Origin of the sequence: Mycobacterium paraffinicum, assembly GCF_025822865.1 — a bacterium.
GTDB lineage: Bacteria > Actinomycetota > Actinomycetes > Mycobacteriales > Mycobacteriaceae > Mycobacterium > Mycobacterium paraffinicum.
In genome coordinates this window covers 115344-230686 of the sequence record NZ_JACKUR010000021.1, presented here as the reverse complement: position 1 = coordinate 230686, position 115343 = coordinate 115344, and the positions used below count along the sequence as shown (strand labels likewise).

The window sequence follows — 115343 nt, the reverse complement described above, 5'->3', positions numbered from 1 at the left end:
CGCGACGCTTCTTCGACCGGTTCGAGCCGGTGCACGCGGTGACGTATTTCGCACCGGAGGCGCGGGCGGCGTTGGACGGGCTGGGCTACCGGGGTTTCTGGATGGGTTACTTCGCCGCCCGGTCGGCGCCGCTGGGGATCGTCCCCCGCGAGGTCATCACCGCGATCTTCTACAACTTCGCGCCCGAGCGGGTCGCCAGGGCGTTGCCGGCGGCATGGCAGATCGCGGGGCCCGACGTGGCATTACGCGCCCGGCAGGAATCCGCGGTCGCGGCGCTGCGCCGCTACGGCCTCGACGAGAACGAGAATGTCGCCGCCGCAGCGGAATTAGCGGGTAAGGCGGCCCGGCACGCACCGCTCGACGGGCGGCCACTGTTCGCAGCCAACCTGGGACTGCCGTGGCCGGACGATCCGCTGGCCGCCCTGTGGCACGCGACCACGTTGCTGCGCGAGCAGCGGGGCGACGGGCACGTGGCGGTGCTGGCCGCCGCCGGGATCTCGGGGCGCGAATCCAATGTCTTACACGCCGCGGCGGGTGGGGTGCCTCGCGAATACATCGCGCGCACCCGCGATTACGACGAAGCGGCGTGGCGGCACCACGAGCAGCGCCTGGCCGAGCGCGGGCTACTGGACGACGACGGGTCGCTGACGACGGCAGGCCGGGAACTCAAGGATCACATCGAGCGGTCCACCGACACGCTCGCCCTCTCAGCGCTCGACGCGCTCACCGACGACGAGGTGGAGACGTTGTTCCGCGCGCTCACGCCCCTCACCCGCGCCGTGGTCGCCGGCGGAGACGTCCCCGGCCTGACGCCGATGAGCCTGCGCCGCGACGAATTGCATGACGACAGCGCACATTTGACCGTGAACGACGGGTTAGCCTAACCCTATGGGCAATCAGCGAGTTCCCGGCGGGGTGGTGCACAAGCTTCCGGCGGACCTGCGCGAGTCGTTGATCGGCAACACCGCGGCCCTCGCCGCGTGGCAGGACATCACGCCCTTGGCCCGCAACGAGTTCATCTGCTGGGTCGAGGACGCCAAGCAGGAAACCACCCGGCAGCGCCGCATTCGCCGGACGCAGGAGGAGTTGGAAGAAGGCAAGCGCCGGCCGTGCTGCTGGCCCGGGTGCAAGCACCGCGAGCGCACCGGCAAGTAGTTGTCAGCGGGCGAGCGGTTTGTAGAACACCAGGCCGTTGCCCTTGTTGTCGTAGACCACGGCGCGGCGTTCGTGTGCGTCGTCGTACGGGGCCTTGACGATTCCGCCGCCGCTGGCCTCCACCGCCTTCGCCGCGGCGTCGACGTCGGCGGTCTTGATGCCGACAACGACCTGACCCGGGATGGGATGGTCCACGGGGGTCGCGAGCGCGAGAGTGACCGGTCCGCCGTCGAGGGCCGAGAAGTGCGCTCCGTCGCGGAATTTCAGCGGCATGCCCAGGGTCTCGCCGTAGAACCGGATCGACTCGTCGAGGTCGTCGGTCGACAGGATGATCATCTTCACTTCGTGGTCGCTCATGGGCCCTCCTCTGGCTGGATGGCATAGAGACTAAGCCGAGAGGGCCGCTCGGGGAAGGCGCCGAACGGCAGATTCTTTGCGCCGACGAGGATTTAGGTGCGGCCGGCCGGAACTATCTGCCCGTCAAGATAATCCATCGGCGGCCCGCCGCCGCGTCCAACGTCGCGGTCGGCCACCGCGGTGGCCAGGACAGCGCCATCCTGAATGGTCCCGACGATCTCGACCCGGTCGTTGACCGTGAAATGCGTAGCGGCAGCCGCGGATTGGCCGCCGTGACCGATGAGCGTCGTATTGGGGGTGACGAGGTAGGTCTGGGTGTACCCGTTGGCGCTGCGCGCGGTGACCGAGCCCGCCGACACCGCAATCACCGTGCCCTCCTGCCGCACCGGCTGCGCTGCCGCAGGCGGCTCCTGGCTCGCCTCGATCGTTCGCTTTTCGCTGTGCGGGACGTTGAGCACCAGGGCCCCACACGCCGCAGCGCACAGCATTGCCGCCGAAACGACTTCGCATGCCGTTGCGACACCCGACCGGCGCCGCGCGGCCGCCAGCGGTCTTTGCTCCGGGGTCGCGCTCATTCGATGCTTGGCACCCACGATCAGTCCTTCCCTGCGGTTTTGCGCCGACGAAGGTCGACGCGGACCGAATCAGGTTGTTGCTCGTGGTTTTACCCCGGGCGGGGTGCCGATAAACCGGCCCGGCGGGCCAGCTGTGGGACGCCGGATCGGTGCCCGGGTCGTCAGCCCTTGGTCAGGGTGAATTGCGCGACGTCGGTGTAGCCCTCGCGAAACAGGTCGGCGCAACCGGTCAAGTACTTCATGTACCGGTCGTAGACCTCTTGGGACTGAATCGCGATGGCCTCGTCGCGGCGCGACTCGAGCGCGGCCGCCCAGGTGTCGAGGGTGCGCGCGTAGTGCAGGCGCAGCGGCTGGACGAGCTTGACACCGAACCCGGCGCGCCCGGCGTGCTCCACTACGGTCTTGGCGGCGGGCAGGTCACCGCCCGGGAAGATCTCGTCCATGATGAATTTCATGAACCGCAGCTTCGTCATGGTGATGGGCAGCCCGCGCTCGGCGAACTCTTCCTGGCTGGGCTGGATGATGGTGTGCAGCATCATCACGCCGTCGGCAGGCAGCGCCTCGTAGGCCATCTTGAAGAAGTCGGGGTAGCGGTCGCGCCCGAAATGCTCGAAGGCGCCGATGGAGACGATGCGATCCACCTTTTCGTCGAACTGCTCCCAGCCCTGCAGCAGCACGCGCTTGCTGCGCGGGCTGGGGTGCTGGTCCAGACGCTGCTGCACGTGCGCCTGCTGGTTGCGGCTCAGGGTCAGGCCGACGACGTTGACGTCGTAGCGCTCGAGCGCCCGGACGATGGTGGTGCCCCAACCGCAGCCGATGTCGAGCAGCGTCTGGCCCGCTTGCAGCCCGAGCTTGCCGAGCGACAGGTCGACCTTCGCAAGCTGCGCCTCTTCCAGGGTCATGTCGTCGCGCTCGAAGTACGCGCAGCTGTAGGTGCGCGTCGGGTCCAAAAACAGCGCGAAGAACTCGTCGGATAGGTCGTAGTGCGCCTGGACGTCGTCGAAATGCGGCTCTAGGCTCACGGGCTCGCTGCGGTTCTCAGGCACAAACAACCTCTGCTGTGGTGGATTTTTGCGGCGTTCGATCAAGGGCGATCGACACGCTGGTGCCCTAGTGTATCCGGACGGTGTATGCCGCCCTTCTGGAGTGTTCCCGGCCGGTTGACGGGCCCGCCACTATGGGACACCATGGCCGCGAACCGTAGCGGTGAGGGAGGTGGGGCGGCGCGATGGCTGACATCACCATGTTGATCCTCGCCGACCACGAGTGGTTCCGCGAACAGTTCGCCCAGCTGGACTACCTGCAGGCGCAGACGCCGACCGACGAGACCGCGCTGGCGCGGGTGTGGCGTCCCCTCGCCGACAAGCTCGACGTGCACGCCTATATCGAAGAGAAGATCTTCTACCCGCAGTTGCTGAAGCGGGGCACCGCCGACGCCGAAGGCGAGACACTCGACGCCATCGGGGATCACAACGACATTCGCGACGGGGTGCGCGACGCCGACGCGGCCGGGGTCGGCACCGAGCAGTGGTGGGCGGCGGTCGGCCGCACCCGGGAGGCCAACGACGAGCACATGGGCGAAGAGGAGCGGGAAGGGTTGTCCGACTTCCGCCGCGCAGCCCCCATCGGCCTTCGCGAAGCGCTCGGGCGGCAATACAGCGACTTCATGGCCGAGCATCCCACCACCGAGGGGTTACCGATCGTCGACCGCGACCCCGAGCGCTACGTCGAGGATATTGAGGCCACCACGCAGTCGACGCCGCCGGAGCAGTCAACGCCCAAGGATTTCTCGCTCCGCATCGGCAGCCTGAAAGGTCAGTGAGTTCCCGCCGACCTTAGCGCGGCCACTACGATCGGCCACCGGTCGATGGAGACGATAGAGCCGGTTGGGAGTGCGATTTTGTTCGGCCCACGAGACTTCTGGGTACGCAATCCGTCGATGAATGCACGGGGCCGCCGGAGGAAATGGGCACGCAAAGACATCAGGGTCGCCGACCCGGCCATGCGCCAAACCATCATGGGGACCGCGATCGGCAACTTCATGGAGTGGTACGACTTCGGCGTTTACGGCTACATCGCCACCACCATCGCCCAGGTTTTCTATCCCGGTAAGAGCGTCAGCGGCGTCCACTTGATCGCCACGTTCGGCACGCTGGCCGCAGCGTTCGTGGTGCGCCCGCTCGGCGGGTTCATCTTCGGCCCTCTCGGCGACCGCATCGGACGGCACCGGGTCCTTGTGGTCACCATCCTGATGATGACGGTGAGCACCACCGTGACCGGTTTGCTGCCCGGTTACAGCACCATCGGCATCTGGGCGCCGATCCTGCTGGTCATCGCCCGCATATTCCAGGGGTTGTCGACCGGCGGTGAGTATGTCGGCGCGATGACCTATCTCGTCGAGCAGGCCCCCGACCACAAACGCGGCATGATGGTCGGGTTTCTGCCGATGGGCAATCTGGTCGGCTTCGTGCTCGCCGGGATGATGGTGACCGGGCTGCAGACCTGGCTCCCCGACGACGCCATGCTGGCCTACGGGTGGCGGATCCCCCTGCTGCTGGGCGCACCCTTCGGCCTGTTCGCGCTGTTCCTGCGGCTACGGCTCAAGGAGTCATCCGCCTACCGGAACGCGACGGAGGGGGCGCAGCACTCGGGCGGGCGTAAACAACAATTTCGGCGCACCGTCGTGGATCAGTGGCGGGGCCTGCTGATCTGCGCGGCACTGGTGCTGACCTCTCAGGTCGCCGACTTCATGCTGACGGGCTACCTGCCGACGTACCTCAAGCTGTTCGTCCGCGTCGGCCATACCGCCGGACTGGTGATGATCGTGGTGACGCTGGCGATCCCGATGGTCACCGTGGTGCTCGTCGCCGCGCTGTCCGACCGCATCGGCGTCAAACCGATCATGTGGACGGGCTGCGCACTGCTGGTCGTGGGTTCCATCCCGGCGTTTCTGCTCATCCGCTTCGGCGCCATCTATCCGGTGATCTTCCTCGGGGTGCTGCTGATCGGGCTGATGGAGCTGTGCTTCGACAGCACAGCGCCCGCGATGCTGCCGGCCCTGTTCCCCACCAACGTGCGGTACGGGTCGCTGGCCATCTCGTACAACATCTCGATATCGGCGGTGGGCGGCACCACGCCGCTGATCGCCCAGGCGCTGGTGTCGGGCACCGGCAACGTCATGGCGCCCGCCTACATGCTGATCTTCGGTGGGCTGGTGGGCGCCGTCACGCTGCTGTTCACGCCCGAGGTCGCCAGGAAGCCGCTGCCCGGGTCCGGGCCCGCGGTGGAAAGCGAGCGGGAGGCGCGCGAGCTGGCCGACGACGTCAGGTGATCGAAAGGCACTGGGAAAGAAGCGCTTTCAACGGGTCCACGCCACGACGTTTATTTCGCGTATTCCGGCCTACTCCTAACACATGAGAACCGCTTTTCACCATCGGTTGGGAACGCTCACCGAACAACTCGGGGCGATGTGCGCGATGGCCGGGGAGGCGATCGGACAGGCCACGGTTGCGCTGCTCAACGCCGACCTGGCCCTGGCGGAACGGGTCATCGCAGGCCAGGAGGACGTCGTCGCCGTCAACGCTCGCGTCGAGGAGAACGCGTTCACCCTGCTGGCATTGCAGGCGCCGGTGGCCACCGATTTGCGGGCGGTGGTCAGTGGCATTCGGATCGCCACGGATGCCCAGCGGATGCGGGCGCTGGCGGTCCACGTGCCCGAGATCGCCCGCATGCGCCATCCCCGCAATGCCGTGCCGGATGACGTGCGCCGACACGTCGCCGAGATGGGTGAGGTGGCCGAGCAGCTGGCCGGTGTCGCCCGAGAAGTGTTGCTGGACCAGGATCCTCGCCGAGCGGCACAGATTCGCCGCGACGACGACGCGATGGACGAACTGCATCACCAATTGTTGGCGGCGCTGGTGGATCCCGGATGGCCGCACGGTGTCGCCGCCGCGGTGGACGTCACCCTGTTGGGGCGCTTCTACGAGAGATTCGCCGACCACGCCGTTCAGATCGCTCGGCGGGTCATCTTCCAAGCCACCGGGCACTAGGCCGAAAGCGGCTGCCACCAAACGGGTTTCGGCGGCCTGTGTGAGAAGTCCCGGCTTGGGTATATAAGCGATGTGCTTCCTCGTCATCGTCGTCACGTCGCCCCCGTCGGCTCCGGGCCGGCGCGCTGATGGCGAATCCCAGGCCGGTTCCCGATGACCTGCGTCGGTTGGCCGCGGCACACGGGGTGGCCACCTCCTACCGCAACGAGCGGCGCGAGCCCGTCGATGTCGACGCAGACGTCGTAATCCGCGTACTCGGCCTGCTCGACGTCGCCGCCGCCAGCGAAGCCGACCGTCGCCGCGAGTTGGCCAAGCTGGCCGAGCGCGACCGGGCGGGCGCCCTGCCACCCACCGTTTCCGTACGCCTGGATGGGCGGCCCCGCCCGCTGCCCGGCGCGGCCGTCCTGGTGAGCGAGGACGGCGATCGCACCGAGGTGCGCGACGAGCTGCCCGGCTACCTGACCCCGGGCTGGTATCGGCTGCAACTGCGTGACGGGCAGGAGGCAACCCTGGTAGCGGCGCCACCCCAGGTGCCCGCGGCCCCCGCCACCTGGGGCTGGATGCTGCAGCTCTACGCCCTGCGCTCGGCCCGCTCCTGGGGCATCGGCGACCTGGGCGATCTGCGGGAGTTCATGAACTGGACCGTCGCCGAGCACGGCGCCGGCGCGGTGCTGCTGAACCCGCTCAGCGCCCCCGGGCCGACCCATCCGGTGCAGCCGTCGCCCTACACCCCCTCCAGCCGACGGTTCGCCAACCCGCTGGCGCTGCGCGTCGAGGACCTCGACGCCTACCGCAGCGCCGACCCGGACACCCGCGCCGAGGTGGATGCGCTGCGGGTCTCGGCAACCACCGAACGCATCGACCACGACCTCGTGTGGGCGGCCAAGCGGTCGGCGCTGGAGCTGCTCTGGCGCGCCGAGGGCCGGCCCAGTCCGCTGGACGAATCGGCCGCCGGCACGGGCCTGCGCGACTGGGCCACATATTGCGCGCTGGCCGAGCGGCACGGCGGCCGGTGGAGCCGCTGGCCGCAGCCACTGCGTGACGTCGCCGGACCGGCCGTCGCGGCGGCGCGGCGAGAGCTGGCGCCCCGGGTGGCGTTCCACGCCTGGGTGCAGCAGCGCTGCGCCGAGCAGCTGGTCGCCGTGCGCGACACCGCCAGAAGCGCAGGGATGGCCCTGGGGGTGTTGCACGACCTCCCGGTCGGGGTCGACGCCGAGGGCGCGGACGCGTGGGCGCTGGCCGACGTGCTCGCCACCGGGGTGAGTGTGGGGGCGCCGCCGGACAACTTCACTCCCCGCGGGCAGGACTGGGGGCTGCCGCCGTGGCGGCCGGACCGCCTCGCCGCCACCGGCTATGCCGCCCTGCGCGACATGCTGCGCGCCGTCGTGACCTACGCCGACGGTCTGCGGATCGACCATGTCGCCGGCCTGTGGCGGTTGTGGTGGATTCCCCCGGGCGACGGCCCGGATCGCGGCACCTACGTGCACTATGACGCCGACGTCATGCTCGCCGTCCTCGCCCTGGAGGCGCACCGGGCCGGAGCCACCGTGGTCGGCGAGGACCTGGGCACCGTCGAACCGGAGGTGACTGAGGCGCTGGCCGGCAACGGGATGCTGGGGTGCGCGGTGTCGTGGTTCACCCGCGACGAGTCCGCCCCCGGGGAGCCGCTGCTGGCGCCGGCGCAATGGCCGGCGCGGGCGGCCGCCAGCCTGTCCACCCACGACCTACCCACGGCCGCGGGCTTCTTGCGCGCCGAGCACGTGCGGGCCCGCGCCGACCTCGGGCTGCTCGACGACGCGGCGGGTGAGCGGTCGGTGGCCGACAAGGAGCGGGCCGAGTGGTTGGAGATGCTGCGGTCCGAGGGCCTGCTCAGCGACCCGGATCCGGACGAGGGGGCGATCATCACCGCGATGCACCTGTTGCTGGCGGCGACGCCGAGCCGCCTGAAGCTGATTTCGCCTTACGACGTGTTGGCCGAACCCCGGCAGCCCAATCTGCCGGGCACGATCGACGAGTACCCGAACTGGCGGCTCCCGCTCCCGAAGACGCTGGAAGAGCTACACACCGACCCCAGGGTCGCCGAGATCACTGCCGCCTTCCGCGAGTCGGCCTAACCGAGTCACGCGTGCCGCAACACCAGCAGCTCGCTGGTCAGTGTCCCCTCGTCGAGCAGCCGGCCGATCTGTGCACTCTGGCGTTCGGCCAACTGCCAGGCCTCCGTGTGCCCGTGCCGATTGCTCAGTGCGTCCGTCACGGCGTCGATCCGCTCGTTCCACGCGTCGGAGATCGGCGGAAGGTCCGCGGTGCCGAGCCGCTGCTCGACGTCCAGCAAAGCGCGCCGGACCAGGTCTAGCAGCCCGCCGGGCGTCGGGAAATGGTTGCCGTCCAACGTCTCGTTCGCTTTCTCGCCGTGGGCGAGAAAGACGAGCAGGCCGATCCGGCCGCCCGGCCGGACGACGCGGCGCAGCTCCTCGAGGACCGCCAGGTGATCCGGTGTCGTGCTCAACACGCCAAGTGCCCACGCGGCGTCGAAGCTCGAGTCCGCCACCGGTAGGGCCGACCCGACCGCACATGCCACCGGGAAGCCGAACAACTTCTTCGCCGCGCGGCACGCACCCGTCTCCGGCTCGATGAGCACCGGCCGCACCGAGCGCTGTCGCGCCGCGTAGGCCGCGGGGCCCCCGACGCCCGCCCCCGAGTCCAGCAACGTGGCACCGGGAGCCAGGCCCATCTCCGCTACCAGCCAATCGAGGGCGGCCGGACTGCCACTGCCCCTGCACCCGGCGGGCACGTGATAATCCGGCCCGAGGTCGGCGGCCACCTGCGCCGTCCACTCGGCGACGGTGTCGAACTCTGCCTCCATCGCTTCCGTCATCGGCGCCCCTTCTCCTCATCGCTCCGCTCTGCATCGTCGGCGGCGCGCGTCATCGGCGCCCCTTCTCCTCATCGCTCCGCTCTCATCGGCGCCCCTTCTCCTCATCGCTCCGCTCTGCATCGTCGGCGGCGCGCGTCATCGGCGCCCCTTCTCCTCATCGCTCCGCTCTGCATCGTCGGCGGCGCGCGTCATCGGCGCCCCTTCTCCCCGTATTCGGCGACCGACCTCCGCCTTGATTTCGGCCCCGATGCGCCCGCCCGACGCGGACGCCAAACCCGACACGTTGACTCCCTCGACACCCTCGATCGAGAGCAGCGCGCAGGCCTCGGCCACCGCCGCCTCGATACCGGCAGACACCGGATCCGGCGCCCCCAATACCCGCTCCGTCATGGCCTGATCGAGTTCCAGGCCGGGCAGGCCTTGCAGCACCGCCGCGGAGACGCTGTCGGTGAACACCGCGACCGCCGCGATCACCGGGATCGCCAGCCCCGCCGCCCGCGCCGCCGTCACGAAGTCGGCCACCATCTCGGGACGGGGCACGTGGTTGAGGACAGCCAGGCTCGCTCCGGCCCGTTGCTTCTCGACCAACCGGGCGGGCCGGGCCGCTACGGGCGGGGCGGTGGGCGTTTCGGGCACCGCGGCGACCACTCCTGTCGAAGCGGCCAGCGAGACCAGGCGGGGCCCGTCGAGGTCGAAGGTCTGCGTGACGTCCGGCCGCACGTCGTAGCCGCGCCCGTCGCCCGTCACGCACAACACCGTCTCCACGTTGATGCTGCGCAACCCCCGCAGTTCCTGCTCGAGCACCACGCGGTTGCGGTCGCGGCACGACAACGTGATCCACGGTGTCACGCCGGCGTCGAGCAGCAATGACCCCATGAGCGTCGGCGGAAAATCGGGTTTGTTCTGGTGCTCCCCGACCAGGACGGCGTCGCACCCGGGCGCCAGCACGGCCGCGGTCGCCGCGACGTCCTGGCGATCGAACGGGGTGCAACTGAAATCGGTGAGCACCAGCGGCGCGCGAGCGGGACGTGCCGCGTGCTGATGGCCCGACCACGCCACCACGCCATCGAACGCGCACGCACCCGGGCGCATCTCGCATTGGCCGTCGGGTCGCACCCCGCCGCACGGTCCGAACTCCATTCGTTTCGGACACTCCAAACCCGCCGACATTTCACTCCCCGTGCGCCAGTGTTCGCATCGATGTACCCAAACGACCGCGCCCGCAAGCCCTTGGGCCCGGGCCGGATTCGGGGTGGCCTTTCGGGATTAGCAAACGCTCAAGGCGGCTACTAGGAGATGGGCGTGTACCGCGCGGACGGTGCAGCGAAACGAACGGGGTTGACCATGGAACCGATATCGCCGACGGATGCGCTGTTCCTCATCGGCGAGTCCCGCGAGCACCCGATGCACGTGGGATCGCTTCAGCTCTTCGAGCCGCCCGAGGACGCCGGGCCGCATTTCGTCCGCGAGGCATATCAGGCCATGCTCGAATGCACGGATGTGCAGCCGTTGTTCCGCAAGCACCCGGCCTTCTTCGGCGGCCTGACCAACCTCGCGTGGTCGTTTGACAACGACGTCGAGCTCGACTACCACCTGCGCCGCTCGGCCCTCCCCGAGCCCGGGCGGGTCCGCGATCTGCTGGAGCTGGCGTCTCGGCTGCACGGCAGCCTGCTCGACCGCCACCGCCCGATGTGGGAAGCCCACCTCGTCGAGGGGCTGCAGGACGGCCGGTACGCCGTGTACACGAAGTACCACCACTCCCTAATGGACGGCGTATCCGCGATGCGGCTGGTGCAGCGCGCGTTCACCCCCGACCCGGACGACGACGAGGTGCGCGTCCCGTGGACCCTGGGGCCGCGCAAACGCAGCAAGGAGCACAAAAGCCGGTCGCTGCTCGAGCGCGCCGGCCGCACCGCGGGGTCGGCGCTCGCCCTGGCGCCATCCAGCCTGAAGTTGGCCCGGGCGGCGCTGATCGAACAGCAACTCACCCTGCCGTTCCGCGCGCCGCGCAGCATGTTCAACGTCCGGATCGGCGGTGCCCGGCGGGTGGCCGCGCAGTCGTGGTCGCTGGACCGCATCAAGGCGGTCAAATCGGCGGCCGGGGTGACGGTCAACGACGTCGTGCTCGCCATGTGCTCCGGGGCCCTGCGGGCCTACCTCCTGGAGCAGGATGCCCTGCCCGACGCCCCGCTGACCGCGATGGTGCCGGTCAATCTGCGCAAGACCGACGACGACCGTGGCGGCAACCTGGTCGGAACGTTCCTGTGCAACCTGGCGACCGACCTCGATGACGCGGGGCGGCGCCTGGAGATCGTCAGCACGTCGATCCGCGACACCAAGGAGATCTTCCAACAGTTGCCGTCGGTTCAGCAGCTGGCCCTGTCCGCGTTCAATATCGGCGGCCTGTTCTTCGGGCTGATCCCCGGGTACCTGTCGGCGGCCTCACCGCCCTTCAACATCGTCATCTCCAACGTGTCCACCGGTCCCTCCGAGCCGCTGTACTGGCGTGGCGCCCGGTTGGACGGCAACTATCCGCTGTCCATCCCACTCGACGGGCAGGCGGTCAACATCACGGTCACCAACAACGCCGACAACCTCGACTTCGGTCTGGTGGGCTGCCGCCGCAGCGTCCCGCACCTGCAGCGGCTGCTGGGCCACCTGGAGACCTCGTTGAAGGACCTCGAGCGCGCGGTCGGTGTGTGAGCGGGTGACGGCTAGGGCCTGGTGGTGTAGTCCAGGCACACCGTCGTGCCGTTGGGCCGCGCGTTGATGGTGCAGTGGTCGGCGAGCGCGTGCATCAGCAGGAGGCCGCGGGAGCGCCGGGGGTCGTGGACCCGCTGCGGCGAGGGGTGGTGCCAGGATCCACGATCGCTGACGCACACGCTGATCGATTGGGCGGCGGGATCGTAGCTGGCCTGCAGTTTCATGGTGCCGACCGTGGTCTGGGCGCGGTACGCGTGCTCGACGCAGTTGGCCAGCGCCTCGTTCACGCCCAGAATGATGTCGTCGCGCACCTCAGCCGGGGCGTCGGTCACGTCTTGGAGCCACCGGCGCAGGGCGCGGCGCAGTTCCGCCGCCGTCACGGCGTCGGCGGCACCGGCGCAGGTCAATCGCGCGGGCGTCACGACCCTGGGTGGAAGTAGTGAGGTCATGCTAAGGACATACCCCGGTGCGGGTGGGGTGCTAAACCCGTTCGCGTCTCGCTTTGGCCACAGGCGGGTACACGTTCGGAATCGGGTTGCCGTACAACGACATACAGAGGGATCCTATGGAATTCCGTGCCTTCATCGAACCGCAACAGGGCGCCGGTTATGCCGATCAGGTCGCCGTCGCCCAAACCGCCGAGCAGCTGGGCTTTGCAGCGTTTTTCCGGTCCGACCACTACCTGGCGATGAGCGGCGACGGCCTGCCGGGTCCCACCGACTCGTGGGTGACCCTGGGCGCGATCGCACGGGAGACGTCGAGCATCCGGCTGGGCACCCTGGTGACCTCCGCAACGTTTCGCTATCCGGGTCCGCTGGCCATCGCGGTGGCGCAAGTGGACGACATGAGCGCGGGGCGTGTCGAATTCGGCCTGGGCAGCGGCTGGTTCGAGAAGGAGCACCGGGCGTACGGGATTCCCTTTCCCCCGCTGCGGGAGAGGTTCGACCGGCTCAGCGAGCAGCTGGCCATCGTCACAGGGCTGTGGACGACGAAGCCGGGTGAGACCTTCGACTACGCCGGCAAGTACTACACCATCAGCGGCTCGCCGGCGCTGCCCAAACCGTTGCAGAGCCCGCATCCGCCGATCGTCATCGGCGGTCTCGGCGCCAACCGCACCCCGCAGCTGGCGGCGAAGTACGCGGCCGAGTTCAACATTCCGTTCGCGCCGATCGACGTGGCCGAGAAGCAATTTCGGCGGGTGGCGGACGCGGTCACCGAGGCGGGCAGGCCGGCCGACTCGATGGTCTACTCGAGCGCATTCGTGCTCTGCGCCGGCCGCCGCGACCGAGAGGTGGCCCGCCGCGCCGCCGCGATCGGCCGCGACCTCGACGAGTTGCGTTCGAACAGCCCGCTGGTCGGCACTCCCGCGGAGATCGTCGACAAATTGGGCACCTGGAAACAGATTGGCGTGCAGCGCGTCTACACCCAGCTGCTGGACCTGACCGATCTGGCGCACCTGGAATTGTTGGCCAGCGAGGTTATGCCACAACTGCTCTGAGGCTCATACCGACTCGGCGTCGGCACGTTCCTCCTCGAGCCGATCCTTGCTGCGCAGCAGCCGAAGCAGCGTCACGAACAGCAGCCCGCCGATCATGTTGCCCACCACGGTGTAGCCGAACCAGCCCAGCCACGTCAGGTAACCGAACGGCGCATTCCCGGTAACCAGCGCGCCGAAGATCAGCAACGAATCCAGAATCGAATGGAACAACCGCAGCCCGGCGAGCAGGAACGCGGCGGCGACGGCGGCGGCGATCTTGGCCGGCACGGAATCGGTGCCGTGCTGCATCCGGGTCATCAGCGTGATGACCATGCCGCCCAGGATCGCCAAGACCATGCTCTGCGCCGACACCGGCGCGGTGGCGAAATGGGTGCCGGACTCGATGGTCTGGGCGTGCAGCTCGGGGAAGCCCGTCATGATCAGCCACATGATCACCCAGCCGCCGACGAGGTTGGCGAACATGGTGCCGCCCCACAGTTTGGCCAGCTGGCGGAGGCTGGCGCGTTTGGCGGCCACCGTCACGACGGGAATGATGAAGCCCTCGGTGAACAGCTCGCTGCGGCCCAGGAGTAGGGCCAGGAAGCCGATCGAGAACGCCAACCCGGCCAACAGCGGCCGGTGGGTGGCGTCCAACACCGACAGGTAGGCGAGCACTCCGATCCCCACCTCGGTCCCGCCGAAAAAGCCGGTGACCAACACGCCGCGCCAGGTGCGGTGCAGACGCTGGGTGCCCTCGCTCAGCATCCTGCTGAAGGCATCCTCGAGCTCGTCCTCGATGGGACTGTTGGTGTCTCCGAGCTCGCGTTGGGTGGTGTCACTCATGGTGGATGGCCTAGTACCCGTTAATCGGGGGCTGGACCATCCGGTGTGAGGCATCTGACAGGAGCGCGTCCCCGCTGTCACCTGCGCGGTCGCAGCACCGGTGTCACCAGCTCACCGGTGTCGAGATAACTCTCCAGGTTGCGGATCGCCAGCAGCGCCATCGCCCTGCGCGTCCGGGCAGTGGCGCTGCCGATGTGCGGGAACAGCACCACGTTGTCCATGTCCAGCAGCTCGGCCGGCACATGGGGTTCGTCGACGAAGACGTCCAGGCCCGCGCCGGCCAAGGCGCCGCCGGCCAGCAATTCCACCAGCGCGTCCTGGTCGACGACGCTGCCGCGCGCGATATTGATGAGGTAGCCCTCGGGGCCCAACGCCTCGAGGACGCTCCGGTCGACCAGCCGGCGCGTCTTGGGGTCGCCCGTGGTGGCCACGACGAGGACGTCGACCGATTCGGCCAGTTCCACCGGCGAGTCGGCGTAGCGGTGCGGCGATCCGTCGATGCGGTGGCGGTTGTGATACGCGATGGCACAGTCGAATCCGACCAGCCTGGTCGCTATGGCCGAACCGATGCGGCCCAGGCCCAAGATCCCGACCTGCAAGCCGCTGACGTCGCGGGCGTAGGGGAATGGCCCGTCGCGCACCCAGCCGCCCGCCCGCACGTAGCGGTCGGCGGCTCCGAAACGGCGCAGGGTCATCAGGATCAGGCCCACGGCGGTGTCGGCCACGGTGTCCGAAAGCACGTCGGGCGTGTTGCTGACGCCGATGCCGAGACGCCGCGCCGCGGGCAGATCGATCAGGTCCACCCCGGCGCCGTTGTTGACGATCACCTCCAGGCGGGGCAGCGCCGCCATCGTGTCGGCGTCGACGCCGGGCGACCCCGACGTGAGCACCACACGGATGTCGGCCGCACGCTCCGCCAGGAAATCGGCTCGTTCGGGTCCCTCTGGGAGCTTCGAAATCTCGTAGCACGCAGTCAGCTCGGCTTCGAATGTCGGCTCGAAGTCTCCGACCCGCAGCACGTTCCTGATCTTTTTCGTGGTCACCCGTCCATCATCGAGCGTCGGCGAAATATCCGGACAACGGCCTTCGTTGTGGTTCTCGACGGTGTCGGACATTCCCCCGGGTACCACCCCAAAACCGTCGCTTCGAGCGACCACTTGCCGAGAGGCGCGAAGACGGCACCGTCCCAAACTTTTTCATTGCGCGCGGGAAGCAATCCCCCGGCGGCTTGGTTGCACCGCCAATGCGCATTGGAGTTGTGTTCCCGCAAACCGAGCTCGGTGGAGACCCCGCGGTCGTGCGTGCGTACGGCGAGGGCGTCGAAGGACTCGGATTCACCCACATCCTCGCCTACGACCACGTGCTGGGCGCCGACCCGAACGTGCACCAGGGCTGGGATGGCCCCTACGACATCGATTCGACGTTCCATGAGCCCTTCGTCATGTTCGGCTACCTCGCCGCGATCACTTCCCTGGAACTCGTCACCGGTGTCATCATCCTGCCGCAGCGACAGACGGCGCTGGTGGCCAAGCAGGCCGCTGAAGTCGATCTGCTCACCGGCGGGCGATTCCGGCTTGGTGTCGGATTGGGCTGGAACGCAGTCGAATACGAGGCGCTGGGCGAGAAGTTCAGCAATCGCGGCAAGCGTTCCGAGGAGCAGCTCGAGCTGCTGCGCCGGCTGTGGACCGAACGATCGATCACCTTCGACGGGAAGTACCACACGGTGACCGCGGCGGGGCTGGCCCCGTTGCCCGCCCAGCGTCCGATCCCCGTGTGGATCGGCGCGGCGTCGGACCGCGGGCTGCAACGCGCGGGACGTCTCGCGGACGGCTGGTTCCCGATGACGGCTCCCGGCCCCGGTCTCGACCATGCGCGGGAACAGGTGCGGCGCGCGGCCGCAGCGGCCGGCCGCGACGCGGAAAGTCTCGGGATGGAAGGCCGGGTCAGCTGGGCCGGCGACCGCGCGAAGGCCGCGGCCGACATCGCGGCCTGGCGGGCCGCGGGCGCCACCCATGTGTCGGTCAACACGATGAATGCCGGCCTCGCGACAGTCGATGATCACCTCGCCGTGCTGACGCGGATCGCCGCCGACCTCATCTAGCGGCGCTGTGGCTAGCCGGGGTTCGCTTCGACCAGGCTGAGGTGGACCGCGCGACTGCTGCCCTTCGACGACTTGCTCACGCGTCCATAGGGTTCCATCGGTCCGTTATGGACCTTGACCGCTCCCCCCATGGCGCAGTGCCGCCGCTGCCAGTCGCTGATCGCCTGATGGGCAGCGTGATCGAGGTAGTTGGCGACCAGGTGGACGGTGACCGTGGTGCGCTCGGGGATCGTCGCGAGCACACCCGTCAGCCGGGGCAGGGCCAGGAAGGTGCACGCCCCTTCGATGAACACGTGCCATTCGTCGCCCACGGGCTTCGCCTCCACCCTGGCCCGAACCACCCGCCAACCGGTCACGACGACCGCCACGGCCAGCCCAATCATTACGCCGTGCAACAGGTTCAGGAAGACGACGCCGACAATGGTCACCAGGTAGACGACGAGATCGCCATTGCGCGATGCGGTCTCGATGTGTGCGGGCTTCAGCAGCTCGATCCCGATGACGATGAGTAAGCCGGCGAGCGCCGCGGTGGGGATCTGTTCGACCAATCCCGCGAAGGGGACGGCGAACAACAGAATCCAGACGCCGTGCATGATCGTCGACGCGCGGGTTTTTGCACCCGCGTTGACATTAGCCGCGCTGCGCACGATCACGCCGGCAATGGGAAGCCCGCCTATTGCGCCCCGAGACCATGTTCGCCGCGCCCTGCCCGATCAGCTCCCGGTTGAAATCGGTGCGCGGCCCGGTGTGCATACGGTCGATCGAGACCGCGGTCAGCAGGCTTTGGACGCTGGTGATCAGCGTGACCGTGATCACCGCGATCACGACGGCCCCCCAATTCCCGTCCGGAAGCTGCGGCAGCTGCAGTGCCTCCAGCACCGAGCCCTCCAACCTGATGCGGGATACGTTGAACGGCAACACTACCGACATGACCGTAACGACGACGATGGCGACCAGTGGGCCCGGCACCTTGGCCAACCGGGCGGGTGCCCAGCGCCACGCAACCAGAATGGCGATGACGAGGAGGCCCAGCACGAGGCCCGGCCGATGCGCGCCGGCGATCTGCGCGGGCAGCCCGACGACATTCGTCCAGGCCGAGCTCTGCGATTCACCGCCCAGCAGTACGTGCACCTGTTGCAGGGCGATGGTGATTCCGATGCCGGCCAGCATGGCATGCACGACAACCGGTGAGATCGCCAAGGCGGCGCGCGCAATCCGGCTGATCCCCAACATGACTTGCAGTGCTCCCGCAATGATGGTGATCAAACATGTTACCGCCCAGCCGAACTGGGAAACCAGGTCAGCGACAACGACCGTGAGTCCGGCGGCCGGACCACTGACCTGCAACGGTGATCCGCCGATACAACCAGCAACGACCCCGCCGACGATCGCCGCTATCAAGCCGGACAGCACTGGAGCGTTCGAGGCGATCGCGATCCCGAGTGACAACGGAAGCGCCACCAGGAAAACCACCAAAGAGGCCGGCAAGTCGTATTGCATGGCCGCGCGCCACCGGTCAACTCGATTCGGTTGACCCTCCTGGAAGTCTTGTTGACCTAGCCGCCCGGCTTGTTGCATCGGCCCTCCCTGGAAACGTGCATGAGGAAGCGCGCCGGATATCAGCCCGTGATGCGCCCGGATAGTGCGATGTAAAGCCCTGTGGCACTAGCGATTACCGATCGCGGGAACGTCGTTGTTCTGCTAGCTTGCCTGGCCTATGCATATCGAAGGTATGGGGCAGCCAAGCGGGTCGCAACCTGACGGGCCGCGCGCATATCGAATGCAAATCTTTTGCCGCGGAATGACCGACGGCGCCAATTGCCGAAATAGGTTGGCGCGCGGCTTGTTACTCCAGCACGAAAACCGGTATCTGCCTCGTCGTCTTGGTCTGGTATTCGGCATAGGGCGGATAGGCTTCGACGGCTCGCTGCCACCATTGCTCACGCTCCGGCCCGTCGAGCTCGCGTGCCCTCAGTCCGACGATCCTCTCGCCATCCTGCAGCGTGACCTCCGGATTGGCTTTCAGATTGAAATACCACGACGGGTGCGCCGGGGCACCGCCTTTCGACGCGACCATCGCGTAACGACCGTCGCTTTCGACGCGCATCATCGGCACGTAACGCTTTTTGCCCGATTTCGCCCCGGTGACCGTCACCAGAACGACGGGCCGGTCGAGAATCTCGACCCCGTGGGTCGTGCCCTGTTTCAGGATTTGCTCGGTCTGCTCGCGTACCCAGTCCCTCGGGCTCATTTCGATGTCGTCAGCCATACCTGATCTCAGCACGCCGTCGCGTCTTCGTCATCCCCGGGCGCGTCGCCGAACGGTCGGTCCGGGCCTGGAAGAGTGGGCGGTCAACGCTTAAACGGGCTAACCAATGGCGGAGAGGAGTCGGGTAGTGGCCTGACGGCGATTCTCGAGAAAGCGGGGAACTCGTGCATCAGCCCCATTGACATATATCAGCCTGGTTGATATACAGGTGGTATGTCTCAGCCGACTCAAGATATGTTCGAATCCGCCTACCGGGGCGAGGCCCCCGAGATGGGTGAAGGCAATCGGCCGCCGTGGAGCATCGGCGAGCCGCAGCCGGAGATCGCGGCTCTCATCGAGGCCGGAAAGTTCCATGGCGAGGTGCTCGACGCGGGGTGCGGGGAGGCGGCGGTGTCGTTGTTCCTCGCCGAGCGCGGCTTCACCACGGTGGGCCTGGACCAGTCGCCCACCGCCATCAAACTGGCGCGCGAGAAGGCCGCCAGGCGCGGCCTGACCAACGCGAAGTTCGACGTCGCCGACATCAGTGCCTTCGGCGGCTACGACGGCCGCTTCGGCACGATCGTCGACAGCACGCTTTTTCACTCGATGCCCGTCGAGCTGCGCGAGGGCTATCAGCAGTCCATCGTGCGTGCCGCCGCGCCGGGTGCCTCCTACTTTGTGCTGGTCTTCGACCGCGAGGGCATGCCTGCCGACGGCCCGGTCAATGCGGTCACCGAGGAGGAACTTCGGGACGTGGTCTCCAAGTACTGGGTGGTTGACGACATCCGGCCGGCGCGGATCCACGCCAACGTGCCCGACAGCTTCCTGGAAGGATTCGGGGCCTTCGCCGGCGCAAACATCCGCGACGAGGGCAACGGCCGCAAGTCGATGGGTGCCTGGCTGCTATCCGCTCATCTCGGCTAGCTGACGCGGACGGTCGGGCAGGTTTCGAGCCGTGGGATTCGGGAGATCCTGACTGGAGCAGCGCAGACGGTCAGAGGAGATCCCACGTGGACCAGCAAGTCAATTTCGACCCGCCCCCCTCGCCCGAGGACGCCCGGCAGGCGACCGAGGAACAGCGCAGGTTGCAGGAGCAACTGGAGCATCAGAACGATGACCCGGACGCCCCGGGATTGCACCAGTCTCGGCGCGACCTTCCCGACGAGAGCACGCGCTAGGCGGGTTGCCGGCGGGCGGGGCGACCGTCGTATCGAAATGAGTTATGCGCCAGCGCATGGCGTCCGGTTCCGGTCAGGAATCTCGCGGACAACACTCAGCTCGGGGAGCTCCGGCGATCCTGCGCGAGAACTGCGGCCGCCAACCCCACCAGCGTGAGGGCGCCGAGTGCGGCCGCGGGAATCGCCCATACGCGCCGGATCAGCAGGGCGTTGTCGCATTGGCCTACGTAGTTCGTGCTCGAAATGCCAACTCCGCCGCCGTGGCCCTTCTTCGTATCGTCGGCGCTCGACGCTTGCGTCAAATCAGTTGTGAAACCGCTGCCACATTTGACCTGCCAACCGAATTGATCATAGGCGTCGATGAACACCGGGAAGCGCAGGGCGAATAACCCGACGGCTAAGGCGATTACGGCCGCTGACAAAACAACGGGCCCGCGTTTCACTATCTCCTCCCCCCTAGGTCATGCAGACATTCGCGAAGATCAGCACCGGCCATGACACGATCGAACCGAGAAATGACACCACCAAGTCGAGCCCGTGCATGTCGCGTAGGTGCCCCGTGTGGGTGGACGACCAGATCACCCCAACGATCAGATACGGCGTCCCCAGCAGCACGGCGATACCCAGCAGCTCGGCAATAGTCAACTGGTAGTCCAGTACCTGCCGGATCCTGTTGAGCATGGGGCGTGCCTTTCGCGCGGGACCTACCGCGGGCCCGTCGGCTCAAGAACCAGGTCGGTGCGGCCGCGGCGCCAGTCCGGATGGCGATTATGTTAATCATTATTCGGCCGATTGGGTAGCGCTCGCTGCAAAGAAGCAGAGTACCGGCCATGCCTGCGGCCCGGAAGTTTCCTGTGCGGCATGGCGTTAGGGACAGCCGGCCGGGCCCTAGTTCATCAACGGCGTCGGCACAAGTGCAGGCCCATTCCGGCGTGAAGTCGGGTTCCTCGGGGACTCAGCGGCGAGCGGCCTCGGTGGAAGCCGCGGCAGATTTGCCGATCAAAGTGATCTCCATCAAACGGCGGACCGTCATGCGAGCGGGCTCGCTCGGGCCGGGCATGACGAGCCGCCCGATGTCGACGGCGAGAGCGAGCGCCGCGTGTACGGCGTATCGAGCCCGGCCGAGCGTTAGGTCGGGTCGTGCCGCCACGGCCAGCCGGGCCCAGGATTCGACGGTGGAGCGGTGAATGTTGTAGAGGAGCACCGCGTCCGTGTCGGGCAGGTTGTGACGCTCGGTGTAGTACACCCGGGCCAGTTCTGGGTTGGCGAACGACCGTGTGACGAAGGCGTCGATCAGCTGCGTCAGCGACCGCTCCGGGTCGCTGCCGGTGGCCAAAATTGTGGACAGGTCACCGGAGACCTGGTCAGCGCCGCGGCGGTACGCCACTGCCAGTATCGCGGCCTTGCTCGGAAAACACTGGTAGATGCTCGCCACCGGTATGCCGACAGCGGTGGCGATGTCCTCCATACCGGTTTCGCGGTATCCCCGTTCGTTGAACAACCGTATCGATTCGTGCAACAGCAATTCGTAGCTGCCGACGGCGTTCGTAATCGCCACTGTCCGTGGAGATTCCGAGTCACTCACCGGTGGCGCCGGCACGTCTGCCCTCGACACGGCGGCCGCGATGTCGGCCAACGTCGCCCGAATCTCGCCGTCGCCGAGCCGGGAACGATGGTCGGTGATGCTGCCGATGACACTCAACGTCGCAGCCGAGAGGACCCAACGTTGCCGTGATTGCAGTTCGGGCCGCAGGCTGATCAACGGCCTCTGCAGACGCCGGTTGACCAGCTTGACCTGCTCGGCCAAGACCCCCTGGTCTTCACCGTGCAGGTAGCGACCTTCCCACCGATAAAGTCCCCCCGCGGTTCGGTTCACAATCGCGGTGTCGATCAGCGATCCGGTCAGTGCACGTAGCGTCTCCCCAGGATCGGCATCGGTTGGCAGGTGATCGGCGAACTCCGTGGCGTCCACAAGCCGCTGCCCGAGTGCCAGGACCGCGGAGCGGAACAGGTCGTATTTGCCGTGCGAATGCCGGTAGAGCGCCGCCGCCGAGACCCCGACCCGAGCGGCGATGTTTTCCATGCTGACCGCGTGGTAACCCAGCTCGCTGAAAGCATCTGAGGCGGCCCGGGCGATCTGCGCCTTGCGATCTTTGGGGCGGCGCTTTACCGGCTTTGCGGATGAACGGCTGGCCGGCGTCATAAAGATCACCGTAGCCGCAGTGTGCGGGGCCGGGCGGATGCACGGCTGTCCAATTCTCGGAGGCGGCCGCCCGTCACAGCGAATCCGGCTCGTCCCCGATCGTGCAAATCCGAAGTCCGACCGAGCGCTACCCCGGCGAAGTAGATGACGCCCCACACGGCGCGTGAATCCGCTGGCCAACCGCGGACACCTCTGCGGCCCGGATGGGTTCCACGCTCTCCTTCGCCGCGCGACGCGGCCGGGATGCCCTGCTGTTGAGCCAGCAGGCGAAGCCGCCCAGGACCAGGCCGACCGCGACACCGGCATCCGGGCGCTGACCGAGCATCAGCCACGACAGCACCCCGGCGACCGCGGGAATGACGGCGAACAGCATTGCCACCGCCGCGGCACCATGGGTATTGATGGCACGGACGTAGAGACTCACCGCCAGTGTCGCGTTCAACAGCACCATGCCGGCGACCGCGATCACCGCCTGCCGGCCGTCGTGCACGGTGAAGGGCGTGAGCATCGCGAGTCCCGCGGCGGGAATCAGCCCGACCGCATTCTGCAGTGCGCTCATCGCGCGAAAGTCGACACCGGCGCAGAACCGCTGCTGATAGACGCCGCCGGCCGAAAGCCCAAGCAACCCAACCCCAAGCAGCACGATGACCGGATCGACTCCGTGGGTAGCCGCCAGCCTTCGCGCGCATGCGGCCAACACCGCGACGACCCCGAAGCCGAGCGCGGCCACCCGGTGCGGCCCCAGCGGCTCGCGCAGGAACACGGCGGCCAGGATGGCCGTGGCGACCGGGTTCATCGCGATCACCACCGCACATAGCACGGCCGGCGATCCGAGCTGTACGGCCTCGTAGAGGCAGCAGAACTGCACGGCTTGAATGAGCAGGCCGACCACGGCGACGTGACCGAGCTGCGCTCCTCGCGGCCAGGGCGCCTTGGCCAGCACGGCCCATATCCCCAGAATCGTTGCGGCCAAACCGAATCGCAGCACCAACGCGGGCATGGGCGCCATGGCGGTCACCGCCAGCACCCCGATGGGGTAGCCGAGCGCGTAGAAGAACGTTACCGCCGACGCGGTGGTCAGCGGCATCCGTGGCAGGTCCATGCGACCCATGCTGGCCCAGACCTACGCTCACAGTCCAACGATTATTCCTGATCGCGATTGATCGTGATGCCTTATCGATCTACTGGTGCTGTTACCGAATCCTGTATGAGGAGCATATCGATTGATCGAGATTCCTAATCGGACTATGGTGCAGCTATGGCCCAGGTGCTGGACATCGCGCCGCTGCGCAGCCTCGTCGCCGTCGCCGACTGCGGCGGGTTTCACCGCGCCGCCGCGGCGCTGCACCTGAGTCAGTCCGCGGTCAGCCAGCACCTGCGCAGAGTTGAGACCGTTGTCGGCCAGCCGCTGATCCAGCGCTCCGGCCGCGGCATCGTGTTCACCGAGACGGGCCTGAGAGCGCTGCGGCACGCGCGCGCGATATTGGCCGCGCATGACACGGCGCTCGACGACCTGGGCGCGACCGAACCCAAGCTTCTGACGATCGGGGCCACCGAGCACGGCGCGGACGTGATGCTGTCCGGACTGACTGGCGTGCTGCGGGATCGGCTCCCCGACCGGCGGGTCCGCTTCCGGCTGGACCGCAACGTGTCCCTGGCCGACTCGATCGAACGCGGGCTGGTCGACTTGGCGATCATGCTCGACGGGGCGGGCCTGGACCGCGCTAACGCCTCCGGGCTCGTTCGGCTGCAATGGATTTCGGCGCGAACGTTGGCCGTGCCCGCGCGAGAGCCACTCCCCCTGGTGATCTTCTCCGAGCCGTGCACCCTGCGTGAGCCGGCCTTCGCCATCCTCGAAAACCACGGTATCGCCTATGAAATCGCCGCCGAGTGCGGCGATCTGTCCGGACTGTACGCGGCGGTACGGTCGGGGCTCGGAGTGGCGCTGCTGCCGACGATCGGCAAGCTGCCCGACGGCCTGTGCCCGGCCGAAGGACTGCCGCCGGCCAATAACGCATCGGTCTTGGTTCGCGGCCGAGCAGGCATAGACCCGGAGCTGCTGAGCACGGTCGACGAAGCGGTGCGTGACGTGCTGGCCGCCGCGGACTAATCGCAGCCGTGCTGCACTGCCGCCCAGTACCGTATTTCCCGCCCGTCAGGTGATTCGAGTCGATGGCACCGAACGCGCGGCCTCGCGCCCGAACCGCTCCGGTGCTTCGGGCAGCGGGTCGGGCCTTCCAGCCGAAATCAACTCGGTGCCAATGGACCGAACAACAGCGCGCGGCGCAGCTGCCGCCAGTTATCCAGGCGCCGCTTGTCATCCGGTAACTGTCGCACGGCCTTGCCGGGGTAAGTGGCGGTTCACAACGCGGCGGTAAGTCTCCACAATGCCGCGCGGTCAACAGCCGCTGAGCGATCGATCGGGCTGATCACCACGTCGGTGGCGCCCGCGTCGCGATAGCGGCGTAGCTGTCGCACGACACGTTCCTCGGGTCCGATGGCGGCGAGCTCGGTCGCGCTGGCGAGTCCTTCCCTGGCGATCACGTTGCGATACGACGGGATGCTCTCGTAAGGGCTCAGGTGCAGCGCGGCGATGGCCCGGGCTTCCTCGACATCTTCGGACAACAGCACCGGAACGGCGGCGATGATGCGCGGCGCGGGACGACCCGCATCGGCGGCCGCCTTGGTGATCTCTGGCACGATGAATTCGCCGATGGTCCGTGGGCCGGCCAGATAGGGCAGTGTTCCGTCCGCCAGTTCGCCGGTGACCCGCAACGCCTTTGGGCCCATCGCAGCCACATACACCGGGATCGGCGTTCCGCCGGCGACCTGCACCGGCCAGGTCGGGCTCGCGCTGAGCTCGCTGCCGTGGAAGTGGACGCCGGCGGTGTCGAACACCGACCCGAGGATCGTCAGATGCTCCCGTAATCGGGTAATGGTGTTCGACCAGTCGGTGCCGAATGCCTCGCGTTCGATCTGGCGTGCACCCAACCCGAGCCCCAGGCTGAAGTTGCCGTGCGCGGCGGCTTGTGCCGTCTGCGCCAATGAGGCGACGATCAGGGGGTGCCGCGGGTTGATTGGGACCACCGACGTTCCCACGCCCAGTCCTGGGACCGCAGCCCCGACGAGCGCCGCTAGCGTGATCGCGTCGTAGTTCTGCTGCTGGGGCAGCCACACCTGGGTAACGCCGTGCCCGTAGGCTTCTCGGGCCTGGTCGATCACATCGTCAACAAGGTTGGCAGCGTCGGGACGGGCCATGAGGATGATTCCGCTGGGCATACCGACAACCAACGGCGGCGCCGGTAACGTCATTCCTCTCGCGTCGTCATGATCGGAAATTCGCACCCGTGATGTCGCTCGCCCGACGGAGCGTTGACCCGCTTGAAGACATATCGCTAGTGTGCGCGAATGCCGCTGGAGGCTGTTAGGGACGACAAGCCCGTTCGGGGCGGCCAGTCCCAGCCAGCGGCGCTCACAAAGGAGTTGTCGGCATGACCGATCCCGTCGCGCCGCTCGCCGGCAGAGTCGCCTACGTGACCGGGGCCGCCCGCGGCCAGGGCCGCTCCCACTGCGTCCGACTCGCCCGGGCGGGCGCCGACATCGTCGCGATCGACGCGTGCGCGCCGGTCGCCGAACACAACGGCTATCCCCCCGCTCTCCCGGAAGACCTGGCCGAGACCGTCAGCTTGGTGGAGGGCGAGGGCCGCAAGATGCTCGCCGCGGAGGTGGACGTCCGCGACCTGGCCGGCCAGCAGCGGGTAGTGGCGAATGCGATGGAACAGTTCGGCCGGCTCGACATCGTCGTCGCCAACGCCGGCGTACTGAATTGGGGCCGAGTATGGGAGATTTCGCCCCAGCAATGGCAGGAGACGATCGACACCAACCTCACCGGGCTGTGGAACACCATGAAATCCGTAGTGCCGCCGATGATCGCGGCCGGTAACGGCGGATCGATCATCAACATCAGTTCCGCGGCGGGCGTCAAAGCCGTCCCGGGCTGCGGACATTACTGCGCAAGCAAATTCGGCGTCGTCGGACTCACCAACTCCCTCGCCGTCGAGCTCGGCGAGTTCGGAATCCGCGTGAACTCGGTGCACCCGTACGGCACCGACACCCCGATGGGCAACGACCTGTCGATGTACCAGGTCTTTCAGGACCATCCGCATTACATCCACAGCTTCTCGCCGGGCGCGCTCCCGACGGACTCACTGGCGGCGCCCGACCTGATCTCCGACATCGTGGTCTGGCTGGCCAGCGACGCGTCGTCGTTGGTCACCGCGGCCCAAATTCCGGCCGACAAAGGCTATTTGAAGATCTGACGACCCGGGGCGGGCAGAGGGTCAGGGCTGAGGCGGCGGCGGTGGCGGCGGCCCCGGCGGAGGTGCTGGCGGGTTGTCCCAACTCCCGGGCGTGCCTGCGGGCACTTGCACCCCGAGCCAGTTGCACGGCATCATCGACCGCCACGCGATGAAGGCGCACTGCTGCTCGGGCGTCAACGGACTAGGACCCGCGCACGGCGGCGTTCCGGGCACGCCGCAGACCGGATCAGCGGACGCAGTGGGTAGTCCGACGAAGTTGCCGGTGGCGATCAGTACCGCGCCGGCTGCGACAAACCCACCGATGAGACGCTCAAGATGGCTCATGTCTAACTCGAATCTCCTGGCCGATTCACCGAGCGTAACGCCAGCAATTGACGCTCGCCGGCCATTTGAACCTGTCACCGGAAATGCCGCAGCCGACGCCGCCCCGACAGTTGCGGCCTGCGCGTGCAGCGCCGTCTACTAGCCGCCTTTGCGGGCCAGATCGACGGCGTACTGACTCACGAAGGTGCCCGCCGCCGGATCGCCTTTGCCACATGACCCGTCGGATTCACCGGGACGTTTGATCCACAGGTAGGCGTCGGCATGGGCACCCGCGGTGGCCGCGGTGGGCGGAGTGCCCAGCGCCCGGCCGCTGGGGTTGCACCAGTTGAGCTCGGAGTCCGGAGCTGGACCGGCGCCGTTGCGCGACGTGTCGATCACGTAGTGCGATCCATTCGTGAGCCCGGAAATCGCCTCACCGTAACCGATTTCGTCCTCGGTGGTAAAGAAGTTCGCCGTGTTGAGGCTAAAGCCGCGCGCGTGGTCCACGCCGGCCTGCTTCAGCCTGCCCGCCATGTCCTCGGCGCTATGCCAGCGCAGATGACCGGCATCGACGTAGACGGCCGCGTTCGGATCGCGGGTCAGCGTGTCCACGGCGTAGCGGACCAAGTCGTAGCGTTCTTGACGCTGGTCAGCCGACAGGCAATCGGCCATCGCGAGCGCGTCGGGCTCGACGACAATCGCGACCCGCGAGGCGCCCACTCCGGCGGCGATGCCGTCGATCCACCCTCGGTAGTCGGCGCCCGACCCCATGCCGCCCGCAGCGAAGCTGCCGCAGTCACGGTGTGGGATTCCATAGATCGCCAGGACCGGGATGGCGCCGGCAGCGTTCGCATCGCCAACGTACTTTCCGACCGTGCCTGCCGATGAGCCCGGAACGATCCAGTAGGCCTGCGGGGTGTTGGCGATGGCGGTCAACTCGGGGCTGGGCGGGTCGGCGCTCTGGGCGGCGCGCATGGCCGCCGAATTGGGATTGACGTAGAACGGCGCACCGGCCAGCGGATCTCCGTCGCTGGTCAAGCGCATCGTTGGGGCGGGGGCAACGTGCAGCAGGCCGATGCCGGCGACAGCCGCAACAGTCAGGACGGAAGCGATCCACCGCGCGAGAGCGCTAGCAGCTGACGACATCACGTTAGGGAAACTAGTGCCTCCGCGCGTTGGGCGCGAAACCGGTCCGCAATTCGATGACATAGGGATGATGACGACATAGCCGCCGTCATGTCAGGGCTATCGTGCACGTTAGGGTGCGTTCGCCGGCCTCCGTGAACAGGCCAGTAGAAAAGTTGGGCAATTCATGACCGCAGCAACCGAAACGTCAGCGCTCGAATCACGGGTCGGCCATTACTACCAGGTCGACGACACATACCAGGTCGGCCGCGAGAAGATCCGCGAGTTCGCTCGTGCCGTGCAGGACTATCACCCCGCGCACTGGGATGTCGCCGCGGCCGCTGAGCTGGGATATTCGGGCCTGGTGGCGCCGCTGACATTCACGTCGGCCCCGGCGATGGCAGCCAATCGGCACCTGTTCGAATCGGTGGTCATCGGTTACGAGATGTACCTGCAGACCGAAGAGGTCTTTGAGCAGCACCGACCGATCGTCGCCGGCGACGAACTAGACATCGACGTGGAGCTGTCATCGGTGCGCAGGATCGCAGGCAGAGACCTGATCACCGTGACCAACACTTTCACCGACGCAGCCGGAGAGCGCGTGCACACGCTTCACACCACCGTCGTCGGCGTCACTGCCGAGGATGTCGATCCGGCGATCAGGACGACCGCGCAGCAAGTGATGATGCACGACGTCAACCTCGCCGGAATCGACTACTCCGATGCGGCCTATCAAAAGACGGTGCGACCCGAGGGTGAGATTCGCATCGCCCAAGGAGATCCAACCCGTATCCCTGGGACGCCGTCCTTCGATGACGTAAATGTCGGCGACGAGTTACCGGTGCACCACACGCGACTGTCCCGAGGCGACCTGGTGAACTACGCCGGCGTGGCTTGCGACGCCAACCCGCTGCACTGGGACGAGAACCTTGCCAAGATGGCGGGGCAGCCTGATGTGATCGCTCACGGCATGCTCACCATGGGTTTGGGCGCCGGATTCGCCTCCGCATGGTCGGGCGATCCCGGTGCGGTGACCCGCTACGCGGTGCGGCTGTCCCAGCCCGTGATCGTGTCGGCCGCCGGGGGTGCGGACATCGAATACAGCGGCCGGATCAAATCGCTGGACCCGGCAAGCCGCACCGGTGTCGTCATTGTCGGCGCGAAGTCCGGTGGCCGGAAGATCTTTGGCCTGGCGACGTTGAATGTCCGCTTCCGCTGACCGGTGAACCACGGCTGCTGGGCCACCTCAGAATGACCAGGACGTTATCGCGATGGCGAGCGTCCGAGCCAAACCCAAGCTCCAACCGTGCTAACTGATGCTGGGTAGCTCTGCGGCGCTCGCATCAGCGGCTTGGTGGCCAATGAATTCCATTCCGGCCCGAATTGCGGGGCGGTGGCGCAAGATTCGGTAATGCGCTAATCGGCCGAGCCCTCGCGTGGTGAGCAGGCGGGCGCCTGGCCATGCCGTGGCCACGCGCTCACTGGCGGCATAGGGGCTGTCCGGGTCGTCGGGGTCATGGATGAGAAGCAGCGGCGGATGGTTGGCTAGTCGACCGTTCCACGTCAGGTTCGTCTCATGCAGCTGCATACCGATCCGGGCCTCAAGGCGACGGTGCAGGCCCGAACGGATCCGGCGCCCGAAGCCGTGGCGCGCGGCGAACCAATCGAGATAGAGGGGAAATTCGCCCATTGGTGCCAAGAAAACCAAGCGCCCTACCTGTGCGCCCTGAGCCGCAGCCAGTGCCGTCGAGTTCGCGCCGAGCGAGTGGGCAACCACCGCGTGTGCCGGCCCATGGGTCTCGATCATCGCCGCAATCGCGTCGGCACACTCGATGGCGGTGGTGCGCCCGGGAGCGAGCGCACCCGGATCCGATTCGTTGTGGCTCGGCAGGTCGAACGCGATGACCCGATACCCCTCCTCCACCAGCGGTTTGACGAACACCGCCAAATGCGCGCGCTGGCCGCCCCATCCGTGCACCAGATATACCGGCGGCCCCTCGCCCCATTCCTCCCCAGCGACCCGGTGCCCATCCCAGAACGCTTCGATCGATCTACCCGGTGGCACGCCCGGCGGCATTTTCAGACTCGACTCAAGAACCGGCGGGGTGCACCACAACTCGACTGCCCACCGCGATCCCAGAGAGGGCGCCAACCGCTCAAGCGCCCAGAAAAGTCGGCGCACCCGGGCAGCGACGGGCGGCAGGACGCCGGAGCCAGCAATATCGAGCGGTGCTATCTCGCTGGCCTGTGCTTGTGCATACGCAGGTCCAGATGTCCCCTCGGTCATGAACCGCGATCGTAGTGGTCCAGCACGCGTTCACCATATCCGTGCTGCTTCACGCGTCAGTCAGCAACCGCGCTGGCGGGACCAGACCACATGACATGCGCCGACTGGGCCGAAGCCCAGCGAAAATCGGAACCCTGCACAACCTCTGCCCTACCGCGCCATGTTGGAGAAACGCGACAAGTGCAGCTGATGCGCGACGGTGACCGTCTTGGTCGGGCCGTTACGGTGTTTGGCGAGAATGAAGTCCGCCTCTCCCCCACGCGGGTCGTCCCGCTCGAACGCGTCGGGCCGGTTGAGCAGGATCACCATGTCGGCGTCCTGCTCCAGCGATCCCGACTCACGAAGGTCAGACAACATCGGCTTCTTGTCGGTGCGCTGCTCGGGGCCGCGGTTGAGCTGGCTGATCGCGACCACGGGAACCTCGAGCTCCTTGGCCAACAGTTTGAGTTGGCGCGAGAACTCGGACACCTCGAGCTGGCGCGACTCGACCTTCTTGCCCGACGACATCAGCTGCAGATAGTCGACCACGACCAGACGGAGGTCGGCCTTCTGCTTCAGCCGGCGCGCTTTGGCGCGGATCTCCATCATGGTCAGGTTCGGCGAGTCGTCGATATACAGTGGCGCCTCGCTGATTTCGCTCATCCGCCGCGCCAACCGCGTCCAGTCGTCGTCGTTCATGCGACCGGAACGCATGTCGGCGAGTTTGATTTTCGCCTCCGCCGACAGCAAGCGCATGACGATCTCGGACTTGCTCATCTCCAGCGAGAAGATGACGCTGGCCAGCCGGTGCTTGATCGAGCAGGACCGCAAAAAATCGAGTCCAAGCGTCGATTTCCCGACTCCAGGCCTGGCCGCCACGATAATCATCTGCCCGGCATGCAGACCGTTGGTCACCTCGTCGAGTTCGGTGAAGCCGGTCGGTACGCCGCGCGAGATACCGCCGTTGGAGGCGATGGCGTCGATCTCGTCCATCGTCGGCTGCAGCAGGTCCTCCAGCGGAACGAAGTCCTCCGACGTCCGCCGCTCGGCCACTTCATAGATCTCCGCCTGTGCCCGGTCGACGATCTCGGCCACGTCGGCGCCCTCGGCGCCCGCGTAGCCGTACTGCACGACGCGCGTGCCGGCCTCCACCAGCCGGCGCAGCAGCGCCTTCTCGGCCACGATGGTCGCGTAGTAGCCCGCGTTGGCGGCCGTGGGCACGGTCGAGATCAGCGTGTGCAGGTATGGCGCCCCGCCGATGCGACGAAGCATCCCGCGGCGGTCCAATTCCGCGGCCACCGTCACCGCGTCGGCCGGCTCGCCACGGCCGTAGAGGTCCAAGATGGCGTCGTAGACGTTCTGATGCGCGGGGCGGTAGAAGTCGCCGGGTCGCAACCGTTCCAGCACATCGGCGATGGCGTCCTTGCTCAGCAGCATGCCGCCCAGCACCGCCTGCTCCGCCGCGAGATCCTGCGGTGGCTGACGGCCGAAGTCCTCACTGGGCGCCGAAGAATCCATGCCCGACGCCAAGTCATCGACGACCGCCATGGACCCCTCCTCCCCTGCCACGCATCCGAACGTACATTCGAAAACCGCTCTCGTCAGCGTAAGTCAAGGAGCCGACACTTTCGTCCCACAGCACTCGCACGCCTCGCGCCGGGACGACGTTAGACGTTGCTGGCTAGTAGGTGAAAGGGCCGCTGTTCATGAACCTGTGCATCGTGTGTGCATATCCTTCGACACCTGTGTTGAGTGGGGTGTGGAGAACCTGTGTATGAATTCAAGGGGCTCTGACATCGGTGCTGTTAAGGGCCATGTAACGCCAGGAAATCCGTGTGGACAAGAATCTCTACGGCGTGTCGCCGCAGGTTACTGCGCCGGGCGTGTTGGCTTTCGGCCATATTTTCGCAGCGTTACGGCAGGGTAAATAGGGTCCGCCGGACACCCCGTAGCGATCGTTCGCTAGGACGCGGGTCCGCGATGAGGCCGGGCCGCATGACGGCAGCACAACTAAGCCCGGCGGCGGCCGATGAGGGCCGCCGCCGGGAAAGAGCAAACGTGGGAGGCTTAGCTCTCCGCGACGACCTCGAGGGCGATCTCGACGTCGACCTCGGGATGCAGGTGCACCGATACCGGGTGGGTGCCGACAGCCTTGATGTGCGACTTGGGCAGCCGCACGATTCGCTTGTCCAGGTTGGGTCCGCCGGCCTGCTTGATTGCCGCGACGACGTCACCGGACGTCACCGAGCCGAACAGCTTCCCGGAGTCGGCCGCGGTCCGCACCGGCAGCCGGACGGGGCCCAGCGCCTCGATCGCGGTCTTGAGTTCGTTGGCGTGCCCGAGGTCGCGCACCGCCTTGCCTTCGCGGGAACGGCGGATCTCGTCGGCCTGCTTCTGCGCGCCGCGCGAGGCGAGGATCGCCAGACCGCGTGGGAGCAGGAAGTTGCGGCCATAGCCGTCCTTGACCTCGACCGTCTCGCCGACGGTACCGAGGTGGTCGACGTCGGCCGTCAGAATCAGCTTCATCGTTTTCGTACTTTCGCTTCGGTCCTAAATGAATGCGCCGGCTATCGCGCCGAGGAGGTGAAGGGCAGCAACGCCACCTCGCGGGCGTTCTTCACCGCGATCGCGATGTCGCGCTGGTGCTGCACGCAGTTGCCGGTGACGCGCCGCGCCCGGATCTTGCCGCGCTCACTGATATAGGTGCGCAGCAATGCGGTGTCCTTGTAATCGATCGCTTGCCCCTTTTTCGAGCAGAAGACACACTTCCGCGTCTTGACCGGCTTTTCCGGAGCCGGACGTCGCTTGCTGGACTTAGCCATGACTGTCTTTCTTTCCGTTTCTTACTGTTGAAGTTTTTTAAAACGGCGGTTCGTCGTCGCCGCCGCCGAAGGACCCGGATGCCGGGGCGCTGCCCCATGGGTCGTCGGCCGGTGCGTTGCTCGCCGGCGCCGATCCCTGACGGGACCCGCCTCCGCCGCCGAAGCCGCCGCCGCCACCACCGCCGCCGCTGCGGCTGGCCTTGTTGACTTTGGCGGTGGCGTACCGCAGCGAGGGCCCGATCTCATCGACCTCGACCTCGAAGACGGTGCGCTTCTCGCCTTCGCGCGTCTCGAAGGACCGCTGCTTGAGCCGGCCGGTGACGATCACCCGTGAGCCGCGGGTGAGGCTCTCAGCGACGTTCTCGGCAGCCTCGCGCCAGATGTTGCACCGCAAGAACAGCGCCTCACCGTCTTTCCATTCCGAACTCTGGCGGTCAAAGATCCTGGGCGTAGACGCCACGGTGAAATTCGCGACGGCGGCACCGGACGGGGTGAACCGCAGTTCGGGGTCGGCGGTCAGGTTTCCGACAACGGTGATAGTGGTGTCACCAGCCACAATTTCCTCCTCGTTCCGCCCTGCTACTCGCTTCTCCGACGGTAAATGGCACGTGTCCTGGCTGAGCCTACGCAAGTCCACCGACGGTGGGCCCGCGACTCGGCCACGGGTGTTAGTGCTTGTCGGTGCGCATCACCTTGGTGCGCAGGACCGACTCGTTGAGGCTCAGCTGGCGGTCGAGCTCGGAGACCGTCGCCGGCTCCGCCTTCAGGTCAACGACGACATAGATGCCCTCGGCGTGCTTGGCGATCTCGTAGGCCAGCCGGCGCTTACCCCAGATGTCGACCTTGTCGACGGATCCGCCGTCCTTACGGACGACGTTGAGGAACGTCTCCAAAGATGGAGCAACAGTGCGCTCGTCGAGCGTGGGGTCAAGAATGACCATGATTTCGTATGGACGCATGGAAACCTCACCACCTCCTCTGGTCTTCGCGGCCACGGTCGTTCCGTGGCAGGAGGGTCGCCTGCGTCGGCAACCGCATCAGGCTACCGGATGGGTGGGTTGGCCTCCAAAATCGCGACGGATCCGGCCGCTCGAGCAATCCGGCTATTGCCGCGCGTCCAAGTATTCGGTGGCCCGGTCCACCGTCGCCTGATCGGCCTTGGCGAGGGCGCCCGAGTCGAAGGGCGGCTGCGGGTCGTATTCGATGAGCAGCTGAGCGGCCTGCGCGGCCTGGCGGTCCACCAGGAGCTCGACCAGTCGTAAGGCCATGTCGATCCCGCTGGACACCCCCGCGGCGGTGATGATCCGCTGCGGCAGGTGCTCGACGACCCGGTCCCGCACGTACCGGGCGCCCAGCTGGTTGAGCAGGTCTCTGGCGCGCCAATGCGTCGTGGCGGTGAGCCCGTCGAGCAGGCCCGCGGCGGCCAACAGCAGCGCACCGGTGCACACCGACGTGGTGAAGGTCGTGGTCGGGTGCACCGCTTGCAGCCATTCGCGGATGGTGCCGTCGTGGATCAGCTGGCGCGTGCCGATCCCACCGGGGCACAGCACCACATCCGGCGAGGTGACCTCGTCGAATCTCGCGTCGCAGGTGAGGCCGAGCATCCCGTTTTCCGTGCGCACCTCGCCCCGGCGGTGACCAATGAACACCACCTCGACCGACGGGATGCGCTGCAAGACTTCGTAGGGCCCCACCGCGTCGAGCGCGGTCACGCGGGGGAACAACGGGACGGCGACCAGAGTCACGGCGCCACTTTCCCCCACAAGCGGGTGGTGCCCCCACCGATCCGGGCTACGCCGGCATCATCGTCGTCGGCGCGAGTCACGGCGCCACTCCGACCGGCACCGGGAACTCGACCTCGGGCGCCGTGGCGTGGCGCACGCCGGCCGGTCGTAGCCAGTCCGGCAGCCACCGGGGCGGGGCGTCGGGCGCGCGGTTGAAGGGACCGCCCGACGGGTCGTCCACCCGGCCGTTCCAGCGCACCAAGTCATCGTCGGGCCGGTAGATCTGGCGGATCACCAACGCGCACAGCCCGATGACGGCGATGTCGCGCAGCAACACCGTCGTGGTGAAGAACTGCTCCGGCAGTGAACGGTTCGGGTTGCCATATAGGAAGTACATCCGCGGCACCCATACCACCGCATCGATGGTCATCCATGCCAGCAGGATCCGGCGATGCGGCAGAGCCAGCACCGCCAGCGGCACCAGCCAGAGCGAGAACTGCGGACTCCACACCTTGTTGGTCAACAGAAAAACCGCCACCACCAAGAACAGCAGCTGCGCCAGCCGCGGCCGCTTCGGAGCGGTCAGCACGACGTATGCGATTGCCGCACAACCGATTGCGAACAGGACCGTGACCACGGCGTTCAGCAGGGTGGGCGGCTCCCAAAACCCCAGCTTGGCATCGAACCCGCGCCAGCCGGTGAACGATTTCACCACGTTATAGAGCGAATCCATGTCATCGCCGCGTCGGGTGTTGAGCCGGAAGAATTCCGACCACCCGCGGGGAAACAGCACCAAGACCGGCAGATTCACCAGCAGCCAGGTCACCGCGGCCGTTCCCGCGGTGCGAGCCAGAGCGCGAAAGCGCCCCGTCCGGATCGCCAGGACCACCATGGGACCGAGGAACAACAACGGATACAGCTTGGCCGCGGCGCCCAATCCGATCAGCATGCCGGCCAGCACCGGTTTGCGCCGCGCCCACGCCAGCAGCCCGGCCATCGCGAATGCCGTTGCCAGCGCGTCGAAATTGGTAAAGATCTGGAAGATCAGCAGCGGCGACGCGGCCACCAGGGCCGCATCCCATATCCGGCGCCCCGCCAGGCCGGCGGTCGCCCAGACGGTGGCGAGCCAGGCCAGCGCCAGACCGAACGCCGCGACGTTGAAGAACATCACCACCTCGGCGACCACCGGCAGCGGACCCAGCTTGCTCAGCGCGGTATAGGTCTTCGCCAGCGCCATCGATACGTACTGATACATCCCGGTCAGCACCGGATACTCCATGTAGCGCACCGCCGGCCGGCCGTCGTAGCGTGTCTGCGGGGTGCCGCTGCCGTCGGTCTCGACCCAGCTCGACTTGTACGGAAACTTGCCCTGGCTCAACAACTCTGCGCCGTAAAGCGGAACGGTATCGGAGTAGCACAACTCGTAGTACGCGCGTTGGTTCTCCCAGTTGGCTACCCGCTGATCCCCCGTGCCGGTGCCGGTGCTCTGCAGGCAGGCCGCCTTCGTCGACCAACCGAGCGCCAGGAATACCAGTCCCATCAAGAACATCACCCGCAGTGGCGTCATCACCCGGGTGCGCCCGATCAGCGCGTGTCTGCCCACCGGCCCACCGGCGACTTCCGCGAGGGCGGCGCCCAACGAGTCGGTGCGGCTTGGGCAGTCGCGGTTGTCGACGCTACGCAGATCGCCGGCCAGCGGCGCCGGAGAAATGGAGGTGCTGCGCTGCTGCGCCTCGGTCACGGCGGCGGCTGGCCAGGCGGCGGAGGAGCTTGTGGGCCGCCCGGCGGCACACCCGGCTCTTGACCGCCGGGGCCGCCACCACCCGGCGGTGCCGGCCCGAGAGTGAGCGTCGTGGGCGGACCGATCGGGATCGTGATGCCGGGCGCCACCTCGACGGTGGGCTGAATGACCGTCACGGACGGCGGCGGTGGGGGCGGGGGCGCCGGGACGCCGGCATAGCCGCCGATTTCCGTCGGCTTGGGGAACGATTCATTGGAGGTGCCCTTCAGGGCGCCGTCCATGGTGGACTTCCAAATGTCCGATGGCAGCCCCGAGCCGTAAACCGGCGCACCCGAGGCGGTTACGAGCGGCACGTCGCCTTTCGCGGTGCCCACCCACACGGCCGTCGACAGCGACGGCGTGTATCCGACCATCCAGGCGTCCTTGTCGGCGGTGGTGTCGCCCAGTTGCGTGGTGCCTGTCTTCGCCGCCGACGGCCTGCCGCCGGACAAGGAGTGGCCGCGCGAATAGCTGGCGATCGGCTCCATGGCCGCGGTGACGTTGTCGGCCACGGCCTTGGGGATGCGCTGCTCGCCGTTGTTGTCGGACTTGCTCGCGTCGAAGAGCACCTGGCCTTCGGAGTTGACGACCTTCTGCACGAAATGCGGCCGGTGGTAGACGCCGGAGGCGGCCAGCGTGGCGTACGCCGTGGCCATGTCGATCACCCGGGTCTGGTACTGCCCCAGCACAATTCCGTTGTTGGGGGGCCCGCCTTTGCCGTCCTCGGACAGCGTGTGGTCCACGCCGGGGAAGCTTGTCGCGATGCCGGCCTGGTGCGCGGCGTCCGCGACGGCCTGCGGCCCGCCCTTGAGCTTGAGCATCAGCCGGTAGTAAGAGGTGTTCAGCGATTGCTTGAGCGCCTGGGCGATGTTGCACGTCCCGCAGCCCTCGCCCTCGACGTTTGTGATCTTGATGCCGTCGACCGTCAGCGGCGAACTGTCGACCTGGTAACCCAGGCCGATCCCCTGCTCGAGCGCGGCCACGAGTGCGAACACCTTGAACGACGACCCGGTTTGCAGGCCCGCCTGCGCGAAGTCGAAACCGTTGGCGTCCGTACCGCCGTAGTAGGCACGTATCGACCCGTCGTGCGGGTCGATCGACACCACGGCCGACCGCATGTCGGGGTCTTGCCCGTCAAGGTATTTCGATACCGCCTTCTCGGCGGCCTGCTGGGCTTTCGGGTCGATGGTGGTGGTGACCTGCAGGCCCTGGGTGTTCAGAGTCCGCTCGTCGATGTTGAACAGCTCCATCAACTCTTTGGTCACCTGGCGCTCGATCAGCCCGTTGGGTCCCGTCGTCTGGTTCTCCGCACGGGCTTGGTCGGGCGGCACCGTCTGCGGGAACTCCTGCGCGGCACGGTCACTGGGCGACAGCGCCTTGGTCTCCACCATGCCGTAGAGCACCCAGCTCCAGCGGGCCCGGGCGCCCTGCGGATCGACGGCCGGGTCCAGCGACGATGGCCGCCGGATCAGCGCCGCCAGCAGTGCTCCCTCGGAGACGGTCAACTGCTCGACGGGCTTGTTGAAGTAGGCCTTGGCGGCGGCGGAGATTCCGTAGGCACCCCGGCCGAAGTAGATGATGTTCAGGTAGGCCTGCAGCACATCGTCTTTCGACCACTCCCCCGACATCTTGGTGGCGATCACCAGTTCCTTCGCCTTGCGCATCAACCCGCTGACGCCGTGTTGAGCCGACCCCACCAGCGCGTTCTTCACGTATTGCTGGGTGATGGTCGACCCGCCCTGCAGGTCCCCGTTGCCGAAGAGGTTGTTGTTCACCGCCCGCGCGAAACCGCTGAAGTCGAACCCCGGGTTCGAGTAGAAATTGCGGTCTTCGGCGGCGATCACCGCCTGGCGCACGTGCACCGGCACTTGGTTGATGTTGACGTCAACCCGATTGCCTTCGGGCGGAATGATTTTGGCGATCTCTGACCCGTCGCTGGCCAGGATGGTGGAGACCTGGTTGGTGCGCAAGTCGCCCGGCTTGGGGATGTCGACGATGAAGTACGCCATGGTGAACGTGACGATCGGCAACAGCACGAGCACCGCCGCCGACAGGTAGGCCGCTCGCCGCACCCACAACCAGTTGATCTGCTGGGTCCAGTGGACGTCACGTGGCGGCCGGGGCCCGAAGCCGTCCGGCCCACCGCGGCGACCCCCCGGCCCGGGCGGCGGTGGGGGTGGCCCTTCGGGCGGACGGCCTCCCGCCGCCGGCCGCGCGCGGCGCGGCGGCGTTCGGCTATCCAGCGCCGCCTTGACCTCCTCGAGCGCATCACGCTGCAGGGGCGTCGACGAAGGGCTGTCCAGCGCGGCTTTGACTTCCTCGATGCTGGGATCGGGCCGCCGGGGCGACCGGTCATCGACGACCGGCGGAAGAATCGTGGTCATCCGGTCATCGGGCGGAACCCCACGGCGTTGGCCGGCCGCCGACGGCGCGCCACGCGGGCGCTCGCCGCTTCCATGTTTTCCCACCCGCTCAGTCGCCGACCCATCCGCGTCGCCGGACGACTGGTTGTGGGGTCCGTCGCTATTCAATGGCCGTGCGCGCGCCGTTTCGCGCCGTCCGCGTACCGCGGGTGCCCTTGGGTGGGCGCGCCGCTCCGAGCACGTACGACTTGACCAGATGATTCCATTCGCAGGTCCGGCATACCTCCACCACGTGGACGGCGAACTCCTCGAAGCGACTCGCCAGCAAGACCAACTCTTCGGCGGTGCGCGCCGAGCCCGATACCGGACCGAGGTGTTCGCCGAACACCCACGACACCAGCGTCAGCTGCTCCTTGCGGCAGATCGGGCAGATGACCTGGCTCGGTTTCCCGTGAAACTTGGCGGCGCGCAGCAGATAAGGGTTCGCGTCGCACACCTCGGATACGCCCGTGCGGCCCGAGTACACCTCGGCCAGCAGTGCTCGCCGCCGGAGCGCGTAGTCCACCACTTGTCGCTGCAGTCGCACGCCCACCAGAGTACGTCGCCATCCGGACCACCGATACGCAACCAAACCGGTGGCGGCCCGAGCCGAGTACAGGCGGGCGCATTCTGTGCCGGACCGGGCCCGGACTCTACGATCATCCCCGTGGCGAAATGGCTCGGGACGTCGCTGGGTGGCGGGGTGGCGGCAAGCACCCGCGCCAAAGACATCAATCGGCAGGACGCCTGCAAGATCCTCGACAACGCCCTGACCGACGGCGAGCTCTCCATGGAGGAGCACCGGGAACGGGTCAGCGCGGCCACCAAGGCGGTCACGCTCGGCGATCTGCAGGCTCTGGTGACCGACCTGCAAACCGACAGCAGCGCGCTTCCGGCGCCCGCCGCCAAGGCCAGGTCGGTGCCGCCAAAGCTGCGCGGTTGGGGGGTGCTCGCGGCCGCATTCGTCGTCTCGGTGCTCCTGGGCGTCGGCATCGGGTGGGGCATGTACGGCAACACCAACTCGCCGCTGGACTTCACCACCGACCCAGGAGCCAAGCCCGACGGCGTCGGCCCGGTGGTGCTGACCCCGCCGACCCAACTGCATTCGGTCGGCGGGCTGACCGGCCTGATCGAGCAAACACGCAAACGGTTCGGCGACGCCGTGGGGTATCGACTCGTGATCTACCCGACGTACGCGGTCCTGGACCGGCCGGACCCCTCCGACGATCGCCGGGTGCTGGCCTACACCTACCGCGGGGGTTGGGGCGACCCGAGCAGCTCGGCCAAGAGCTCCGCGGACGCTCCCGTTCCGGTTGACCTGAGCAAGTTCGACGTCACGGCGACCGTGGGCATCATGCGCGGCGCCCCGCAGACCCTCCACATGAAGCCGTCGGACGTCAAAACCGAGTACCTGAACATCGAACCGGCGACCGACCCGACCACCCCGGGCGCGCTCTCGCTATCGCTGTATGTCTCGAGCGACTACGGTGGTGGTTACATCGTCTTCGCAGGTGACGGCACCGTCAAGCAACTCAACTTGCCGTCGTAGCCGCCGCGATTCGATTCGGCGCACGCGGACTAATAGCGGACGAACATCCGGTGGTGTTGTGGCGAATATATCGAGACGATACGATTACGCGAGGCGTCGAACCGTCGTAACCAACCATGCAAAGGGGGTGATTCGATGCTCGAGCTCGCCATCCTGGGTCTTCTCATCGAATCGCCGATGCATGGTTACGAGTTGCGCAAACGGCTAACCGGACTCCTCGGTGCGTTTCGTGCGTTCTCGTACGGATCGCTGTACCCGGCCCTCCGGCGGATGCAGGCCGAAGGGTTGATCGCCGAGGACGCCGCCCCGGCCGGAACGCCGGTTCGGCGTGCCCGGCGCGTCTACCAGCTAACTGACGAGGGCCGTCGGCGCTTCGGTGAGCTGGTGGCCGACACCGGCCCGCACAACTACACCGACGACGGCTTCGGGGTGCACCTGGCGTTCTTCAACCGGACTCCGGCGGAGGCGCGCATGCGCATTCTGGAAGGTCGCCGCCGTCAGGTCGAGGAGCGGCGGGAAGGCTTGCGCGAAGCCGTGGCGCGGGCCAGCAACTCGTTCGACCGCTACACCCGCCAACTTCACCAACTGGGACTCGAGTCCAGTGAGCGCGAAGTGAAGTGGCTCAACGAGCTCATTGCTGCGGAGCGGGCGATGCCCGGCCTCTCCGAGCAGACGTAAAACCCCTGCACGAATTCGATCAGCTGCGACACAAGTTATGGAGTTAGGAGAACGCCCTATGAGTGACCAGAACGCGCCACAGGCGTCGACCGAGGTACGAGTCGCCATTGTCGGCGTCGGTAACTGCGCGTCTTCCCTGGTACAGGGCGTCGAGTACTACCAGAACGCCGACGAGAACAGCACCGTGCCCGGCCTGATGCACGTGAAGTTCGGCCAGTACCACGTGCGCGACGTCAAGTTCGTCGCGGCTTTCGACGTGGACGCCAAGAAGGTCGGCTTCGACCTGTCCGACGCGATCTTCGCCTCGGAGAACAACACGATCAAGATCGCCGACGTGCCGCCCACCAACGTGACGGTGCAGCGCGGTCCGACGCTCGACGGCATCGGCAAGTACTACGCCGACACCATCGAGGTGTCCGACGCGGAGCCGGTCGACGTGGTCAAGGCGCTCAAAGAGAACAACGTCGACGTGCTGGTGTCCTACCTGCCGGTGGGCTCGGAGGAGGCCGACAAGTTCTACGCGCAATGCGCCATCGACGCCGGCGTCGCGTTCGTCAACGCGCTGCCGGTGTTCATCGCCTCGGACCCGGTGTGGGCCAAGAAGTTCGCCGACGCTGGCGTGCCGATCGTGGGCGACGACATCAAGAGCCAGGTCGGCGCAACCATCACCCACCGGGTGATGGCCAAGCTGTTCGAGGACCGCGGTGTGCAACTGGACCGCACCATGCAGCTGAATGTGGGCGGCAACATGGACTTCCTCAACATGCTCGAGCGCGAGCGGCTGGAGTCCAAGAAGATCTCCAAGACGCAGGCCGTCACCTCCAACCTGCAACGCGAGTTCAAGACCAAAGACGTGCACATCGGCCCGTCCGACCACGTCGGCTGGCTCGACGACCGCAAGTGGGCGTACGTGCGACTGGAGGGCCGCGCCTTCGGCGACGTGCCGCTGAACCTGGAGTACAAGCTCGAGGTGTGGGACTCGCCGAACTCGGCGGGCGTCATCATCGACGCGGTGCGGGCGGCCAAGATCGCCAAGGACCGCGGCATCGGCGGACCGGTGATCCCCGCGTCGGCCTACCTGATGAAGAGCCCGCCGAAGCAACTGCCCGACGACATCGCCCGTGCGCAGCTCGAAGAGTTCATCATCGAGGGCTAGCCCCCATCCACCGATCGTGCGGTGAGGTCGAGCTGCTGCGGCTTCACCGCACTTTTGGATTGCGGGACCACTCGGTCACGCCAGCGTGACGCTCGGCAGCGGGGAGCCGATTCATCGCGGCCTCACAGCGAATGGACTTGCGGCAGAAGCACGAACGATCGCCGACCGACACATCGGCTCGCCGGGGCGACGCTGCCGGCCTTCGCCGTCGTCACACCTCTAGACGCCGGCGCTAGTGTCTGTAGATCGTGACCGAAATCTCCGGAGACGAACTGGACGGCCTGTCTGAGTTCTCGCTGTTGCGCGAGAACGCCGAGCAAGCCGGCGTCGAGGGTCCGCTGCCCGACGTCCAACGCGTCGAATCGGGCACGGCCGAAGGCAAGATCAGCGCGCTGCGCTGGGGCGGTACTCCCCCGCGGATCGTTTTTCTGCACGGCGGCGGCCAGAACGCGCACACCTGGGACACCGTGATCGTCGGCCTCGGCGAGCCCGCACTGGCGGTGGACCTGCCCGGGCACGGTCATTCGGCATGGCGCGAGGACGGCGACTATTCGCCGCAGATCAACGCCGACGCCCTGTTGCCGGCGCTACGCGAGCACGCACCGAGCGCCGATCTTGTCGTGGGCATGTCGCTGGGCGGGCTGACCGCGTTACGGCTGGGCGCCGTGGCGCCCGAGCTCGTCAACGAACTCGTCTTGATCGACGTCACCCCGTCGGCGCTGCAGCGGCACTCGGAGATGACCAAGGAACAGCAGGGCACGGTGGCGTTGATGCACGGGGAACGCGAATTCCCCAGCTTCCGGGCCATGCTGGACCTGACGATCGCCGCGGCGCCACACCGCGAGGTGAAGGCGCTGCGTCGCGGCGTGTTTCACAACTCGCGCCGGCTGGACAACGGCAACTGGACGTGGCGCTACGACGCCATCCGCAAGTTCCCCGACTTCGACGTCCTGTGGCAGGACGTGGACCGGCTGTCCGCGCCGATCACGCTTATCCGCGGCGGCAAGTCGGGTTTCGTCAGCGACGATGACGCTGCCGAACTCAGCCGTCGCACAAAGCATTTCCGCGCGGCGCATGTGGTCGAGGATTCCGGTCATTCCGTGCAAAGCGACCAGCCCCTCGCCCTGATCGATCTGCTGCGCGGGGTGCTCGACGCAGGCTGAGCCTACGGTGGTCTCATGAGCCCTGACCTCCCCATCCGCATCGGCGTGCAACTGCAGCCTCAGCACGCGCCGCAGTATCGCCAAATCCGGGACGCCGTGCGTCGCTGCGAGGACATCGGCGTCGACATCGCCTTCAACTGGGACCATTTCTTCCCCCTGTACGGCGATCCCGACGGTGCGCATTTCGAATGCTGGACGATGCTCGGGGCGTGGGCCGAGCAGACCTCGCGCATCCAGATCGGCGCTCTGGTCACGTGTAACTCCTACCGGAATCCCGAGCTGCTGGCGGACATGGCCCGCACGGTCGATCACGTTTCCGACGGCCGGCTCGTGCTGGGGATCGGCTCGGGATGGAAGCAGAAGGATTACGACGAGTACGGTTACGAGTTCGGCACCGCGGGCAGCCGCCTCGACGACCTCGCGGGCGCCCTCCCCCGGATCAAGACGCGACTGGCGAAACTGAACCCCCCGCCGACCCGCGACATCCCGGTCCTGATCGGCGGGGGCGGTGAGCGCAAGACGCTGCGGCTGGTCGCCGAATACGCCGATCTGTGGCACAGCTTCACCTCCGCCGACGAGTTCCCGGCAAAGGCGGATGTCCTCGCCCGGCATTGCGCCGACGTCGGCCGCGACCCGGCAAGCATCGAACGCTCGGCCGCCGTGCAGGACCGCGGCGAGCTGATCGACAATGCCGAAAAGCTCGTCGGCCTCGGAGTCACGCTGCTGACCGTCGGGTGTGATGGACCGGATTACCACCTCGGGCGGCGGAAGCGCTGTGCCGGTGGCGGGATAGTCGTTAACCCCGTCGCCAACCATTTATCGGTGAAACACCGGAAAATACGAGCCCACTCGTGAGAAACTTCTCGCGCTGATGGCCGCACCGGGTTTGAAAGAGACTCAAGGACGAAATGCCAAAGAAATACGGGGTCAAAGAAAAGGACCTGGTTGTTTCGCACATCCTTCACCTCTTGCTGACGGGGAAGTTGCGCACCGGCGACCGCGTCGATCGCAATGAGATCGCGCTGGGACTGGGCGTAAGCCGCGTTCCCATCCAAGAGGCGCTGGTGCAACTCGAACACGACGGCATTGTGTCCACCCGCTATCACCGCGGCGCATTCGTCGAGCGATTCGACGAAGCCACCGTCCTCGAGCATCATGAGCTCGAGGGTCTGCTCAACGGCATCGCGTCCGCGCGCGCGGCCACCAGCCCCACGCCGCGGATCCTGGGCCAACTCGACTCCTTCATGCGATCGCTACGCACCGCGAAGGATTCGCGGGCCTTCTGCGACATCGCCGCGGAGTACCGGCGCACCATCAACGACGAATACGCCGGGCCGCGTCTGCACGCCACGATCCGCGCCTCGCAAAACCTGGTTCCCCGCGTGTTCTGGCTGATTTATCAAGGCAGCCGCGAAGAGATGCTGCCGTTCTACGAAGACGAGACCTCCGCGATCAACCGGCGAGACCCCGAGGCCGCCCGCGCCGCGTGCGTCGGCCGCTCCTATCTGATGGCCCAGACCATGCTGGCCGAACTCTCCCGGCGCAGGGTGTTCACCGCACCCGACGACGTGAGCCCGGTTGTGCCCGGACCGCTCGAGGTACTCGTCGACGCCGACACCGTGGGCGTCGAGCCGTCGCTGGCGCTGTAGGGCACGCTCACCCGACGAAGCCGCCGCCCTGTCGTTACCGTGGCAGGGATGAATGCGCGCGTGGACCGGCGCACCCAGCGCCGCGCAAGGCTGTTCGGACTGGCCGCGACGACGGTGCTGGTGTGCGGCATGGCATTAGGCGGGCCGGCCGCGCCCGCGGCTGCCGACTGGAATCAATGCGCGCCGGCCGGCTTGGACAGCGCGAGGGCCTTGCCCAAGGATCTGACCGAGAGCCAGCCCACCCCCCAGGAAGACCGGGACACGACACAATCCGTCCAGCCGCTCACCGCGGTTGACGGCGGAGCGCTCGGGCTCGGCACACCGGGCGTGCTGACGGTGGGCACACTGTCGGACGCCCCGCCCAACATCTGCATCAATCCGACCGGCGAATTCAGCGGCTTCGACAACCTGCTGCTGCGCGCCATCGCCGACAAGCTGCATCTGCAGTTGCGCTTCGTCAGCACCGACTTCTCCGCGTTGCTGGCCCAGGTGGCGTCCCGGCGCTTCGACGTCGGATCGGCGTCGGTGAAAGCGACCGACCAACGCCGTCGCACCGTCGCTTTCACCAACGGTTACGACTTCGGCTTCTACTCCCTCGTGGTCCCCCCGGGCTCACCGATCCACAAGTTCAGCGACCTCGGCGCTGGCCAGCGCATCGGCGTCGTCCAGGGCACCGTCGAAGAGTCGTACGTCGTCGACACCCTACATCTGCAGCCGGTGAAGTATCCCGGCTTCGCCACGCTGTATGCCAGCCTCAAGACCCGCCAGATCGATGCGTGGGTGGCGCCCGGAACGCTTGCCTCGACCGTGATTCGGCCGGGTGATCCCGCGGTGACAGTCGCGAATACTTTCAGCCCAGGCAATTTCGTTGCTTACGCGGTCGCCAAGGAGAACAAGCCGCTAATCGATGCGCTGAATTCCGGGCTGGACGCGGTGATCGCCGACGGCACGTGGGCCAAGCTGTACTGCGACTGGGTGCCGCGCACGCTCCCGCCGGGATGGAAGCCCGGGTCGAAAGCGGCGCCGGTCCCGAACCTGCCGGATTTCGCCGCGATCGTGGCGAGCCAGCACCGCGCGCCGACAGGTCCGGCCGCGCCCAAATCGGCGCTGGCCCAGTTACGCGATTCGTTCTTCGACTGGGACATGTACCGCCGAGCCATCCCCGTTCTGTTCACGACGGGGCTGCCCAACACCTTGATCCTGACCAACTGCGCCATCGTGATCGGGCTGGCGCTTGGGATGGTGCTGGCTATGGCGGGCATCTCGCATCGGCGCTGGCTGCGCTGGCCGGCGCGGGCATACACCGACATCTTCCGTGGCCTTCCCGAAGTGGTGATCATCCTGCTGATCGGAATGGGCGTCGGACCATTGGTCGGCGGCCTGACGAACAAGAACCCTTACCCCTTGGGAATTGCCGCGCTTGGGTTGATGGCCGCCGCCTATATCGGCGAAATCCTGCGCTCCGGAATACAAAGCGTGGACCCCGGTCAGTTGGAGGCCTCCCGCGCGCTGGGCTTCAGCTACACGACTGCGATGCGACTGGTGGTGGTGCCGCAGGGAATACGGCGGGTATTGCCGGCACTGGTCAATCAGTTCATCGGGTTGTTGAAGGCCTCCGCGTTGGTGTACTTCCTTGGTCTGATTGCCGATCAGCGGGAGCTCTTTCAGGTGGGCCGGGATTTGAATGCCCAGACCGGGAGCCTCTCACCGTTGGTGGCCGCCGGCCTCTTCTACCTGATATTGACCATTCCGTTGACGCATTTGGTGAATTACATCGACGCGCGCCTGCGCCGCGGCCGGGGCGCCCCCGACCTCGACGACAATGCCGAGATGCTGGCGACGAAGTTCGGTCAGGAGATCACGTGAGCGCGCCAAGCCGTCGGTCGGTTTCTTTGGCCGCCAAGGACGTACACCAGACCCTGGGCGGGAACAAAGTGCTGCGCGGTGTCGATTTCGAGGCTCCGGCGGGCACCACCGTCGCCGTCATCGGACCGTCCGGCTCGGGCAAGTCGACGCTGCTGCGCACCCTGAACCGGTTGTACGAACCCGATAGCGGCGACATCCTGCTGGACGGTCGATCGGTGTTACGCGACGATCCCAACGAGCTACGACAGCGCATCGGCATGGTGTTTCAGCATTTCAACCTCTTCCCCCATCTGAGCGTGCTGAAAAACGTTGCGATGGCGCCGCGCAAGTTGCGGCACCTGCCGGCCGACGAGGCCCGCGATCTGGCGCTGAACCAATTGGAGCGAGTTGGCCTGAAGCACAAGGCCGATGCCCGGCCCGGCATGCTCTCCGGGGGCCAGCAACAACGGGTCGCCATCGCCCGCGCGCTGGCCATGGCGCCCCAGCTGATGTTCTTCGACGAGGCGACTTCGGCGCTGGATCCGGAAACGGTCAAAGGGATTCTGCAACTCATCGCCGACCTCGGCGCCGACGGCATGACGATGATCGTGGTCACCCATGAAATGGGCTTCGCCCGCTCGGCATCCGACGCCGTTGTGTTCATGGATCGCGGCAAGGTGGTGGAATCCGGGCCCCCGGAGCAGATTTTCGAAGCCGCGCAGACCGAACGGCTACAGCGATTCTTGTCCCAAGTACTTTGACCACGCCATTGCTACTAATTAGTCGGCTTAGCTAGCTTGTACGTGCCTGATATAGCGTTAGACTCCCCGTTTATGGCGGACAGCGAATCCACCGCGGCCGACGTCACCGAGCTTGCGGAAGGTTTGCACCGTGCGCTGTCCAAATTGTTTTCGATTCTGCGGCGCGGGGACCCGAGCGGCACCGCGGCCGCGGGCGAATTGACGTTGGCGCAACTGTCGATTCTGGTCACCTTGCTGGATCAGGGACCGATTCGGATGACCGACCTGGCGGCCCACGAGCGGGTGCGCACTCCCACCACCACCGTGGCGATCCGGCGGCTCGAAAAGCTGGGGCTGGTGAAACGCTCGCGCGACCCGTCCGACCTGCGGGCCGTGCTGGTCGACATCACCCCGCGCGGACGTGCCGTCCACGGCGAGTCCCTGGCCAACCGGCGCGCCTCGCTGGCCGCGATGCTCAGTCAATTGCCCGCGTCCGACGTCGGTACCCTGATGCAGGCGCTGGCTCCGCTCGAGCGGTTGGCCTGCGGCGAACCGGCGCCCACGCCGGCTGACCGTAAAGAGGCGTGAAAGTGACTGCCTTTCAACGAGTTTGGCGGCGCCCGTAGACTATCGTGCATGCCAACTGCACTCATCACCGGCGCCGGCGGCGGCATCGGTTCCGCGATCGCCACCGCGCTGGCCCCCACCCACACTCTGCTGCTGGCCGGTCGGCCCTCCGACCGGCTCGACGCCGTTGCCCAGCAGCTGGACGCGACGACGTTTCCAGTGGACCTCACCGACACCGCCGAGATCGAGGCCGCCTGCGAGATCGTGGATGAACTCGATGTGCTGGTGCACAACGCCGGGGTGTCGATCCCCGGTCATGTCGCGGAGTCCGACGTCGACGAGTGGCGCGCCACCTTCGCCGTCAATGTGCTTGGACCGGTGGGACTTACCCTGGCGCTGCTGCCAGCGCTGCGGCGTGCCCGCGGCCAGGTGGTCTTCATCAACTCCGGTGCGGGGCGCAACGTTTCGCCCGGCATGGCCTCCTACTCGGCCAGTAAGTTCGCGCTGCGCGCCTTCGCCGACTCGCTCCGTGCCGACGAACCGCAGCTGCGAGTGACGACGGTCTACCCCGGCCGCACCGACACCGAAATGCAGCGCGAACTCGTCGCGTTCGAGGGCGGGACGTACGACCCGGCGAAGTTTCTCAAGCCGGAAACCGTCGCGGCAGCGGTCGCCAACGTGCTGGCGACGCCGCCCGACGGCCACGTCCACGAGGTGGTGCTGCGGCCCGCGGGCCGGTGACTCGCGACCGCTAGACGACCAGGTTCACCAGTCGGCCGGGGACCACGATCACCTTGCGGGGATTGGCGCCCGCCAAGAATGCCTGGACCTTCTCGTCCGACAGTGCCGCGGCCTTCAGGGTGTCCTGATCGGCGTCGGCCGCCACCACCACTCGCCCACGCACCTTGCCGTTGACCTGGACCGGGTATTCGACGCTGTCGTCAACCAGGTAGGCCGGATCGGCCTGCGGGAACGGGCCGTGCGCAAGCGACGTGGTGTGGCCCAGTCGCAGCCATAGCTCCTCGGCCATATGCGGAGCCAGCGGCGCCAACATCAGCACCAGCGGCTCGACCGCGGCCCGGGGAACGGCGTCGCGGTGCTCCTTGGTGAGGTGGTTGGTGTACTCGATCAGCTTGGCCGCTGCAGTGTTATTCCGCAGTGCGGCATAGTCTTCCGATACTCCGGCGATGGTGCGGTGCAACGCTCGCAGGGTGTCGGAGTCGAGCTCCTGTTGTCCGGCCGCGTCAAGCACCCGGGTCCGGCCGGTCTGTTCGTCGACCACCAGCCGCCACACACGCTGCAAGAAGCGGTGCGCCCCGACGACGTCCTTGGTGGCCCACGGGCGGGAGGCCTCCAGCGGGCCCATCGACATCTCGTACACCCGCAGCGTGTCCGCGCCGTACTCGTCGCAGATCTCGTCGGGCGAGATCGAATTCTTCAGGCTCTTACCGATTTTGCCGAATTCCTGAAAGACCTCGATCTCGCCGCCGGGGCCCGGATAGAAGTATCGGCCACCGCGCTCGGCCACCTCGTCGGCCGGGACATACGACCCGCGCGAGTCGGTGTAGGCGAAAGCCTGGATGTAACCCTGGTTGACCAGTCGGCGGTACGGCTCCCGGGAACTGACNTGGCCCAGGTCGTACAACACCTTGTGCCAGAACCGCGCGTACAGCAGGTGCAGCACCGCGTGCTCGGCGCCGCCGACATACAGGTCGACGCCGCCGGGATCCTGCGGGCCGTGCTCGGCCGGCCGCGGGCCCATCCAATATGCCTCATTCTCCTTGGCGCACAACCGTTCCGAGTTGTGCGGATCGGTGTAGCGCAGCTCATACCAGGAGCTGCCGGCCCACTGCGGCATCACGTTGGTATCGCGGGTGTAGGGCTGCAGACCGTCGCCGAGATCCAGTTCGACGTGCACCCACTCGGTCGCCTTGGCCAATGGCGGCGACGGCTCGCTGTCGGCGTCGTCGGGGTCGAACAGCACCGGTGAATAGTCGGGCACATCGGGGAGCTCGACCGGCAGCGCGGCCTCGTCAAGGGCGTGGGCGCGTCCGTCGCTGTCGTAGACGATCGGGAACGGCTCTCCCCAGTAGCGCTGCCGGGCGAAAAGCCAGTCCCGCAGCTTGAATTCGATCCGCGCCCAGCCGCGGCCGTCGGCCTCCAGGCGGGCGGTGATCGCTTCCTTGGCCGCCGGCACGTCCATTCCGTCCAGGTAGCCGGAGTTCACCAGCACGCCGTCGCCCGGGTAAGCGGCCTCCGAAATATCGCCCCCGGCAATGACTTCCACGATGGGAAGGCCGAGCTCATGGGCGAAGTCCCAGTCGCGCTGGTCGTGGCCGGGAACCGCCATGATGGCGCCGGTGCCGTATCCGGCCAGGACGTAGTCGGCGATGAAAATCGGCACCGGCTTGCCATTGGCGGGGTTGGTCGCGTAGCTGCCCAGGAAGACGCCCGTCTTCTCCCTGCTCTCCTGGCGCTCGAGGTCCGACTTCGCCGCGATCGCCTGCCGGTAGGCGGCGACGGCCTCCCCCGGCGTCGCGGCGCCGTAGGTCCACCGCGCGTCGGTCCCCTCCGGCCAGCTCGCGGCGATCAGCCCGTCGACCAGGTCGTGCTCGGGGGCAAGCACCAGATAGGTGGCGCCGAACATGGTGTCCGGCCGGGTGGTGAACACCTCGATGTCGACCGTCTCGCCGCCGGCGTTGCTCGCCGAGAACAGCGCCCGGGTGCCCGTGGAGCGGCCGATCCAGTTGCGCTGCATGGTTTTGACCGGCTCCGGCCAATCCAGCAACTCCAGGTCGTCGAGAAGCCGGTCGGCGTAGGCGGTGATCCGCATCATCCACTGCCGCAACCGTTTCCGGAAGACCGGGAAATTGCCGCGGTCGCTGCGGCCGTCGGCGGTGACCTCTTCGTTGGCCAACACCGTGCCCAGGCCCGGACACCAGTTCACCATCGAGTCGGCGCGGTAGACCAGCCGGTGGCCGTCGATCACGTCGGCCCGCTCCCCCGCCGACAGCGTGGCCCAGTCTCGTCCGTCGTCAAGACGGCGGGCGCCTGAGTCGAATTCCGCGATCAGCTCGGCGATCGGGCGAGCCTTGCCGGCCGCGATGTCGAACCAGGCGTTGTAGATCTGCAGGAAGATCCACTGGGTCCACTTGTAGAACTCGACATCGGTGGTCGAGAAGCTGCGCCGGCTGTCGTGGCCGAGGCCCAGCCGACCCAGTTGACGTCGGAAGTTCACGACGTTGGCCTCGGTCCGGATGCGCGGATGGGTGCCCGTTTGCACGGCGTATTGCTCGGCGGGCAGCCCGAACGAGTCGAAACCCAACGCGTGCAGGACGTTATGTCCGGTCATCCGGAAGTAGCGGGCGTATACGTCGGTGGCGATGTAGCCCAGCGGATGGCCGACGTGCAGTCCCTCACCCGAGGGATAGGGAAACATGTCCTGCACGAACAACTTGTCGGCGGGAACCGGGCTGCCATCCGTCGGAGCCAACGAGCCGACCGGGTTGGGCACGTTGAACGTGCCGAGCTTCGCCCAGTTCTCCTGCCATGTGCTTTCGATACGGCCCGCCAGCGCCGCGGTGTAGCGATACGTCGGCGCATCGGGGTCCGTCGGAACGGCACCGGATTTGCTTTCGGCGGCGGTGGTCGGGGATTCGGTCACCTGAACAGGGTATAAGGGTCACCTCGGGCCGACCGCCGGCCACAGGATGATCTCGGTTCCGTTGCGCACCGATCAGGGGTTCATCCCAGCTGTATTTCGGGCCTATCCATGGCCTTTGACCTGTAGTTACAGTCGGCCTCTAATGACCTGGCAGTGCGCCATTGGAAGGACCGAGGCAGATGATCGAGATCGTCCCCGCCCGCCGTGCGCTCCTCGGGGGTATGGTCGCCGGCCTGATCGGCATGGCGGTTGTCACGGGCGCCCAGGCATCGGCAGACCCCTTACTTCCCGCGCCAGCACCCGCTCCTGCGATCCCCGCGCCGCAGAACGTCGCGCCCGGACAGGCGCCCACCAACCGGTTCCTTGCCGCCCCGCCGGCGCCGAATCCGGTCGCATCGCCGACGGCCCCGGGTGCAACGGTGCCGGCGGCGGCCGCGCCCGCCGCGCCGGTGGTCCCCGCGGTCACTCCGGCCCCGGCCACCTCCGGGACAATCCGTGAATACCTGCAGTCGAAGGGCGTCAAGCTCGAAGCGCAAAAACCCCAGGGCCTCAAGGCACTTGACATCACTTTGCCGGTGCCGGCCCGCTGGACTCAGGTTCCCGACCCCAACGTGCCCGATGCGTTCGCGGTGATCGCCGACCGGCAGGGCAGCAGCATCTATTCCTCGAATGCCCAGGTGGTGGTGTACAAGCTGGTCGGAGATTTCGACCCCCGCGAGGCCATCAGCCACGGCTACGTCGACAGCCAGAAGCTGCTGGCCTGGCAGCCCACGAACGCCTCGATGGCCGATTTCGGCGGCTTCCCGTCGTCGATCGTCGAAGGCACCTATCGCGACGGCGACATGACGCTGAACACCTCGCGGCGCCACGTCATCGCCACCTCGGGGCGCGACAGGTACCTGGTGTCGCTCGCGGTGACCACCGACCGTGCGGTGGCCGTCGCCGACGCACCCGCCACCGATGCCATCGTCAACGGGTTCCGCGTGACCGTTCCCGGGGCCCCGGCGCCGGCGCCGGTCCCGACCCCGGCGGCCTCGCCGGTCGCGCTGACCCCGGCCCAGGCTCCCGTCCCGCCGGTTCCTGCCACGGCTCCGGTCCCGCAAGTTCCTGCCACGGCTCCGGTCCCGCAAGTTCCTGCCACGGCTCCGGTCGGACAGATACCGGCCACCGCCCCGGTCGGGCAGGCGCCCGCCACACCGCCGGTTGCCCAGGCTCCCGCCGCGGCTCCGCTCCGGCAATCCTCGGCCTTGGCTCCCCCGGTGGGCCTACCCCAGGCGCCGATGCCCAGCCGCCAACCGACACCGAACCTGTTAGCCCTGGTCCCGGGCCTCCCCCCGCTCCCCAATTTCACGTTCTTGCAGCACTGAGCGGTGCCACGGCTCCCCGGAGCCCACTGAGCGGACCGGTGTCCGGGCTCGTATTGTGAGGCCATGCTTATTGCGGGAGTGCTGTGCATGTGTGCGGCGGTGGCCTCCGCCGGGTTCGGAACCCGGTCGTTGGCGCGCACCCAGAACGTCGACCCCACCGCGCTCGCGCTGCGGTCCATGGCTCCGGCACAACTCGCGGCGGCAATCATGCTTGCCGCGGGCGGTGTGGTGGCGCTGGCAGCCTCGCCGCACACCGCACTGGTTGTGTTGATCGTCTGTGTCGCCGGCGCCTTCGGAACGGTGGCCGCCGGGTCATGGCAGAGTGCGCGCTTCGCGTTACAGCGAGAAGCGGCGGCGCCCGGCTGCGGGGGAACCTGCGCCGGCTGCACGCAGTCTTGCCACTGAAGCCCGCGCGGACCCGGGGGAGGGGCGCTAGTTGCGGCTCAGGTCTATCGGGTGGGTAGCAAGCAACGACAAGGGCAACGGCTGGCGACGCAGCACCTGCGCCCACAGGTCGGACCTCGCCCCCTCCAGAATGTCAGATGGCAACGCGGACAAGACGATCCAGTCGTCTCGTTCGATTTCGCCTTCCAGCTGACCAATGGTCCAACCGGAATAGCCCGCGAAAATGCGGACCCCCTCCACCAGGGGAGCGATCGTGTCGGGCTCGGCGTCGAGATCGACCATCACCACCCGGCCATCCACATGCCGCAGCCCTGCCACCCCCTGCGGATCGGCGCCGACCCGCAACGCCGCCAGGCATAGCGCTGCGTCCCGCTTCACCGGGCCGCCGATGAACATCGTCTTCGGCTTGGCCGCCAATTTGGTCCACTGCGGCAGCACGTTGTACACCGCGGTCTCGCTGGCCCGGTTCAGCACGACCCCCAGCGTGCCGCCGTCGTTGTGCTCGACGATGTAGATCACGCTGCGCCGAAACGTCGGTTCGAAAAGATCGGTGTTGGCAAGCAGCAACGTACCCGCGCGTACCCGCTGCGCGGCCGGCGCGACATAGTCCTCTGGGTCCTCGGGCGGCGGCACCCAACCATCATCGCATCCGGCGCCTGCCGCCCGGGGGAATCAAGCGCGGGGCGTAAAGATTTGTACTGTTGGTAAGTCGGCTCGGACGTTGACGAGCTTGCTAGCCCCAATTTTGGAAGTCGGTTTTGTGATCCAATCCCGGATGCACTCAAGCGCACCCGTCGAAATATGGCGGTCGGTGCGCAGTTTGCCAGACTTCTGGCGGCTGCTGCAGGTGCGCATGGCGAGTCAATTCGGTGATGGACTGTTCCAGGCCGGTCTGGCCGGAGCGTTGCTGTTCAATCCGGACCGGGCCGCCGATCCGATGGCGATCGCACGGGCGTTCACCGTGCTGTTCCTGCCGTACTCGCTGCTCGGGCCGTTCGCCGGCGCGCTGATGGACCGGTGGGACCGCCGGCTGGTGCTCGTCGGCGCCAACGTCGGTCGCCTCATCCTGATCGCCGCCATCGGCACGATCCTCGCCGTCAGGGCCGGCGACCTGCCGCTGTTGTTGGGCGCACTCTTTGCCAACGGCTTGGCCCGGTTCGTCGCGTCCGGACTGTCGGCGTCGCTGCCGCACGTCGTGCCCCGCGATCAGGTCGTGACCATGAACGCCTTGGCCAACGCGTCCGGGGCCATCGCCGCCTTCATCGGTGCCAACTTCATGCTCGTGCCGCGGTTCCTGGTCGGCGCGGGCGACAAGGGCGCCGCGGCGGTCATCTTCCTCACCGCGGTACCCGTGTCGATCGCCTTGCTGCTGTCGCTACGGTTCGGGTCCCGCGCGCTGGGACCGGACGACACCAAGCGGGCGATCCACGGACCGGTCCTCTACGCCGTGGTCACCGGCTGGCTGCACGGTGCACGTACCGTGGCGCAGCGGCCGACGGTCGCCGCCACGCTGTCGGGCCTGGCCGCGCACCGGATGGTGATCGGCATCAACTCCCTGCTGGTCTTGCTGCTGGTGCACCACCTGACCGACCCCGCAGTCGGGGGACTGGGTACCGCTCTGGTGTTCTTCGGCGCCACCGGCTTGGGCGCGTTTCTGGCCAACGTGCTGACTCCGCCGGCGGTTCGTCGCTGGGGGCGCTACGCGACGGTCAACGGTGCGCTCGCGGCTTCGGCGATCATCGAAGTCGCCGGCGCGGGGTTGCTGCTACCGGTCATGGTGGGGTGTGGCTTTTTCCTCGGTGTGACCGGGCAGATGGTCAAGCTGTGCGCCGACTCGGCGATGCAGATGGACGTCGACGACGCGCTTCGTGGTCACGTGTTCGCCGTCCAAGACGCACTGTTCTGGGTGGCGTTCATCGCCGCGATCACGGCGGCCGCGGCGTTGATTCCCGCGGATGGGCATGCGCCCGCATTCGTCCTGGTCGCTTCCGGGCTTTACTTGGCCGGCCTGGCCATGCACGGCATCCTGGGCCGGCGCGGTGAACAGGCGAATAATCGCTACCCGGCGGGGGCAACCGACGATCGGAGGCAATGATGGCGGGTCCGGAACCGATTGTGGCCGACCTACGCGCCGAAAGCGACGAGCTTGACGCCCTGGTAGCGCCGCTGCCAGCCGATCGCTGGGCCGAACCGACGCCCGCGCCGGGTTGGACCATCGCGCATCAGATCGGGCACCTGTTATGGACCGACCGGGTCGCGCTGACCTCGGTCACCGACGAGGCCGGCTTCGCCGACGAGCTGAAGGCCGCCGCGGCGGACCCGACGGGGTTCGTCGACGCGGGTGCCGAAGAATTGGCCGCTCTGCCACCGGCAGAGCTGCTCGCCGACTGGCGGTCGACCCGTTCCCGCTTGCACGAAGAGCTGCTGATGGTTCCCGCCGGGCGCAAGCTCCCATGGTTCGGGCCGCCGATGAGTGCGGCGTCGATGGCCACCGCGCGGTTGATGGAGACGTGGGCGCATGGCTTGGACGTCGCCGACGCGCTAGGCATCAAACGGGTGGCCACCGACCGGTTGCGCTCGATCGCCCACCTGGGGGTGCGCACCCGCGACTACGCCTTTTTCGTCAACAATCTCCCCGCTCCGGCCGAGCCGTTCCTGGTCGAGCTGCGCGGCCCCGGTGGCGACACCTGGAGCTGGGGATCGCCGGATGCGGCGCAACGGGTCACCGGTTCCGCCGAAGACTTCTGCTTTCTGGTCACTCAACGGCGGCCGCTCAGCGCCCTCGACCTCACCGCCGCGGGGCCCGACGCGCATCGCTGGCTGGAGATTGCGCAAGCCTTCGCGGGCCCTCCCGGCGCCGGTCGATGAGCGCGCAAGCGCGCGAAGAGAGCCGGCGCCCATCCGACACAAGCGCCGGTCGATGAGCGCGCAAGCGCGCGACGAGAGCCGGGCGCCCATCCGACACAAGCGCCGGTCGATGAGCGCGCAAGCGCGCGGTTATTGCAGCGGGCCGCCGTAACTTGCCCGGTTCTCGGCTTCCGCCTCTTCGCGCAGCGCTGAGATCGCGAGGTTCAGCCTGTCGGCAAGCTCGCCGTGGGCATATCCAGTCATCACGCCGGGGTGCAGAGTCAGCTTGAGCAATCGGCCGTCGGAATTCGCCACGGCATAAATGTCACCGAGGTCGACGCTGTAGGTGACGGCCTCGGCCTGGGCCACCAGGGCTTCCCACTTGTTGGCCGCCTCGCTCAGTTCGCGGAGAACCGATTCGACGAGGTCCTTGTCGCTGAGATTCGCGCGACCGCCCGAATCCGACACGATCACAGTATCGTCGCCCCCTCCAACCAGCGTCAATTCAAACTCGCGGGTGACCGGTGCACCCCGTGGCGGCTACGGGGCGGGCGCCTGGGTGGCGAGTTTCTGGTACCAGGCGAGGTGATAGTTCGCCGATACCGCGTCTCCGCTCGCGATGCCTTCGGTGGCGGCCATCAACAGACACTTGAGCAGGAGCGCCGGGTTCACGGTCGGGTACTGGACCAAAAGTTGGTAGCGCGCCGTATCGAGGTGCACGCGCAGCACGTCGACCTCTTGGTCGATGACAACCGCTTCCGCGGCGGCCGCGTCCGCCAGCCTTTGCACGATGCGGGGGAGTCCGTCAAACCGGCGCGTGGTCTCGCTCAGCACCCTGGCCAGATCGCTTATAAGCGGCAGCTCGCGCGGTTCCAACGACGATTTCGTGGCGGTGAAGTCGGGCGAGCGGCGCAGCGAATCACCAGGAGCGTAGGTCACCACGCGCGCCGCGTCGCCGATCAGGGCGGACACCCTGCCGGTGCGTCGCGCGGGATCCAACAACCGCACGCCAGCCGGGAGGTTGATCCCTGCCGGTATCCACCCGTGCGCGAGGTCGGTGACCAGGACGGTCGTGCCATCCAAAAGCTCGCCGACCGCCCAGTTGAGCCGCGACTCCTGCCGCACCACGAATTCGAGGAGCCGATTCAACCGATCCGTGTCGAAACTCGTTGCGGCGGTGTCCTTTTGCCTGCGGGGCCCAGCGGCGGGCTGCTGAGCTGCATCCGGCTCGCCCTGGCTCGCCAGGCCCTCGGCCGGTCCGTAAACCACGAGCTCTGGCTCGGTGATCGTCGGAATTATCTGTGTCTCCTCCATCGAGGCCATCGAGTCCTCGACGGGTTCCGGCGGCTGTGCCAGCTGTTGCGCCTCGTCCTGGGCCGGTGCCGGATCTTCGGACATGGCGTGGTGACGACCGTTAGCGACGGGTTCGTCAACCGCGGGTTCGGCTTCGGTGATGGCGGGGATGACCTGCGCCGCCTCCATCGAGGTCGCCGGGGTGTCGTCCTCGGCGATCTGGTGGCTGTCCGGCTCGTCAACCACCGGCTCGGCCTCGCTGATTGCGGGGATGACCTGCGTCTCCTCCATCGCCGCCCCCGCGACGACGTCCGCGGTATCGATGTCGGACCCCCATTCGGGCTGGTCCTGCTCGGTTGCCGGCTCATCCAGCTCCAAGTGGTGACGACCGTTGGCGACGGGCTCCCAATCGGGCTCGGCATTCTCGGTCGGCGCGTCGACGACGGGCTCCACGTCCGTGACAGCAGGAATGACTTGGGTCTCCTCCATATCCGGCGCGCCGGCGTTCCTTTCGACGGCGGTGTCACGGACAGGGGCCTCGGCCTCGTCGCCGCCCTGCGGCACGGCAGGGGCCTGCTTGTCAGCAACCCGCCAGCGCGGCCGGCGCACGTCTCTGGTGGGCGCTTCGGAAGGTCGCGAGTTTGGGACAGCAGGGATGACCTGCGTCTGTTCCATGTCCGATGACGGCAGCCCGGTGGCGTGCGGGCGGAGATATCCAGCGGTCAACCCGGCCTTCGCCGCCTGCAGCTGGCGAATCGTCGATTCGACTCGGCGGACGGCGCGGCCCCGCGCCTCGTCGATGACCCGGGCCTCCTCCGCCTGACGCGCAAAATCGGCCAAACCCGCCCGCTTGACCATTTTCAGCTGCTCATTCGCGCTGTCGGCGATCCGCTGCAGGTCCGTCTTCAGATAGTCTGCGAGCGCGGCATTTTCGGCGGTGATCGTCGACAGCTCGGCAGGCCAAAGCCCACCGACCACCCACGGGGTGCAATCGATGGGAGAGCTGAAGGCCGGCATCGCCAGTGATTCCCGGGTAGCTCTCCGGAGGCGCTGACGCGCCGTCATCCGACCGAAGATCGCCACCGGCTCAGCGTACCGGCATCTGCCGGATGGCTTATTCGGTCAGTGAATTGTGCAGCTTTGACGGCCTGGGTACCGTGCAGATATGGCTGAATCTGCCCTGCAGCAGCAACTTGATGAGGTGCGTGCCTTGCTCGCCCGCGCACGAGAGTTGTTCGGCCCCAATCCCGTAGAGCCGCCCACCGACATCGCTCCAGATCCCGAGGCGGCCAAGACCTGGCTGTTGTAAGCCTTCAGATGGCGCTGTGGCGGCGGCGCAGTTTATGCGCGAGTAACTTCTCGATCGCCGCATCGAGGTCTCGCGGGGTCGGAACCTCGGCCGAGGGGGTGTGACCAGCCGCCACGATCTCGTCGCGAATCTCCAGCAATGCCTTCAGGCAAGACACGTCGGCGGTCAGCAAAATGCCTCGTGCCAGCGTCTCGGCGTCGGTCTCCATCGCCTCTTCGCTCAGCGCAACGCTGTGCATGTACCCGCCGCGGCAGGAGCGGACCAGGATGTGCCCACTCGGGTGAACGGTGTCAAAAGCGGGATTCGCGTCCGTCATGGACCGCGGTCAGCGATGCCGCCGAGGCTGCGCGCCGCATCCTGCTCGTGCTGTTCCCACATCGTCGCCGACGCCGCCAATTTATCTGCCAGGTCGGCGTGGTCCGCCGCTTGCTGCTCGTAGCACTGTCGTCTGAGCTCAAGCAATTCCCGCCCTGCGTCGCGAAGGTCACCAAAGATCGGGCCCAGCGAATCCAGGCTTTCCTGGATCGCCTCGTGCGACGACGGGACCGTGCGCAAGTAATCGGAGGTTTCCTGGTGACGCGCAGCGGCTTGACGCAAGTGCGCGGGGACCACATGGATCGAATCTGCCATCCGCTGTCTCCTGTTCACGGCCGCCGGCCAGACCGGCGAGATCACTATTGTCAGGTGGTCGACGAGGTCGCCGGCCGCGTGGGTGTCGGTGTGTCGGGCGTCGCCGGCACGGTCGCGGCCGCGGCCGGCGGATGTTCCCAGCCTAGAAAGCTTGGGCCGCTCACGGTGGCGATGTCTTGAATTTGACCATCGAGTAGGGCTTTTCCTGGGCCGAGGGCAAGCGCGTGCCGATCGATGAACATTCCGATATCGGCCGGAGAGACGTGCGCGGCGTCGATCGGAGTGGTCACCGCGGTGCCCGGCGGCGGGATCGTTATTCCCTGCTGCTGGAAGGCATCTGGTATCGCCGTTCCGCCGACCGCGGCTTTGATTGCCGCTGCCAGCTGAGGGTTGGCCGCCGTCACCGTTTCACCGTCGGGCAAAGTCACCGTGGTGGGACCCGCCGGTGGCGATTCGCCCTCAACTGTCGCAGCGTCCTGGTCGGTGTCGCCCGGTTGATCGGACGAAGCGTCGGTCTTCGGATCCGCATGGTCCTCGGAATCCGGCGCTCCTTCGTCGTCGAGGCCCTGCAGCGCCGGATCCGTTGTGTCGTCGCTCTGCAGGGTGGGCAGTGGCAGCCCGGCCGGCGTCGCGCCGAAGCTCGGCAGTCCCGAGCCAAAGTTGGGCACGGGCGGCAGCACAGGAGCCACGGGCGCCGCCGGAGCGCTCGCTACCTCCGGCACAGCGCCTCCCGACAGATCATCGGTTGCGGCGTCCGGATCGTCGGCGAACAACGAATCCAGCACCGGATCCCACTCGGAATCCTCTGTCGTAGTCGCGTCGGCGCCGACCGTCTGGGCCGACGGCCGTTCATCGGGACCGCTCGGTTGTCCCTTGGATGCGTCATATAGCGATGTCCAAGCGGCCATCAGCGCCGACTTCGACGTGTCGTCGAGGCTCGCGTTGAGGACCACGGCACGAATGTCTCTGAGCTTGCCGATCAGAAATCGCTGGAAGTCGCGCGCTCCGGCCGGAGTGTCCAGGTCCGACCGTGTTCGCACCGCGGCTTCGGTGTCTTGCTGCAACTTGGTCAGCGCTTGACTGCCTTCCACGGCGTTGAGGTGGGCGTTCAAGATAGCCGTGATCACTTGCATGTCCAGCTGAGAACTCGCGGAATTCTGGTGTGACAGAGCAACTTCGGCGTGTGCGATCGCTTCCGCCGCCTCGCCATGCTCCCGATCCGGTGCGGCCGCGTCTCGTCGTCGAATCTTGCCCGCGATCGCCTGCAGCTGTTCGGGGCCCGTCGTCGGGGTGATCACCGCGGCCAGCTCACCGGGCGACAGACCCGCCACCCACGCATTCGGGTCACCGGTACGGTCTCGGACATATTTCACCGCCGCAAGCAGCTCCTCGTGCGCCGACATCAGCTACGCACGTCCTTGCGGGATGCTTGGCGACCCCTCCATGCCCGGCGACAGTACCCAGGCTTGTCCCCGCCAACAATTCACCATGCCGGGCCGTTGTGGATGACACCGAAACCGCCGCCTTGCTAGGCATTGCCAGCGGCATACCGGTCCCGAAGACCTTCCAGCACAGCCTTTTTCGCTCGGCTGAGTTCGCGGGCACCCTCGACGACCGCGGTGATCTCGCGTTGTTTGGCCAGCAGGAACCGCTGAAACTCGCGGGCGCCCATGGGCGTATCGACCGCGAGGTTCGCTTGGTACACGGTGGCGTGGTCGATCTGCTCTGCGATGGCATCCAGACGCCTGGCGCCCTCTCGCATCGCGGCATGCGCGCTGGTGAGCACCTCTGCCAGCATGCGATCGGCGTCGGCCGCCGTTCCGTGCTGGCCGGCCAGAGCCGACTGCCGCGCCTGGATGGCGGCTACCGAAGGTCCTGCTTGTTCCGTCATCGGCTCACCCTGTTTGTCATAGCGGTCTGCGAATCGCAACGTTGGGTCCTAGTGGGCTGATCCGCACCGAGGCGCCCGAGTAGGGCGCCTCGACTACCAGATTGTTGCCGATGGCCAGCTGGACGTGCCCGGCGTGCGGGAAGACGAGGTCGCCCGGCCGGACTTGCGAACGGGGCACCGGGATCCCGTCGTTGATCTGCTGATAAGTGGTGCGGTCCAGGTGAATTCCCGCTTGCGCGTAGCTCCACTGGACGAGCCCCGAACAATCGAACTGGTCTGGCCCCGTCGCACCCCACACGTAGGGGCGGCCCAGGCGCGAGAGTGCGGCGCGCACCGCGACCGCGGCGCGCCCGTTAAATCCGGCGGGGCGGTGGCGCAGGAGTTGGTAGCGCAGCGCCCGCAGTTCGGCGAGGCGTCGACGCGCTCGGAAGCGGGCGGACACGACGTGCGCGCGCTGGGCCCGCAGTCGCGCCGCCCGACGACGCATCGCCTCGCGCTGCGCCATCGGTGTCGCCGGAACCTGCGCGGCGTCAGCACGGGCTTCGTCAACAACGCCCCCGGTCAGGTCGCGAGCCTCGGCCCGATCGCGCTGGGCGCGGGCGATGACGCCCGCCGCGGCGGCGTCCGTGGCGGCGGCAGCAGCGAGCCGTTGCCGGCTGTGGTCCACCGCGAGCCGATAGCCGCCGCGTGCCACTCCATCGTTCAGCCCGGCCGCCCTCTGTAGCAGATCGCGGTAATGCCCGGTGCCCGCGTCCACCGACGACGGGCGGATGCCGCCGGCGAACATGTCATGAGCACGGCTCAGAACCTCGATCTCGCTTCGGGTCACGGCGCCCCCTCGCCCTGCTGGCCACCTGACTCCACGGCGTCCGTGAAGGCGCGCACGCGGGGGAGTGCCCCCGGCGGGATCACCCCCCGGTTGCGGATGTCCCAGAGTTCCTCGACGTCGACACCCACCAGTGCAGCGATCACCGTCTCGGGCAGCGACGACTGCACACATGCCCCGTCGAAGCGGGCGCTCAAACTGGTCGGCATTCGCTTCAGCAGGGCCGTGCGCGTCGCCTCGAGGGCTTGGAGGTGCGTCATCAGCCGGTCCGTCGAGTCCGCGCCCGCGTTCACTGCGACCCGCCAGGAGCCGGCGGCCAGCATCTCTGCCTTCACGCACTGAGCGATCACAGACAGAATATACGTCTCATATTCGTTTGATGTTGTCGCAGGCAAGCGATCGATGACCGATTTGAGGGCTTCCAGTTGGGCTTCGGCATATCCTTCCAGCACTTCTGTGTCGCTGTGACGGTCCACAACCACCGGCCCGGTGCGCCTGGCGGGGACGGCGGCAGGCGGTTGCGCGGCCATCAGCCGGGCCAGTTCCGCGTCCGGATCGGCCGCCACCAACAACCGGGAATAGGTGCCCGGCGGGAGGCCTAGGCCATTCTCGACCTTCTGAACTGTGCTTTTGTGCGGCTTACGGGCGCCGCGTTCCAGGAAGCTCAGGCCCATGATGCTGACACCGGTCGCGGCCGCGAGGTCAGCTAGTGACCAGTCACGCGACTCTCGCAAAGCGCGGATCGCCGCACCTGCCGATTCACGGCTCACCGCAGGCTCCGGCCATAGGCCGGATAGTACACATGCCACAGCGTATCGCTGTCGATATACGTTTGTGTCACGTTTCTCTTGCGCTCGGCCGCGGTGTCTGTATACGCTTTTGCCTACGTTTCAAGCTTCGACAAGGAGACCGACATGGGACACCCCTGCGCTACCAACCCGGAACTGTGGTTCGGCTACCCCGACGACGACGGTGGCGACGGCGCGGCCAAGGCCCGTGCGTACGAGCGGTCGGCCGTCGAGGCGCGCATCCAGTGTTTGCGGCGCTGCCCGCTGGCACAGCAGCGTCGATGCGCCCAACACGCCATCGCGCACCGCGAGGAGTACGGCGTGTGGGCGGGCGTCAAACTTCCCGGGGGTCAATACCGCAAGCGCGAGCAGCTCGCCCAGGCCCACGACGTCCTGCGGCGCATCGCGTCCGGCGAGATCAACTCACGCCAGCTACCGGAGAACGCGGCCCTGCTCGCCAACCACGAACATGAGGCCGTTCCGGTGACCGCGGTGGTGTTGCACCTGCCGCTGGCGCAAGTGGGGCCCCGCACCGCGGCCTGACGTCCGGTACCTGGGTATGGCCGTTTGCTGACTCAGCCAACGGGGTAGAGCTTCGGCACGAACGAGTCTGTCCACCCAAAGGCGGGATCCATGACGTTCGACCTGACCCCGACGGCGGCGCAGCACGACCTGGCCCGGCGGACCCACGAGTTCGCCGAAGAAGTGATCCGCCCGGTGGCGCGCCACTACGACCAACGGCAGGAGTTTCCGTGGCCGGTCCTGGAGGAGGCGGCCCAGCGCGGCTTTTACAGCCCCTTGTTCTACCGCGACCTGATCGGCGATCCGACCGGCCTCTCGTTGCCGATGTTCATGGAGGAGCTGTTTTGGGGCTGCGCGGGGATTGGGTTGGCGATCGTGATGCCGGCGCTGGCTCTTTCGGCGATCGGGCAGGCAGCATCTCCGGAGCAGATGTTGGAATGGGCGCCCGAATGCTTCGGCACCCCAGGCGATCTCAAGCTTGCCGCGCTCGCGATCTCGGAACCCGAGGGCGGCAGCGATGTGCGAAATCTGCGCACTCACGCGCGCCGCGACGGGGACGACTGGATCATCGACGGCCACAAGATGTGGATCGGCAACGGCGGGATCGCCAACGTGCACGTGGTCAACGCGGTGGTCGACGAGGAACTAGGTCATCGTGGTCAGGCGCTGTTTGTGGTGCCCGGTGGCACCCCCGGGCTCAAGCTCGTGCGCAAGCTGGACAAGCTCGGCTGCCGTGCGTCACACACCGCGGAGTTGCTGTTCGAAGGCGTCCGCGTACCGGGCGCCAATTTGCTTGGGGGACAGGACAAGTTAGAGCACAAACTCGCCAAAGCGCGCGAAGTGGTTGCGGGCGCTAAGCGATCCGGCTCAGCGACATTGGGCACGTTCGAGCAGACGCGGCCGATGGTGGCCGCCCAGGCCATCGGGATCGCGCGCGCCGCGCTCGAGTACGCGACGGGGTACGCCACGGAGCGCGAGGCGTTCGGCGGACCGATCATCGACAACCAGGGCATCGCCTTCCCGCTGGCGGAGCTGGCCACCCAGATCGACGCGGCGCGGCTCTTGACCTGGCGGGCGTCGTGGATGGCAGCCAACAACGTTCCCTTCGAGCGCGGGGAAGGCTCGATGTCGAAGATGGCCGCCAGCGAGGTCGCCGTCAAGGCCACCGAACGCGCCATTCAAACCATGGGCGGCTGGGGCTACATCACCGATCACCCGGTGGAGAAGTGGTATCGGGATGCCAAGCTATACACCATTTTTGAGGGCACGAGCGAGATTCAGCGGATGGTGATCGCAAACGCACTGGGTGCCGCCGTCGGCACGCCGCCACTGCATGTGGTGCTCGAGCCGTCCGGCGGCCCGCTGAACCGGGTATTCGGTCGCGGCACCCCACTACGCTCCCGCGTCGCCGACACAGCGCTCTCCATGCAGGACCGGGTGCCCGAACCCGTCATGCGGCTGGCCATGAAGGTGCTCCGACCGCCGGGCAAGTAACGGCGCCTGGGTACGGTCGAGTGGACCATGAGCAACCTTGAGTCGACACCCATCGAACTCGCCTGCGCTACCTCGCCAGGCGTGGGCACCGAGGTGCTGACGCCCAGGGAGGTTCCACTTGGCGGCCCGCGGGCCATGCGGGTGCGGCGCACCCTTCCGCAACGGAACCGTTCACTGATCGGGGCGTGGTGTTTCATCGACCATTACGGCCCGGCGTCGGCGCGCATGGACGTTCCACCTCATCCGCACACCGGACTACAAACGGTGAGTTGGTTGTTCAGTGGGGAAGTGGAGCACAACGACAGCGCCGGAGTGCATGCGACAGTACGGCCGGGCGAGCTCAACCTCATGACTGCGGGTGCCGGTATCTGTCATTCCGAGGTGTCGGTTACGTCGCCGGCAGCCTTGCACGGTGTCCAGCTCTGGGTGGCGCTTCCCGATTCCGATCGCGGTTGCGGCCGCGACTTCGCCCACTACGTGCCCGAGGCGGTGTCGCTTGTCGGCGCGACGGCGCGGGTGTTCCTCGGCGGACTGGCCGGCAGCCGGTCACCGGTGCATACCTTCACGCCGCTGCTGGGCGCCCAGATCGATCTCGACGCCGGCGCTCGCCTGGACATCGATGTCGACCCGGCATTCGAACACGGTGTGCTCTGCGATCGGGGAGCCGTGTGTGTGGAGGAGACCACCCTGGCGGTCGCCGAGCTGGCCTACCTGAGCCCCGGCGCTTCGTCGCTGCACCTGCGCAACGCGGGGGATCGGCCCGCCCGGGTACTCCTGCTCGGCGGCGCACCGTTCACTGAAGAGCTAGTGATGTGGTGGAACTTCGTCGGGCGAAGCCACGACGACATCGTGGGTTACCGCGAACTGTGGGAGGACGGCGACGAACGCTTCGGCGCCGTCCACGGCTATCGGGGTTCGCTCAGCCGACTGCCCGCCCCGCCGCTGCCGACAACTCGGCTGCGGCCTCGACCCGTACCGCAAGGAAAGGAAAGCAACCATGACCGCCGATAAGACCGGAGCAGAAGCGACCGTCAGCCTTGAGGAAGGCCGGTACACCATCGCCGTGGAAGGCAAGCAAGTCGGCCTCGCCGACTTCGCCGACCGCGGCGACCAGCGCGTTTTCTACCACACCGAAATCGACCCCGCGTACGGCGGACGCGGCCTGGCGACCATCCTCGTCGAGGAGGCCCTCAACGAGGCCCGCGGCGAAGGCAAGCGCATCGTCCCCGTCTGCTCGATGATCGGCACCGTGCTCAAGAAGCACCCCGAATACGACGACATCACCGACGCCGTCACGCCGGAGATTCAGCGGTGGGTGCGGTCGTCGTAGCCGGTAGTTGACGCGACTGTTCCGCACTATCGGAGAATAGGAGTGCGCATTCCTATCTAGTCCACAGTTGGCTTGTCGGCCTTCGCCAGACTTCGGATTAAGTAAGCCCGGGGCTAGCCTTGCGATGGACCGAAATACTTGTCTGCAAGCAGCTTTGCGAGGTTGAGAAGTTCCTTACACGACCCGTCTGCCTTTGCATCGCTAAAGAGGTCCTCGATGCGTTCTAGGTTATCGCGAATCCAAGCCGCCATCGCCTCGGAAGAGACGGTGTTGGTCTCATCGTAGTTATCCAGATACTGACGAATAAGCGAGGCGCGGAACCAGTTGTCGGGCACTTCGGTCGACTTAGTTGGGGCGAAAGTCACGCCAATTTGGCCACGATCGTTGGAAATATGGCAGGTGAGTGATGGTCCCGCTATCGTTAGCGAAGCATTGATTGTCGGATTGCCCGATGTCGCCGAGTCAGTAATACGATAGCGTGAATCCAAGTAAAGGAAGTCGAAGTACTGCAGGTAGAACTGCAGCAATGTTCTCATTATTTATCATCCCCCTCCGGTCGGCGGCAGAAGTACATTGTCACCCACTCGCTGATACCCATGCGCTTCGAGATATCGAACTTCTGCAGCTGTGAAGGTATCCGGGCCAACGCGGTAGAACGGCACTGACAAGGTGACCCTATCGCGGTTTGCGATAGCCACGTCGAGTACATGCTGATTAGCCGCCAGCCGCTCAGTCCACGAGAGGGAATTCCACGCGTCGCCGAGATCGAAGTAGCTGGCTCCGTGTTGTTGCGCGACATCAATGTAGGAGGGTCCTTTGTCCGGTGGTCTAAATGGGCCGAGGACGGTTTCGCCGCTTCCGGTCAAATGTTGCTCCGACATTGCTCGCAGCTCTGGCGTCATGTACTGCAGCGGGTTGTCCAGGATGAACTCTGGATGCGCTGGGTCGATCACAACAGGCGGCGGGGCGCTGTCCGGCGCCACAGATACATGAGGACCTGCGGGAGCATGTTCGGCGGGAATCTCACCACCACCCGGGTGCGGCGCGTGCTCAACGACGGGTGGCGGTCCGGGGTGGGCGGCGCCCGGCACGGGCTGTCCGCCGCCATCAGGGATTGGCGAGCCATGCGGGGGAAGGTCCGCTTCGGCGATTGCCGCGCGGATCTCGGCCGCGCTTAGTGCGCGGGGGAGGACGTTGTCGGCGGAAAGGCCTTGCAGCGCTTCACGACTGAACAGTGTCTTTAGGCCCTGCCAGGCCACCTCCCCGCCGGCCTTGAGTTCAGGCCCGCCGACGGCCAGCGTGATGGCGCTCCACAGCGGTTCGGGCGTGGCTTCCACCTTCCCGGGATCCGGTGTGCGCATGCCGGTCAACTTGCCGCCGCTGAACGCATACGACGTGCCGGTCGCTTGATCGAAGAATTCACCCGTGCCGTCCTTGAGCTGGCCGAAAACCTGCACAGGCTGGCCGTCGACCTTGTAGGTGAACATGAAATGGCCGTCGGGAGTGGTGCTCACCGAGGCCGGATCAATGCTGTTGTAGTTGGGAATCTTTCCCAGGTCGTCGAGGGCTTTTGCTAGATCGGACTTGAGCTTGGGAAGGCTGGCGCTGGCTGCTTCTCCTTCCGGAGAACCGGGTCCGTGCGCATAGAGGTCAGCAATAGCCTTATCCAGGGCAGTCTGCGCGGCACGCACCTTGCCCATCTGATCGACGACCGCCTGGTCGGTGATCTGCCGAATATTTGCGAGCGCATTGCGCTGTTCCTGCGACGGCGGGGCTACGCCGTCACTATCGAGGCCATGCAGCGGGGCCCCGTCGTACCCATTGGTGTGCAAGCCATCCAGAGATTTCTGCAGTGAGCTGGAGTAGCCGTTGCGGATCGACAACATCTGAGCGAGGGCCGCTTTCGTGTCCCGCAGGGCATCTTCTTCACACGTTCTGATGAAGGCGTGCAGGGCGTCCACGTCCGCCGCGCTGAGATGTTTGTCTTGCAACATCGCGGCGGCTTGGCACAGCAAGTTGGAGATCCCCTGCAGCTGGGAGTCCAAATTCGCGATCTGTGCTGCGCCGGCTCGTTGCGCTTCGGCCAAGGTGGCGGCGATGTTCTCCAGGTCGGCACCGATCTTGGGTAATTGGAGGGACTGCGATCCCAACGATTTCGTCACCCGCTGCACTTCGGCGGTGTCGTTGATCGGGTGGTCGCCGGTCTGATGGTTCCAGGCGGCGTCGAAACGGTTTCGGGCTTGCTCGAACGCGTGGTCGGCCTCTGCCGTGCAACGACCGGCCTCGCGAAAGGCCTCGGCCAGGTTGGAAATCTGCAACGGATCGCCGGCCTGCAGGCTGCGGTTGATCGCCCATGGGTCACCGCCGGCCTCAGCGATCAGCGCATCAATGTCTATGTACGGCAGGCCCATAGCACCGCCCGTGGCAGCGCGGCGCCATGCCGATCTCGCCTCATGGGTCGCGAAACACAGCGCGCCGACCCCGAGCGTATAGCCGCGACGAACATTGCCACCCCTCCTGAGCTGGCAATTACGCTACTAACGGGAACGGGGACGTCAATTCACTACGCCGGCGCGGGTTTAGGGGGCCAAGACGATATGCCGCTGTTGTTGCTCGTCCCCAAGGTTGCGTTGATCGCCTTCATCGTCGTAGGAACCGGAGTTCTGATTGCCCGAGCGTTTAGGCGTTCACGGGCGAACAGATTGGATCCGCGGTGGACCGGGCGCCGCGCGCAACCCGGCTACGAGGCGTCGGCGCACGGCGCTTTGCCGAACACACCGCTTCCCGAGTGGGCCTACTGGGAGGATGAGGGCGACCACGAACGGCGACGGCTCACTGCGGTGAGGACGTTAAGGGCGCCCTGAAGAACACGGCCCGGAAAGCACGAAGGTCACGAGCTCCTTGCGGAGTTCGTGACCTCAGCGCCTGCGGCTCGGGGAACCGCTCAAATGTGGGCGAAGGGGGACTTGAACCCCCACGTCCCGAAGGACACTGGCACCTGAAGCCAGCGCGTCTGCCATTCCGCCACTCGCCCGGAAAACAACCGATGGACCATACCACTCTAATAGCCGCATTCCCCAACCCGCCTGGTCGGGCCTGAAAGCCGTGGGGCGCTGCGGGACAACGCGTCTGAACAGGGTCGACGCAGTTCTCAGAGTTTCGACGGTGCCGCCGCAATGCGCTGTCCCGATACCATGCTGGAGTGGGAGCTCACCGCGTGAATCATTTGCCGCGTGCCGGCGACATGCCGTGGCAAGTGCGGGCGAACGCCGGCGCATGAGTAGCCAACGGGGGCTGGCGGCGCGGATCGAGCGCAAGCTCGAGGCGACCGTCGACAACGCGTTCGCCCGGGTCTTCGGCGGCTCGATCGTTCCGCAAGAGGTCGAGGCCCTGCTGCGCCGCGAAGCCCGCGACGGTGTCCAGGCGCTGCAGGGCAATCGCCTTTTGGCCCCCAACGAATACATCATTACCCTCGGTAGGCACGACTTCGAGAAGGTGGGCGCGGACCCCGATCTCACGTCGGGCGATTTCGCTAGGTACTTGGCCGACTACATCCATGAACAGGGGTGGCAAACGTATGGTGAGGTGGTCGTCCGGTTCGAGCAGTCGTCGAACCTGCGGACCGGCCAGTACCGCGCCCGTGGTGCTGTCAACCCCGATGTGCAGCCCCGCCCGACGGTCAACGATCCCGTCCGGCCACAATCAAATAGTGCGTTCGGCGCAGAACGAGGAGTAGCACCAATGACTGACGATTCGAGCTACCGCGGGGCTCAGGGGCCGGGGCGGCCCAGCGATGAGTATTACGACGACCGCTACGGGCGTCCGCAAGAGGGTGGCCCGGAACCGCAGGGGGGACCTGATCCACGTGCTGGGTATCCGCCCGAGCAGGGCGGCTATCCGCCGCAGCAGGGTTACCCGCCACCCCGCCACCCCGAGCAGCAGGGCGGATATCCCGAGCAGCAGGGTGGCTATCCCGAGCAGCAAGGTGGCTACCCCGAGCAAGGTGGTTACCAAGCCCCAGGCGGCGGCTACCCCGACCAACGCGGCTATCAAGGCGGCGGCCAGGGCGGCTATCCCGAACAGCGCGGCTATCAAGGCGGCCAGGGCGGCTACCCGGAGCAGGGCCAGGGCGGTTACCCGCCGCAGTACGAACAGCGTCCTCCCGCGCCCGGCGGGTACGGCGGCCAAGGCTACGACCAGGGCTACCGCCAGGGCGCTGGGTACGGCCCTCCTGCCGGCGGCCAGCCCGCCGGCGGCCCGCAGGGCTACGGCGGGTACGGCGAATATGGGCGAGGCCCGGCCCGCCCAGAGGAGGGTGGTTACGCTCCGCCCGAGCAGCGGCCGGCCTACCCCGAGCAGGGTGCCGGGTATGAGCAGGCCGGCGGCTACGAGCAGGGCGGCGGCTACGAGCAGGGATACCCGCAGGGCGGCGGATACGGCCGCCAGGACTACGGCCCCGGGGATTACACGCAGTACTCCGAGAACGTGCCGGGCGGGGGATACCCCGGTCAAGGCGGATACGCCGAGCCCGCCCAACGCGACTACGAATATGGCCAGCAGGCCGAGTATGCCCAGCCGAGTGAGTACGGCCAACCCGCCGACTACGGGCAGCCGGCCGGTGGCTACGGCGGTTACGGCGGCGGCTACGGCGCGGCCGGAACGACGGTCACCCTCCAGCTCGACGACGGCAGCGGCCGCACCTACCAGCTTCGTGAGGGCTCCAACATCGTGGGCCGTGGACAAGACGCGCAATTCCGGTTGCCCGACACCGGGGTGTCACGGCGTCACCTCGAGATCCGCTGGGACGGGCAGGTCGCGCTCCTTTCGGACCTGAACTCGACCAACGGCACCACTGTGAACAACGCGCCGGTGCAGGAGTGGCAATTGGCGGACGGCGACGTGATCCGTCTGGGCCACTCGGAGATCATCGTCCGGATCCACTAAACGCGCTGGGCTCAACGCTGCCGTGCTTCGCCCCGCGTCGACCGCCGTCCAAGTATCGTGACGTTGCCGATGTGCTCGGAGTCACGGGCGCCAGGGGGACGACGCAGGACGGAAAGGACGCCAGATGCAGGGACTTGTACTGCAGCTGACGCGTGCCGGATTTTTAATGTTGTTGTGGGTATTCATCTGGTCCGTGCTGCGGATCTTGCGGACCGATATCTACGCGCCCACCGGTGCCGTCATGGTGCGCCGGGGGTTGGCGCTGCGCAGCACCCTGCTGCCCTCGCGGCAGCGGCGCCATGCCGCGCGCTACCTGGTGGTGACCGAGGGGGCGTTGGCGGGCGCGCGCATCACACTCAGCGGGCAGCCGGTGTTGATCGGAAGAGCCGACGACTCGACCCTGGTGCTCACCGACGACTACGCCTCGACGCGGCACGCCCGGCTATCTCAGCGCGGTTCGGAATGGTATGTCGAGGATCTAGGATCGACCAACGGCACTTACCTTGACAGGGCAAAGGTGACCACTGCGGTACGAGTTCCAATAGGAACGCCGATTCGGATCGGCAAAACGGCGATCGAGTTGCGCCCGTGACCCGCGCTCACGACGATGATGCCGGCGCAGCCGGGATCGTGGGGGCACCACCCGCTTGCGGGGGAGAGTGGCGCCCGTGACCCTGGTTCTGCGATATGCCGCGCGCAGCGATCGCGGCCTGGTGCGCGCCAATAACGAAGACTCCGTCTACGCCGGTGCGCGGCTGCTCGCCCTGGCTGACGGCATGGGCGGCCACGCGGCCGGCGAAGTGGCCTCCCAGCTGGTGATCGCCGCGCTGGCCCATCTCGACGACGACGAACCCGGCGGCGACCTGCTTGCCAAGCTCGACGCCGCGGTGCGCTCGGGCAACGCGGCCATCGCCGCGCAGGTGGAGGCCGAGCCCGAGCTCGAGGGGATGGGCACGACGCTCACCGCAATCCTGTTCGCGGGCGACCGAATTGGCTTGGTACACATCGGCGACTCGCGCGGCTATCTGCTGCGCGACGGTGAACTCACCCAGATCACCAAGGACGACACATTCGTCCAGACCTTGGTCGACGAAGGCCGGATCACCCGCGAAGAGGCGCACAGCCACCCGCAGCGGTCGCTGATCATGCGCGCGCTGACCGGTCACGAGGTGGAGCCGACCCTGACCATGCGCGAGGCGCGGGCCGGTGATCGCTACCTACTGTGCTCCGACGGGCTCAGCGATCCGGTGAGCGACGAGACCATTCTCGAGGCGCTGCAGATCCCCGACGTGGCCGAAGCCGCGTACCGCCTCATCGAGCTGGCGTTGCGCGGCGGCGGCCCGGACAACGTGACCGTGGTGGTCGCAGACGTCGTCGACTACGACTACGGCCAAACCCAACCGATTCTGGCGGGCGCGGTTTCCGGCGACGAGGACCAGATGACGTTGCCCAACACCTCCGCGGGCCGCGCCTCCGCAATCAGGCCGCGCGAAGAGGCCGCCAAACGTGTTGCACCACAACCGGAAACACCCGCCCGGCCGCGGTGGCCCAGGCGGCGGATGTTCTTCGTCGTGACACTGGCGGTGTTGTTCGTTCTCTCCGGCATGGCCATCGGCTGGTGGGTCATCCAGCGCAATTATTACGTCGCCGAATACGACGGCAAGGTATCGGTAGTCCGCGGCATTCAGGGGTCCCTGTTGGCCGTGCCCCTGCAGCGGCCGTACCTGGTGGCCTGCCTGAGCGCCCGCAACGAGCTGTCCCTGATCGGTTACGGCGAATCCGGTCATCCGAACTGTCAGCTGATGACTCTGCGCGACCTTCGCCGGCCCGGACAGGTTCAGGTTCAGGCCGGGCTGCCTGGCGGAAGCCTGGACCAGGCCGAGTCCCAGTTACGACAGTTGCTGGCCGAATACCTGCTTCCCACTTGTCCGTCGCCGCGCGCCACGTCACCGCCGGGCTCCCCGCCCACCGGGAGCGGCACCCCCGAATCAAGTGTCGCGGCATCGCCAGCACCCACCACCGCACCGAACACCGCTTCTTCCGGCCCCAGCGGGCCCCCCAGCACCACAGCCGGCCCCGCGACCACGTCGCCGGTGGCCCCCACGACCACTTCCCAAACGGTCACCGCGCTTCCAGCGCCTCCACTGCAACCGGGCATCGACTGCCGGACGGTGGCATGACGACACAACTCCAGCCGCCCGTCGCGGTCACACCCCCGCTACCCACCCGTCGCAACGCCGAGCTGCTGCTGCTGTTCTTCGCCGCAGCAATCACCGTCGCCGCGTTACTGATCGTGGAGGCGAACCAGGACCGCGAATTGCATTGGAACGTCATGAGTTACGGGCTGGTGTTCATGCTCGTGTTCGGGTCGGCGCACGTGGCCATCAGGCGTTTCGCCCCCTATACCGATCCGCTGCTGTTGCCAATTGTGGCGTTGCTCAACGGACTTGGCCTGGTGATGATCCATCGGCTCGACCTGGTCGACAACCAGCTCAGCGGCCGCCACCACCCCAGCGCAACCCAGCAGATGATGTGGACGCTCGTCGGAGTCGTCGCGTTCGCATTGGTGGTCACGTTTCTCAAAGACCATCGGCAGCTGGCGCGGTATGGCTACATCTGCGGAATCACCGGCCTGGTGCTGTTGGTGATTCCTGCACTGCTGCCGACATCGCTGTCCGAACAGAACGGCGCGAAAATCTGGATTCGCTTCCCCGGGTTCTCGATTCAGCCCGCAGAATTCTCCAAGATCTTATTGCTGATCTTCTTCTCCGCCGTGCTGATCGCCAAGCGGGGCCTGTTCACCAGCGTCGGCAAGCATTTCATGGGCCTGACCCTGCCACGCCCGCGCGACCTCGCGCCACTGCTGGCCGCCTGGGTGATCTCCATCGGTGTGATGGTCTTCGAAAAGGACCTAGGTACCTCGCTGCTGCTGTATGCGTCGTTTCTGGTGGTGGTTTACCTTGCGACACAACGGTTCAGCTGGGTGGTGATCGGCCTGGTGCTGTTCGCGGTGGGCAGCGTCATCGCATATTTCGTCTTTGCGCATGTGCGGGTCCGGGTGCAGATGTGGTGGGACCCGTTCTCCGACCCCGACGGCAGCGGCTACCAGATTGTCCAGTCCCTGTTCAGTTTCGCCACCGGCGGCATCTTCGGCACGGGGCTGGGAAACGGGCAACCCGATACCGTGCCAGCGGCGTCGACCGACTTCATCATCGCCGCGTTCGGTGAAGAACTCGGGCTCGTCGGGCTCGCCAGCATCTTGATGCTCTACACCATCGTCATCGTCCGTGGCATGCGCACCGCGATCGCGACGCGGGACAGCTTCGGCAAGCTGCTGGCTGCGGGCCTGGCCTCCACCCTGGCCATCCAGCTGTTCATCGTCGTCGGCGGCGTTACGCAACTCATCCCGCTGACCGGTCTGACCACCCCGTGGATGTCCTACGGTGGATCGTCGTTGCTGGCGAACTATGTGTTGCTGGCCATCCTCGCTCGCATCTCCAACAGCGCCCGGCATCCCTTACGCGGCCGTGAGCGCAAGGACTCGCCGATCGCGGCGGCCAAGACCGAGGTAATCGAGAAGGTATGAACACCTCTCTGCGCCGCATCTCGATCACCGTCATGGCGCTGATCGTGCTCTTGCTCCTCAACGCCACAATGACGCAGGTGTTCGCCGCCGACTCGCTGCGTGCCGACCCGCGCAATCAGCGTGTCCTGCTCGACGAGTATTCGCGTCAGCGCGGCCAGATCATCGCGGGCGGCCAATTGCTGGCGTATTCGGTGGCCACCGACAGCCGCTTCCGATTTCTGCGGGTCTATCCGAACCCGGCCGTGTACGCGCCGCTCACCGGCTTCTACTCGCTGCGTTACTCCAGCACGGGCCTGGAGCGCGCCGAGGACCCACTGTTGAACGGCTCCGACGAACGGCTGTTCGGGCGCCGGCTGGCCGATTTCTTCACCGGCCGCGATCCGCGCGGGGGCAACGTCGACACCACCATCAGACCGCGGGTCCAGCAGGCCGGCTGGGACGCGATGCAGCAGGGCTGCGGGGGGCGGCCGTGCAAGGGCGCCGTCGTCGCTCTCGAGCCGTCCACCGGCAAGATCTTGGCAATGGTGTCATCGCCGTCCTATGACCCCAATCTGCTGGCGTCGCACGACCCCCAGGTACAGGCGCAGGCATGGCAGCGGCTCCGCGACGACCCCGACAATCCGCTGACCAACCGCGCCATCTCCGAGACCTACCCGCCCGGGTCCACGTTCAAGGTGATCACCACCGCGGCCGCGCTGCAGGCCGGTGCGACCGACGCCGAGCAGTTGACCGCGGCGTCCTCCATCGTGCTGCCCGACAGCACCGCGACGTTGGAGAACTACGGCGGCCAGCCCTGTGGCAACGAGCCCACGCTGTCGCTCAAGCAAGCGTTCGCCCTGTCCTGCAACACCGCGTTCGTCCAACTCGGCATGCACACCGGATCTGACGCGCTGCGCAGCATGGCGCGCTCGTTCGGCCTGGACACCACCCCGAGCGTCATCCCACTTCAGGTCGCCGAGTCAACCGTCGGGATCATTCCCGATGCCGCGGCGCTGGGCATGACCAGCATCGGCCAGAAAGACGTTGCGCTGACACCGCTGGAGAACGCCCAGATCGCGGCGACCATCGCGAACGACGGCGTCACGATGCAGCCTTACCTGATCGACAGTCTCAAGGGCCCGGACCTGGCCAACATCAGCACCACCGTCCCCTATCAACAGCACCGCGCGGTGTCACCCCAGGTCGCCGCTAAGCTAACAGAGCTGATGGTCGGCGCCGAGAAGGTCGCACAGCAGAAAGGGGCCATTCCCGGCGTGCAGATCGCATCCAAGACGGGTACCGCAGAGCATGGCACCGATCCGCGTAATACGCCGCCGCACGCGTGGTACATCGCCTTCGCGCCCGCGCAGACGCCGAGAGTCGCCGTGGCAGTGTTGGTAGAGAATGGCGGCGACCGCCTGTCCGCGACGGGAGGTGCACTCGCCGCGCCGATCGGACGGGCTGTGATCCAAGCCGCGCTACAGGGAGGACCATGAGCCCGCGAGTTGGTGTGACGCTGTCTGGCAGATACCGCCTGCAGCGCCTGATCGCCACCGGCGGCATGGGCCAGGTCTGGGAGGCGGTGGACAGCCGGCTCGGCCGGCGCGTCGCGGTCAAGGTGCTCAAACAGGAGTTCTCCCAGGATCCGGAGTTCATCGAGCGGTTCCGCGCCGAGGCGCGCACCACCGCGATGCTCAACCACCCCGGCATCGCCCAGGTTCACGACTACGGCGAGAGCCAGCTTGACGGGGAAGGCCGCACCGCCTACCTGGTGATGGAGCTGGTGAACGGTGAGCCGTTGAACTCGGTCCTCAAACGCACGGGCCGGCTGTCGCTGCGGCACGCCCTGGACATGCTCGAGCAGACCGGCCGGGCACTGCAGGTGGCGCACGCCGCCGGCTTAGTGCACCGCGACGTCAAGCCGGGCAACATCCTGATCACCCCGACCGGCCAGGTGAAGATCACCGACTTCGGTATCGCCAAGGCCGTCGACGCCGCGCCCGTCACCCAGACCGGGATGGTGATGGGCACCGCCCAGTACATCGCCCCCGAACAGGCCCTCGGCCACGACGCGACCCCCTCCAGCGACGTGTACTCCCTGGGCGTCGTCGGCTACGAGGTGGTGTCGGGCAAGCGGCCGTTCACCGGTGACGGCGCCCTGACCGTGGCGATGAAGCACATCAAGGAGCCCCCGCCACCGCTGCCGGCGGAGCTGCCGCCCAACGTGCGGGAACTCATCGAGATCACGCTGGTCAAGAATCCCGCGATGCGCTACCGCAGCGGCGGGCCGTTCGCCGACGCCGTGGCGGCGGTACGCGCCGGCCGCCGTCCGCCGCGGCCCAGCCAGTCACCGCCCCCCGGCCGGGCATCGCCGGCGGCGATTCCGTCCAGCCCGACGACCCGGGCGGCCGCCGTCTCGAGCCCCCGGAGCGCGGCGCCGCGCCGATCCCGGCCGGCCACCGGCGGTCATCGCCCGCCCCCGGCGCGGCGCACCTTCTCGTCGGGTCAGCGCGCGTTGCTGTGGGCCGCCGGGGTGCTCGGGGCGCTGGCCATCATCATCGCGGTGCTCATCGTCATCAACTCCCGCGCGGACACCCAGCAGCAGCCCCCGCCGCCGACGGTCACCGACACCGGGACCCCGCCCGCGCCGCCGGCGACCAACACCCCCAGCGGCTCCGCGCCACGGCTTAATTGGACGGATCGCGGGACGATGAGTAATTCTGGACTGCAACGAGGGCCGGCCGAGCACGGGTGGGGTGAACCACCGACGCTCAGCGCATCACCGGCCCGACACGAGATGCCACGATGACCACCCCTCAGCACCTGTCTGATCGCTATGAACTGGGCGAAATCCTCGGATTCGGGGGTATGTCCGAGGTTCACCTGGCCCGCGACGTCCGGTTGCACCGCGATGTCGCGGTCAAAGTGCTGCGCGCCGATCTGGCCCGCGATCCCAGCTTCTATCTGCGGTTCCGCCGCGAGGCGCAGAACGCCGCCGCCCTCAATCACCCCTCGATCGTCGCGGTCTACGACACCGGTGAGGCGGAGACGCCGACGGGCCCGCTGCCGTACATCGTCATGGAGTACGTCGACGGCGTAACGCTGCGCGACATCGTGCACACCGACGGCCCGCTACCCCCGCGGCGGGCCATCGAGATCATCGCCGACGCGTGCCAGGCGCTGAACTTCAGTCACCAGAACGGCATCATCCACCGCGACGTCAAGCCGGCGAACATCATGATCAGCAGCACCAATGCGGTCAAGGTGATGGATTTCGGCATCGCGCGCGCGATCGCCGACAGCGGTAACAGCGTCACCCAAACCGCGGCGGTGATCGGCACGGCCCAGTATCTGTCGCCCGAGCAGGCCCGCGGCGACACTGTGGACGCCCGGTCCGACGTCTATTCGCTGGGTTGTGTGCTCTACGAAATCCTCACGGGCGAACCGCCTTTCACCGGTGACTCACCGGTCGCGGTGGCCTACCAGCACGTGCGGGAGGACCCGATTCCGCCGTCGCACCGGCACGAGGGCATCTCCGCAGACCTCGACGCCGTCGTGCTCAAGGCGCTCGCCAAAAACCCGGACAACCGCTATCAGACCGCCGCGGAGATGCGCGCCGATCTGGTGCGGGTGCACAACGGCGAACCGCCGGAGGCGCCCAAGGTCCTCACCGACGCCGACCGCAGCTCGCTGCTCGCGACGGGCGGAAACCTGCCTGGCACGCGCGCCGACGCGCTACCCCGCCAACCCCTGCGCCGCATCGACGACCGCAACGGCGGTTCGGTCGGTCGCTGGATCGTCGCGGTCGCCGCGCTGGCGGTGCTGACGATCGTCGTCGTCATCGCCTTCAACACCTTCGGCGGCACCACTCGCGATGTGCAGGTGCCCGACGTGCGGGGCCAGGTCTCCGCCGATGCCATTGCCGCGCTGCAGAACCGCGGCTTCAAGACGCGCACCCTGCAAAAGCCCGATTCGACGATCCCGCCCGACCACGTCATCAGCACCGACCCCGGGGCCAACGCCTCGGTGAGCGCGGGCGACGAGATCACCATCAACGTCTCGACCGGTCCGGAGCAACGCGAGGTGCCCGACGTCTCGTCCCTGGGTTACTCCGACGCGATCAGCAAGCTCAAGGCCGCCGGATTCACCAAGTTCAAGCAGGCCAACTCGCCGTCGAGCCCGGAGCTGCTGGGCAAGGTGATCGGCACCAACCCGCCGGCCAACCAGACATCGGCGATCACCAACGTCATCACCGTCATCGTTGGCTCGGGGCCGGAGACCAAGCAGGTGCCCGACGTAGCGGGGCAGACCGTCGACGTCGCGCAGAAGAATCTCACCGTCTACGGCTTCACCAAGGTCACCCAGGCACAGGTGGACAGCAACCGGCCGGCCGGCGAGGTGATCGGCACCAATCCGCCTAAGGGCCAGATGGTTCCGGTGGATTCGGTGATCGAGCTCCAGGTGTCCAAGGGCAACCAGTTCGTGATGCCCGACCTGAGCGGCATGTTCTGGACGGACGCCGAGCCGCGGCTACGGGCGTTGGGTTGGACGGGGGTGCTGGACAAGGGGCCCGACGTGGACGCGGGTGGCTCGCAGTCCCACCGGGTGGTGTATCAGAACCCGCCGGCCGGCACCGGGTGCAACCGGGACGGGATCATCACGCTGAAGTTCGGCCAGTAGCGGCCGGTTCGGCCGGGAAATAAGGCTGCACCGCGGCCCGCACCTCGTTCTCGAGCCGGCGGACCAGTGTGTCGTTGCGCGCCCACCCGCAGTAGGCGAGCCAGTTCGCCAGCATTCGGTGGCCGCCCTCGGTCAGAATCGACTCCGGATGGAACTGGACACCGTGAATCGGCAACTCGCTGTGCCGCACCCCCATGATGACGCCTCCGCGGGTGCGGGCCGTCACCTCCAGCACCGGGGGCAGCGACTCCGGCAGTATGGTCAGCGAGTGATAGCGGGTCGCCGTGAACGGATCCGGAAGCCCTTGCAGCACACCGGTATTGGTGTGGAAGACATTGCTGGTCTTGCCGTGCAGCAGTTCGGGCGCGCGGTCCACGGTGGCGCCGAAGGCGACGCCGATGGCTTGGTGTCCGAGGCAGACCCCGAGCAGCGGGGTGCGCTCGGCGGCACACGCGCCCACCAGACCGATCGAAGCGCCCGCACGTTCCGGGGTGCCCGGACCGGGGCTGAGCAGCACACCGTCGAACCGCTTGGCGACGGCTGCCTCGTCGGAAAGCTTGGTGTCGTCATTGCGCCACACCTCGGCCTCGACGCCCAGCTGGCCGAGGTACTGCACCAGGTTGAACACGAAGCTGTCGTAGTTGTCGACGACCAGGATCCGCACCGTGCCAGGTTACCGTCCGCTGGAAATCAGTAGCCGATGGTTCCCATGGGCTGCGCGAAATGCAGCCGGTCCGGCTCGGTGTGGCCGACGACTTGCACGTCGGGCTTGACCTCTTCGCGGTAGCCGAGCCCGAATCGGACCACGTACTGGCGGTACAGGGTGACCAGGGGAGCGGCGGCCAGGGCGGCTTGCATGGCGGCCGCGTTGCCGATCGCGGTGATCGTGTAGGGCGGGCTGTAGGTGCGTCCGTTGAGCAGCAGCGTGTTGCCGACGCACCGGGGCACGGACGTGGCGATGATGCGCTGGTCCTGCATCTGGATCGCCTCCGCGCCGGCGCTCCACAACGCGTTGAGGACGGCCTCGATGTCTTGCTGGTGCACCACCAGGTCGTCGGGCGACGCATCCCGCGGGAAACGGCCGTTGGCGTCCCGCGGCGCGTCGTCCAGGGTGACAGCTAGGCCCGGACCGTGCACCGGATTCATGTCCGCCTCGGCGGCCAGCTCGGCGGAGCGGCGCAGCATCGCCGCCAACGCCAGATCCGAGGACCGCCCGTGCGCGGCATCGATCTTGCCCGCCAGCGAGTCGCGTTGGGCGTTGAGATGGTTCACCGACGCTTGGGCCTCGCGAACCAGATCGACCAGCCGGGGGGCGTCGCTGCGACGGATCTCGGCGCCGCCGGACACCCCGTGGGTGGCGGCAAGGAGCAATCCCGCTGACAGGCACACCACCGGGACGCCGAAGCGCCATGGTGACCGGCGTCCGTCGCTCATTCGGCTCTCCAATTTCCTGGTCGGCCTGCCGTGTGAGTTAGTCTCGTACCCAAGCTGTGCGTGCAGCTGCGGTCTTATCGTTGCACCCGTCCCACACACCGTCTTGCTGAGGTAATCATGCCCAAGTCCAAGGTCCGCAAGAAGAACGACTTCGCCGTCGGCGCGGTCAGCCGCACGCCGGTGAAGGTGAAGGTTGGACCGTCGAGCGTGTGGTTCGTTGCCTTATTCGTCGGCCTCATGCTCATCGGGCTCGTCTGGCTGATGGTGTTTCAGCTAGCCGCCGTGGGCAGCCAGGCGCCGACCGCGCTCAACTGGATGGCGCAACTCGGGCCATGGAACTACGCCATCGCGTTCGCTTTCATGATCACCGGCTTGTTGCTGACGATGCGCTGGCACTGAGCGTCGTCAGCCTCGGAATGAATTCATTTTTGGGTTGCTCCGTTACTGCGCCAGCAACATTCCCACCCCCCAATCACACGCGTGTGATTTATCCCCACTGTTGATAGCGTCTGTGGATAACTCCATAGGCCGTGGTGGGAGGGGCTGAGCGGCGCATGCAGCAAACACAATGGGAGCCCCGCGCGCCCGGAATCGCTGGTTGTGGGGCCGTCGGCTTTCTGATGGCTATCGCCAGTGTGACCGTGGTCACAGACGTGCCGGGGCGGGTTCTCACAGGGATTGCCGCGGCGGGTCTGCTCTTGTTTGCGGGCGCGACGTGGCGTGCGCGGCCCAAGCTGGCAATTACCGCCGACGGCTTGTTGCTCCGGGGATGGTTCCGGACGCAGGTATTACGACCCGACGACATCAAGATCATCCGAATCATCGAGTTCCGCCGCTACGGGCGCAAGAACCGGCTACTCGAGGTCGAAACCGCCGACGGCGGGCTGGTTCTGTTCTCTCGCTGGGACCTCGGAACGGACCCGCTAGAGGTGCTCGACGCGCTGACCGCCGCCGGCTATGCGGGCCGTCACCGGCCCTGATCGGAGCGGCCGGCCCGGCTTACGAGATGGTGATCGACTCGATGACCACCGGCTCAGTCGGGCGGTCGTTGGCGTCGGTGGACGTCGTCGCGATCGCCTCGACCACCCGCTGCGAGTCCGGGTCAGTCACTTCGCCGAAGATCGTGTGCCGACGGTTCAGGTGGGGTGTCTTGCCGACCGTGATGAAGAACTGGGAGCCGTTGGTGCCCGGGCCCGCGTTCGCCATCGCCAGCAGGTACGGCTTGTCGAATTGCAGTTCGGGGTGGAACTCGTCGGCGAACTTGTAGCCCGGCCCGCCGCGACCGGTGCCGGTCGGGTCGCCGCCCTGGATCATGAAGCCCTGGATCACCCGGTGGAAGACCGCGCCATCGTAGAACGGACCGGAGGACCCGCCCGATGCGTTCTGGGTCGAGTACTCCTTGGTGCCCTGCGCCAGACCAACGAAGTTGGCGACGGTCTTGGGCGCGTGGTTCCCGAACAGGGCGACTTTGATATCGCCGCGGTTGGTGTGGAGCGTGGCGGTAGCGGTCTGATGGGGGCTGTTGGTCACGGCATGAGAGTCTGCCACTACGCGTGGGCGTAGCCGCACCCGGTGTCGCTCAAGCCGAGCCGCCGCCGAAACTGCGTCGCGCGCATGGCGGTTCCGCCGACGTCCCTATGCTGGCAGTCTGTTCAGCACGCACAGGAAAGGCGGCAGATGATCGCAAAGGCGGAATCCCGGCTGACCCCGCGGGAGCGACTGGCTCGCGGGCTGACCTACTCGACACTGGGACCGGTGGACGTCACCCGGGGAGTTGTCGGCCTCAGTGTCCAGTCGGCTCAGTCGACCGCATCGCAGATCCGTCGCAAATACCAAGAGGGGCGCCTGGCCAAGGAACTCGCCGCGGCCCAAGAGGCGCTCGCCCAAGAGCTGGCCGCCGCGCAGGAGGTGGTCGCGGGACTGCCTCAGGCGCTGCAGGACGCGCGTCGGGGGCAGCGGCGCGGCAAGCGCCCGTGGGTGATCACCGGAGTCGCTGTCGCGGTCCTCGCCGGCGGCGCCGTCGCGTTCACCGTGGTGCGGCGCTCGGTGCGGGAGAAGCCTCAGGAACCGCAGTCGCGGCCGCCCAGCGTCGACGTGCAGCCGCGCCCCTGACGACCGCCCTCCCCTAAGGCATCGCCTCGGCCCAGTCGACGTGCCCCTCGAAACCAAGCGTTCTCGCCATCTCCCGGTAGCGATCTCTGAAATGCGAGTAGGCCTCCCTATCGCATCGAGCCCGCGCCAGAAGAGCGCGCATCCGCTGCAGCCAAATCTCACGTATCGCCAGACCCTCGTCGGCCGGCGCGACCGCTAACCGCTCGATCGCGGCCTCGGCTTCGGCCACGTCACCTTCGGTCCCCCGGCCCAGCAGGGTCTCCACCAGAACGCCCGTAGTCGGAATGCCCCATGAGAGCAACTGTCCGCCGCGGGCGAGATGGTCGACGGCGGCGCGCATCTGCGGTATCGCTTGGTCGCGATCCCCTCGGCGGGCCGTCTCACGCGCCACGTACGCGTCAAGCAGCGGTAGATCGCACAAGAAGTGCCCGCGGCGCAGGAACACTTCGTGGACTTCCGCCAGCAACCTCTGCCCGCGATCACGCTCAGCATCCGTGTGGCGGTGTACCAGCGCAAGCCCCAGGATCAACCAGGCAAAACCCAACTGGAGGTTGTCGCCCGATCGTTCGGCGATGGTCAACGCATCCTCGATCTCCCGCACCGCGGATTCGTCGGGCCGCAGCGCGCCGGCCGGTATCCCCGCGGAGTACACATAGCTGACGAGGGTGACGTAGGACAGGGAGTCGGCGCCCTGCGCCACGGCCAGCCCGCGACGCAGGTCCTCTCGCCATCCCGGGCGACCCAGCGCGTAACGGGCGATGGCCCGCTGCGCGAAGGCGAGCGCCAGAGGAGACCCGAAAAGCAGGTTGCCTTTGGCGGGGTCACCGGCGGCCAGGTTGATGACCCGCTGGGACAGCCGAAGCATCTCGGACCACTCGCCGCTTGCCATCTTGGCCCGGATCGGCGTGAAAGACAGCGCGACCGTCAACGTTGGATCGCCGATGGACTCGACGAGGGTGACGGCCTCCGAAGCCAGCCGCGAAGCCTCGAGAACGCGGTCCTGGTGCGTGTGATCCGCCACTAGCGCTGCCATGGCGATGGCCAGGGACGCCTTATCGCCTGCGGCGTTGCACAACCTCCGCAATTCATCGAAACGATCGCCGGCCACGCTCATACGGACGCGCCAGGCGGTCGCGCACAACATTGTGCGCGGTGCGATGCGCATGGCTGCTCGGTCCGGGTCCTCGGCGGGTAATGCATCGGCGATCTTTCGGGCGCTTTCCCAACCCAGACGCGCCGCGGCGATGTCGCGGTAAGTCGCCCACATTGCCGCGCGCATGTGCCACCCGTAGGCATCCCGCAGGTCACCCGCGGCTTCGAGGTGTTCGGCGATCAGTGCCGCGTTCTGGTCGGCCGATTCCGGCTCGCGGGCCTCGATGGCGGCGGCCAGACGCCGGTGCATCTGGGCACGGTCGGATTTCAGTTGTGATTCGTAGGCCACAGTGCGGATCAGCGGGTGGCGGAACGCGAACTCGGCTCCCGGAGTGAAACGGACCTGATCAATCAGCGCGGTGCTGAGGAGCCCATCGAGGGCAGGGGCATTGCCCACCGCGGCGAGCAACTCGGGCGTAAAGCGCGAACCGATCACCGCGGCGGCGTTCAGCGTCTGCTTGGCATCGGGATCCAGACGGTCGATACGCGCGGCGATGGTGGCTTGCAGGTTCGCCGGAACGGTGACGTCGGCGATGTCTGTGGTGCACATGAAACCGCCGCGGTCGCCCTCGAGCACTCCCCGCTCGGCGAGCTCGCGCACCATCTCCTGTGCGAAGAACGGGTTCCCGCCGGCCCGTTCGGCAACAATCGACTTGATTCCGGTGACCGACGGATCGGCGCCCAACAACTCGTCGAGCAACGTTGCGGTTTCCGACTCACTCAAGGGCGCCAACGAGATCGTTTGCGCGCCAGGTACATTGGCGAGCACGCCGCGGTACTCGGGGCGGTACGTGATCAGCACCATCGACGGCGTCTGCGGGATGACGGTGAGTAATTCGGCCAGCAGCGACTCGCTGACCTCATCGATCCAATGCGCATCCTCGACGACGTAGAGAACCGGTTGGGTGCGGGTCAACGAGATTGAATTGATCAGTGCGGTCAGCCGCCGGCGCCGCGCGTCGGGACGGATCGTGGGGGGCGGCGTCTCCGGGTCTCTAATTCCCATCAGGTCATACAGCAGCAGCACATCTTCATCGGATGCATCGGGCACGCTGGCGCGCACCTGCGCGCGCGCCGCCTCATCGTCGAGCTCGGTTATCCGGGCGACGTCGCGCAGCAGGCCCGCCGCCACGACGAAGGGGACATCGCTGGTATGCGACTCGCAGAACACCGACGACACTTCGACACCACGCTGGCGGGCCATCGAGACAGCCTCGCTAGCGAGTCGCGTCTTGCCGATGCCCGCCGGTCCGACAACACAAACCACACATCCCCGGCCACTCACTGATCGATCCAAAAGGCCGGTGAGGGTGGCGAGTTCGAGGTCTCGCCCTACCAACGCGCCCCGCAGCGGGCTGCTTTCGTCATGCCCGCCGGAAATGCTCAGCAGACGGCGGGCCAGCACCGGGACGTCGCTGCCCTTTAGGTGAACCTCCTCGGCGTCGGCCAGCACGGTGGCGTGCTGAACGAGTCGAGCGGTGGATTCGCTGAGCATCACTCCGCCCGGCGGCGCCACCGATTCCATCCGTTGCGCCATTCCGACCTGTTCACCGATTGCGGTGTAACGGAACGGTCCGGAACCGATTTCACCGGCGATCACCTGACCGGAGTTCAGGCCCACCCGCAACTGCAGCTCCACCGCGTCGCGTTCCCGGACCTCGACAGCGAGCCGCTTGATCTCGTCCTGAATACCCAGGGCCGCCAGGCAGGCGCGAACGGCGTGGTCTTCCATTGCTACGGGCGCACCGAACACCGCCATGATTCCGTCGCCTGTGAACTTGTCCACCGTGCCCCCGTAGCGGTGCACCACCTCCGTGCAACGGTTGACCAATTCGGCCATGATCTCGCGCAACCGCTCCGCACCAACGGCGGTGGCGATGTCCATGGAGTGCACGACGTCCGCGAACAGTACCGACACTTGCTTGTACTCCGCATGCGCGGCGGGCTCGGCAACCGGCGCGCCGCATCCGTGGCAGAACCGCGCATTCTCGGGGAGATCGATGCCGCACGCCTCGCACGTTGCTACGGCCGTCATCCGACCCCTCCGCCAATCCGGGCCCCGCGTTTGCCGGGGTTCTCAAAGAATAGGCCGTTGGACGGTCCGCGAGGGAGTGTTGGCTTCACTCCGGGTGAGGCCGGCGCGCGGGATCAAGCGTGGGCCGCCTCAATCCTTAGCAAAGCGGAACAGCCGGTACGAGGCCTCCCCGTTTTCCAGACGGCGGTAGATCAACGAACCCGGTCCGCCTGCGTAGTCGTGGGCTATGCCGCGCAGAAAAGCTATGTTCGGGAGGCGCCGGATGATCTGGTCGAAGAACCGATTCTTCTCCAGGCCGCGCATGACCTCCGCGTTGATGGCCTTCCCCGAAATCAGGCGCAAGGGGATGCCGGCGAGGTCCGGCTCCCAGGCGGCGATCTGGTCGGCGTAGCGGATGTCGGCGTACAGGAAGTCCCCTCCCGGGCGCAGCACCCGTGCGACCTCGGCGAAGAACCGGGGGACGTTTTGGTAGTTGATCGCGGCTTCGACATTGATCACCGCGTCGAAGGAGCGATCGGGGAAGGGCAGGCTCTCGGCATTGCCCTGCACGAAGTCCAGACCGGGTAGCCTGTGCCGCTTGCGGCAGAACTCTATGCCGACCGTGTTGAGATCCAGGCCGGTGTAGGAGGCCGGGTGCAGGGTCCGCATCAGATATGAAGCGCCGCCGCCGTGGCCGCAACTCACCTCCAGCACCTGTTTCCCGGTGAGATCCACTTGGGTCGCCGTGCGGTGGTAGAGCTGAATGGGGTATCGGTCGGGCTCGTCGGAGGCCGCCAGCGGCAAGGCCATGGGCGGATCCTCCTCATATCCGTAATTGAGGAAAAGCACGTCGTCCCTGGTGAGCAGGCGGCTGAGCAACCGATAACCGTATTTGAAGCGCAAATCCAAGAGCTGCAGCGAGATTGGATTGCGGTTCAGCCGCTCGATCAGGCTTTCGGTTGCTGTACGTCGCAGCTGGTCATCGTCTTCAACGCAAGCCCGGCGCGTTGGGAATGGCCGAGGTAACCTGACGCCCATGCTTAAGTGTCCCATTCCGACACTGCTGGTTGAACGCGCCAGTCTGCAGCCCAACCGGACGGCGTTCACGTTTATGAATTACGAACAAGACCAGGCCGGCATGGCCGAGAGCCTGACGTGGGCGCAGCTGTATCGCCGCGCGCTCAACCTCGGGGAGGAGCTCAGGCTTCACGGGTCAAGAGGTGACCGCGCCGTGATTTTGGCGCCCCAGGGACTCGACTACATCAGCGCGTTTCTTGGCGCATTACAGGCCGGGCTCATCGCGGTTCCCCTCGGTGGCGCCAGCGACGAACGCGTCGGTGCGGTGCTGCGAGACGCATCGCCTTCTGTCGTTCTCACGACGTCCAGCGTCGCGGCCGATCTCGCCCAGTACGTCGGCTCGATGTCTGGTGAATCCGCTCCATCGATTATCGAAATCGACTCGCTGGAACTCGACTCGAAGAAACGGCCCGCGGCGCGGTTGGACATTCCGACGGACACCGCCTATTTGCAGTACACGTCCGGCTCGACCCGCACCCCCGCGGGCGTCATGGTTTCGTACACGAACATCATGGCCAATTTCGAGCAGATCAATGCCGGCTTCTTCGGAGATCACGGGGGTGTTGCCCCTCCGGACACGACGGTGGTGTCCTGGCTGCCGTTCTACCACGACATGGGTCTGCATCTCGGAATCATCTTTCCCATTCTGACGGGATTCCACACCGTGCTCGCCAGTCCCGTCTCGTTCCTGCAGCGGCCGGCCCGGTGGATGCAATTGCTGGCAAGGAACATTCACGCCTTGTCGGCAGGGCCCAACTTTGCTTTCGATCTGGCGGCTCGGAAGACATCCGACGACGACCTGGCCGGGCTTGATCTCAGCAGCGTGCTCAGCATCCTCAACGGCAGTGAGCGGGTACAGCCGGCGACACTGCAGCGCTTCAGCGAGCGGTTCGCCTCCTTCAACCTCCGCGACCGGGTGTTGCGACCCTCATATGGAATGGCAGAAGCAACCCTCTATGTCGCGACCCGCGAAGCGGGTCAATCACCCCGAGTTGTTGATTTTGAATCCGAAAAGCTGACCGCGGGCCTGGCGGAGCGCTGCCCCAGCGGAACCGGCACGCCCCTGGTCAGTTACGGCGCGCCCCGGTCCCCGATGGTCCGCATCGTCGATCCAGAGACCCGTTGCGAGTGCTCGGCCGGAGCGACCGGCGAGATTTGGGTGCACGGCGGCAACGTCGGAGCGGGCTATTGGCAGAAACCCCACGAGTCCGAGCAGACATTCGGCGCAACGCTCGTCGCTCCGTCGGCCGATACACCCGAAGGGCCATGGCTACGGACCGGAGATATGGGATTCCTCTCCGACGGAGAACTTTTCATCATCGGCCGGATCAAGGATCTGCTGATCGTCTACGGGCGAAACCATTCTCCCGACGATCTCGAGGCGACGATTCAGAGCATCGCGCCGGGACGGTGCGCGGCGATCTCGGTTCCGGACGACGGCACGGAAAAGCTCATCGCCATCATCGAGTTCAAGAGTCGCACCGATTCCAACGAAGCGGCGGTTGACGCCTTCGACGCCGTGAAACGCAAAGTCACCTCTGCGATATCCAGCGTGCACGGCCTGAGCGTTGCGGATCTTGTTGTGGTGGCGCCCGGTTCGATTCCCATCACCACCAGCGGCAAGGTCCGGAGGGCGGCCTGCGTCGAACGCTACCGCAAAAATCAGTTCGCCCGTTTGGACGCCTAGTACCGCGGGGTTGTTGTGAGATTTCCGAACCTGCTGCGGACCGAATCGGAGCGCACCGTCGCCGCCGTGCGGCATCACCTACATCACAACACCTTTCACTTCATTTGCGAAACCCACCTGCAGCTTCCTTCGCAGCCTCCGGCCGGTGGCCGCACCCTCGTTTTGTTCGCTCACTTCGACCCCCAGGGGATCGTCGATCCTTACGTCGCCCATTACCTCAAGGCGCTGCACGAGCTCGGAGCGACCATCGTCTTCGTCTCCGGGTCACCCACCCTCACGCCGGAATCGGTCGCTTCCATCCGCTCCCTCTGTGCCGGCATTTACACCCGCCGCACGCTGTCCCTCGACTTCGGCTCGTGGCACCTGGCATGGTCCATCCTCAGGCAGCGTGGCTGGTCGCTCGATCAGTTCGACCGTTTCGTCGTCGCCAACGACAGTGTGTTCGGTCCGCTCTTTCCCCTTCAAGAGATGTGGGGCTCGTTCCACGATGCGGACATGTACGGTGCCATCGAAAACACCCAGATGGTCACCCATCTCCAATCATTCCTCTTGGCTTGGGATCTCAATTCGCGCACCCGCCCGTTCCTCAACCAGTTTTGGGACGATTTTCAGTATGTCGTCCACAAAGGCATGGTCATCTGGCGGTACGAGATCGGCATTTCCGTGCGTGCTCGTAGAGCAGGGCTGAGGATCAAACCGTTCGTCTCCGCCGCCACCATCGAGGCCGCCTACCCCTCATCGGCAAACCCGTGGGCCCGCAGACGATCCGCGCGAAACAACGGCACCCTTTACCTGTGGGACAGCCTCATCGAGGACTTCCGATTCCCCTTCCTCAAGACGAACCTGGCGCGCTATGACATGCCATGGCATGCGTCCATGGCGTGCCTGCGCGACGTCATCGAGCAACACACCGCCTATCCTTTCCAGCTGATCCAATCGAACGTTCACAGGCTCGGCCGGAAGGCGCCCTCCCTGTTCAGCGGCTATGCTCGCCCGACGGCCAGGTGGATACGCCCTGAAGCGCGCGGAACCTTTTCGCCCAGGAGTACCGGGTCAACATGAGCGGCGGCGTTTAAGGTCAAATGCTGCTTAGACCTTCCGTCACCAGCACTAGCCCCACGACAGCGGGGAAGACAATGAGGATCCGCCGACGGTGAGCGACAAACCAGCCCTCCAGCTGCAGCATGGCGGCCTGCGTTTTCGCCGGCATTACCAAATAGCTGACGAGCGGGACCTCCACCAGAACAAGCACCACGACGGTGAATATCACGACTGCGCCAAGTTGGGTGCCGATCGCGGCCCTCGAGGAGACGATCATGATGAGCACGACGAGATAGTCGACAGGTGGCACCGTCGACAGCAAACCGACCGTAAACGCCACCCACGGATTCCCGCCTTGCAGCGCACGACGGACGCGGGCCCTGAAACGCGCTGGGGCGCTTAGTGTGAGCGGTTTGAGCGCCGGCGCCGGCGGGGGGCCCGCGTACCCCGATGCTACTGCCGCGATCAATAGCGCGAGCACGCCGACGGCGATGTGAAAATAGCCGCCCGTGAAGCGGGCGACCGTGGACCTCATACCTTCCATAACCGTCGGTAGGGTATTGCCGAGCAGTGCAAAAGCGGCAAAGCCTGGCGCAATGCCCGCTGCCAGACCGCCCACCCAGTATGCGAGAAGGTTGTGCCGGGGCCGGGGTCGTGACATCAAGACTCCGCCGATGACAAGACGCGTCGGGTCGAGCGACACCCAAAGTGCGATCGCCAACAACGTGCCCCACATCATCTAACGCCCTCCCCGAGGACGGCATCTTCAAGGAGATCGGCTGCGGCTGCGACGCTTTCGGCAGGCTTGGTCATCTGCCTCGCGATTTCGCGGGCTCGGCTCGCGTATGGCGGGGCTAGCAGCTTGCGGAGATGCGCGGCCAGCGATCCCACGGTGGTGGTCGACAGGCGCCCGGCGCGGCCGACTCGCATTCGTATGACCTGCGCCGCCCATAGCGGCTGCTCGGCCACGTCCCAGAGGATCAACGTAGGGATCCCTGCCCGCAGGCCTGCGGCCGTGGTGCCTCCGCCGCCGTGGTGGACGATCGCGCGGCAGATCGGAAGGACGGCCGTATAGTTCAGCGGGCCCACAAGCCTTACCTGTTCGGGATTCAAGCTGCAGTGGGAGCCGCTCGTGCCGGAATAGATCAAGGCCCGTTCGCCGAGCTCTGCGCAAACCGCGGCGATCATGGCGATCGTGTCGGCGGGGGCTTGAACCGGTGTGCTGCCGAAGCCGAAGTAGATGGGCGGCGTTCCCGCGGCGATCCACGAAGCCACCTCACCGTCGGCATCTGTCGGCAAGTCCATGGTCAGCGCACCGACGAAGGGTCGCCGGCCGTTCCATTCCGCCGCCAGGCCCGGAAAGCAAACCGCGTCGTAGGCCTGGATTTCGAGCGCTCCGCGTTGCGCCATCCGTTTCACCGCGGGGGCCGCTGTCCGCGGTAGGCCCAGTTCACGACGTTGCGCATCGTCGACGTCCTTGGTGATGCGCCAGTACAGCCACCAAGCCGCCCTCAACGTGGAGCGGACCAGGGGAGCCGGCGAGGGTATCGACGGAAGGGCGAGCCGGCCATTGACGCAGATCGGCATGTGGTGGAGTGCCGCACACGGAATGTCGTAGTACTCGGCGACATTGGCGACGACCCCGTGGTAGGTCTGGCCGGTTATCAGCAGGTCGGCCCCGTCCGCGAGTGAAGTCAGCGTCGTGCTCATCTGCGCCCAGCCCTCGACGAACAGCTCCCTGACGTCGCGGACCAGGTTGATCGGATTCTGCAGCGTAAAGACATGGTGATGGAAATCCGCGAGTGCGTTCACCTGCTTATCCGAATCCGGCCCGTACCCGACCGCACCAAGCCCGGCCGACTCCACGAAATCCACCAGGTTAGGCGGAACGGCCATGCGCACTTCGTGCCCTCGCCGCAACAGCTCCAGACCCATGGCGGCGCAGGGTTCGACGTCGCCGCGGGTGCCGTGGGCGGCCAAGACAATTTTCATCGACGCAACCCGGCCCGTCAGTCGTCGTCCGCGTAGGCGAGGTCCGTGACTGCTGTCAGCGCTGCACCTCCGGGACGACCGTTCACGACTCGGCTGAAGACCGATTTCAACACACTCAGGTATCGGGCCACCGAATCCCTCGCCACGGGATTGTTGGGGAAATTCACCCATATCGACACCACGTCGAAGAGGCGAATCACTGAGATATACACGTGCGCCGGATCTCTTGGGTCGCAGTAGATCCGGATGTTCGCATCCTTCATGTGCGAGGCGACGGTCGCGGAGAACGGCGGCAGGCCCGTATCCATGTAGTTGACCATGGTGCAGTTGGGACCCCACGGCCTGAGCCACGGCGCCAACTTCAATACGTCGTTGAATGCCACATCCGCCAGATCGAGATTCGAATCGAAGGAAGCCTGCGCCGCACGGGCGGTCTCTTCAAAAGATGTGGGCTTGACGGGAACAATTAACGGAACCACGCCGGTGAACCACCCCATTGTGGAGAACTCCGCCAACGACCTGCGCTTGTCGGTCGGAGTGAGCCCGTAATATGTTGCCGCGCCGGTCATTTCATATTGTGCGAGAGCCACACAGGCAAACAAGCCACCGCTGAAGCGGGCACCCGCTTGCGTGCAGAGGGATTCGAATTCGGCTGTCTGGTCCTGATCCATCAGCCGCTCCACCGCGAGGTCACCACCAGTGGGTACAGACAAGTCACCGAGGGGGAGGGGGAAGTCCGGCAGGGTCCCGCCGTTGTCTTCGGCGAATTGGATCCACTTCCGAACCTCGGGAGAGGCCGGGCTCAACGCCGACAGCCGCTGCTTTTCTCGAATGCAGAAATCGTCGTGACTGGCCGGGGGTGGTGACTGAACGAGCGCACCGCCCTTAACGAGGACGCGGTAGTTCATCAGGATCTCGGTGTACAAGCCCGAGAGAATCGTCGGGTCACAGTGGATGTGATCGACGATCGAGAAAAACGTGAAGTGGTCCGCACGCTGAATGATGCCGAACCTGAAGCAATCCCACTGCACCGGATCAGGGGTGGACAGCACAAACTGGTGCCACTCGCTTGGCGTCATCTCCTCGTGCCGGATTGGCATGAATTCGATGTCGGCGGGATCATCGATGGTATGCCGCACAATGGTTTCCGGGTCTTGGTATACGAACCAACTGTGATACGTCTTGTGCCGGCGTAGGTGCGCGTTGATGACGTAACTCATGGCTCGGATATCGCACCGCCCGGGTTCGTCGCCAGAACCGATCACTAGCCGGGCGTAGTTGAGGCCCCGGGCCGCATACCGCGAAAAGCCGCGCAGATGGGCTTCTTGCATGGCACTGAGCGGAACGTCGCTTATCGGGGCCTGCCGGACCTTCTCAACCGAGGCGGGTGACGCCTGCCAAGACACGACCTTGCCCGGCTCTGGTACCCAGTCATGCACCGTTCCCACGAACAGCCCGCGCGCTGGGCCTGCACCTACGAACACCCTTCCCCCTCAATCCTCTGACTCGGCGGACGTTTCGATGTGCGGGGTATCGGGACCGGCCGCTGCCGGCCATTGAGATTCCAGCTTTTCGGACAGCAGCCCGGCGAGACCCCGAATCGTGGTGATGTCGTTCGTGGTGACGCGTATCCCTGTTTCGGCCTCGACGCGGGTCCGCAGCTCGAGGTTGCCCATCGAATCGAGGCCGTATTCGGAAAGAGGGTGATCCGGATCTATGGTGCGCCGCAGGATCAGGCTGATGGCATCGGAAAGCATGCGACGAAGACGGATGGGCCGCTCCTCCGGCGGCAGCGCGCACAACTCGTTGAGCAATTCGCTCTTGCCCGCAGATGTCTGGTCCTTCGACCGAAACAGTTCCGCGAACCGACTGCGTTGCGCATATCCGGCAAACCACGGCGTTCCCGTCATCCTTGCGTATCCGGAATACGGGCGGTCGTGGCACAGCAGGACCTGGAACGCATGGGCCCCCTCATCGGCCGTGAAAGCCGTGTCGCGCCAGTGCGCCAGGGCGGTACCTTCGCCGCCCTGTCCGGGGGGCAAATCTTCGCCCGCCTCGGCTCGGCGCTTGGTGGCGCGACCCACCTCGCCCCACAACGCCCATCCGATCGCGGTCGCGGGCAGGCCTTGGGTGCGCCGCCACCGCGCGAAGGCGTCCAACCAGCTGTTCGCCGCGGCGTAGGCCGCCTGCCCGGGCGAGCCCACCAGACCTACCGCCGAGGAGAACAAGCAGAACCAGTCCAGGTCAAGAGCGACCGTGGCTTGGTGTAAGTTCCACGCTCCGTGGACCTTTGGTGCCCAATTGCGGTCGATGAGCTCGTCGGTCATGTTCGCCAGCATTGCGTTTTCGAACACCGCCGCCGCGTGCAGGACCCCGCGCACCGGAAGCCCGGTCGCGGATGCGGCGGCGACCAGGCGCGCCGCCGTGCCGGCTTGGGTGATGTCGCCGCATTCCACCTCGATGTCGGTGCCCATCGCCCGCATGAACTCGACCGTTTCCAGCGTCTTGGAATTGGGCTGGGTGCGCGAACTGAGCACGATGCGGCCGCAACCGGCCGCCGCCATCTTTTCGGCGAGGAAAAGGCCGATGCCGCCCAAACCGCCAGTCACGATATAGGAGCCGTCGGCACGGAAAGCCGGGACGTGCTCAGGCGGTACAACGACTTTCGTGTGCCCGGACTGGGGCGCGACGAGCACGAACTTGCCCGTGCGTTCCGCGTCGCTCTTTGCGCGCAGAGCCGTGGCCGCAGCAGCCATCGGGTAGTGAACGAGCTTGGGTGACGGCAATTCACCGTTTGCCACGTGCCGGTACACCGTGGCCAACAGTTCGTTGATCCGCTTCGGGTGACTCTCGGACAGCATTGTCAGGTCGATGTGATGAAACGTCATGTTGCGGTGAAACGGGAAGGGGATCGGCTGCGTGTTCGTGTGGCCATCGTGCTTACCGATCTCCACGAATCGCCCGCCGGCCGCCAGCGCTTCCAGCCCGACGCGCTGTGCGGGGCCGGTTAGGGAGTTGAGCACGATGTCAACGCCCTCGCCGTCGGTGTCGCGGCGTACCTGCTCTCCGAATGCGGTGCTGTGCGAGTCGTAGACGTGCTCGATGCCCTTGTCGCGCAATAGCCTTCGCCGCTCCTCGCTGCCGGCGGTGGCAAAGATCTCCGCTCCCGCGGCGCGGGCGATCGCGATCGCCGCCTGCCCGACGCTGCCCGTGGCGCGGTGGATCAACACACGGTCGCCGGCGGCGATCCTCGCCTGATCGTGTAGCCCGTACCAGGCGATGGCGTGCGGTGTGCTGACGGCGGCCGCCTGGTCATCGGCGAGGCCGGGTGGCAATGTAACGGCGAGACGGGCGTCGCAGGTGACAAATGTTGCCCAGCAACCGTTTTCGGAGAATCCGCCGACATGGTCACCCACCCGGTGAGTTGTCACTTCCGGGCCGACCGCGCTCACAACGCCGGCAAAATCCTTGCCGAGCTGAGGTGCATCCCCGTCGCTACCGGAGTCCTGGCGCGCGGCGAAGAGGAGATCGGCGAAGTTGATACTGGATGCGGTCACCGCGACCTCGATCTCTCCAGGCCCCGGCGGAACGCGTTGGAACGCGGCCAGTTCCATAGTTTCCAGATCACCGGGCGTGCGGATCTGTACGCGCATCCCGGCCCGTGTGTGGTCCACAACGGCGGTCCGCCGTTCCTCAGGGCGTAACGGGGCGGGCATCAGGCGCGCCGCGTACCACTGGCCGTTGCGCCAGGCGGTCTCGTCCTCGTCCGAGGGTCCCAGCAGCTGTCGTGCCAGCTGCTCGGCGTCGGTGTTCTCATCCATGTCGATGTGGGCGGCCCGCAGATGCGGAAATTCAGTGCTGATCGCTCGCACCAGGCCGCGGAGCCCGGCCTGCTCCAGGTTGGTCGTGGCCCCGGGAAGCACCGCCTGGGCGGCGCGCGTCACCACGTACAGGCGCGGCGGTTCCGAGTCGATTTCCGTGATCTGCCGGGCGATCCGCACCAGGTGACGCACATAGTCCCCGGCGCGCAGGGCACACTCCTCGTCCGAGGTGCCGTTCCGGGGACCGGTGAGTATGACTACTCCGGCAACCCCGTGGCCAGCCAGATGGGAGGCGAGCAATTCGGAGTTGGCCCGGTGATCCGAATTCTGCGGCCACGTCATGGTTATGCAGCCGGCGCCTTCGGCTTTCAACGCATCGGTCAGGCTCGTGGCCATGACCGCTGCCGTGGTAGAGGTGCTGATCAACAAACAGGCTCCCGGCCCTACCTGATCCACAGCGGGCAGCGTCCGCTGTTCCCACTCGATGGTCAGCAGCCGTTCGTTCAGGACGCGATCACGGTTGGCCTTCTCCGAGGCGCCGGTGCCGACTTGCAGCCCGCGCACTGCGACGAGGACGGTCCCGTGCTCGTCGAGCACATCGAGGTCGGCCTCCAACCCGGGCCCGGTGCCACATGTCACCCTCGTATAGCAGTAGCGCGCGGCGCGGGCGGGAGCGTAGGCACGGATCCGGTGTAGGCGCAGCGGTAGCAGCAGACCGGAGCTACCCGCGGCCCGGGCAGCGGAATGCGCTGCCACCGACTGGAAGCAGGCATCCAGCAAGGCGGGATGCGCGCCGTAGGCGCTCTGTTGCGAGCGGATCGGACCGGGCAGCCCGACCTCGGCCAGCAGTGTGCCCACCCCCTCGTCCGCGCCGTGCACCGCGGCCAGTCCGGCGAAAGCCGGACCGTACTGCAAACCGTGCTCGTCGAACTGCTTCCGCAACTCGGCCCCCTCCAGCCGGCGCGAGTGGGCCGCGATTAGGGCGGGCATGTCGTAAGCCGGCGGCGGGTCCTCATCCGCCGCCGCGTGCAGCACGGCGGTCGCCCGCCGAGTCTGGGAGCCGTCCTGGAAGGTCTCCACAACGAAATCGGCGACGCCCGGTGCGGTCACCGACGCGGCTGCGGATATCGGCGTCTCGTCGTCCAGCAGCAGTGTCGCCTCGAAGGTGATGTCCCGGACCTCGGATCGCTCGCCGAGGACGGTACGGGCTGCGGCCCACGCCATCTCGCAATAGGCTGCCCCCGGCAGGACGGGCACATTGTGAATCCGGTGGTCGCCCAGCCAGGGTTGCGCCGCGGTGCCGACCTCACCCTGCCAAACATGGCGCTCCGGCTCGTGCAATCGCACATGCGGCCCCATCAAGGGGTGCACCGCCACGGTGCAAACACCGCGCGCCCGCGACTCCTGACCGTTGCGGGACAACATCAGCCGGCGGTGGTTCCATGCCGGTAGTGGCGCGTCCACCAGCCGTCCCCCTGGGCACAGCGCCGAGAAATCGATTGCCGCGCCGGCACCGTGCAGATCCGCCAGGAAGCCACGCAGTCCGTGCGGCAGCTCCTGATCTCTGCGCATGGCGGCGAGTGCGGCCAGCGGCATGCCGAGGCCGGCGGCAGTCTGCTCGGCCGCGTGGGTGAGTAGGGGATGCGGAGCCAACTCCGCGAAGACCCGGTAGCCGTCCTCTAACGCGGCCTGCACGGCTGCGGCAAAACGCACCATGTGGCGCAGATTGTCCGACCAGTACCAGGCGTCGCACACGGGTTCCTCCCGCGGGTCGAACGCGGTCGCGGAGTAGAAGGGCACCTCCGGTGGCATGGGTTTGAGCTCCGCCAGCACATCGGACAGCTCGTCGAGGATTGGGTCGACCTGTGGGGAGTGCGAGGCGACATCGACAGCGATCTCGCGGGCCAACACGTCCCGTTGCTCCCACGCTGCGACCAGATCTCGCACCGCCTCGGTCGCGCCGCCGATGACGGTGGACTGCGGCGAGGCCACCACGGCCAGTACGACGTCGTCGACGCCGCGCGCCATCAGTTCCAGCAGCACTTGCTCGGCTGGCAGTTCCACCGACGCCATCGCCCCGGAACCTGCGATCGTCGACATCAGCCGCGAGCGGCGGCAGATGACGCGTACCCCGTCCTCCAGCGTTAGCGCTCCCGCCACAACCGCCGCTGCGGCCTCGCCCATCGAGTGACCGATCACGGCGCCCGGCCGCACCCCGTAGGCGCTCATGGTCGCCGCCAGCGCGACCTGCATAGTGAACAGCGCGGGCTGAATCCGGTCGATCCCGCTCACGGCGGAGGGCGCCGAAATCGCGTCAGCCACCGAGAATCCGGACTCCCGGGCGATCAGCGGCTCCATCTTGGCCACTGTCGCGGCGAACACCGGTTCGGTCGCGAGCAGTTCGGCGCCCATCGCCGCCCACTGCGAACCCTGCCCGGAGAACAGCCATACCGGTCCTCGGTCGTCCTGCCCGACCGTTGGCTGATATGGGAAGTCGCCTTCGGCGACCTCGGCCAAACCCCGGGTCAGCTCCTCGAGATCGTCCGCGACAACCGACGTGCGTACCGTCCGGTGCGCGCGTCGGCGAGCAAGGGTGTACGCCAGATCCGACGCCGTCAATCCCTGGGCGTGTACGTCGATCCAATCGGCGAGCCGCCCCGCGGTTCGCCGCAGTCCGTCAGCCGACGTGGCTGACAGCGGAAAAAGCAGCGGGCCCGAGGCCGGCGCGCATACGGGTACGCCCCCCTTGGGAGCTTGCTCCACGATCGCGTGCACGTTGGTTCCCGAGAATCCGTAAGACGACACCGCCGCCCGGCGGGGTCCGTGGTGACCGTTGCTGGGCCACGGCGTATTGTCCTGGGGCACAAAGAGGTTGGTTTCGATTTGCGCCATCTCATCGGGCAGCCGGGTGAAGTGCAGATTGCGCGGAATCACACCGTGCTGCACCGCGAGGACCGCCTTCATCAGCCCCAGCGCTCCGGCGGCCGATTGGGTGTGCCCGAAGTTGGTCTTAACCGATGCGAGCGCACACGGCCCGTCGAGCCCGTACACCTCCGCCAGGCTGGCGTATTCGATGGGATCGCCCACCGGCGTGCCGGGGCCGTGTGCCTCGACCATGCCGACGGTGCGGGCGTCCACGCCCGCCACAGCCAACGCCGCCCGGTAGGCCTCGACCTGTGCGGCGCGCGATGGCGTCACGATATTCACCGTGCGGCCATCCTGGTTCGCGGCCGTGCCGCGTAGCACGGCCAAGATCCGGTCGCCGTCGCGCACCGCATCCGGCAACCGCTTGAGCAGAAGCACGGCGGAGCCCTCCCCGGCCACAAACCCGTCGGCGGCGACGTCGAACGCATGGCAGCGCCCGGTCGCAGACAGCATTCCGATGGCTGAACCCGAACAGGACTTGCGTGGTTCGAATGACACGGAGGCTCCACCCGCCAGGGCGATATCACTCTCACCGTCATGCAGGCTGCGGCAAGCCAGATGCACCGCGGCCAGTCCGGACGAGCAAGCCGTATCCACGGTCATCGCCGGGCCGCGCAGCCCCATGGTGTAGGCGATCCGCCCGGAGCCCATGGCGAAGCTGTTGCCCATGTAGCCGTACGGCCCCTCCAAGGCGTTGGCCTCGGCATGCACGAACTGGTAATCGTCATGCATCAATCCCATGAAGACGCCGGTCCGCGATCCGGCCAGCGTGTCGCGAGTCAGACCGGCGTGCTCCATGGCCTCCCAGGAGGTTTCCAGCAGCAAACGATGCTGCGGATCCATCGCGGTCGCTTCGTTTTCGGTGATGCCGAAAAACTCGGGATCGAAGCCGGCGACGTCGTCCAGGAACGCGCCCCACTTCGACAGCGACCGGCCAGGCACACCGGGCTGGGGGTCGTAGAACTCGTCGGCGTCCCAGCGATCGGGCGGAATTTCGGTGACCAGGTCGTCACCGCGGAGCAACGCCTCCCATAACCGTTCTGGTGAATCGATGCCTCCGGGCAACCGGCAAGCCATGCCGATGACCGCAACGGGTGTGACTAACGGACACAAAGACATTGCCGATCCTTCGTCCGCACCCCGCTCGATATTGGCCCGAACAAAGCAATTCCTCCTCGCAGCAAAGGCGGAGATGCGCCGTGGGCCGCCTCATCGCTGGCTAGAACCCTGGCCGTCGTCGGGCTGCCTACTGTGCCGTCGACTTGGGGGTGTGTGGTCGGGCTTAGGCTTTCTCGCAGGTCAACCGCCCCACAGCGGCTGCGATACACCGGTCGCGCGATCGGTGTTTTCACATGTTAGCGGGATCACTATCGGTCGGGACGTTAATGCACGACGATTCCCGGCGTGGCGTGAGTTACCTGAATCGGTTTCGGCCGGCCGTTATGCCGATCAGCACGATGCGCTTTCGCAAGGCCCGAAGACGGGGCGCCTTCTAGCTGTGGAGCCTAGGGGAATCGAACCCCTGACACCCGCCTTGCAAAGGCGGTGCTCTACCAACTGAGCTAAGGCCCCTCGACGTGACTGGGTGGCTGACCGGTTGCGTCGTCCACCGCCACGTGCCAGACCTCGACCCCGCGTCGCGAGCGCACCACCGCCGCCACCACAGCGATCAGTGTGATTGGCAGGGCAACTCTTACGCAACGTCTTGACGGGCACATGGTTGTGGGCCTAGGAGGACTCGAACCTCCGACCTCTTCGTTATCAGCGAAGCGCTCTAACCGCCTGAGCTATAGGCCCGTACGCGGGGTACGGCCGAGCGACGAGATTACCGCAATCGCCGCCCCACCCCCAAAACGCTAGTCGCGGTCCGCCAGCGTCACTTCGATACCGCCGATCAGATCGGTGGTCAGGTTGTAGACGAACGCGGCGATGGTGGCCATCGCGGTCAACAACACGATGTTCACCAAGCCGATCAACACGGCGCCGCCGAAGATGGTGCCGCTGGACACGAGCTCGCCGCTGCTGCCGCTGGTGTTGTTCAGCAGGTCGCCGACGTTGCTGTTCAGCTTCGACCACACGCCCATGCCGCCGAGCACCAGGTACAGGAACGCGACGGCGATCATCCAGACGAAGAACAGCGCGACCGAGAGCAGCAGGGAGACCTTGAGCGTGCTCCACGGATCGATCCGCCGGATCTGCATGCTGGCCCGCACCGGGCCGCGCGGGCGCCGGGTTACCTGGGTGTGGCTTTCGCGGCCCTCCCGGCCCTCCCGGCTCTCGGAGGCCGGCGAACGCCCGGACCCCAGCGGGCTCGCCGCCTCCGGCGTGCGGTCGGGTGGCGTCTTGCGCTGCGGGCCGCGCGGCGTCGGCCCGGACAGGTCCGGCAACTCGCTGGCGTACGCCTCCGCCGGCGGCCCGTCACCGCGCCCCGGGGCGTCGGCCTCGTGCGGCGGGTTCTTCGCCTGCTGGGGCGCGCCGGCGCCCGGCGCCGCGGTGCCGGAGATGAACCGGTTCAGTCGGGCCTCGACCCCGGTGGGCGGGCCTGACGGCCGCGCCTCGGTCGGGGGCTCGCTCTGACGCTGCGGCGCTTGCGGTGGCCTGGGCCCGCCACGCTGCCACGGTGGCGACTCCCCGGCCTCCGGAGCGCGGCCGGGCTGTGCGGGCGGCGTCGCGCGGTGTATGCCGGCGCGCTCGGCCGAGCCGTCCCCATTGAGGCCATCGCCCTTCTTGGGGGCGCCCGGCTCGTTCGGTGAGCTCACCCCGACTCCTTTGATCTCCTGCCTCGACCCACAGGGCGATGGCAGTCACATTTTGTCTGGTCGGGCCGAGTCTAATTGCCCGGCTGTTCCTCGGACCCCCGGGATTGTCACCGACTAACCGTCGGACTCCCCGGCGCCTTCCGCTTCCTCGACGACCTCGTCCGCGTTTTCCTCGGCGTTGCGGGCGATGGCCAGCAGCGTGTTGTCGTCGCCCAGGTTCATCAGGCGAACGCCCTTGGTCTGTCGTCCCGCCTTGCGGACCTGCCGCGCCGCGGTGCGGATGACCCCACCCCCGGAGGTAATGGCGTACAGCTCGCTGTCGTCGTCGACGATCAGCGCGCCTACCAGCTTGCCGCGCCGCCGGTCGAACATCACCGTCAGGACGCCCTTGCCGCCGCGGCCCTGCACCGGATACTCCTCGATCGCGGTGCGCTTGGCGTAGCCCCCGGACGTCGCCACCAATAGGTAGGTGCCCTCGCGAACCACGTTGAGCGACAACAGGTAATCGTCGGTATTGAACCGCATGCCCTGCACGCCGGAGGTGGCGCGTCCCATCGGCCGCAGCGCCTCGTCGGTCGCCGAGAACCGGATGGACTGGCCGTTGGCCGACACCAGCAGCAGGTCGTCCTCCGACGAGCACAGCACCGCGCCGACCAACTCATCGTTGTCGCGCAGGTTGATCGCCACGATTCCACCGGACCGGTTGGAGTCGAAATCGGTCAACTTGGTCTTCTTCACCAGGCCGTTGCGGGTGGCCAGCACCAGGTATGGGGCGTCCTCGTAGCCACGGATCTGAATGACCTGGGCGATGCGCTCCTCGGGCTGGAAGGCCAGCAGGTTGGCGACGTGCTGGCCGCGGGCGGTCCGGGACGCCTCGGGTAGTTCGTAGGCCTTGGCGCGATAGACCCGGCCCTGCGTGGTGAAGAACAGGATCCAGTCGTGCGTCGAGCTGACGAAGAAGTGCTTGACGATGTCGTCTTGCTTGAGGCCGGCGCCCTGTACGCCCTTGCCGCCGCGTTTCTGGCTGCGGTAGAGGTCGGTCTTGGTGCGTTTGGCGTAGCCGGTTTCGGTGATGGTGACGACGACGTCCTCGCGGGCGATCAGGTCCTCGTCGTTCACGTCGCCGTCGGCCGCGACGATCCGGGTGCGGCGGTCGTCGCCGTGCTTGTCGACGATCTCGGCGAGTTCGTCGCGCACGATGCCGCGCTGGCGCTCGGGTTTGGCCAAAATGTCTTCCAGGTCGGCGATTTCGGCCTCGATCTTGGCCAGGTCGTCGATGATGCGCTGGCGCTCCAGGGCCGCCAGGCGACGCAACTGCATGTCCAGGATGGCCTGGGCCTGGATCTCGTCGATGTCCAGCAGCTCGATCAGCCCGGCCCGGGCGATGTCGACGGTCTCCGACGCCCGGATCAGGGCGATGACCTCGTCCAGCGCGTCGAGCGCCTTGACCAGGCCGCGCAAGATGTGGGCGCGTTCGTTGGCCTTGCGCAGCCGATAGGTGGTGCGGCGGACGATCACGTCGAGCTGGTGCGCGACGTAATGGCGGATCATCTGGTCGAGCCGCAGGGTGCGCGGGACGCCGTCGACGATGGACAACATGTTGGCGCCGAAGCTGGTCTGCAGCTGGGTGTGCTTGTAGAGGTTGTTGAGCACCACCTTGGCCACCGCGTCGCGTTTGATCTCGACGACGATGCGGAGCCCCACCCGATCGCTGCTCTGGTCTTCGATGTTGGCAATTCCGGCGAGCCGGCCGTCGCGCACCTGCTCGGCGATCGAGGTGATGAAGTTGTCGTGGTTGACCTGATACGGCAACTCGGTGATCACCAGGGAGGTTCGCCCGCGCGAATCCTCTTCCACCTCAACGACTCCGCGCATCCTGATGGAGCCGCGGCCGGTCTTGTAGGCGTCGGAGATCCCCTGGTTGCCCACGATCAATCCGTAGGTGGGGAAGTCGGGGCCCTTGACCCGCTCCATCACCGCGGCCAGCGTGGCCTCCTCATCGGCCTCGTGGTTCTCCAGGCACCAGAACACGGCCTCGGCGAGCTCGCGCAGGTTGTGTGGCGGGATGTTGGTCGCCATGCCGACCGCGATGCCGCCGGAGCCGTTGGCCAGCAGGTTGGGGAACCGGCTGGGCAGCACCGTCGGTTCCTGGACCCGGCCGTCGTAGTTCGGGATGAAATCGACTGTTTCCTCGTCGATTTCACGCAGCATCTCCATCGCGAGCGGGGTCAGCCGCGCCTCGGTGTACCGCATCGCGGCCGGCGGGTCGTTGCCCGGTGAGCCGAAGTTGCCCTGGCCGTCGACGAGGGGGTACCGCAGCGACCAGGGCTGCGCCATCCGGACCAGGGTGTCGTAGATCGACGCGTCACCGTGGGGGTGGTAGTTACCCATCGTCTCGGCGACCGACCGGGCCGATTTGGCGTGGCTGCGGTCCGGGCGGAATCCGGAGTCGTACATCGCATACAGCACGCGGCGGTGTACCGGCTTGAGACCGTCGCGCACCTCCGGCAGGGCGCGCCCCACGATCACGCTCATCGCGTAATCGATGTAGCTGCGCTGCATCTCCTGCTGAATGTCGACCGGTTCGATGCGGTCGCCGGCCTCGTCGCCGGGTGGCAGCGTGGTGTCAGTCATCTATTCCCCTTTGTGGGTTGGCGTGCCTGACTGGGTCAGACATCCAGGAAGCGAACGTCTTTGGCGTTGCGGGTGATGAAGCTGCGGCGCGCATCGACGTCCTCGCCCATCAGGATCGAGAACAGCTCGTCGGCCGCCGCGGCGTCGTCCAGGGTGACTTGACGCAGCACCCGCACAGACGGGTCCATTGTGGTTTCCCACAACTCCTTCGCGTCCATCTCGCCGAGACCCTTGTACCGCTGGATGCCGTCCTCTTTGTTGATCTTCTTGCCGGACTTCAGTCCCGCCTCCAGCAGGCCATCGCGCTCGCGGTCGGAGTAGGCGAACTCGGGATCGGTGCGCTGCCACTTCAACTTGTAGAGCGGCGGCTGCGCCAAGAACACGTGCCCGTTCTCGATGAGCGGGCGCATGAACCGGAACAGCAGCGTCAGCAGCAGGGTCGAGATGTGCTGGCCGTCCACGTCGGCGTCGGCCATCAGCACGATCTTGTGGTAGCGCAGCTTGGTGAGGTCGAACTCGTCGTGAATCCCGGTACCCAGCGCGGTTATGATCGCCTGGACTTCGGTGTTCTTCAACACCCGGTCGATGCGAGCCTTTTCGACGTTGATGATCTTGCCGCGCAGCGGGAGGATCGCCTGGAACATCGAGTCGCGACCGCTCTTCGCCGAGCCGCCGGCCGAATCACCCTCCACCACATAGAGTTCCGACTTGCGCGGGTCGGTAGAGCGGCAGTCGGCGAGCTTGCCGGGCAGCCCGCCGAGGTCGGTGGCGCTCTTGCGGCGCACCAGCTCTCGTGCTTTGCGTGCCGCGATGCGCGCCTGCGCCGATGACACCGCCTTGTTCACAACGGTTTTGGACTCCGAGGGATTGGCCTCGAACCAGTGCGTCAGCTGTTCGTTGCACACCCTCTGCACGAACGACTTGACCTCGGTGTTGCCCAGTTTCGTCTTGGTCTGGCCCTCGAACTGGGGTTCGGCCACCTTGACCGAGATGACCGCCGCCAGGCCTTCCCGGATGTCGTCGCCGGTGAGGTTGGCGTCCTTCTCTTTCAGCAGCTTCTTGTCTTTGGCGTACTTGTTCACCACCGAGGTCAGCGCGCTGCGGAAGCCCTCTTCGTGGGTGCCTCCCTCGTGGGTATTGATGGTGTTGGCGAAGGTGTGCACCGATTCCGAATAGCCGCCGTTCCACTGCATGGCGATTTCGACCTCGTGGCCGGGGCCTTTTCCGTCGAAGTCGATCACGCTCTGCTGAATCGGGCTCTTGGTGCGGTTGATGTGCTTGACGAAGTCGACCAGACCGCCGGGGTAGTGGAATGTGCGGTGCTTGACCTTGTGCGGCGCAGTCGATTCCGCGGCCTTCTCCTCGGCGGACTTGGGCGCCTCGGCGGTGTCGCTGACCACCTCGTCGACGACCTCGTCCTGCTCTACTCGTTCGTCGGTGAGATTGATCGTGAGACCTTTATTCAGGAAGGCCATCTCCTGGAGGCGCCGCGCCACGGTCTCGAAGTCGTACTGGGTGGTTTCGAAGATTTCCGAATCGGCCCAGAACCGGATGGTGGTGCCGGTCTTCTTGGTGGCCTCGCCTTGCTTGAGGGTGCCGGGCACGGCGCGGTCGTAGTACTGGAACCACTCGTGACCATCGCGTTTGATGTTGACTTCCAGGCGGGTGGACAGCGCGTTGACCACCGAGACGCCGACGCCGTGCAACCCACCACTGACGGTGTAGCCACTGTTCTCGCCACCGAACTTGCCACCGGCGTGCAGCTGTGTCATCACCACGTCGACGGTGGGGGCCCCGGTGGCATGCATGGCCACCGGAATGCCGCGCCCGTCGTCGGTCACCTCCACGCTGCCATCGTCGAGCAACCGCACATCGACCTTGCTGGCGTAACCGGCCATCGCCTCGTCGACCGAGTTGTCGACCACCTCCCAGATGAGGTGGTGCAGCCCACGCTCACCGGTGGACCCGATGTACATGCCGGGGCGTTTGCGGACGGCCTCCAGCCCTTCGAGCACGGTGATCGCTGAAGCGCCGTATTCGTCTTGCGCCTTCTTCTTCTGGGCAGCCACGGTCGGAATGCTCTCCTTGGGGTTTCATGCGGGCGGTTCCAGTCACCGCATCAGTCGCATGCCGCCAGTCTACCGTCATGGGCCGTCCGCACCGATTCTCTGGGCGCGTTTCTACCCAGCTAACCGCGCCGTGCGGACGATTTCTCTATTCCCGCCGCGTCCCGACGTGCTTCAAGGCCCTTCACCTCGTCCTAGCGGCTTTGAGCGGCCTGTTGATAACCCCGTGTCCGGCGATCGTCGGCGCCGGTCGAGGCGCTACCCGTAGGTGTCGCGCGGACCCCTCCCGGCGATGTGACGGGGTCCCTTGCGCCACGACGGCGCGGCCGGGCCGGTGATCTTCAGCGACGTCACGACCCCGTTGCCGACCGCCGCGGCGATCTTGGCCAACAGCTGGGACTGAATCATCCGCAGCTGGGTGGCCCACGCGGTGGATTCGGCGGTCACGCTGAGCACCCCGTCATTCAACGCCGTCGCGGTCGCATGATCGGCGATCTGCTGGCCCACCACCGACGACCAGTTGCCCAGCACGGTGCCCTCGGCGACCTGTGTCGACCAACCGCGCCTCTTCGCCAAGTCGCGCGCCAACCTGCCCAGCGGCTGCGGATCCCGGACGTCGGGCCCTGGGCCCGACCAGCTTCGTCGCTGCCCCGCGACTCGTCGGGTCCCGGGCGGTGTCGACCGTCCCCGCCCGGCGTCCTTCCCTTGCGCACGGGCCGCGGCGCGGGCCTCCTCGAGGGTGCGCCTGACCAAATCGATGCCCTGCAACGGACCCGGATGTGCAGCGCCGGGGCTTTGTTCGTCGCTGTCGGTCATGACCGCACCACCGAGACCCGGCCGGCGTCGTCGTCGCGCAAGTCGATGTGCACCCGCGTCGCGTCCCAGTCCGCCGGAATGTCTTCCAGCACCGCGGCGGTCACCAGTACCTGCTCCGCCGATTCCGCGACCGCCGCCAATGCTCGGCGACGAGCCGCGTCAAGTTCGGCGAACACATCGTCGAGCAGCAACACCGGTTCACTCCCGTCGGCTCGCAGCAATTCGTACGACGCCAACCGCAGCGCCACCGCCAAAGACCACGATTCGCCATGGCTGGCAAAGCCTTTCGCGGGTTGATCACCCAGCCACAGCTCCAGATCGTCGCGATGCGGCCCCACCAGACACATTCCGCGATCCAACTCCGCCTCGCGGCGTTCGGTCAGCGCGGCCAACAGCGCCGCCTCTAGAAACTCGCGGTCGTTGCCGTCCCCGTACGCCGCCGCGTGTCCGCCGAGACTGGTGCGATAGGCGATCGCCGCCGGCCGCGACGCCGGGGCGAGCAACTGATAAGCCTTCTCCACCTCCGGGGCCAGCTGGTTGACCAGGTCGATGCGCGCTGCCATCAACTCCGCGCCATGTTCCGCCAACCGGCTGTCCCACACATCGAGGGTGTCCAGGGCGCCGCGGTCACCCCGGTGCCGGATTCCGGCAGCGGACTTCAGCAATGCGGTGCGCTGGCGCAGAACCTTCTCGTAATCCGCGCGGACCGCCGCCACCGCCGGCCGCTGCACCGCCGCCAGGTCATCCAGGTAGCGACGCCGCTCCGCGGGATCCCCGCGCACCAAGGCCAAGTCTTCGGGAGCAAAAAGCACGGCGCGCAAAACTCCGATAACCTCGCGGGTGCTGCGCACCGGTGACCGATTCAACCGCGCCTTATTGGCCCGCCCTGCCGCGATCTCCAGGTCGATCGCGCATTCCCGGCCCTCGTTGACCACGATGGTCGACACCACCGCGCGGTCGGCACCCGCCCGGATCAGCGGTGTATCGGTGCCTACTCGATGTGAACCCAACGTTGTCGAAAACCACAGCGCCTCAATAAGATTCGTCTTACCGAATCCGTTGGATCCGATGAACACCGTCCGGCCCGGCTGCAGTTCGAGGTCGGCGTGCGCCCAGGACCGGAAATCGCGCAGTCCCAAATGCCGGACGTACACCTATCCGGGCAACCGAACTGGCATCAACAGGTAGACATAATCCGTCGGCAACGCCCCGAAGGGCCCGTTCCCGGTGGGCGAACTGTCGTCGGCGGAAGCCGGCCGCAGCAACGCCGGCTTACCCGGCGTCGTGAAACCGAACGACACCCGATCCGAATGAACGGCCGCGAGGCCATCGGTGAGGTACGTCGGGTTGAACGCAATCGTCAACGGCTCACCGACGAAATCGACCGCAAGATCCTCCTCGGCCCGGCCGACATCGTCGGCGCCCGCGGAGAGCCGCAGCGAGCCTTCGGAGAATTCCATCCGCACCTGGGCGCCTCGATCGGCCACCAACGCAACCAGCTTGATCGCCTCGGTCAACTCGGCCACGTTGATGGTGGCCACCGCCGTGTGCTCGGCCGGCAACAGCTGGCGGAACTTCGGGAACTCCGCATCGAGGAGCCGCGTCGTACTCCGCTTGCCGTTCCCGCTGATGCCCAGCAGACCGTCTTTACCCACCCCGCTGCCGGCTCCCAGGGACAAACGGACCTCGGAACCGTCCGCGCCGGCCCTCGCCGCCTCGGCCAACGTTTTCGCCGGTACCAGGACGGCCGCTTCGATGTCGGGCGACGACGCGGACCAGGTCAGCTCGCGCACCGCGAGGCGGAACCGATCGGTGGCGGCCAAAACCACCGTGTTACCCGAGATCTCGACCCGAATCCCAGTCAGCATCGGCAGCGTGTCGTCGCGGCCGGCCGCTATAGCCACCTGACTGATCGCCTCCGCGAAGAGCTCAGCTGGCAGCGTCCCGGTCTCGTCCGGCAAGCCCGGCAGCGTCGGGTAATCCTCGACCGCCATCGTCGGCAGCGAGAATCTCGCGCTGCCGCAGTTCAGGGCGACGCGATTACCGTCGACGTAAAAGTCCACGGGCTTGTTCGGCAACGCCCGGGTGATGTCTGACAACAACCGTCCGGACACCAAAACACTTCCGGGAGAAGCGATTTCCGCTGCAACCTGCGCTTCGGCGGAAACCTCGTAGTCGAATCCGGAGATGGTCAAGCCCTCATCGGACCCGGATAACAACACTCCCGACAGCACCGGCACCGCCGGCCGGGTCGGCAGATTCTTCGCCACCCACGACACCGCGTCGGCGAAGGACTCCCGCACCAAACGAAACTTCAAGTCGCTGAGGCCCGCTCTTGTCGTCGCCGCGTCCATAGCGTCCCTTCACCTGCCGAGCGTTTAAACGTCAGTGGCTAGCCTCTCCCCGCTAGCTTGGGGCTCCGCCACGAACGCCGCTGACATGTCATGCCACCGGCGATCGCAACGGCAGTCGAAGAACAACCGTAGATCGTCCGCGGCCATCTTGAAAGCTAATCGCGAAGCCCGACAAGCCGGGTTACCGGCGGATCCTCGACGGGCGTTCGACCGCGCGTCCCCAACGCTGTATTTCAAAGAAGAAACTACGAAGAGATCTCAGTACTAGTAATAAGGGCTGTGCAGACTGGGGACAGCGGCGGCTTGATGCAGCTAGGGCGGGGGATCGGGTTGTGCATCACCGCGTGGACAAGTGTGGGTCGAGTGTTGGGCCGCTGGGGAGGAAGGACGGCTGTGCACGCGGCGCCGCTTAGTACACGGGTGTTTGATTGCGTTGTGCACAGTCCTGCGCACAACCCGTGGGTGTGGCGGGTGTGACAGACGCGCGAGAAGTTTTTTGGAAAAAATTGCGCGCGCAGGGCGCAGAGAGCCCCGGCGTCAGCGCTTGGAGCGTTGCCGGATGCGAGTGGTGAGCTCTTTGACGTGATCGAAGACCTCACGCCGCTCGGCCATCTCGGACAAGATCTTGCGCTGCGCGTACATCACCGTGGTGTGGTCACGACCGAATGCCTGGCCGATCTTGGGCAGCGACAGGTCGGTGAGCTCGCGGCACAGGTACATCGCGATCTGGCGGGACTGCGCCAGCGCGCGGGTCTTGCCGGGGCCGCGTAGTTCTTCCACGGTGGTGTCGAAGTATTCGGCCGTCGCCGCCATGATGGTCGCCGCGCTGATCTGCATCGTGCTGGCATCGGCGATGAGGTCGCGCAGCACGATCTCGGCCAGCGCCTTGTCGATCGGCGTCTTGTTCAACGAGGCGAACGCGGTGACGCGAATGAGGGCGCCCTCGAGTTCGCGGATGTTGCGTTCGATGCTGCTGGCGATGAGCTCCAGGACGTCGTCGGGAACCGCGAGCCGCTCCATCTGTGCCTTCTTACGCAAGATGGCGATGCGGGTCTCGAGTTCGGGAGGCTGGACGTCGGTGATCAAGCCCCACTCGAACCGGGTGCGCAGGCGGTCTTCGAGGGTGGCGAGTTGTTTGGGCGGCCGGTCCGAGGAGATGACGATCTGCTTGTTGGCGTTATGCAGGGTGTTGAAGGTATGGAAGAACTCTTCCTGGATACCTTCCTTGCCCTCGATGAACTGAATGTCATCAACGAGCAGCACGTCGACGTCGCGGTAGCTGCGCTTGAACGCGACCTTGCGGTCGTCGCGCAGCGAGTTGATGAAGTCGTTGGTGAACTCCTCGGTGGAGACGTATTTGACCCGCATCCCGGGGAACAACCGCTGCGCGTAGTTCCCTGCGGCATGCAGCAGGTGGGTCTTGCCCAGACCCGATTCACCCCAGATGAAGAGGGGGTTGTAAGCGCGCGCCGGTGCCTCGGCGATCGCCAGAGCCGCGGCGTGCGCGAAGCGATTGGAGGCTCCGATGACGAAGGTGTCGAAGGTGTAGCGGCGGTTCAGGCTCGTACCGCCGGCTACCGCCGGATCGGCGTGCGGCCGCTCGGTGAAGTAGTTCGGCCAACTCTGCGGCGCACCCTCGGCCCCGTCGCCGTTCTCCTCTGCCTCATCGGTGTCGATGGCGTCGTCTTCGGCGAACGACGCTTCGGCTTGGGGAAATGGTTCACCTTGCGGAATCACAACATCGTCGGCGTCGTCGTCGGGCGGCGCGATGCGTACCCCGAGCTGGATCTGCTGTCCGAGGCGGCGGCTGAGGGCATCGGTGATGGGGGCGCGGAGATGACGTTCGATTTCGTTTTGGACGAAACTGCTCGGCACCGACAGCAGCGCGAATCCCTCGACGATGGTCAACGGCTGCACCAGGTTCAGCCAGGCCCGTTGCTGTGGTGTCAGGGGAGCAATCAGCGTGGTGCGGTTGGCGGCGACCCCGTCGGGGGTGGATTCGCCGTTGAGTTCGGAAACCACCGCGTTCCACACGGTCGTGAAACCCGAACCGGGGTCATCGGTCAACGACGCATCCCCCTGGTTCTCGAGCATCCCGGGTCAAGCTACAACCACGCTTGGTGACAAAGCGACTGTCCACATAGTTATACACAGGTGTGGACAGGATGAGCGTATGCGAACCCGAACCTACCGGCGACGGCTCGCGATCTCCGTGCTGGAAGAAAACCGTTGACGGCTGTCTAGGCAGCTAGTCGACCCACCATCCTTGCTTCGTTGTGGAGCGCCGTTGCAGTCTAAAACGACACTGGCAGAAGCTAACAGTTTTCCGTGCGGCTGCCAACCGTTCTGCTGCATTCCAATCGGGTTGTTTAGGGTTCCTTGGGCCCGGTGCGACTCGCGACCGGGGGGTGCGTTGGGGCAGGCCAGGTTTGACCAGGCGAAGCGTGGTCAGTACCCTCAAACAGTCGCCCGAAAGTCGGCGATGCGGCTGCGACCCAGGTCTGCCTGGGGACCGCGCCGGCCAGCAACAAGATTACCTCCGACCGACCCGCAGACGAACCTGAGCGAGACGTCTGGCCGGCCGGATGGAAATGCGAGACACAACGAGGAGAACGTCGTGGCCAAGGGCAAGCGGACCTTCCAGCCGAACAACCGGCGCCGAGCCCGCGTGCATGGCTTCCGGTTGCGCATGCGAACCCGCGCCGGACGCTCGATTGTGTCGAGCCGGCGCCGTAAGGGGCGCCGCGCGCTATCTGCCTGATCGCAACGTCGGGTTTTTCGGCGGTGCTTTCCGCACGCAACCGCATGAGGCGGTCAACGGAGTTTGACGCGACGGTGAAGCATGGCGTCCGCGCCTCGCAACCCGACATCGTGGTCCACGTCCGGCGGGAGGGCGATCACCATGTGGCGACGGCTCCGCGGGTCGGATTGATTGTCGGCAAGTCAGTGGGCTCGGCCGTCGAACGACACCGGGTCTCGCGGCGGCTGCGGCATGTGGCGCGATCCGTTTTGGGTGACCTCCAAGATTCCGATCAGCTGGTCATCCGGGCGCTGCCCGGCAGCCGGACCGCGTCGTCGGAGCGATTGGCACAGGAGCTGCGCCGAGGTTTGCGGCGCGCGCTCGAATCGGCGGGACGGCAAGGGTGACCGCGCCGGTGCGTGCCGCCATCCATACGCTGGGCGCGGCAACCGTGCGGGGCCTGATCTCTTTGATCCAGCTGTACCGGCACATGGTTTCGCCCCTGCGGCCGGCGACATGTCGCTTCGTGCCAACGTGCAGCCAGTATGCGGTCGACGCGCTGACCGAGTACGGCTTGATGCGGGGGAGTTGGTTGGCTGTGGTCAGGCTTGCCAAGTGCGGACCATGGCATCGGGGCGGATGGGATCCGATACCGGAGCGGTCGGGATGTCACGTGAACTTCGAAGATGCCAGCGACGCTTGGGCCCGCCCGGCGGCGCGAGGGGAGAGTGGAACTCTTGTTTGATTTCTTTAGCCTCGACTTCGTCTACTACCCGGTGTCGTGGATCATGTGGGCTTGGTACAAGCTGTTCGCCTCGATGCTGGGACCGTCGAACTTCTTCGCGTGGGCGCTTTCGGTGATGTTCCTGGTGTTCACCCTGCGGGCGCTGCTGTACAAGCCCTTCGTGCGGCAGATCCGGACCACCCGTCAGATGCAGGAACTGCAACCCCAGATCAAGGCGCTGCAGAAGAAGTACGGGAAAGACCGTCAGCGGATGGCGCTCGAGATGCAGAAGCTGCAACGCGAGCACGGGTTCAATCCGATCCTCGGGTGCTTGCCGATGCTGGCGCAGATCCCGGTGTTCATTGGCCTGTATCACGTCTTGCGGTCGTTCAACCGAACCACCGGGGGCTTCGGCCAGCCGCACCTGTCGGTGGTGCAGAACCGCCTCACCGGAAACTACGTCTTCACCCCGACGGACGTGGGGCACTTCCTGGATGCCAACTTGTTCGGCGCACCGATCGGCGCGTTCATGACGCAGCGGACCGGGCTGGACGCGTTCACCTTCTTCAGCCGGCCGGCGGTCATCGCGGTCGGCGCGCCGGTGATGATCCTGGCCGGCATCGCGACCTACTTCAACAGTCGGGCATCGGTGGCGCGGCAGAGCCCGGAAGCCGCGGCCAATCCGCAGACGGCGATGATGAACAAGCTTGCGCTGTACGTGTTTCCGCTCGGCGTGGTCGTCGGTGGGCCGTTCCTGCCTCTCGCGATCATCCTGTACTGGTTCGCGAACAACATCTGGACGTTCGGTCAGCAGCACTACGTGTTCGGCATGATCGAAAAAGAGGACGAGGCCAAGAAGCAAGAAGTGCTGGAGCGCCGGGCGGCCAACGCGCCGGCGCCCGGGGCGAAACCGAAGCGCACTCCTAAGGCCGGACAGCCCGGGGGCAATGGGTCGTCGACGGCTGCCGAGCGGGGGGCGGACTCCGAGGCCGCTGACGGCGAAGCCCCAGCGGCGAAGCCTGAGGCGGACAAGCCGAATCCGAGTGGACAAAACGGTGGCACACCCAACCGCACTCCGCGGCCGGGCGCGCGACCCAAGAAACGCAAACGCTGACAAGGGAGACATCGCCGTACCGGGCCGCCCTGGGTGGGTGACCCCGATTGGCAGGGACCCGTGGATGAGGGAGAGAAAGACATGACCGACGCAGACACCACCGAACGCGACGTGGATACCGAACTCGAAGCCGAGCAGCCGGCCGAGGAAGGCGCCGAGGACTTCGATGACCAAGAGGAGCGATTGGTCGCCGAAGGCGAAATAGCCGGCGACTACTTGGAAGAGTTGTTGGACCTGTTGGACTTCGACGGCGACATCGATCTGGATGTCGAAGGCAACCGCGCGGTCGTGAGCATCGACGGCAGCGACGACTTGAACAAGTTGGTGGGCCGCGGCGGCGAGGTGCTCGACGCGCTGCAGGAGCTGACCCGACTGGCGGTGCACCAGAAGACTGGAGTCCGTAGCCGGTTGATGCTCGACATCGCCAGTTGGCGCCGGCGGCGCCGTGAGGAGTTGGCGGCCCTGGGAGACAAGGTGGCGCGACGCGTACTGGAATCCGGCGAACGCGAAGAGCTCGCCCCCATGACGCCGTTCGAGCGCAAGATCGTCCACGACGCGGTCGCGGCGGTGCCGGGCGTGCACAGCGAAAGCGAAGGCGTGGAGCCCGCGCGGCGAGTCGTGGTGCTGCACGACTAGTCGAGTTACAGCTGTGTAGTTTCGGCCGGCACCCGATTCCGCGCCAGGCAAAGCAGAGGATGTTTCACGTGAAACATGTCGGCCCGGTCGAATCCGACGGGGACCAACCCGCCTCGCCGGAGCCGGACGCCGCGGCGTCGATCTTCGGTACGCGGCTCGATCTGGCGCGGCGGTACGCGGAGCTGTTGGCCGGCCCCGGTGTGGAACGGGGACTGCTCGGTCCGCGCGAAGTGGAGCGGATCTGGGACCGCCACCTGCTCAACAGCGCCGCGGTCGCAGAGCTGGTCGAGCCGGGGGAGCGGGTTATCGACATCGGCAGCGGCGCGGGGCTGCCCGGCATCCCGTTGGCGCTCGCACGTCCGGATCTGGACGTGGTGCTGCTCGAGCCGTTGTTGCGCCGCAGCGAATTTCTCAGCGAGGTCGTCGACCAACTAGGGTTAGCCGTCGAAGTGGTCCGCGGCCGTGCCGAGGAACTGTGGGTACGTCACCAGTTCGGGGAAAGGGATGCGGCGGTGTCACGAGCGGTTGCGTCGTTGGACAAGTTGGCGAAGTGGAGCGTGCCGTTGCTGCGGCCGGAGGGTCGGATGCTCGCGATCAAGGGCGAGCGCGGACGCGACGAAGTTGAACAGTACCGGCGTGTGATGGCAGCATCGGGCGCCGTTGATGCCAGGGTGGTGACATGTGGCGCGACCTATTTGCGTCCCCCCGCAACCGTAGTGACAGCCCGACGCGGAAGGCAGCCGCGCCACCAACCGGCACGGATGGGGAAGGCCGGAAACCGATGAGCAATCCGGGAGAATCGCCGAGCGGCGCGCACGTCCAGGCGCCCGTGGCGGCC

104 protein-coding genes, 3 tRNA genes and 3 pseudogenes (2 of these 110 cut by a window edge) are annotated in these 115343 nt (G+C 66.6%); 52 read left to right on the top strand and 58 right to left on the bottom strand.

The genetic code is table 11. From position 1 onward, the window contains the following. On the top strand, window positions 1–884 hold the 3' portion of the coding sequence (locus H7J89_RS09670) for an SCO6745 family protein (RefSeq protein ID WP_264042878.1). It extends 22 nt beyond the left edge of the window; 884 of the gene's 906 nt are visible here — the last part of the coding sequence; the start codon falls outside the window, past its left edge; it ends in the stop codon at window positions 882–884. A 4-nt stretch (window positions 885–888) separates the two neighbouring features. Next, window positions 889–1155 carry a YdeI/OmpD-associated family protein gene (locus H7J89_RS09665; protein WP_264042876.1) on the top strand — a complete coding sequence of 89 codons (267 nt, stop codon included), beginning with the start codon at window positions 889–891 and terminating at the stop codon, window positions 1153–1155. Between the two features lie 3 nt (window positions 1156–1158). Here the strand turns inward: H7J89_RS09665 and H7J89_RS09660 are convergent, their stop codons facing one another. The 3 genes from H7J89_RS09660 to H7J89_RS09650 all read right to left on the bottom strand — a co-directional run bounded on the left by H7J89_RS09660 (window position 1159) and on the right by H7J89_RS09650 (window position 3133). Beyond that, a complete protein-coding gene (locus H7J89_RS09660) occupies window positions 1159–1512 on the bottom strand; it encodes a VOC family protein (RefSeq protein ID WP_264042874.1) in 354 nt (117 codons plus the stop codon). A gap of 92 nt (window positions 1513–1604) precedes the next feature. Next, window positions 1605–2087, bottom strand: a complete 483-nt coding sequence (locus tag H7J89_RS09655) for a DUF5666 domain-containing protein (RefSeq protein WP_264042872.1) — start codon at window positions 2085–2087, stop codon at window positions 1605–1607. A 161-nt stretch (window positions 2088–2248) separates the two neighbouring features. Next, entirely contained in the window at window positions 2249–3133 is an 885-nt protein-coding gene (locus H7J89_RS09650; protein WP_264042870.1) for a cyclopropane mycolic acid synthase family methyltransferase, read from the bottom strand. Between the two features lie 182 nt (window positions 3134–3315). On the opposite strand from H7J89_RS09650, the gene H7J89_RS09645 reads away from it, so the two are divergent. From H7J89_RS09645 to malQ, 4 genes are all read left to right on the top strand, one after another. Next, window positions 3316–3909 (top strand): hemerythrin domain-containing protein, encoded by a 594-nt coding sequence (locus H7J89_RS09645; protein WP_264042868.1) that lies wholly within the window; start codon window positions 3316–3318, stop codon window positions 3907–3909. A 180-nt stretch (window positions 3910–4089) separates the two neighbouring features. After that, on the top strand, window positions 4090–5418 hold the full coding sequence (locus H7J89_RS09640) for an MFS transporter (RefSeq protein WP_264043789.1): 1329 nt from the start codon (window positions 4090–4092) through the stop codon (window positions 5416–5418). 82 nt (window positions 5419–5500) lie between these two features. After that, window positions 5501–6136, top strand: coding sequence for a phosphate signaling complex protein PhoU (gene phoU, locus H7J89_RS09635; RefSeq protein ID WP_264042866.1), 636 nt, complete (start codon window positions 5501–5503; stop codon window positions 6134–6136). Window positions 6137–6264: 128 nt separating this feature from the next. Beyond that, window positions 6265–8250 carry a 4-alpha-glucanotransferase gene (gene malQ, locus H7J89_RS09630; protein WP_264042864.1) on the top strand — a complete coding sequence of 662 codons (1986 nt, stop codon included), beginning with the start codon at window positions 6265–6267 and terminating at the stop codon, window positions 8248–8250. Window positions 8251–8255: 5 nt separating this feature from the next. Here the strand turns inward: malQ and H7J89_RS09625 are convergent, their stop codons facing one another. Then, complete coding sequence (locus H7J89_RS09625; protein ID WP_264042861.1) at window positions 8256–9011, bottom strand: class I SAM-dependent methyltransferase; 756 nt, start codon at window positions 9009–9011, stop codon at window positions 8256–8258. Window positions 9012–9146: 135 nt separating this feature from the next. Next, entirely contained in the window at window positions 9147–10151 is a 1005-nt protein-coding gene (locus H7J89_RS09620; protein WP_308205113.1) for a methylenetetrahydrofolate reductase, read from the bottom strand. A 204-nt stretch (window positions 10152–10355) separates the two neighbouring features. On the opposite strand from H7J89_RS09620, the gene H7J89_RS09615 reads away from it, so the two are divergent. Then, entirely contained in the window at window positions 10356–11714 is a 1359-nt protein-coding gene (locus H7J89_RS09615) for a WS/DGAT/MGAT family O-acyltransferase (protein ID WP_264042857.1), read from the top strand. A gap of 11 nt (window positions 11715–11725) precedes the next feature. Here the strand turns inward: H7J89_RS09615 and H7J89_RS09610 are convergent, their stop codons facing one another. Next, complete coding sequence (locus tag H7J89_RS09610) at window positions 11726–12163, bottom strand: ATP-binding protein (RefSeq protein WP_264042855.1); 438 nt, start codon at window positions 12161–12163, stop codon at window positions 11726–11728. Between the two features lie 116 nt (window positions 12164–12279). On the opposite strand from H7J89_RS09610, the gene H7J89_RS09605 reads away from it, so the two are divergent. Next, entirely contained in the window at window positions 12280–13212 is a 933-nt protein-coding gene (locus H7J89_RS09605; RefSeq protein ID WP_264042849.1) for an LLM class F420-dependent oxidoreductase, read from the top strand. Window positions 13213–13215: 3 nt separating this feature from the next. Here H7J89_RS09605 and H7J89_RS09600 read toward each other — a convergent pair whose 3' ends face one another. Continuing rightward, complete coding sequence (locus tag H7J89_RS09600; RefSeq protein WP_264042770.1) at window positions 13216–14034, bottom strand: formate/nitrite transporter family protein; 819 nt, start codon at window positions 14032–14034, stop codon at window positions 13216–13218. Between the two features lie 77 nt (window positions 14035–14111). Beyond that, window positions 14112–15149, bottom strand: coding sequence for a 2-hydroxyacid dehydrogenase (locus tag H7J89_RS09595; protein WP_276041892.1), 1038 nt, complete (start codon window positions 15147–15149; stop codon window positions 14112–14114). Between the two features lie 128 nt (window positions 15150–15277). Between H7J89_RS09595 and H7J89_RS09590 the strand changes: the two genes are divergently transcribed. Beyond that, the gene (locus H7J89_RS09590; protein ID WP_264042754.1) at window positions 15278–16135 is read left to right on the top strand and encodes an LLM class F420-dependent oxidoreductase; all 858 of its coding nucleotides are present in this window, start codon (window positions 15278–15280) and stop codon (window positions 16133–16135) included. A gap of 11 nt (window positions 16136–16146) precedes the next feature. Here the strand turns inward: H7J89_RS09590 and H7J89_RS09585 are convergent. Continuing rightward, window positions 16147–17713 (bottom strand): annotated as a pseudogene (locus H7J89_RS09585) (SulP family inorganic anion transporter). A 268-nt stretch (window positions 17714–17981) separates the two neighbouring features. Next, a complete protein-coding gene (locus H7J89_RS09580; RefSeq protein ID WP_264042747.1) occupies window positions 17982–18404 on the bottom strand; it encodes a nitroreductase family deazaflavin-dependent oxidoreductase in 423 nt (140 codons plus the stop codon). Between the two features lie 213 nt (window positions 18405–18617). Here H7J89_RS09580 and H7J89_RS09575 point away from each other — a divergent pair, with 213 nt between their 5' ends. Together H7J89_RS09575 and H7J89_RS09570 are read left to right on the top strand one after the other, a co-directional pair. Then, window positions 18618–19307, top strand: a complete 690-nt coding sequence (locus tag H7J89_RS09575; protein ID WP_264042740.1) for a class I SAM-dependent methyltransferase — start codon at window positions 18618–18620, stop codon at window positions 19305–19307. A gap of 86 nt (window positions 19308–19393) precedes the next feature. Continuing rightward, window positions 19394–19561 carry a hypothetical protein gene (locus tag H7J89_RS09570; protein WP_264042734.1) on the top strand — a complete coding sequence of 56 codons (168 nt, stop codon included), beginning with the start codon at window positions 19394–19396 and terminating at the stop codon, window positions 19559–19561. Window positions 19562–19656: 95 nt separating this feature from the next. On the opposite strand, the gene H7J89_RS09565 is transcribed toward H7J89_RS09570, so the two are convergent. From H7J89_RS09565 to H7J89_RS09550, 4 genes are all read right to left on the bottom strand, one after another. Next, a complete protein-coding gene (locus H7J89_RS09565) occupies window positions 19657–20004 on the bottom strand; it encodes a hypothetical protein (protein ID WP_264042727.1) in 348 nt (115 codons plus the stop codon). Between the two features lie 13 nt (window positions 20005–20017). After that, window positions 20018–20242, bottom strand: a complete 225-nt coding sequence (locus tag H7J89_RS09560) for a hypothetical protein (protein WP_264042720.1) — start codon at window positions 20240–20242, stop codon at window positions 20018–20020. A 274-nt stretch (window positions 20243–20516) separates the two neighbouring features. Then, window positions 20517–21764, bottom strand: a complete 1248-nt coding sequence (locus H7J89_RS09555; protein ID WP_264042712.1) for a TetR/AcrR family transcriptional regulator — start codon at window positions 21762–21764, stop codon at window positions 20517–20519. A gap of 127 nt (window positions 21765–21891) precedes the next feature. Continuing rightward, a complete protein-coding gene (locus H7J89_RS09550) occupies window positions 21892–22851 on the bottom strand; it encodes a DMT family transporter (RefSeq protein ID WP_264043788.1) in 960 nt (319 codons plus the stop codon). A 171-nt stretch (window positions 22852–23022) separates the two neighbouring features. On the opposite strand from H7J89_RS09550, the gene H7J89_RS09545 reads away from it, so the two are divergent. Next, entirely contained in the window at window positions 23023–23874 is an 852-nt protein-coding gene (locus H7J89_RS09545; protein WP_264042704.1) for a LysR family transcriptional regulator, read from the top strand. 251 nt (window positions 23875–24125) lie between these two features. Here H7J89_RS09545 and H7J89_RS09540 read toward each other — a convergent pair whose 3' ends face one another. Continuing rightward, window positions 24126–25043 (bottom strand): LLM class F420-dependent oxidoreductase, encoded by a 918-nt coding sequence (locus H7J89_RS09540; protein ID WP_264043787.1) that lies wholly within the window; start codon window positions 25041–25043, stop codon window positions 24126–24128. 212 nt (window positions 25044–25255) lie between these two features. On the opposite strand from H7J89_RS09540, the gene H7J89_RS09535 reads away from it, so the two are divergent. Beyond that, window positions 25256–26083: a mycofactocin-coupled SDR family oxidoreductase gene (locus H7J89_RS09535; RefSeq protein WP_264042697.1), complete on the top strand. Its 828-nt coding sequence runs from the start codon at window positions 25256–25258 to the stop codon at window positions 26081–26083. Window positions 26084–26104: 21 nt separating this feature from the next. Here H7J89_RS09535 and H7J89_RS25900 read toward each other — a convergent pair whose 3' ends face one another. Beyond that, window positions 26105–26407, bottom strand: a complete 303-nt coding sequence (locus tag H7J89_RS25900; RefSeq protein ID WP_372513750.1) for a hypothetical protein — start codon at window positions 26405–26407, stop codon at window positions 26105–26107. A 138-nt stretch (window positions 26408–26545) separates the two neighbouring features. After that, on the bottom strand, window positions 26546–27535 hold the full coding sequence (locus H7J89_RS09530) for a glycoside hydrolase family 6 protein (protein ID WP_264042689.1): 990 nt from the start codon (window positions 27533–27535) through the stop codon (window positions 26546–26548). A 163-nt stretch (window positions 27536–27698) separates the two neighbouring features. Between H7J89_RS09530 and H7J89_RS09525 the strand changes: the two genes are divergently transcribed. Next, window positions 27699–28730: a fused (3R)-hydroxyacyl-ACP dehydratase subunits HadA/HadB gene (locus H7J89_RS09525; RefSeq protein ID WP_264042680.1), complete on the top strand. Its 1032-nt coding sequence runs from the start codon at window positions 27699–27701 to the stop codon at window positions 28728–28730. Window positions 28731–28820: 90 nt separating this feature from the next. Here H7J89_RS09525 and H7J89_RS09520 read toward each other — a convergent pair whose 3' ends face one another. The 10 genes and pseudogenes from H7J89_RS09520 to H7J89_RS09475 all read right to left on the bottom strand — a co-directional run bounded on the left by H7J89_RS09520 (window position 28821) and on the right by H7J89_RS09475 (window position 39052). Beyond that, the gene (locus tag H7J89_RS09520; RefSeq protein ID WP_264042663.1) at window positions 28821–29798 is read right to left on the bottom strand and encodes an alpha/beta fold hydrolase; all 978 of its coding nucleotides are present in this window, start codon (window positions 29796–29798) and stop codon (window positions 28821–28823) included. A 150-nt stretch (window positions 29799–29948) separates the two neighbouring features. Next, window positions 29949–31325, bottom strand: a complete 1377-nt coding sequence (gene dnaB / locus H7J89_RS09515; protein WP_264042655.1) for a replicative DNA helicase — start codon at window positions 31323–31325, stop codon at window positions 29949–29951. Between the two features lie 519 nt (window positions 31326–31844). Beyond that, entirely contained in the window at window positions 31845–32303 is a 459-nt protein-coding gene (gene rplI, locus H7J89_RS09510) for a 50S ribosomal protein L9 (protein WP_264042647.1), read from the bottom strand. A 41-nt stretch (window positions 32304–32344) separates the two neighbouring features. Continuing rightward, window positions 32345–32599, bottom strand: a complete 255-nt coding sequence (rpsR, locus tag H7J89_RS09505; protein WP_066950849.1) for a 30S ribosomal protein S18 — start codon at window positions 32597–32599, stop codon at window positions 32345–32347. Window positions 32600–32636: 37 nt separating this feature from the next. Continuing rightward, the gene (locus H7J89_RS09500) at window positions 32637–33155 is read right to left on the bottom strand and encodes a single-stranded DNA-binding protein (RefSeq protein ID WP_264042632.1); all 519 of its coding nucleotides are present in this window, start codon (window positions 33153–33155) and stop codon (window positions 32637–32639) included. A 112-nt stretch (window positions 33156–33267) separates the two neighbouring features. Continuing rightward, a complete protein-coding gene (gene rpsF / locus H7J89_RS09495; protein ID WP_061557737.1) occupies window positions 33268–33558 on the bottom strand; it encodes a 30S ribosomal protein S6 in 291 nt (96 codons plus the stop codon). 144 nt (window positions 33559–33702) lie between these two features. Next, a complete protein-coding gene (locus tag H7J89_RS09490; protein ID WP_264042625.1) occupies window positions 33703–34344 on the bottom strand; it encodes a DJ-1/PfpI family protein in 642 nt (213 codons plus the stop codon). Window positions 34345–34433: 89 nt separating this feature from the next. Further along, window positions 34434–36064 (bottom strand): annotated as a pseudogene (locus H7J89_RS09485) (glycosyltransferase family 87 protein); the annotation flags it as partial. Further along, window positions 36061–38634 carry a transglycosylase domain-containing protein gene (locus H7J89_RS09480; RefSeq protein WP_372513749.1) on the bottom strand — a complete coding sequence of 858 codons (2574 nt, stop codon included), beginning with the start codon at window positions 38632–38634 and terminating at the stop codon, window positions 36061–36063. The gene H7J89_RS09480 and the pseudogene H7J89_RS09485, both read right to left, overlap by 4 nt. Next, window positions 38627–39052 carry a DUF5318 domain-containing protein gene (locus tag H7J89_RS09475; RefSeq protein WP_067208750.1) on the bottom strand — a complete coding sequence of 142 codons (426 nt, stop codon included), beginning with the start codon at window positions 39050–39052 and terminating at the stop codon, window positions 38627–38629. Before H7J89_RS09475 ends, H7J89_RS09480 begins: the two co-directional genes overlap by 8 nt. A gap of 120 nt (window positions 39053–39172) precedes the next feature. Here H7J89_RS09475 and H7J89_RS09470 point away from each other — a divergent pair, with 120 nt between their 5' ends. From H7J89_RS09470 to H7J89_RS09425, 10 genes and pseudogenes are all read left to right on the top strand, one after another. Further along, a complete protein-coding gene (locus tag H7J89_RS09470; protein ID WP_264042604.1) occupies window positions 39173–40054 on the top strand; it encodes a DUF1707 SHOCT-like domain-containing protein in 882 nt (293 codons plus the stop codon). A gap of 135 nt (window positions 40055–40189) precedes the next feature. Then, window positions 40190–40732: a PadR family transcriptional regulator gene (locus tag H7J89_RS09465; RefSeq protein ID WP_055399552.1), complete on the top strand. Its 543-nt coding sequence runs from the start codon at window positions 40190–40192 to the stop codon at window positions 40730–40732. A gap of 58 nt (window positions 40733–40790) precedes the next feature. After that, entirely contained in the window at window positions 40791–41888 is a 1098-nt protein-coding gene (locus H7J89_RS09460; protein ID WP_264042584.1) for an inositol-3-phosphate synthase, read from the top strand. Window positions 41889–42136: 248 nt separating this feature from the next. After that, the gene (locus tag H7J89_RS09455; RefSeq protein ID WP_264042564.1) at window positions 42137–43051 is read left to right on the top strand and encodes an Rv0045c family esterase; all 915 of its coding nucleotides are present in this window, start codon (window positions 42137–42139) and stop codon (window positions 43049–43051) included. A gap of 15 nt (window positions 43052–43066) precedes the next feature. Further along, window positions 43067–43851, top strand: a pseudogene (locus tag H7J89_RS09450) (LLM class F420-dependent oxidoreductase). Between the two features lie 108 nt (window positions 43852–43959). Further along, the gene (locus H7J89_RS09445) at window positions 43960–44700 is read left to right on the top strand and encodes a GntR family transcriptional regulator (protein ID WP_264042557.1); all 741 of its coding nucleotides are present in this window, start codon (window positions 43960–43962) and stop codon (window positions 44698–44700) included. Between the two features lie 48 nt (window positions 44701–44748). Next, window positions 44749–46566 (top strand): ABC transporter substrate-binding protein/permease, encoded by a 1818-nt coding sequence (locus tag H7J89_RS09440; protein WP_264042548.1) that lies wholly within the window; start codon window positions 44749–44751, stop codon window positions 46564–46566. Next, entirely contained in the window at window positions 46563–47306 is a 744-nt protein-coding gene (locus H7J89_RS09435) for an amino acid ABC transporter ATP-binding protein (protein WP_264042541.1), read from the top strand. Before H7J89_RS09440 ends, H7J89_RS09435 begins: the two co-directional genes overlap by 4 nt. A gap of 72 nt (window positions 47307–47378) precedes the next feature. Then, entirely contained in the window at window positions 47379–47873 is a 495-nt protein-coding gene (locus tag H7J89_RS09430) for a MarR family winged helix-turn-helix transcriptional regulator (RefSeq protein WP_264042532.1), read from the top strand. 48 nt (window positions 47874–47921) lie between these two features. Continuing rightward, on the top strand, window positions 47922–48593 hold the full coding sequence (locus H7J89_RS09425; protein ID WP_264042522.1) for an SDR family oxidoreductase: 672 nt from the start codon (window positions 47922–47924) through the stop codon (window positions 48591–48593). A gap of 10 nt (window positions 48594–48603) precedes the next feature. On the opposite strand, the gene leuS is transcribed toward H7J89_RS09425, so the two are convergent. Beyond that, window positions 48604–51516: a leucine--tRNA ligase gene (leuS, locus tag H7J89_RS09420; RefSeq protein WP_264042513.1), complete on the bottom strand. Its 2913-nt coding sequence runs from the start codon at window positions 51514–51516 to the stop codon at window positions 48604–48606. 179 nt (window positions 51517–51695) lie between these two features. Here leuS and H7J89_RS09415 point away from each other — a divergent pair, with 179 nt between their 5' ends. Further along, window positions 51696–52883: an LpqN/LpqT family lipoprotein gene (locus H7J89_RS09415; RefSeq protein ID WP_264042503.1), complete on the top strand. Its 1188-nt coding sequence runs from the start codon at window positions 51696–51698 to the stop codon at window positions 52881–52883. Window positions 52884–52946: 63 nt separating this feature from the next. Beyond that, entirely contained in the window at window positions 52947–53288 is a 342-nt protein-coding gene (locus H7J89_RS09410) for a hypothetical protein (RefSeq protein ID WP_264042494.1), read from the top strand. Between the two features lie 27 nt (window positions 53289–53315). Here H7J89_RS09410 and H7J89_RS09405 read toward each other — a convergent pair whose 3' ends face one another. Next, entirely contained in the window at window positions 53316–53921 is a 606-nt protein-coding gene (locus H7J89_RS09405) for a YqgE/AlgH family protein (protein ID WP_264042486.1), read from the bottom strand. A gap of 142 nt (window positions 53922–54063) precedes the next feature. Between H7J89_RS09405 and H7J89_RS09400 the strand changes: the two genes are divergently transcribed. Both H7J89_RS09400 and H7J89_RS09395 read left to right on the top strand, forming a co-directional pair. Then, entirely contained in the window at window positions 54064–55383 is a 1320-nt protein-coding gene (locus H7J89_RS09400; protein WP_264042480.1) for an MFS transporter, read from the top strand. Beyond that, a complete protein-coding gene (locus tag H7J89_RS09395) occupies window positions 55383–56156 on the top strand; it encodes a TIGR03084 family metal-binding protein (RefSeq protein ID WP_264042471.1) in 774 nt (257 codons plus the stop codon). Before H7J89_RS09400 ends, H7J89_RS09395 begins: the two co-directional genes overlap by 1 nt. Window positions 56157–56285: 129 nt before the next feature. Here the strand turns inward: H7J89_RS09395 and H7J89_RS09390 are convergent, their stop codons facing one another. Beyond that, complete coding sequence (locus H7J89_RS09390; protein ID WP_372513765.1) at window positions 56286–56606, bottom strand: DUF2710 family protein; 321 nt, start codon at window positions 56604–56606, stop codon at window positions 56286–56288. A gap of 69 nt (window positions 56607–56675) precedes the next feature. Continuing rightward, complete coding sequence (locus H7J89_RS09385; RefSeq protein WP_264042441.1) at window positions 56676–58511, bottom strand: DUF5631 domain-containing protein; 1836 nt, start codon at window positions 58509–58511, stop codon at window positions 56676–56678. Between the two features lie 82 nt (window positions 58512–58593). Between H7J89_RS09385 and H7J89_RS09380 the strand changes: the two genes are divergently transcribed. Beyond that, window positions 58594–58737, top strand: a complete 144-nt coding sequence (locus tag H7J89_RS09380; RefSeq protein ID WP_167374087.1) for a hypothetical protein — start codon at window positions 58594–58596, stop codon at window positions 58735–58737. 4 nt (window positions 58738–58741) lie between these two features. Here the strand turns inward: H7J89_RS09380 and H7J89_RS09375 are convergent, their stop codons facing one another. From H7J89_RS09375 to H7J89_RS09350, 6 genes are all read right to left on the bottom strand, one after another. Beyond that, complete coding sequence (locus tag H7J89_RS09375) at window positions 58742–59053, bottom strand: DUF2694 family protein (RefSeq protein ID WP_067737733.1); 312 nt, start codon at window positions 59051–59053, stop codon at window positions 58742–58744. After that, a complete protein-coding gene (locus tag H7J89_RS09370) occupies window positions 59050–59367 on the bottom strand; it encodes an ESX-1 secretion-associated protein (RefSeq protein WP_264042416.1) in 318 nt (105 codons plus the stop codon). The genes H7J89_RS09375 and H7J89_RS09370 overlap by 4 nt, the downstream gene beginning before the upstream one ends. Window positions 59368–59417: 50 nt before the next feature. After that, a complete protein-coding gene (locus H7J89_RS09365; RefSeq protein WP_264042408.1) occupies window positions 59418–60770 on the bottom strand; it encodes a DUF4226 domain-containing protein in 1353 nt (450 codons plus the stop codon). Between the two features lie 125 nt (window positions 60771–60895). After that, window positions 60896–61258, bottom strand: coding sequence for a DUF4226 domain-containing protein (locus H7J89_RS09360; protein ID WP_264042400.1), 363 nt, complete (start codon window positions 61256–61258; stop codon window positions 60896–60898). A 16-nt stretch (window positions 61259–61274) separates the two neighbouring features. Then, complete coding sequence (locus H7J89_RS09355; protein ID WP_264042392.1) at window positions 61275–62087, bottom strand: C40 family peptidase; 813 nt, start codon at window positions 62085–62087, stop codon at window positions 61275–61277. Further along, window positions 62084–62854, bottom strand: a complete 771-nt coding sequence (locus H7J89_RS09350) for a helix-turn-helix domain-containing protein (protein WP_264042386.1) — start codon at window positions 62852–62854, stop codon at window positions 62084–62086. The genes H7J89_RS09355 and H7J89_RS09350 overlap by 4 nt, the downstream gene beginning before the upstream one ends. Window positions 62855–62998: 144 nt before the next feature. Between H7J89_RS09350 and H7J89_RS09345 the strand changes: the two genes are divergently transcribed. The 4 genes from H7J89_RS09345 (at window position 62999) to H7J89_RS09330 (ending at window position 66218) form a co-directional block, all read left to right on the top strand. Further along, complete coding sequence (locus tag H7J89_RS09345) at window positions 62999–63415, top strand: WhiB family transcriptional regulator (RefSeq protein WP_264042379.1); 417 nt, start codon at window positions 62999–63001, stop codon at window positions 63413–63415. A gap of 90 nt (window positions 63416–63505) precedes the next feature. Then, the gene (locus H7J89_RS09340; protein WP_264042372.1) at window positions 63506–64888 is read left to right on the top strand and encodes an acyl-CoA dehydrogenase family protein; all 1383 of its coding nucleotides are present in this window, start codon (window positions 63506–63508) and stop codon (window positions 64886–64888) included. 27 nt (window positions 64889–64915) lie between these two features. Continuing rightward, window positions 64916–65899: a pirin family protein gene (locus tag H7J89_RS09335; RefSeq protein WP_264042365.1), complete on the top strand. Its 984-nt coding sequence runs from the start codon at window positions 64916–64918 to the stop codon at window positions 65897–65899. Next, window positions 65886–66218 (top strand): GNAT family N-acetyltransferase, encoded by a 333-nt coding sequence (locus H7J89_RS09330; RefSeq protein ID WP_067266440.1) that lies wholly within the window; start codon window positions 65886–65888, stop codon window positions 66216–66218. The genes H7J89_RS09335 and H7J89_RS09330 overlap by 14 nt, the downstream gene beginning before the upstream one ends. Before the next feature lie 113 nt (window positions 66219–66331). Here the strand turns inward: H7J89_RS09330 and H7J89_RS09325 are convergent, their stop codons facing one another. The 3 genes from H7J89_RS09325 to H7J89_RS09315 all read right to left on the bottom strand — a co-directional run bounded on the left by H7J89_RS09325 (window position 66332) and on the right by H7J89_RS09315 (window position 69252). Further along, window positions 66332–66754: a hypothetical protein gene (locus H7J89_RS09325; RefSeq protein ID WP_264042352.1), complete on the bottom strand. Its 423-nt coding sequence runs from the start codon at window positions 66752–66754 to the stop codon at window positions 66332–66334. A 6-nt stretch (window positions 66755–66760) separates the two neighbouring features. Next, window positions 66761–68629 carry a putative alpha/beta hydrolase gene (locus tag H7J89_RS09320; RefSeq protein WP_264042349.1) on the bottom strand — a complete coding sequence of 623 codons (1869 nt, stop codon included), beginning with the start codon at window positions 68627–68629 and terminating at the stop codon, window positions 66761–66763. A gap of 540 nt (window positions 68630–69169) precedes the next feature. Next, window positions 69170–69252: transfer RNA gene (locus tag H7J89_RS09315), tRNA-Leu, on the bottom strand. Between the two features lie 242 nt (window positions 69253–69494). Here H7J89_RS09315 and H7J89_RS09310 point away from each other — a divergent pair. The 7 genes from H7J89_RS09310 to pknB all read left to right on the top strand — a co-directional run bounded on the left by H7J89_RS09310 (window position 69495) and on the right by pknB (window position 79407). Further along, window positions 69495–71162, top strand: coding sequence for an FhaA domain-containing protein (locus H7J89_RS09310; protein ID WP_264042343.1), 1668 nt, complete (start codon window positions 69495–69497; stop codon window positions 71160–71162). A gap of 124 nt (window positions 71163–71286) precedes the next feature. Beyond that, window positions 71287–71754 (top strand): FHA domain-containing protein FhaB/FipA, encoded by a 468-nt coding sequence (locus H7J89_RS09305; RefSeq protein ID WP_046183038.1) that lies wholly within the window; start codon window positions 71287–71289, stop codon window positions 71752–71754. Window positions 71755–71830: 76 nt separating this feature from the next. Next, a complete protein-coding gene (locus H7J89_RS09300; RefSeq protein WP_264042334.1) occupies window positions 71831–73342 on the top strand; it encodes a protein phosphatase 2C domain-containing protein in 1512 nt (503 codons plus the stop codon). Then, window positions 73339–74748, top strand: coding sequence for an FtsW/RodA/SpoVE family cell cycle protein (locus H7J89_RS09295; protein ID WP_264042326.1), 1410 nt, complete (start codon window positions 73339–73341; stop codon window positions 74746–74748). The genes H7J89_RS09300 and H7J89_RS09295 overlap by 4 nt, the downstream gene beginning before the upstream one ends. Beyond that, window positions 74745–76223 (top strand): D,D-transpeptidase PbpA, encoded by a 1479-nt coding sequence (gene pbpA, locus H7J89_RS09290; RefSeq protein ID WP_264042318.1) that lies wholly within the window; start codon window positions 74745–74747, stop codon window positions 76221–76223. Before H7J89_RS09295 ends, pbpA begins: the two co-directional genes overlap by 4 nt. Then, window positions 76220–77536: a serine/threonine-protein kinase gene (locus tag H7J89_RS09285; protein WP_264042301.1), complete on the top strand. Its 1317-nt coding sequence runs from the start codon at window positions 76220–76222 to the stop codon at window positions 77534–77536. Before pbpA ends, H7J89_RS09285 begins: the two co-directional genes overlap by 4 nt. Next, window positions 77533–79407 carry a Stk1 family PASTA domain-containing Ser/Thr kinase gene (gene pknB, locus H7J89_RS09280; RefSeq protein ID WP_264042293.1) on the top strand — a complete coding sequence of 625 codons (1875 nt, stop codon included), beginning with the start codon at window positions 77533–77535 and terminating at the stop codon, window positions 79405–79407. The genes H7J89_RS09285 and pknB overlap by 4 nt, the downstream gene beginning before the upstream one ends. Here the strand turns inward: pknB and H7J89_RS09275 are convergent. Together H7J89_RS09275 and H7J89_RS09270 are read right to left on the bottom strand one after the other, a co-directional pair. Then, entirely contained in the window at window positions 79385–80071 is a 687-nt protein-coding gene (locus H7J89_RS09275; RefSeq protein ID WP_067208626.1) for an aminodeoxychorismate/anthranilate synthase component II, read from the bottom strand. The two genes, pknB and H7J89_RS09275, sit on opposite strands and share 23 nt — an antisense overlap. Before the next feature lie 26 nt (window positions 80072–80097). Then, window positions 80098–80841 (bottom strand): DUF881 domain-containing protein, encoded by a 744-nt coding sequence (locus tag H7J89_RS09270; protein WP_066951008.1) that lies wholly within the window; start codon window positions 80839–80841, stop codon window positions 80098–80100. A gap of 117 nt (window positions 80842–80958) precedes the next feature. On the opposite strand from H7J89_RS09270, the gene crgA reads away from it, so the two are divergent. Both crgA and H7J89_RS09260 read left to right on the top strand, forming a co-directional pair. Further along, window positions 80959–81240 carry a cell division protein CrgA gene (gene crgA / locus H7J89_RS09265; RefSeq protein ID WP_066951011.1) on the top strand — a complete coding sequence of 94 codons (282 nt, stop codon included), beginning with the start codon at window positions 80959–80961 and terminating at the stop codon, window positions 81238–81240. Window positions 81241–81395: 155 nt separating this feature from the next. Continuing rightward, window positions 81396–81821, top strand: a complete 426-nt coding sequence (locus H7J89_RS09260) for a PH domain-containing protein (protein ID WP_264042260.1) — start codon at window positions 81396–81398, stop codon at window positions 81819–81821. Window positions 81822–81840: 19 nt separating this feature from the next. Here H7J89_RS09260 and H7J89_RS09255 read toward each other — a convergent pair whose 3' ends face one another. Further along, window positions 81841–82389 carry a peptidylprolyl isomerase gene (locus H7J89_RS09255; protein ID WP_264042249.1) on the bottom strand — a complete coding sequence of 183 codons (549 nt, stop codon included), beginning with the start codon at window positions 82387–82389 and terminating at the stop codon, window positions 81841–81843. 129 nt (window positions 82390–82518) lie between these two features. Here H7J89_RS09255 and cwsA point away from each other — a divergent pair, with 129 nt between their 5' ends. Continuing rightward, window positions 82519–82953, top strand: a complete 435-nt coding sequence (gene cwsA / locus H7J89_RS09250; protein ID WP_264042240.1) for a cell wall synthesis protein CwsA — start codon at window positions 82519–82521, stop codon at window positions 82951–82953. Between the two features lie 13 nt (window positions 82954–82966). On the opposite strand, the gene H7J89_RS09245 is transcribed toward cwsA, so the two are convergent. Both H7J89_RS09245 and H7J89_RS09240 read right to left on the bottom strand, forming a co-directional pair. Next, a complete protein-coding gene (locus tag H7J89_RS09245; RefSeq protein ID WP_264042232.1) occupies window positions 82967–86140 on the bottom strand; it encodes an AAA family ATPase in 3174 nt (1057 codons plus the stop codon). A gap of 129 nt (window positions 86141–86269) precedes the next feature. Further along, on the bottom strand, window positions 86270–87094 hold the full coding sequence (locus H7J89_RS09240) for a phthiotriol/phenolphthiotriol dimycocerosates methyltransferase (RefSeq protein WP_372513764.1): 825 nt from the start codon (window positions 87092–87094) through the stop codon (window positions 86270–86272). 61 nt (window positions 87095–87155) lie between these two features. Here H7J89_RS09240 and H7J89_RS09235 point away from each other — a divergent pair, with 61 nt between their 5' ends. Further along, window positions 87156–88883, top strand: coding sequence for an AMP-binding protein (locus tag H7J89_RS09235; RefSeq protein ID WP_264043785.1), 1728 nt, complete (start codon window positions 87156–87158; stop codon window positions 88881–88883). A gap of 15 nt (window positions 88884–88898) precedes the next feature. After that, a complete protein-coding gene (locus H7J89_RS09230) occupies window positions 88899–89945 on the top strand; it encodes a rhamnan synthesis F family protein (RefSeq protein ID WP_264042218.1) in 1047 nt (348 codons plus the stop codon). 16 nt (window positions 89946–89961) lie between these two features. Here H7J89_RS09230 and H7J89_RS09225 read toward each other — a convergent pair whose 3' ends face one another. From H7J89_RS09225 to dnaA, 13 genes are all read right to left on the bottom strand, one after another. Then, complete coding sequence (locus tag H7J89_RS09225; protein ID WP_264042210.1) at window positions 89962–90663, bottom strand: GAP family protein; 702 nt, start codon at window positions 90661–90663, stop codon at window positions 89962–89964. Beyond that, window positions 90660–91916 (bottom strand): glycosyltransferase, encoded by a 1257-nt coding sequence (locus H7J89_RS09220; RefSeq protein ID WP_264042200.1) that lies wholly within the window; start codon window positions 91914–91916, stop codon window positions 90660–90662. Before H7J89_RS09220 ends, H7J89_RS09225 begins: the two co-directional genes overlap by 4 nt. Window positions 91917–91933: 17 nt before the next feature. Beyond that, entirely contained in the window at window positions 91934–93400 is a 1467-nt protein-coding gene (locus H7J89_RS09215) for a condensation domain-containing protein (RefSeq protein ID WP_308205112.1), read from the bottom strand. A 9-nt stretch (window positions 93401–93409) separates the two neighbouring features. Further along, complete coding sequence (pks2, locus tag H7J89_RS09210; RefSeq protein ID WP_264042194.1) at window positions 93410–99781, bottom strand: sulfolipid-1 biosynthesis phthioceranic/hydroxyphthioceranic acid synthase; 6372 nt, start codon at window positions 99779–99781, stop codon at window positions 93410–93412. A gap of 380 nt (window positions 99782–100161) precedes the next feature. Then, window positions 100162–100234: transfer RNA gene (locus tag H7J89_RS09205), tRNA-Ala, on the bottom strand. 151 nt (window positions 100235–100385) lie between these two features. Further along, a tRNA-Ile gene (locus tag H7J89_RS09200) sits at window positions 100386–100459 on the bottom strand. Between the two features lie 59 nt (window positions 100460–100518). After that, a complete protein-coding gene (locus H7J89_RS09195; RefSeq protein WP_264042186.1) occupies window positions 100519–101421 on the bottom strand; it encodes a DUF3566 domain-containing protein in 903 nt (300 codons plus the stop codon). A 114-nt stretch (window positions 101422–101535) separates the two neighbouring features. Then, complete coding sequence (gyrA, locus tag H7J89_RS09190; RefSeq protein WP_264042178.1) at window positions 101536–104055, bottom strand: DNA gyrase subunit A; 2520 nt, start codon at window positions 104053–104055, stop codon at window positions 101536–101538. 35 nt (window positions 104056–104090) lie between these two features. Then, window positions 104091–106124, bottom strand: coding sequence for a DNA topoisomerase (ATP-hydrolyzing) subunit B (gene gyrB / locus H7J89_RS09185; RefSeq protein ID WP_264042171.1), 2034 nt, complete (start codon window positions 106122–106124; stop codon window positions 104091–104093). Window positions 106125–106379: 255 nt separating this feature from the next. Further along, window positions 106380–106937 (bottom strand): DUF721 family protein, encoded by a 558-nt coding sequence (locus H7J89_RS09180; RefSeq protein WP_264042164.1) that lies wholly within the window; start codon window positions 106935–106937, stop codon window positions 106380–106382. After that, a complete protein-coding gene (gene recF, locus H7J89_RS09175; RefSeq protein WP_264042157.1) occupies window positions 106934–108091 on the bottom strand; it encodes a DNA replication/repair protein RecF in 1158 nt (385 codons plus the stop codon). The genes H7J89_RS09180 and recF overlap by 4 nt, the downstream gene beginning before the upstream one ends. Then, window positions 108092–109291, bottom strand: a complete 1200-nt coding sequence (dnaN, locus tag H7J89_RS09170; protein ID WP_264042149.1) for a DNA polymerase III subunit beta — start codon at window positions 109289–109291, stop codon at window positions 108092–108094. A gap of 537 nt (window positions 109292–109828) precedes the next feature. Further along, a complete protein-coding gene (dnaA, locus tag H7J89_RS09165) occupies window positions 109829–111358 on the bottom strand; it encodes a chromosomal replication initiator protein DnaA (protein WP_264043783.1) in 1530 nt (509 codons plus the stop codon). Between the two features lie 550 nt (window positions 111359–111908). On the opposite strand from dnaA, the gene rpmH reads away from it, so the two are divergent. The 7 genes from rpmH to H7J89_RS09130 form a co-directional block, all read left to right on the top strand. Then, a complete protein-coding gene (gene rpmH, locus H7J89_RS09160) occupies window positions 111909–112052 on the top strand; it encodes a 50S ribosomal protein L34 (protein ID WP_073880743.1) in 144 nt (47 codons plus the stop codon). Between the two features lie 23 nt (window positions 112053–112075). Further along, complete coding sequence (gene rnpA, locus H7J89_RS09155; RefSeq protein WP_264042123.1) at window positions 112076–112438, top strand: ribonuclease P protein component; 363 nt, start codon at window positions 112076–112078, stop codon at window positions 112436–112438. A gap of 83 nt (window positions 112439–112521) precedes the next feature. Then, window positions 112522–112776, top strand: coding sequence for a membrane protein insertion efficiency factor YidD (gene yidD, locus H7J89_RS09150; protein WP_231989302.1), 255 nt, complete (start codon window positions 112522–112524; stop codon window positions 112774–112776). Continuing rightward, a complete protein-coding gene (gene yidC / locus H7J89_RS09145; protein WP_264042117.1) occupies window positions 112760–113869 on the top strand; it encodes a membrane protein insertase YidC in 1110 nt (369 codons plus the stop codon). Before yidD ends, yidC begins: the two co-directional genes overlap by 17 nt. A gap of 81 nt (window positions 113870–113950) precedes the next feature. Then, entirely contained in the window at window positions 113951–114505 is a 555-nt protein-coding gene (locus H7J89_RS09140) for a Jag family protein (RefSeq protein WP_264042110.1), read from the top strand. 59 nt (window positions 114506–114564) lie between these two features. Then, window positions 114565–115290 carry a 16S rRNA (guanine(527)-N(7))-methyltransferase RsmG gene (gene rsmG, locus H7J89_RS09135; protein WP_264042103.1) on the top strand — a complete coding sequence of 242 codons (726 nt, stop codon included), beginning with the start codon at window positions 114565–114567 and terminating at the stop codon, window positions 115288–115290. Beyond that, on the top strand, window positions 115287–115343 hold the 5' portion of the coding sequence (locus tag H7J89_RS09130) for a ParA family protein (protein WP_264042082.1). The gene runs 912 nt beyond the window's last position; the window shows 57 of its 969 coding nt (coding positions 1–57); the start codon lies at window positions 115287–115289; its stop codon lies beyond the right edge, outside the window. Before rsmG ends, H7J89_RS09130 begins: the two co-directional genes overlap by 4 nt.

Bases quoted from the DNA above. Each gene is read 5' to 3' on its own strand.
- H7J89_RS09665 (WP_264042876.1), top strand. From the start codon at position 889: ATGGGCAATCAGCGAGTTCCCGGCGGGGTGGTGCACAAGCTTCCGGCG.
- H7J89_RS09660 (WP_264042874.1), bottom strand. From the start codon at position 1,512: ATGAGCGACCACGAAGTGAAGATGATCATCCTGTCGACCGACGACCTC.
- H7J89_RS09655 (WP_264042872.1), bottom strand. From the start codon at position 2,087: ATGAGCGCGACCCCGGAGCAAAGACCGCTGGCGGCCGCGCGGCGCCGG.
- H7J89_RS09645 (WP_264042868.1), top strand. From the start codon at position 3,316: ATGGCTGACATCACCATGTTGATCCTCGCCGACCACGAGTGGTTCCGC.
- H7J89_RS09640 (WP_264043789.1), top strand. From the start codon at position 4,090: ATGCGCCAAACCATCATGGGGACCGCGATCGGCAACTTCATGGAGTGG.
- phoU (WP_264042866.1), top strand. From the start codon at position 5,501: ATGAGAACCGCTTTTCACCATCGGTTGGGAACGCTCACCGAACAACTC.
- malQ (WP_264042864.1), top strand. From the start codon at position 6,265: ATGGCGAATCCCAGGCCGGTTCCCGATGACCTGCGTCGGTTGGCCGCG.
- H7J89_RS09625 (WP_264042861.1), bottom strand. From the start codon at position 9,011: ATGACGGAAGCGATGGAGGCAGAGTTCGACACCGTCGCCGAGTGGACG.
- H7J89_RS09620 (WP_308205113.1), bottom strand. From the start codon at position 10,151: ATGGAGTTCGGACCGTGCGGCGGGGTGCGACCCGACGGCCAATGCGAG.
- H7J89_RS09615 (WP_264042857.1), top strand. From the start codon at position 10,356: ATGGAACCGATATCGCCGACGGATGCGCTGTTCCTCATCGGCGAGTCC.
- H7J89_RS09610 (WP_264042855.1), bottom strand. From the start codon at position 12,163: ATGACCTCACTACTTCCACCCAGGGTCGTGACGCCCGCGCGATTGACC.
- H7J89_RS09605 (WP_264042849.1), top strand. From the start codon at position 12,280: ATGGAATTCCGTGCCTTCATCGAACCGCAACAGGGCGCCGGTTATGCC.
- H7J89_RS09600 (WP_264042770.1), bottom strand. From the start codon at position 14,034: ATGAGTGACACCACCCAACGCGAGCTCGGAGACACCAACAGTCCCATC.
- H7J89_RS09595 (WP_276041892.1), bottom strand. From the start codon at position 15,149: ATGTCCGACACCGTCGAGAACCACAACGAAGGCCGTTGTCCGGATATT.
- H7J89_RS09590 (WP_264042754.1), top strand. From the start codon at position 15,278: ATGCGCATTGGAGTTGTGTTCCCGCAAACCGAGCTCGGTGGAGACCCC.
- H7J89_RS09580 (WP_264042747.1), bottom strand. From the start codon at position 18,404: ATGGCTGACGACATCGAAATGAGCCCGAGGGACTGGGTACGCGAGCAG.
- H7J89_RS09575 (WP_264042740.1), top strand. From the start codon at position 18,618: ATGTCTCAGCCGACTCAAGATATGTTCGAATCCGCCTACCGGGGCGAG.
- H7J89_RS09560 (WP_264042720.1), bottom strand. From the start codon at position 20,242: ATGCTCAACAGGATCCGGCAGGTACTGGACTACCAGTTGACTATTGCC.
- H7J89_RS09555 (WP_264042712.1), bottom strand. From the start codon at position 21,764: ATGACGCCGGCCAGCCGTTCATCCGCAAAGCCGGTAAAGCGCCGCCCC.
- H7J89_RS09550 (WP_264043788.1), bottom strand. From the start codon at position 22,851: ATGCCGCTGACCACCGCGTCGGCGGTAACGTTCTTCTACGCGCTCGGC.
- H7J89_RS09545 (WP_264042704.1), top strand. From the start codon at position 23,023: ATGGCCCAGGTGCTGGACATCGCGCCGCTGCGCAGCCTCGTCGCCGTC.
- H7J89_RS09540 (WP_264043787.1), bottom strand. From the start codon at position 25,043: ATGCCCAGCGGAATCATCCTCATGGCCCGTCCCGACGCTGCCAACCTT.
- H7J89_RS09535 (WP_264042697.1), top strand. From the start codon at position 25,256: ATGACCGATCCCGTCGCGCCGCTCGCCGGCAGAGTCGCCTACGTGACC.
- H7J89_RS25900 (WP_372513750.1), bottom strand. From the start codon at position 26,407: ATGAGCCATCTTGAGCGTCTCATCGGTGGGTTTGTCGCAGCCGGCGCG.
- H7J89_RS09525 (WP_264042680.1), top strand. From the start codon at position 27,699: ATGACCGCAGCAACCGAAACGTCAGCGCTCGAATCACGGGTCGGCCAT.
- H7J89_RS09520 (WP_264042663.1), bottom strand. From the start codon at position 29,798: ATGACCGAGGGGACATCTGGACCTGCGTATGCACAAGCACAGGCCAGC.
- dnaB (WP_264042655.1), bottom strand. From the start codon at position 31,325: ATGGCGGTCGTCGATGACTTGGCGTCGGGCATGGATTCTTCGGCGCCC.
- rplI (WP_264042647.1), bottom strand. From the start codon at position 32,303: ATGAAGCTGATTCTGACGGCCGACGTCGACCACCTCGGTACCGTCGGC.
- rpsR (WP_066950849.1), bottom strand. From the start codon at position 32,599: ATGGCTAAGTCCAGCAAGCGACGTCCGGCTCCGGAAAAGCCGGTCAAG.
- rpsF (WP_061557737.1), bottom strand. From the start codon at position 33,558: ATGCGTCCATACGAAATCATGGTCATTCTTGACCCCACGCTCGACGAG.
- H7J89_RS09465 (WP_055399552.1), top strand. From the start codon at position 40,190: ATGCTCGAGCTCGCCATCCTGGGTCTTCTCATCGAATCGCCGATGCAT.
- H7J89_RS09460 (WP_264042584.1), top strand. From the start codon at position 40,791: ATGAGTGACCAGAACGCGCCACAGGCGTCGACCGAGGTACGAGTCGCC.
- H7J89_RS09445 (WP_264042557.1), top strand. From the start codon at position 43,960: ATGCCAAAGAAATACGGGGTCAAAGAAAAGGACCTGGTTGTTTCGCAC.
- H7J89_RS09440 (WP_264042548.1), top strand. From the start codon at position 44,749: ATGAATGCGCGCGTGGACCGGCGCACCCAGCGCCGCGCAAGGCTGTTC.
- H7J89_RS09430 (WP_264042532.1), top strand. From the start codon at position 47,379: ATGGCGGACAGCGAATCCACCGCGGCCGACGTCACCGAGCTTGCGGAA.
- H7J89_RS09425 (WP_264042522.1), top strand. From the start codon at position 47,922: ATGCCAACTGCACTCATCACCGGCGCCGGCGGCGGCATCGGTTCCGCG.
- H7J89_RS09415 (WP_264042503.1), top strand. From the start codon at position 51,696: ATGATCGAGATCGTCCCCGCCCGCCGTGCGCTCCTCGGGGGTATGGTC.
- H7J89_RS09410 (WP_264042494.1), top strand. From the start codon at position 52,947: ATGCTTATTGCGGGAGTGCTGTGCATGTGTGCGGCGGTGGCCTCCGCC.
- H7J89_RS09400 (WP_264042480.1), top strand. From the start codon at position 54,064: ATGCACTCAAGCGCACCCGTCGAAATATGGCGGTCGGTGCGCAGTTTG.
- H7J89_RS09395 (WP_264042471.1), top strand. From the start codon at position 55,383: ATGGCGGGTCCGGAACCGATTGTGGCCGACCTACGCGCCGAAAGCGAC.
- H7J89_RS09380 (WP_167374087.1), top strand. From the start codon at position 58,594: ATGGCTGAATCTGCCCTGCAGCAGCAACTTGATGAGGTGCGTGCCTTG.
- H7J89_RS09375 (WP_067737733.1), bottom strand. From the start codon at position 59,053: ATGACGGACGCGAATCCCGCTTTTGACACCGTTCACCCGAGTGGGCAC.
- H7J89_RS09370 (WP_264042416.1), bottom strand. From the start codon at position 59,367: ATGGCAGATTCGATCCATGTGGTCCCCGCGCACTTGCGTCAAGCCGCT.
- H7J89_RS09365 (WP_264042408.1), bottom strand. From the start codon at position 60,770: ATGTCGGCGCACGAGGAGCTGCTTGCGGCGGTGAAATATGTCCGAGAC.
- H7J89_RS09360 (WP_264042400.1), bottom strand. From the start codon at position 61,258: ATGACGGAACAAGCAGGACCTTCGGTAGCCGCCATCCAGGCGCGGCAG.
- H7J89_RS09345 (WP_264042379.1), top strand. From the start codon at position 62,999: ATGGGACACCCCTGCGCTACCAACCCGGAACTGTGGTTCGGCTACCCC.
- H7J89_RS09340 (WP_264042372.1), top strand. From the start codon at position 63,506: ATGACGTTCGACCTGACCCCGACGGCGGCGCAGCACGACCTGGCCCGG.
- H7J89_RS09335 (WP_264042365.1), top strand. From the start codon at position 64,916: ATGAGCAACCTTGAGTCGACACCCATCGAACTCGCCTGCGCTACCTCG.
- H7J89_RS09330 (WP_067266440.1), top strand. From the start codon at position 65,886: ATGACCGCCGATAAGACCGGAGCAGAAGCGACCGTCAGCCTTGAGGAA.
- H7J89_RS09325 (WP_264042352.1), bottom strand. From the start codon at position 66,754: ATGAGAACATTGCTGCAGTTCTACCTGCAGTACTTCGACTTCCTTTAC.
- H7J89_RS09320 (WP_264042349.1), bottom strand. From the start codon at position 68,629: ATGGGCCTGCCGTACATAGACATTGATGCGCTGATCGCTGAGGCCGGC.
- H7J89_RS09310 (WP_264042343.1), top strand. From the start codon at position 69,495: ATGAGTAGCCAACGGGGGCTGGCGGCGCGGATCGAGCGCAAGCTCGAG.
- H7J89_RS09305 (WP_046183038.1), top strand. From the start codon at position 71,287: ATGCAGGGACTTGTACTGCAGCTGACGCGTGCCGGATTTTTAATGTTG.
- H7J89_RS09295 (WP_264042326.1), top strand. From the start codon at position 73,339: ATGACGACACAACTCCAGCCGCCCGTCGCGGTCACACCCCCGCTACCC.
- pbpA (WP_264042318.1), top strand. From the start codon at position 74,745: ATGAACACCTCTCTGCGCCGCATCTCGATCACCGTCATGGCGCTGATC.
- H7J89_RS09285 (WP_264042301.1), top strand. From the start codon at position 76,220: ATGAGCCCGCGAGTTGGTGTGACGCTGTCTGGCAGATACCGCCTGCAG.
- pknB (WP_264042293.1), top strand. From the start codon at position 77,533: ATGACCACCCCTCAGCACCTGTCTGATCGCTATGAACTGGGCGAAATC.
- H7J89_RS09270 (WP_066951008.1), bottom strand. From the start codon at position 80,841: ATGAGCGACGGACGCCGGTCACCATGGCGCTTCGGCGTCCCGGTGGTG.
- crgA (WP_066951011.1), top strand. From the start codon at position 80,959: ATGCCCAAGTCCAAGGTCCGCAAGAAGAACGACTTCGCCGTCGGCGCG.
- H7J89_RS09260 (WP_264042260.1), top strand. From the start codon at position 81,396: ATGCAGCAAACACAATGGGAGCCCCGCGCGCCCGGAATCGCTGGTTGT.
- cwsA (WP_264042240.1), top strand. From the start codon at position 82,519: ATGATCGCAAAGGCGGAATCCCGGCTGACCCCGCGGGAGCGACTGGCT.
- H7J89_RS09245 (WP_264042232.1), bottom strand. From the start codon at position 86,140: ATGACGGCCGTAGCAACGTGCGAGGCGTGCGGCATCGATCTCCCCGAG.
- H7J89_RS09235 (WP_264043785.1), top strand. From the start codon at position 87,156: ATGCTTAAGTGTCCCATTCCGACACTGCTGGTTGAACGCGCCAGTCTG.
- H7J89_RS09225 (WP_264042210.1), bottom strand. From the start codon at position 90,663: ATGATGTGGGGCACGTTGTTGGCGATCGCACTTTGGGTGTCGCTCGAC.
- H7J89_RS09220 (WP_264042200.1), bottom strand. From the start codon at position 91,916: ATGAAAATTGTCTTGGCCGCCCACGGCACCCGCGGCGACGTCGAACCC.
- pks2 (WP_264042194.1), bottom strand. From the start codon at position 99,781: ATGTCTTTGTGTCCGTTAGTCACACCCGTTGCGGTCATCGGCATGGCT.
- gyrA (WP_264042178.1), bottom strand. From the start codon at position 104,055: ATGACTGACACCACGCTGCCACCCGGCGACGAGGCCGGCGACCGCATC.
- H7J89_RS09180 (WP_264042164.1), bottom strand. From the start codon at position 106,937: ATGACCGACAGCGACGAACAAAGCCCCGGCGCTGCACATCCGGGTCCG.
- dnaN (WP_264042149.1), bottom strand. From the start codon at position 109,291: ATGGACGCGGCGACGACAAGAGCGGGCCTCAGCGACTTGAAGTTTCGT.
- yidD (WP_231989302.1), top strand. From the start codon at position 112,522: ATGGTTTCGCCCCTGCGGCCGGCGACATGTCGCTTCGTGCCAACGTGC.
- H7J89_RS09140 (WP_264042110.1), top strand. From the start codon at position 113,951: ATGACCGACGCAGACACCACCGAACGCGACGTGGATACCGAACTCGAA.
- rsmG (WP_264042103.1), top strand. From the start codon at position 114,565: ATGTTTCACGTGAAACATGTCGGCCCGGTCGAATCCGACGGGGACCAA.